The organism is Pseudosulfitobacter koreensis (assembly GCF_024733015.1).
Lineage (GTDB): Bacteria > Pseudomonadota > Alphaproteobacteria > Rhodobacterales > Rhodobacteraceae > Pseudosulfitobacter > Pseudosulfitobacter koreensis.
In genome coordinates this window covers 163,668-275,171 of sequence record NZ_JANKJG010000003.1, presented here as the reverse complement: position 1 = coordinate 275,171, position 111,504 = coordinate 163,668, and the positions used below count along the sequence as shown (strand labels likewise).

General features: G+C 63.7%; 114 protein-coding genes, 1 tRNA gene and 1 riboswitch (2 of these 116 running past the window's edge). Of the genes, 63 read left to right on the top strand and 52 right to left on the bottom strand.

Annotated features, from left to right (window positions below):
• From metK to miaB, 8 genes are all read right to left on the bottom strand, one after another.
• Positions 1-635, bottom strand: partial view of a methionine adenosyltransferase gene (gene metK, locus NTA49_RS06845; protein WP_258293935.1) — the 5' portion only. Its footprint begins 547 nt before the window's first position; only the first 635 of its 1,182 coding nucleotides appear in the window; it begins with the start codon at positions 633-635; its stop codon lies off the left edge, out of view.
• 4 nt (positions 636-639) lie between these two features.
• Positions 640-688, bottom strand: a riboswitch (SAM-SAH riboswitch).
• 9 nt (positions 689-697) lie between these two features.
• Complete coding sequence (gene lnt / locus NTA49_RS06840; protein ID WP_258293934.1) at positions 698-2,191, bottom strand: apolipoprotein N-acyltransferase; 1,494 nt, start codon at positions 2,189-2,191, stop codon at positions 698-700.
• Positions 2,188-3,105 (bottom strand): hemolysin family protein, encoded by a 918-nt coding sequence (locus NTA49_RS06835; RefSeq protein ID WP_261368195.1) that lies wholly within the window; start codon positions 3,103-3,105, stop codon positions 2,188-2,190. The genes lnt and NTA49_RS06835 overlap by 4 nt, the downstream gene beginning before the upstream one ends.
• A gap of 16 nt (positions 3,106-3,121) precedes the next feature.
• Positions 3,122-3,646 carry an rRNA maturation RNase YbeY gene (gene ybeY, locus NTA49_RS06830; protein ID WP_258293932.1) on the bottom strand — a complete coding sequence of 175 codons (525 nt, stop codon included), beginning with the start codon at positions 3,644-3,646 and terminating at the stop codon, positions 3,122-3,124.
• Positions 3,647-3,705: 59 nt separating this feature from the next.
• Positions 3,706-4,740 (bottom strand): PhoH family protein, encoded by a 1,035-nt coding sequence (locus NTA49_RS06825; protein WP_261368173.1) that lies wholly within the window; start codon positions 4,738-4,740, stop codon positions 3,706-3,708.
• A 159-nt stretch (positions 4,741-4,899) separates the two neighbouring features.
• Entirely contained in the window at positions 4,900-5,190 is a 291-nt protein-coding gene (locus tag NTA49_RS06820; RefSeq protein ID WP_408637132.1) for a hypothetical protein, read from the bottom strand.
• 22 nt (positions 5,191-5,212) lie between these two features.
• Positions 5,213-5,767 (bottom strand): OmpA family protein, encoded by a 555-nt coding sequence (locus NTA49_RS06815; protein WP_261368193.1) that lies wholly within the window; start codon positions 5,765-5,767, stop codon positions 5,213-5,215.
• 233 nt (positions 5,768-6,000) lie between these two features.
• Positions 6,001-7,338, bottom strand: a complete 1,338-nt coding sequence (miaB, locus tag NTA49_RS06810) for a tRNA (N6-isopentenyl adenosine(37)-C2)-methylthiotransferase MiaB (RefSeq protein WP_258293928.1) — start codon at positions 7,336-7,338, stop codon at positions 6,001-6,003.
• A gap of 109 nt (positions 7,339-7,447) precedes the next feature.
• Between miaB and NTA49_RS06805 the strand changes: the two genes are divergently transcribed.
• Complete coding sequence (locus NTA49_RS06805; RefSeq protein WP_258293927.1) at positions 7,448-8,314, top strand: glycosyltransferase family 2 protein; 867 nt, start codon at positions 7,448-7,450, stop codon at positions 8,312-8,314.
• A gap of 7 nt (positions 8,315-8,321) precedes the next feature.
• Here the strand turns inward: NTA49_RS06805 and NTA49_RS06800 are convergent, their stop codons facing one another.
• Positions 8,322-9,110 (bottom strand): phytanoyl-CoA dioxygenase family protein, encoded by a 789-nt coding sequence (locus NTA49_RS06800; protein WP_258293926.1) that lies wholly within the window; start codon positions 9,108-9,110, stop codon positions 8,322-8,324.
• Between the two features lie 41 nt (positions 9,111-9,151).
• A complete protein-coding gene (irrA, locus tag NTA49_RS06795) occupies positions 9,152-9,571 on the bottom strand; it encodes an iron response transcriptional regulator IrrA (RefSeq protein ID WP_258293924.1) in 420 nt (139 codons plus the stop codon).
• A gap of 268 nt (positions 9,572-9,839) precedes the next feature.
• On the opposite strand from irrA, the gene fabA reads away from it, so the two are divergent.
• The 3 genes from fabA to NTA49_RS06780 are packed head-to-tail and all read left to right on the top strand — an operon-like array spanning position 9,840 to position 12,412.
• Complete coding sequence (gene fabA / locus NTA49_RS06790; RefSeq protein ID WP_258293923.1) at positions 9,840-10,349, top strand: bifunctional 3-hydroxydecanoyl-ACP dehydratase/trans-2-decenoyl-ACP isomerase; 510 nt, start codon at positions 9,840-9,842, stop codon at positions 10,347-10,349.
• A 33-nt stretch (positions 10,350-10,382) separates the two neighbouring features.
• The gene (fabB, locus tag NTA49_RS06785) at positions 10,383-11,612 is read left to right on the top strand and encodes a beta-ketoacyl-ACP synthase I (RefSeq protein ID WP_258293922.1); all 1,230 of its coding nucleotides are present in this window, start codon (positions 10,383-10,385) and stop codon (positions 11,610-11,612) included.
• 8 nt (positions 11,613-11,620) lie between these two features.
• A complete protein-coding gene (locus NTA49_RS06780) occupies positions 11,621-12,412 on the top strand; it encodes an enoyl-ACP reductase FabI (protein WP_258293921.1) in 792 nt (263 codons plus the stop codon).
• 83 nt (positions 12,413-12,495) lie between these two features.
• Here NTA49_RS06780 and NTA49_RS06775 read toward each other — a convergent pair whose 3' ends face one another.
• Positions 12,496-13,611 (bottom strand): THUMP domain-containing class I SAM-dependent RNA methyltransferase, encoded by a 1,116-nt coding sequence (locus NTA49_RS06775; protein WP_258293920.1) that lies wholly within the window; start codon positions 13,609-13,611, stop codon positions 12,496-12,498.
• A 107-nt stretch (positions 13,612-13,718) separates the two neighbouring features.
• On the bottom strand, positions 13,719-14,147 hold the full coding sequence (locus tag NTA49_RS06770; protein WP_258293919.1) for an FKBP-type peptidyl-prolyl cis-trans isomerase: 429 nt from the start codon (positions 14,145-14,147) through the stop codon (positions 13,719-13,721).
• A gap of 198 nt (positions 14,148-14,345) precedes the next feature.
• Here NTA49_RS06770 and NTA49_RS06765 point away from each other — a divergent pair, with 198 nt between their 5' ends.
• The 8 genes from NTA49_RS06765 to NTA49_RS06730 all read left to right on the top strand — a co-directional run bounded on the left by NTA49_RS06765 (position 14,346) and on the right by NTA49_RS06730 (position 22,714).
• The gene (locus tag NTA49_RS06765; protein ID WP_258293918.1) at positions 14,346-15,032 is read left to right on the top strand and encodes a haloacid dehalogenase type II; all 687 of its coding nucleotides are present in this window, start codon (positions 14,346-14,348) and stop codon (positions 15,030-15,032) included.
• A 1-nt stretch (position 15,033) separates the two neighbouring features.
• Positions 15,034-15,855 (top strand): alpha/beta fold hydrolase, encoded by an 822-nt coding sequence (locus NTA49_RS06760; protein ID WP_258293917.1) that lies wholly within the window; start codon positions 15,034-15,036, stop codon positions 15,853-15,855.
• Entirely contained in the window at positions 15,852-16,823 is a 972-nt protein-coding gene (locus NTA49_RS06755; RefSeq protein WP_261368192.1) for a threonine ammonia-lyase, read from the top strand. The genes NTA49_RS06760 and NTA49_RS06755 overlap by 4 nt, the downstream gene beginning before the upstream one ends.
• Positions 16,824-16,860: 37 nt before the next feature.
• Positions 16,861-17,649 carry a 3-oxoadipate enol-lactonase gene (gene pcaD, locus NTA49_RS06750; RefSeq protein ID WP_258293914.1) on the top strand — a complete coding sequence of 263 codons (789 nt, stop codon included), beginning with the start codon at positions 16,861-16,863 and terminating at the stop codon, positions 17,647-17,649.
• A gap of 1 nt (position 17,650) precedes the next feature.
• Positions 17,651-18,985 (top strand): lyase family protein, encoded by a 1,335-nt coding sequence (locus tag NTA49_RS06745; protein WP_258293913.1) that lies wholly within the window; start codon positions 17,651-17,653, stop codon positions 18,983-18,985.
• Between the two features lie 10 nt (positions 18,986-18,995).
• The gene (locus NTA49_RS06740) at positions 18,996-20,201 is read left to right on the top strand and encodes a TCR/Tet family MFS transporter (RefSeq protein ID WP_258293912.1); all 1,206 of its coding nucleotides are present in this window, start codon (positions 18,996-18,998) and stop codon (positions 20,199-20,201) included.
• 115 nt (positions 20,202-20,316) lie between these two features.
• A complete protein-coding gene (locus NTA49_RS06735; RefSeq protein WP_258293911.1) occupies positions 20,317-21,408 on the top strand; it encodes a zinc-binding dehydrogenase in 1,092 nt (363 codons plus the stop codon).
• Between the two features lie 73 nt (positions 21,409-21,481).
• The gene (locus tag NTA49_RS06730) at positions 21,482-22,714 is read left to right on the top strand and encodes a mandelate racemase/muconate lactonizing enzyme family protein (RefSeq protein WP_258293910.1); all 1,233 of its coding nucleotides are present in this window, start codon (positions 21,482-21,484) and stop codon (positions 22,712-22,714) included.
• On the opposite strand, the gene NTA49_RS06725 is transcribed toward NTA49_RS06730, so the two are convergent.
• From NTA49_RS06725 to NTA49_RS06715, 3 genes are all read right to left on the bottom strand, one after another.
• Positions 22,711-23,166, bottom strand: coding sequence for a CIA30 family protein (locus NTA49_RS06725; protein ID WP_258293909.1), 456 nt, complete (start codon positions 23,164-23,166; stop codon positions 22,711-22,713). The genes NTA49_RS06730 and NTA49_RS06725 overlap by 4 nt on opposite strands.
• A 25-nt stretch (positions 23,167-23,191) precedes the next feature.
• Positions 23,192-23,953, bottom strand: coding sequence for an SDR family NAD(P)-dependent oxidoreductase (locus NTA49_RS06720; RefSeq protein WP_258293908.1), 762 nt, complete (start codon positions 23,951-23,953; stop codon positions 23,192-23,194).
• Between the two features lie 218 nt (positions 23,954-24,171).
• On the bottom strand, positions 24,172-25,395 hold the full coding sequence (locus NTA49_RS06715; RefSeq protein ID WP_258293907.1) for an acyl-CoA dehydrogenase: 1,224 nt from the start codon (positions 25,393-25,395) through the stop codon (positions 24,172-24,174).
• Positions 25,396-25,499: 104 nt separating this feature from the next.
• Here NTA49_RS06715 and NTA49_RS06710 point away from each other — a divergent pair, with 104 nt between their 5' ends.
• Complete coding sequence (locus NTA49_RS06710; protein ID WP_258293906.1) at positions 25,500-26,393, top strand: LysR substrate-binding domain-containing protein; 894 nt, start codon at positions 25,500-25,502, stop codon at positions 26,391-26,393.
• Positions 26,394-26,493: 100 nt separating this feature from the next.
• Positions 26,494-26,865 (top strand): hypothetical protein, encoded by a 372-nt coding sequence (locus NTA49_RS06705; RefSeq protein ID WP_258293905.1) that lies wholly within the window; start codon positions 26,494-26,496, stop codon positions 26,863-26,865.
• A 69-nt stretch (positions 26,866-26,934) separates the two neighbouring features.
• Here the strand turns inward: NTA49_RS06705 and NTA49_RS06700 are convergent, their stop codons facing one another.
• Entirely contained in the window at positions 26,935-27,591 is a 657-nt protein-coding gene (locus tag NTA49_RS06700; protein WP_258293904.1) for an SOS response-associated peptidase, read from the bottom strand.
• A 22-nt stretch (positions 27,592-27,613) separates the two neighbouring features.
• Here NTA49_RS06700 and NTA49_RS06695 point away from each other — a divergent pair, with 22 nt between their 5' ends.
• Both NTA49_RS06695 and NTA49_RS06690 read left to right on the top strand, forming a co-directional pair.
• Positions 27,614-27,787 carry a hypothetical protein gene (locus tag NTA49_RS06695; protein WP_258293903.1) on the top strand — a complete coding sequence of 58 codons (174 nt, stop codon included), beginning with the start codon at positions 27,614-27,616 and terminating at the stop codon, positions 27,785-27,787.
• Positions 27,784-29,052, top strand: a complete 1,269-nt coding sequence (locus NTA49_RS06690) for an MFS transporter (protein WP_258293902.1) — start codon at positions 27,784-27,786, stop codon at positions 29,050-29,052. Before NTA49_RS06695 ends, NTA49_RS06690 begins: the two co-directional genes overlap by 4 nt.
• A gap of 70 nt (positions 29,053-29,122) precedes the next feature.
• Here the strand turns inward: NTA49_RS06690 and NTA49_RS06685 are convergent, their stop codons facing one another.
• A complete protein-coding gene (locus NTA49_RS06685; RefSeq protein WP_258293901.1) occupies positions 29,123-30,682 on the bottom strand; it encodes a bifunctional metallophosphatase/5'-nucleotidase in 1,560 nt (519 codons plus the stop codon).
• 149 nt (positions 30,683-30,831) lie between these two features.
• Between NTA49_RS06685 and NTA49_RS06680 the strand changes: the two genes are divergently transcribed.
• From NTA49_RS06680 to NTA49_RS06670, 3 genes are read left to right on the top strand one after another with little or no spacing between them, the layout of a single operon-like run.
• Positions 30,832-31,170 (top strand): DUF952 domain-containing protein, encoded by a 339-nt coding sequence (locus NTA49_RS06680; protein WP_258293900.1) that lies wholly within the window; start codon positions 30,832-30,834, stop codon positions 31,168-31,170.
• The gene (locus NTA49_RS06675; RefSeq protein ID WP_258293899.1) at positions 31,167-31,613 is read left to right on the top strand and encodes a DUF1330 domain-containing protein; all 447 of its coding nucleotides are present in this window, start codon (positions 31,167-31,169) and stop codon (positions 31,611-31,613) included. The genes NTA49_RS06680 and NTA49_RS06675 overlap by 4 nt, the downstream gene beginning before the upstream one ends.
• Positions 31,610-32,653: a quinone-dependent dihydroorotate dehydrogenase gene (locus tag NTA49_RS06670; RefSeq protein ID WP_258293898.1), complete on the top strand. Its 1,044-nt coding sequence runs from the start codon at positions 31,610-31,612 to the stop codon at positions 32,651-32,653. Before NTA49_RS06675 ends, NTA49_RS06670 begins: the two co-directional genes overlap by 4 nt.
• A 72-nt stretch (positions 32,654-32,725) precedes the next feature.
• On the opposite strand, the gene NTA49_RS06665 is transcribed toward NTA49_RS06670, so the two are convergent.
• The 3 genes from NTA49_RS06665 to NTA49_RS06655 are packed head-to-tail and all read right to left on the bottom strand — an operon-like array spanning position 32,726 to position 35,005.
• Entirely contained in the window at positions 32,726-34,072 is a 1,347-nt protein-coding gene (locus NTA49_RS06665; RefSeq protein WP_258293897.1) for an MATE family efflux transporter, read from the bottom strand.
• Positions 34,065-34,589 carry a PaaI family thioesterase gene (locus NTA49_RS06660; RefSeq protein ID WP_258293896.1) on the bottom strand — a complete coding sequence of 175 codons (525 nt, stop codon included), beginning with the start codon at positions 34,587-34,589 and terminating at the stop codon, positions 34,065-34,067. Before NTA49_RS06660 ends, NTA49_RS06665 begins: the two co-directional genes overlap by 8 nt.
• Positions 34,586-35,005 carry a PaaI family thioesterase gene (locus NTA49_RS06655; RefSeq protein WP_258293895.1) on the bottom strand — a complete coding sequence of 140 codons (420 nt, stop codon included), beginning with the start codon at positions 35,003-35,005 and terminating at the stop codon, positions 34,586-34,588. Before NTA49_RS06655 ends, NTA49_RS06660 begins: the two co-directional genes overlap by 4 nt.
• A gap of 130 nt (positions 35,006-35,135) precedes the next feature.
• Between NTA49_RS06655 and NTA49_RS06650 the strand changes: the two genes are divergently transcribed.
• The 8 genes from NTA49_RS06650 to NTA49_RS06615 all read left to right on the top strand — a co-directional run bounded on the left by NTA49_RS06650 (position 35,136) and on the right by NTA49_RS06615 (position 43,602).
• Positions 35,136-35,531, top strand: coding sequence for a MerR family transcriptional regulator (locus NTA49_RS06650; protein ID WP_258293894.1), 396 nt, complete (start codon positions 35,136-35,138; stop codon positions 35,529-35,531).
• 209 nt (positions 35,532-35,740) lie between these two features.
• Positions 35,741-36,142 (top strand): MerR family transcriptional regulator, encoded by a 402-nt coding sequence (locus NTA49_RS06645; RefSeq protein WP_261368188.1) that lies wholly within the window; start codon positions 35,741-35,743, stop codon positions 36,140-36,142.
• A gap of 49 nt (positions 36,143-36,191) precedes the next feature.
• The gene (locus NTA49_RS06640; protein ID WP_258293892.1) at positions 36,192-37,973 is read left to right on the top strand and encodes an acyl-CoA dehydrogenase C-terminal domain-containing protein; all 1,782 of its coding nucleotides are present in this window, start codon (positions 36,192-36,194) and stop codon (positions 37,971-37,973) included.
• Between the two features lie 67 nt (positions 37,974-38,040).
• Positions 38,041-38,253: a hypothetical protein gene (locus NTA49_RS06635; protein ID WP_258293891.1), complete on the top strand. Its 213-nt coding sequence runs from the start codon at positions 38,041-38,043 to the stop codon at positions 38,251-38,253.
• Between the two features lie 359 nt (positions 38,254-38,612).
• Positions 38,613-39,245, top strand: a complete 633-nt coding sequence (locus tag NTA49_RS06630) for a glutathione S-transferase family protein (protein WP_258293890.1) — start codon at positions 38,613-38,615, stop codon at positions 39,243-39,245.
• 29 nt (positions 39,246-39,274) lie between these two features.
• The gene (locus tag NTA49_RS06625; protein ID WP_258293889.1) at positions 39,275-40,486 is read left to right on the top strand and encodes an acetyl-CoA C-acetyltransferase; all 1,212 of its coding nucleotides are present in this window, start codon (positions 39,275-39,277) and stop codon (positions 40,484-40,486) included.
• 3 nt (positions 40,487-40,489) lie between these two features.
• Positions 40,490-41,401 (top strand): hypothetical protein, encoded by a 912-nt coding sequence (locus NTA49_RS06620; protein ID WP_258293888.1) that lies wholly within the window; start codon positions 40,490-40,492, stop codon positions 41,399-41,401.
• Positions 41,398-43,602 (top strand): 3-hydroxyacyl-CoA dehydrogenase NAD-binding domain-containing protein, encoded by a 2,205-nt coding sequence (locus NTA49_RS06615; protein ID WP_258293887.1) that lies wholly within the window; start codon positions 41,398-41,400, stop codon positions 43,600-43,602. Before NTA49_RS06620 ends, NTA49_RS06615 begins: the two co-directional genes overlap by 4 nt.
• Before the next feature lie 584 nt (positions 43,603-44,186).
• Here the strand turns inward: NTA49_RS06615 and NTA49_RS06610 are convergent.
• From NTA49_RS06610 to NTA49_RS06595, 4 genes are all read right to left on the bottom strand, one after another.
• Positions 44,187-45,221, bottom strand: a complete 1,035-nt coding sequence (locus NTA49_RS06610) for a fatty acid desaturase (RefSeq protein WP_258293886.1) — start codon at positions 45,219-45,221, stop codon at positions 44,187-44,189.
• A 138-nt stretch (positions 45,222-45,359) separates the two neighbouring features.
• Positions 45,360-47,144 carry an SLC13 family permease gene (locus tag NTA49_RS06605; protein WP_258293885.1) on the bottom strand — a complete coding sequence of 595 codons (1,785 nt, stop codon included), beginning with the start codon at positions 47,142-47,144 and terminating at the stop codon, positions 45,360-45,362.
• Positions 47,145-47,332: 188 nt separating this feature from the next.
• Positions 47,333-47,986, bottom strand: a complete 654-nt coding sequence (locus NTA49_RS06600) for a sulfotransferase family protein (protein ID WP_258293884.1) — start codon at positions 47,984-47,986, stop codon at positions 47,333-47,335.
• An 83-nt stretch (positions 47,987-48,069) separates the two neighbouring features.
• Positions 48,070-49,002 carry a DMT family transporter gene (locus tag NTA49_RS06595; RefSeq protein WP_258293883.1) on the bottom strand — a complete coding sequence of 311 codons (933 nt, stop codon included), beginning with the start codon at positions 49,000-49,002 and terminating at the stop codon, positions 48,070-48,072.
• Between the two features lie 220 nt (positions 49,003-49,222).
• Between NTA49_RS06595 and NTA49_RS06590 the strand changes: the two genes are divergently transcribed.
• Complete coding sequence (locus tag NTA49_RS06590; protein WP_258293882.1) at positions 49,223-50,239, top strand: hypothetical protein; 1,017 nt, start codon at positions 49,223-49,225, stop codon at positions 50,237-50,239.
• 42 nt (positions 50,240-50,281) lie between these two features.
• On the opposite strand, the gene NTA49_RS06585 is transcribed toward NTA49_RS06590, so the two are convergent.
• The 6 genes from NTA49_RS06585 to NTA49_RS06560 all read right to left on the bottom strand — a co-directional run bounded on the left by NTA49_RS06585 (position 50,282) and on the right by NTA49_RS06560 (position 56,441).
• Complete coding sequence (locus NTA49_RS06585) at positions 50,282-51,676, bottom strand: SPOR domain-containing protein (RefSeq protein WP_258293881.1); 1,395 nt, start codon at positions 51,674-51,676, stop codon at positions 50,282-50,284.
• Between the two features lie 97 nt (positions 51,677-51,773).
• Positions 51,774-52,406 (bottom strand): uracil phosphoribosyltransferase, encoded by a 633-nt coding sequence (gene upp, locus NTA49_RS06580; protein ID WP_258293879.1) that lies wholly within the window; start codon positions 52,404-52,406, stop codon positions 51,774-51,776.
• A 66-nt stretch (positions 52,407-52,472) separates the two neighbouring features.
• Positions 52,473-53,651, bottom strand: a complete 1,179-nt coding sequence (locus NTA49_RS06575; protein ID WP_258293878.1) for a phosphopentomutase — start codon at positions 53,649-53,651, stop codon at positions 52,473-52,475.
• Complete coding sequence (locus NTA49_RS06570) at positions 53,651-54,967, bottom strand: thymidine phosphorylase (RefSeq protein WP_258293877.1); 1,317 nt, start codon at positions 54,965-54,967, stop codon at positions 53,651-53,653. Before NTA49_RS06570 ends, NTA49_RS06575 begins: the two co-directional genes overlap by 1 nt.
• Positions 54,964-55,350, bottom strand: a complete 387-nt coding sequence (locus NTA49_RS06565; protein WP_258293875.1) for a cytidine deaminase — start codon at positions 55,348-55,350, stop codon at positions 54,964-54,966. Before NTA49_RS06565 ends, NTA49_RS06570 begins: the two co-directional genes overlap by 4 nt.
• Positions 55,350-56,441 carry a cupin domain-containing protein gene (locus NTA49_RS06560; RefSeq protein ID WP_258293874.1) on the bottom strand — a complete coding sequence of 364 codons (1,092 nt, stop codon included), beginning with the start codon at positions 56,439-56,441 and terminating at the stop codon, positions 55,350-55,352. The genes NTA49_RS06565 and NTA49_RS06560 overlap by 1 nt, the downstream gene beginning before the upstream one ends.
• 217 nt (positions 56,442-56,658) lie before the next feature.
• On the opposite strand from NTA49_RS06560, the gene NTA49_RS06555 reads away from it, so the two are divergent.
• Complete coding sequence (locus NTA49_RS06555; RefSeq protein ID WP_258293873.1) at positions 56,659-58,932, top strand: NADP-dependent malic enzyme; 2,274 nt, start codon at positions 56,659-56,661, stop codon at positions 58,930-58,932.
• A 114-nt stretch (positions 58,933-59,046) separates the two neighbouring features.
• Positions 59,047-60,939, top strand: coding sequence for a propionyl-CoA synthetase (locus NTA49_RS06550; protein WP_258293871.1), 1,893 nt, complete (start codon positions 59,047-59,049; stop codon positions 60,937-60,939).
• 103 nt (positions 60,940-61,042) lie between these two features.
• On the opposite strand, the gene NTA49_RS06545 is transcribed toward NTA49_RS06550, so the two are convergent.
• Positions 61,043-61,240 (bottom strand): CsbD family protein, encoded by a 198-nt coding sequence (locus tag NTA49_RS06545; protein WP_258293870.1) that lies wholly within the window; start codon positions 61,238-61,240, stop codon positions 61,043-61,045.
• A 125-nt stretch (positions 61,241-61,365) separates the two neighbouring features.
• Positions 61,366-62,127: an NAD kinase gene (locus NTA49_RS06540; protein WP_258293869.1), complete on the bottom strand. Its 762-nt coding sequence runs from the start codon at positions 62,125-62,127 to the stop codon at positions 61,366-61,368.
• A 168-nt stretch (positions 62,128-62,295) separates the two neighbouring features.
• Here NTA49_RS06540 and glyA point away from each other — a divergent pair, with 168 nt between their 5' ends.
• Positions 62,296-63,585 (top strand): serine hydroxymethyltransferase, encoded by a 1,290-nt coding sequence (glyA, locus tag NTA49_RS06535; RefSeq protein WP_258293867.1) that lies wholly within the window; start codon positions 62,296-62,298, stop codon positions 63,583-63,585.
• Between the two features lie 168 nt (positions 63,586-63,753).
• A complete protein-coding gene (locus tag NTA49_RS06530; protein WP_258293866.1) occupies positions 63,754-64,362 on the top strand; it encodes a hypothetical protein in 609 nt (202 codons plus the stop codon).
• Positions 64,363-64,383: 21 nt separating this feature from the next.
• On the opposite strand, the gene NTA49_RS06525 is transcribed toward NTA49_RS06530, so the two are convergent.
• Positions 64,384-64,758, bottom strand: a complete 375-nt coding sequence (locus NTA49_RS06525) for a hypothetical protein (RefSeq protein WP_258293865.1) — start codon at positions 64,756-64,758, stop codon at positions 64,384-64,386.
• A 47-nt stretch (positions 64,759-64,805) separates the two neighbouring features.
• Here NTA49_RS06525 and NTA49_RS06520 point away from each other — a divergent pair, with 47 nt between their 5' ends.
• On the top strand, positions 64,806-65,582 hold the full coding sequence (locus NTA49_RS06520; protein WP_258293864.1) for an alpha/beta fold hydrolase: 777 nt from the start codon (positions 64,806-64,808) through the stop codon (positions 65,580-65,582).
• A 64-nt stretch (positions 65,583-65,646) separates the two neighbouring features.
• On the opposite strand, the gene NTA49_RS06515 is transcribed toward NTA49_RS06520, so the two are convergent.
• The gene (locus NTA49_RS06515) at positions 65,647-66,315 is read right to left on the bottom strand and encodes an HAD family hydrolase (protein WP_258293863.1); all 669 of its coding nucleotides are present in this window, start codon (positions 66,313-66,315) and stop codon (positions 65,647-65,649) included.
• A 215-nt stretch (positions 66,316-66,530) separates the two neighbouring features.
• On the opposite strand from NTA49_RS06515, the gene carB reads away from it, so the two are divergent.
• Together carB and NTA49_RS06505 are read left to right on the top strand one after the other, a co-directional pair.
• Positions 66,531-69,863, top strand: a complete 3,333-nt coding sequence (gene carB, locus NTA49_RS06510; RefSeq protein WP_258293862.1) for a carbamoyl-phosphate synthase large subunit — start codon at positions 66,531-66,533, stop codon at positions 69,861-69,863.
• Between the two features lie 96 nt (positions 69,864-69,959).
• Positions 69,960-70,035, top strand: a tRNA-Thr gene (locus NTA49_RS06505).
• Positions 70,036-70,095: 60 nt separating this feature from the next.
• On the opposite strand, the gene NTA49_RS06500 is transcribed toward NTA49_RS06505, so the two are convergent.
• Entirely contained in the window at positions 70,096-70,524 is a 429-nt protein-coding gene (locus NTA49_RS06500; protein ID WP_258293861.1) for a BLUF domain-containing protein, read from the bottom strand.
• 535 nt (positions 70,525-71,059) lie between these two features.
• On the opposite strand from NTA49_RS06500, the gene NTA49_RS06495 reads away from it, so the two are divergent.
• The 9 genes from NTA49_RS06495 to NTA49_RS06455 all read left to right on the top strand — a co-directional run bounded on the left by NTA49_RS06495 (position 71,060) and on the right by NTA49_RS06455 (position 81,650).
• Positions 71,060-71,263 (top strand): hypothetical protein, encoded by a 204-nt coding sequence (locus NTA49_RS06495; RefSeq protein ID WP_258293860.1) that lies wholly within the window; start codon positions 71,060-71,062, stop codon positions 71,261-71,263.
• A gap of 109 nt (positions 71,264-71,372) precedes the next feature.
• Complete coding sequence (locus tag NTA49_RS06490) at positions 71,373-72,854, top strand: fused MFS/spermidine synthase (protein ID WP_258293859.1); 1,482 nt, start codon at positions 71,373-71,375, stop codon at positions 72,852-72,854.
• Positions 72,855-73,057: 203 nt separating this feature from the next.
• Positions 73,058-74,107, top strand: a complete 1,050-nt coding sequence (locus NTA49_RS06485; RefSeq protein WP_258293858.1) for an efflux RND transporter periplasmic adaptor subunit — start codon at positions 73,058-73,060, stop codon at positions 74,105-74,107.
• On the top strand, positions 74,104-77,163 hold the full coding sequence (locus NTA49_RS06480; RefSeq protein ID WP_258293857.1) for an efflux RND transporter permease subunit: 3,060 nt from the start codon (positions 74,104-74,106) through the stop codon (positions 77,161-77,163). The genes NTA49_RS06485 and NTA49_RS06480 overlap by 4 nt, the downstream gene beginning before the upstream one ends.
• A 160-nt stretch (positions 77,164-77,323) precedes the next feature.
• The gene (gene hisD / locus NTA49_RS06475) at positions 77,324-78,631 is read left to right on the top strand and encodes a histidinol dehydrogenase (protein WP_258293856.1); all 1,308 of its coding nucleotides are present in this window, start codon (positions 77,324-77,326) and stop codon (positions 78,629-78,631) included.
• Between the two features lie 40 nt (positions 78,632-78,671).
• Positions 78,672-79,169, top strand: coding sequence for a sulfopyruvate decarboxylase subunit alpha (gene comD, locus NTA49_RS06470; RefSeq protein WP_258293855.1), 498 nt, complete (start codon positions 78,672-78,674; stop codon positions 79,167-79,169).
• A complete protein-coding gene (gene comE / locus NTA49_RS06465) occupies positions 79,169-79,723 on the top strand; it encodes a sulfopyruvate decarboxylase subunit beta (protein ID WP_258293854.1) in 555 nt (184 codons plus the stop codon). Before comD ends, comE begins: the two co-directional genes overlap by 1 nt.
• Positions 79,724-79,833: 110 nt before the next feature.
• On the top strand, positions 79,834-80,958 hold the full coding sequence (locus NTA49_RS06460) for a beta-ketoacyl-ACP synthase III (RefSeq protein ID WP_258293853.1): 1,125 nt from the start codon (positions 79,834-79,836) through the stop codon (positions 80,956-80,958).
• 107 nt (positions 80,959-81,065) lie between these two features.
• On the top strand, positions 81,066-81,650 hold the full coding sequence (locus NTA49_RS06455; RefSeq protein ID WP_258293852.1) for a thymidine kinase: 585 nt from the start codon (positions 81,066-81,068) through the stop codon (positions 81,648-81,650).
• A gap of 3 nt (positions 81,651-81,653) precedes the next feature.
• Here the strand turns inward: NTA49_RS06455 and NTA49_RS06450 are convergent, their stop codons facing one another.
• From NTA49_RS06450 to NTA49_RS06430, 5 genes are all read right to left on the bottom strand, one after another.
• Entirely contained in the window at positions 81,654-82,580 is a 927-nt protein-coding gene (locus tag NTA49_RS06450; protein WP_258293851.1) for a 2-hydroxyacid dehydrogenase, read from the bottom strand.
• A gap of 23 nt (positions 82,581-82,603) precedes the next feature.
• On the bottom strand, positions 82,604-82,945 hold the full coding sequence (locus NTA49_RS06445; RefSeq protein ID WP_258293850.1) for a tRNA-binding protein: 342 nt from the start codon (positions 82,943-82,945) through the stop codon (positions 82,604-82,606).
• Positions 82,938-83,750: a pyrroline-5-carboxylate reductase gene (gene proC / locus NTA49_RS06440; RefSeq protein ID WP_258293849.1), complete on the bottom strand. Its 813-nt coding sequence runs from the start codon at positions 83,748-83,750 to the stop codon at positions 82,938-82,940. The genes NTA49_RS06445 and proC overlap by 8 nt, the downstream gene beginning before the upstream one ends.
• Before the next feature lie 39 nt (positions 83,751-83,789).
• Positions 83,790-84,290 carry a type III secretion system chaperone family protein gene (locus NTA49_RS06435; protein WP_258293848.1) on the bottom strand — a complete coding sequence of 167 codons (501 nt, stop codon included), beginning with the start codon at positions 84,288-84,290 and terminating at the stop codon, positions 83,790-83,792.
• Between the two features lie 321 nt (positions 84,291-84,611).
• Positions 84,612-84,851 carry an accessory factor UbiK family protein gene (locus tag NTA49_RS06430; protein WP_258293847.1) on the bottom strand — a complete coding sequence of 80 codons (240 nt, stop codon included), beginning with the start codon at positions 84,849-84,851 and terminating at the stop codon, positions 84,612-84,614.
• Positions 84,852-84,947: 96 nt separating this feature from the next.
• On the opposite strand from NTA49_RS06430, the gene lgt reads away from it, so the two are divergent.
• The 5 genes from lgt to NTA49_RS06405 all read left to right on the top strand — a co-directional run bounded on the left by lgt (position 84,948) and on the right by NTA49_RS06405 (position 89,001).
• Positions 84,948-85,838 (top strand): prolipoprotein diacylglyceryl transferase, encoded by an 891-nt coding sequence (lgt, locus tag NTA49_RS06425; RefSeq protein ID WP_261368172.1) that lies wholly within the window; start codon positions 84,948-84,950, stop codon positions 85,836-85,838.
• Complete coding sequence (locus tag NTA49_RS06420; RefSeq protein WP_261368184.1) at positions 85,838-86,896, top strand: class I SAM-dependent methyltransferase; 1,059 nt, start codon at positions 85,838-85,840, stop codon at positions 86,894-86,896. The genes lgt and NTA49_RS06420 overlap by 1 nt, the downstream gene beginning before the upstream one ends.
• Entirely contained in the window at positions 86,893-87,648 is a 756-nt protein-coding gene (pgeF, locus tag NTA49_RS06415) for a peptidoglycan editing factor PgeF (protein ID WP_258293845.1), read from the top strand. Before NTA49_RS06420 ends, pgeF begins: the two co-directional genes overlap by 4 nt.
• A gap of 173 nt (positions 87,649-87,821) precedes the next feature.
• Positions 87,822-87,962, top strand: a complete 141-nt coding sequence (locus NTA49_RS06410; protein ID WP_258293844.1) for a hypothetical protein — start codon at positions 87,822-87,824, stop codon at positions 87,960-87,962.
• Positions 87,963-88,248: 286 nt separating this feature from the next.
• Entirely contained in the window at positions 88,249-89,001 is a 753-nt protein-coding gene (locus NTA49_RS06405; RefSeq protein ID WP_258293843.1) for a Hint domain-containing protein, read from the top strand.
• 40 nt (positions 89,002-89,041) lie between these two features.
• On the opposite strand, the gene NTA49_RS06400 is transcribed toward NTA49_RS06405, so the two are convergent.
• Positions 89,042-89,542, bottom strand: coding sequence for an Lrp/AsnC family transcriptional regulator (locus tag NTA49_RS06400; protein ID WP_258293842.1), 501 nt, complete (start codon positions 89,540-89,542; stop codon positions 89,042-89,044).
• 246 nt (positions 89,543-89,788) lie between these two features.
• On the opposite strand from NTA49_RS06400, the gene trxB reads away from it, so the two are divergent.
• From trxB to NTA49_RS06385, 3 genes are all read left to right on the top strand, one after another.
• Positions 89,789-90,796, top strand: coding sequence for a thioredoxin-disulfide reductase (gene trxB / locus NTA49_RS06395; RefSeq protein ID WP_258293841.1), 1,008 nt, complete (start codon positions 89,789-89,791; stop codon positions 90,794-90,796).
• A 120-nt stretch (positions 90,797-90,916) separates the two neighbouring features.
• Positions 90,917-92,596: an adenylate/guanylate cyclase domain-containing protein gene (locus NTA49_RS06390; protein ID WP_258293840.1), complete on the top strand. Its 1,680-nt coding sequence runs from the start codon at positions 90,917-90,919 to the stop codon at positions 92,594-92,596.
• Between the two features lie 215 nt (positions 92,597-92,811).
• Positions 92,812-94,530, top strand: coding sequence for a bifunctional sulfate adenylyltransferase/adenylylsulfate kinase (locus NTA49_RS06385; protein ID WP_261368171.1), 1,719 nt, complete (start codon positions 92,812-92,814; stop codon positions 94,528-94,530).
• Between the two features lie 71 nt (positions 94,531-94,601).
• On the opposite strand, the gene NTA49_RS06380 is transcribed toward NTA49_RS06385, so the two are convergent.
• The 4 genes from NTA49_RS06380 to NTA49_RS06365 form a co-directional block, all read right to left on the bottom strand.
• Positions 94,602-95,447 carry a hypothetical protein gene (locus NTA49_RS06380; protein WP_258293838.1) on the bottom strand — a complete coding sequence of 282 codons (846 nt, stop codon included), beginning with the start codon at positions 95,445-95,447 and terminating at the stop codon, positions 94,602-94,604.
• Positions 95,440-96,315 (bottom strand): PhzF family phenazine biosynthesis protein, encoded by an 876-nt coding sequence (locus NTA49_RS06375; protein ID WP_258293837.1) that lies wholly within the window; start codon positions 96,313-96,315, stop codon positions 95,440-95,442. Before NTA49_RS06375 ends, NTA49_RS06380 begins: the two co-directional genes overlap by 8 nt.
• Before the next feature lie 174 nt (positions 96,316-96,489).
• Entirely contained in the window at positions 96,490-96,711 is a 222-nt protein-coding gene (locus NTA49_RS06370; protein ID WP_258293836.1) for a DUF1150 domain-containing protein, read from the bottom strand.
• A gap of 5 nt (positions 96,712-96,716) precedes the next feature.
• The gene (locus tag NTA49_RS06365; protein ID WP_258293835.1) at positions 96,717-97,130 is read right to left on the bottom strand and encodes an Hsp20 family protein; all 414 of its coding nucleotides are present in this window, start codon (positions 97,128-97,130) and stop codon (positions 96,717-96,719) included.
• A 242-nt stretch (positions 97,131-97,372) separates the two neighbouring features.
• Between NTA49_RS06365 and NTA49_RS06360 the strand changes: the two genes are divergently transcribed.
• The 3 genes from NTA49_RS06360 to NTA49_RS06350 all read left to right on the top strand — a co-directional run bounded on the left by NTA49_RS06360 (position 97,373) and on the right by NTA49_RS06350 (position 99,218).
• Complete coding sequence (locus NTA49_RS06360; protein WP_258293834.1) at positions 97,373-97,597, top strand: YdcH family protein; 225 nt, start codon at positions 97,373-97,375, stop codon at positions 97,595-97,597.
• Between the two features lie 66 nt (positions 97,598-97,663).
• Entirely contained in the window at positions 97,664-98,158 is a 495-nt protein-coding gene (gene purE / locus NTA49_RS06355) for a 5-(carboxyamino)imidazole ribonucleotide mutase (RefSeq protein ID WP_258293833.1), read from the top strand.
• The gene (locus tag NTA49_RS06350) at positions 98,151-99,218 is read left to right on the top strand and encodes a 5-(carboxyamino)imidazole ribonucleotide synthase (protein ID WP_258293832.1); all 1,068 of its coding nucleotides are present in this window, start codon (positions 98,151-98,153) and stop codon (positions 99,216-99,218) included. Before purE ends, NTA49_RS06350 begins: the two co-directional genes overlap by 8 nt.
• Before the next feature lie 3 nt (positions 99,219-99,221).
• Here NTA49_RS06350 and NTA49_RS06345 read toward each other — a convergent pair whose 3' ends face one another.
• The 6 genes from NTA49_RS06345 to NTA49_RS06320 all read right to left on the bottom strand — a co-directional run bounded on the left by NTA49_RS06345 (position 99,222) and on the right by NTA49_RS06320 (position 104,635).
• Positions 99,222-100,361 (bottom strand): alpha-D-ribose 1-methylphosphonate 5-triphosphate diphosphatase, encoded by a 1,140-nt coding sequence (locus NTA49_RS06345; RefSeq protein ID WP_258293831.1) that lies wholly within the window; start codon positions 100,359-100,361, stop codon positions 99,222-99,224.
• Positions 100,348-101,139: an esterase/lipase family protein gene (locus NTA49_RS06340; RefSeq protein ID WP_258293830.1), complete on the bottom strand. Its 792-nt coding sequence runs from the start codon at positions 101,137-101,139 to the stop codon at positions 100,348-100,350. The genes NTA49_RS06345 and NTA49_RS06340 overlap by 14 nt, the downstream gene beginning before the upstream one ends.
• Before the next feature lie 68 nt (positions 101,140-101,207).
• Entirely contained in the window at positions 101,208-102,056 is an 849-nt protein-coding gene (locus tag NTA49_RS06335) for a DMT family transporter (protein ID WP_258293829.1), read from the bottom strand.
• Between the two features lie 4 nt (positions 102,057-102,060).
• A complete protein-coding gene (locus tag NTA49_RS06330; RefSeq protein WP_258293828.1) occupies positions 102,061-102,552 on the bottom strand; it encodes a GNAT family N-acetyltransferase in 492 nt (163 codons plus the stop codon).
• 91 nt (positions 102,553-102,643) lie between these two features.
• Positions 102,644-104,293, bottom strand: coding sequence for a chaperonin GroEL (groL, locus tag NTA49_RS06325; RefSeq protein WP_258293827.1), 1,650 nt, complete (start codon positions 104,291-104,293; stop codon positions 102,644-102,646).
• 54 nt (positions 104,294-104,347) lie between these two features.
• A complete protein-coding gene (locus tag NTA49_RS06320) occupies positions 104,348-104,635 on the bottom strand; it encodes a co-chaperone GroES (RefSeq protein ID WP_028958561.1) in 288 nt (95 codons plus the stop codon).
• A 226-nt stretch (positions 104,636-104,861) separates the two neighbouring features.
• Between NTA49_RS06320 and NTA49_RS06315 the strand changes: the two genes are divergently transcribed.
• Positions 104,862-105,845: a TraB/GumN family protein gene (locus NTA49_RS06315; protein WP_258293825.1), complete on the top strand. Its 984-nt coding sequence runs from the start codon at positions 104,862-104,864 to the stop codon at positions 105,843-105,845.
• Positions 105,846-105,853: 8 nt separating this feature from the next.
• On the opposite strand, the gene NTA49_RS06310 is transcribed toward NTA49_RS06315, so the two are convergent.
• A complete protein-coding gene (locus NTA49_RS06310; RefSeq protein WP_258293824.1) occupies positions 105,854-106,531 on the bottom strand; it encodes a DUF2161 domain-containing phosphodiesterase in 678 nt (225 codons plus the stop codon).
• A gap of 52 nt (positions 106,532-106,583) precedes the next feature.
• Between NTA49_RS06310 and NTA49_RS06305 the strand changes: the two genes are divergently transcribed.
• The 7 genes from NTA49_RS06305 to NTA49_RS06275 form a co-directional block, all read left to right on the top strand.
• Positions 106,584-106,937, top strand: coding sequence for an MmcQ/YjbR family DNA-binding protein (locus NTA49_RS06305; RefSeq protein ID WP_258293823.1), 354 nt, complete (start codon positions 106,584-106,586; stop codon positions 106,935-106,937).
• Between the two features lie 97 nt (positions 106,938-107,034).
• Positions 107,035-107,955: a manganese-dependent inorganic pyrophosphatase gene (locus NTA49_RS06300; RefSeq protein ID WP_258293821.1), complete on the top strand. Its 921-nt coding sequence runs from the start codon at positions 107,035-107,037 to the stop codon at positions 107,953-107,955.
• A gap of 149 nt (positions 107,956-108,104) precedes the next feature.
• Entirely contained in the window at positions 108,105-108,977 is an 873-nt protein-coding gene (locus NTA49_RS06295) for a TIGR01459 family HAD-type hydrolase (RefSeq protein ID WP_258293819.1), read from the top strand.
• 88 nt (positions 108,978-109,065) lie between these two features.
• A complete protein-coding gene (locus NTA49_RS06290) occupies positions 109,066-109,509 on the top strand; it encodes a MaoC family dehydratase (RefSeq protein WP_258293818.1) in 444 nt (147 codons plus the stop codon).
• Between the two features lie 83 nt (positions 109,510-109,592).
• Positions 109,593-110,525 (top strand): bifunctional riboflavin kinase/FAD synthetase, encoded by a 933-nt coding sequence (locus tag NTA49_RS06285; RefSeq protein WP_258293817.1) that lies wholly within the window; start codon positions 109,593-109,595, stop codon positions 110,523-110,525.
• Positions 110,522-110,980 carry a YcgN family cysteine cluster protein gene (locus NTA49_RS06280; RefSeq protein ID WP_258293815.1) on the top strand — a complete coding sequence of 153 codons (459 nt, stop codon included), beginning with the start codon at positions 110,522-110,524 and terminating at the stop codon, positions 110,978-110,980. The genes NTA49_RS06285 and NTA49_RS06280 overlap by 4 nt, the downstream gene beginning before the upstream one ends.
• Positions 110,981-111,504, top strand: partial view of a threonine aldolase family protein gene (locus tag NTA49_RS06275; RefSeq protein WP_258293814.1) — the 5' portion only. Its footprint extends 514 nt past the window's final position; only the first 524 of its 1,038 coding nucleotides appear in the window; the start codon lies at positions 110,981-110,983; its stop codon lies off the right edge, out of view.

Below are 111,504 nucleotides of genomic sequence, written 5' to 3'. Positions count from 1 at the left end.
GCGACAATATCGCGGATGTCGGCGCTGGTCAGGTCGGGGTCCATGTGCTGGGTCGACAGCACCAGCGACGACACGCCCACGGGCTTGCCGTTCTCATAGCGCACCGAAAGCTGGCTCTTGGCGTCCGGGCCAAGGGCGGGCTCGGTGCCGTTCTTGCGCACTTCGGCCAACCGCTTCAGGATCGCGTGGGCATAGAGGATCGGCGCCGGCATCAGCGCGTCGGTCTCGTTGGTGGCAAAACCGAACATGATCCCCTGATCGCCCGCGCCTTCTTCCTTGTCCGTGGCCGCATTGACGCCTTGAGCGATATGCGCGGATTGTTCGTGCAGCAGGTTGGTGATCTCGCAGGTTTTCCAGTGGAACTTGTCCTGCTCGTAGCCGATGTCGCGGATGCAGGCGCGGGCGATGTCGTCGATCCGGCCCATGTATTCGTGCAGCTTGTCCTGATCCGACAGGCCGATCTCGCCGCCGATCACCACGCGGTTGGTGGTGGCAAAGGTCTCGCAGGCGACGCGGGCCTCGGGTTCTTCGGTCAGCAGCGCATCCAGAATGGCATCGGAAATGCGGTCGCACACCTTGTCTGGGTGCCCCTCGGAAACGGATTCCGAGGTGAAGGTATAGTTGTTGCGGGACATGAAGTGCTCCATTGAAATCCATGTGTCACGCCAGGAAGCCGTTGTGACACGTTCAGACCCGTTTAGGTGGGCCTGCGCAGGCCGTCAATCGAAATGCGGCGTGCCAAAAGGACGCCCCAGCCGACCAACAGCAGCACCAGCACCGGAAAATCGCCGGTGCGCGCATAGAGCGTGGGGTTCAACGCAACGGGCAAAGGCGCATCCACATGCCCCGCAACGCCCAGAGGCAGGCTTTCGAGTATCTGTCCGCGCGGTCCGATCATCGCCGAAATGCCTGTATTTGCGGCACGCGCCATCGGCAGACCCTGCTCGATTGCCCGCATCCGTGCCTGCGCCAGATGCTGCTGCGGGCCGGCGCGCTGTCCGAACCAGGCATCATTGGTGATCTGGATCAGGAACGCGGGCCGCACGGGTGCCGCGGCAACGTCCTGGGCAAAGACCGCCTCGTAGCAGATCAGCGGCAGGGCTTGCCCCAAGTCCCCAAGGTCGATCATCCGCGGGCCGGGACCACTGCCATAGCCACCCGCTGCCTCGGCCAGCCCGCGCAGCCCCAGCTTCGCGGCAAGCTCGGTCAGCGGCATGTATTCCCCGAACGGCACCAGGTGGTGCTTGTCGTAGATGTCGGTGACTTCGGCGTCCGCGTTCACCACCACCAGCGAATTGTAATACCAGTCCAGATCGCGCCGCTGGATGCCCAGCACTACCGGCGCGCCGCGCGCGGCAATCGCGATCTGGTCAAAGACCGGCTGGGCGTATTCCAGCAGATAGGGCACGGCGGTTTCGGGCCAGACCACGAGATCGGGCTGTGGGTCAGCCTCCGTGGCGTTCAGCATGCGGTTCAGAAAGATCGGCACGCTGTCGGGGTCGAACTTTTCTTCTTGGGGCGCATTGGGCTGCACCAGACGCACCAGATGGGGCGTCATCTGCGGCGCGGGCAGCGTCATCGGCCAAAGCACCGAAGCCAGCGCCGCCACCGCAGGCGGCAGTACCAGCAGCGGGCGGTCCATCAGTTGCGCCATCATCGCGGCACCGGCGCAGAGCACCAGCATCAGCCCATGAGGGCCAACCCAGGCCAGCGCCTGCGCGGCGGGCGTGTCCAGCAGGCCCTGCGGCAACATCCCCCAGGGAAAGCCGGTAAACAGATACCCGCGCGCCAGTTCGGCCAGCGGCCAGAGCAGCGCCAGCCCCAGCACGCCCGCCCGCGCCCGGCGCGCCAACGCGAAGGCCAGCGCCCAGAACGCCGCCAGCAGTGCCGCCATGCCCGCAAGGGCAAAGGGGGCCATCCAGCCATAGCGCGCAGCGTCGATCTGAAAGGGTTCGGTCAGCCAGGAGAGCGACAGGATGAAATAGGCGAACCCGATCAGGAACCCCACCAACCCTGCCCGCCCGGCGCGTGCCGCCCCCCGATAAAGCAGGAAGCTGACCAGCAGCGCGATCAGCATCGGCACCGGCCTGTCCACGGGGGCCTGCCCCAGCGCCATCACGGCACCGCAACTGACCGCCAGCAGCGTCCATTGCCAAAGCGTGCGCGCCGCAAGCCATGCGGCGATCATCATGCGGTTTCGTCCTGCCCCGGCAAGCGCACGCGCAGACGTTTGATCCGGCGCGGGTCGGCGTCGATAACCTCGAACTCGGGTCCTTCGGGGTGCACGACGACCTCGCCACGCGCAGGCACGCGGCCCGCCAGCATGAACACGAGCCCACCCAGCGTGTCGATTTCCTCGGCGTCCACATCCTCGTGGTCGGTCAGGGACTGGCCTATCTCGTTCTCGAAGTCTTCGAGCGGGGTCTTGGCCAGTGCAAGGTAGCCGTCGCCACCCGCATCGAGATTGAAGAACTGGCCCTCGTCCACATCGTGTTCGTCTTCGATCTCGCCGATGACCTGTTCGATCAGATCCTCGATGGTCACCAGCCCGTCGACGCCCCCGTATTCGTCGATCACCAGTGCCATGTGCCGCCGTTCGGTCTGCATCTTGGTCAGCAGCACGCCGATGGTCATCGACGGCGGCACGAACAGCAGCGGACGAATGATCGCTTCGAGCACGAAATCCTTGTCGCGGTCACCGTTGAAGCCGTGCAGCAGCGCCAGATCCTTGAGGTGGGCAAAGCCGGTGGGCGTGTCGAGCGTGCCGTCGAACACGGGCAGACGGGTCATTCCGCTGTCCTTGAAGACATCGACCAGCTCGTCCAGCGAAATGGTGTTCGGCACCGCCACGATGTCCGCCTTGGGGATGGCCACGTCTTCGACGCGCATCCGGCGCAGGTTGATCATCCCGTGGCCGGTGCGGCTGGGCGCGGGTTCCGAGGTGTCGTCCGCCCCCGCCTCATCACTGTCGGAGGGGCTGAGCGCCTCGAACACACGGAATAGAAAACCGCCCGATCTCGGGCCGTCAGTCTGCGGGGGTTCGGTGCCTGTCTCAGACTGCGCGCTCTGCGCCGCCTCAGACGATCCTTCGTCGTTGTCGCCCATCGGGTCCTTATCCAGTTCAGGCAGAGGGATCTGCCAAGTGCAGCGAGTATGGGTCATCCAGACCCAACTTGCCAAGTATTTCGATTTCCAGCTGCTCCATCACTGTGGCATCGCCGTCACGGACATGGTCATAGCCTAAAAGATGCAAAATACCATGGACGATCAGATGACAGGCGTGATCCGGCAGGGTTTTGCCTGCGGCGGCGGCCTCGGCGGCGCAGGTGTCATAGGCGATGGCGATATCGCCCAGCTCAAGCGTGCCGTCGGGATCGGGCTGCGGCGTGCCTGGCATGCCGCCTTCGTCGCGCGCCCCGCGTTCCTCGGAGGGCCAGCTGAGCACGTTGGTCGGCACAGGCTTGTCGCGAAAGTCGCCGTTCAGGACCGCGATGCGCGCGTCGTCGCAGGCCAGAAGGACGATCTCGGCCCCGGAAGCGATGCCAAGATGCGCCAGCGTTGCCGCCGCCGCGCGGTCGGCAAGCGTTTGAAGCCCCGCGCTTTCCCAGCGGGGATCTTCAAAGGCGATGTCGACTGCATGGTTCACGTCGTGTCACCGGGGGCCAGCCCCCGGACCCCCGAGATATTTGTGGCCAAAAGAAACGATCAGCCGGTTTGCGTGTCCGCCTCGTAGGCTTCGATGATCGCGGCCACAAGGGGGTGGCGCACCACATCCTTCGAGGTGAAGTAGTTGAAGCTGATCTTCGGAATGTTCTGCAACAGTCGTTCGGCATCGTGCAACCCCGATGCCTGCCCGCGCGGCAGGTCGATCTGGGTGCGGTCGCCGGTGATGACCATGCGCGACCCCTGCCCCAGACGGGTCAGGAACATCTTCATCTGCATCGTGGTGGCGTTCTGCGCCTCGTCCAGCACCACGAAGGCGTTCGACAGGGTGCGCCCGCGCATGAAGGCCAACGGCGCGATCTCGATGGTCTTTTCCTCGCGCAGCTTGGCCAGCTGCTTGCCGGGGAGGAAGTCGTTCAGCGCATCGTAGAGCGGCTGCATGTAGGGATCGACCTTCTCGTCCTGCGTGCCGGGCAGGAACCCCAGCTTTTCGCCCGCTTCGACGGCGGGGCGGCTGAGGATGATCTTGTCGACATGGCCGCTGATGAACATCGACACGCCGACGGCGACCGCAAGATAGGTCTTGCCCGTCCCCGCAGGGCCGATGCCGAAGGCCATTTCGTTCTCGAACAGCGACTGCACATAGGCCTTTTGCGCCTCGGTGCGCGGTTCGACGGTTTTCTTGCGGGTCTTGATCTCGACCTTGTGACCGACGGGCATTTCCATCTGGTCGCCCTGCATCGGCTTGCGCACGTCGTCGCTGCCGCCGCCCATCCGCAACTCGCGGTCGACGTCGCCGGGTTCGACCTCGCGGCCCGATTCCAGCCGCAGGTAGAGCGCGTTCATGATGTCCAGCGCACGGGTGCGGCCATCGGCCTCGCCCAGGATGGCCAGGTGATTGCCACGGCGGACGATCTGCACCTCGAGCGCGGATTCAAGCGCGGTGAGATTGCGATCGTAGGGACCGCACAGGTCGATCAGCAATCGGTTGTCGGGAAATTCCACCAGCGATTCGTTTGGCGGGACGGTGTCGATCGGGGTAAGGGGGGCGCCTGTGGCCAATGCCTGCTCCTGCATCAGGGGTGTGATGCAGCGTCGCAAGTTTGCACGGGCTGCGCAACTGCGACGATCCGGTTTTTCGACGATTTACAGGAATTTCATGCAGGCGATGCGAAAAGGGCCAAAGCGGTGTTCGCCCTGGCCCTTTTGCGGTCTTGCAATCGGCGGATTGCCGCCTCAGTTCGGGTCCAGGATGCTGGAGCCGCGCTTGAAGTCGCCAACCGTTTGTGTCGGTGCGGCCACGCCGGAACAGACCGGTTTGCCGTATTTGTCGAGACGCTGGGACAGATACCCCTCGAGGCCATCGTCGATGATCCAGTGGTCGCAGCCGTTGGGATCGACCCAGATGCCGGCCTTGAGCTGGCTCAGGTCCTTGCTGTCGATGCCACGGTCGATGGTTTTGTCAGGCGAATACCCGGTGCCACAAGCGGCAAGGCCGAAGGCACACAAGCTCAGCGAAAGTGCAATGCGTTTCACGATGATGGCCCCCTCAGCGGATGCAGATGATTTCGACGCGACGGTTCTTGGCCATACCGGCCACGGTCCCGTTCGTCGCGGCGGGCATACGCTCGCCGTAGCCACGCACGTCAGCGATACGCGCGCCGGTCGACTGTGCCACTGCGGCAACCGCGTTGGCGCGGTTCAGCGACAGGCGCATGTTGTAGGCGTCGGACGCGCGGCTGTCGGTGTGGCCGGTCACGATGTAGCTGACGGCGCCGGTGCTCTGGAAGAATTCGGACAGGCGCTGTTTGCCGCCCGCCGAGATGCGGTAGCTGTCGGTCGCAAAGAACTGGTCGGTTTCCATCACGCCGCAGACGTTGCCCCGGCGGCAAACCGGAATGCCCTGGCGCGACACGTGCGGTGTCATGTAGCCTTCGGCACCATCGTCCATGACCCAGTGTTCGCAGCCATCGGGATCGACCCAGATGGTCGGAATGTACTGGCCACGGTCGCGGCCCCCTTGCGCACTGCTTTGCGCAGCGACGTCCCCCGCCGACACAGCAACGGTCGCCAATGCGACGGCTGTTGAAGCAGCCACGCGCATCATTGCGCTTGTGGCTCTAGATAGTGTGTTACCCACAGCTTTGTCCCTTATCAATTGTTCCCCCGCAGACCCCCTATAGAAAACTTGGCAGCGCGGGACCCTGCTACTATTGTTTCAGAGTAAGAAAGTTTTAACCCTCTGTGAAGCCGCTTTAACCAGATATTGTGGCTATTTTCGCCACACTTACATGGTGAAGTTAAGTTTTGGTCCAAATTTGGACACAGCTGCACAAATCAGCCCAGCAGAACGCCGCCAAGCGAGTTGGTGCCCGATGACACGATTCTGACCGCGCGGACCTCTCCTGGGGCGACCGCGTCGCTGTCCACGTGGACCGCGTGCAGGTAATCGGATTTGCCCACCATCTGCCCCGCCTGGCGGCCCGGTTTCTCGAACAGCACTCCGACGGTGCGGCCCACCATGTCCTGCTGGATCTGGCGCTGGTGGCGGGTGATCAAACCCTGGATGCGCTGCAGGCGGTCGTCGGCCTCGGAGGGATCAACCTGGGGGCGTTCGGCTGCGGGCGTGCCGGGGCGGGTCGAGTATTTGAACGAATAGGCATAGCCGTATTTGACCTCTTCGATCAGATCCAGTGTCGCCTGAAAATCGGCTTCGGTCTCTTCGGGGAAACCAACGATGAAATCGCCCGACATCACGATATCGGGGCGCGCGGCGCGGATGCGGTCGAGCAGCTTGAGATAGCCCTCGGCGGTGTGGCTGCGGTTCATCCGCTTGAGGATGCGGTCGCTGCCCGATTGAACCGGCAGATGCAGATAGGGCATCAGCTTGGCACAGGTGCCATGCGCCTCGATCAGATCATCGCTCATGTCGTTGGGGTGGCTGGTGGTAAAGCGGATACGCTCCAGCCCCTCGATCCGGTCCAGATCCCAGATCAGCCGGGCCAGTGTATAGTCCGACCCGTCCGGGCCGGTGCCGTGATAGGCGTTCACGTTCTGACCAAGGAGGGTGATCTCGCGCACGCCGCGATCAACCAGCCCCTTGGCCTCGTCGATGATGCGGGCGGCCGGGCGGCTGACCTCGGCACCGCGTGTATAGGGCACCACGCAAAAGGCGCAGAACTTGTCGCAGCCTTCCTGCACGGTCAGGAACGCGGTGGGGCCGCGCGCGGCCTTTGGGCGGGATTTCAGCTGTTCGAACTTGTCCTCTTCGGGGAAATCCGTGTCGAGCGATTTTTCCCCCCGGCGGGCCCTGGCCTCCATCTGAGGCAGCTTGTGATAGCTTTGCGGGCCGACGACCAGATCGACCAGAGGCTGACGGCGCATGATCTCTGCGCCTTCGGCCTGCGCCACGCAGCCCGCAACACCGATCATCAGGTCGGGTTTCACGTCCTTCAGATCGCGGTAGCGGCCCAGTTCGGAATAAATCTTTTCCGCCGCCTTTTCGCGGATGTGGCAGGTGTTCAGCAGGATCATGTCGGCGTCGCTGGCCGTACTGGTTTCGACATAGCCCTGCCCGCCCAGCGCCTCGGCCATACGCTCGCTGTCATAGACGTTCATTTGACAGCCATAGGTCTTGATAAACAGCTTCTTTGGGGCGCTTTTTGTCTGGGTCATGACGGGGATCCGGGCATCTGAGGTCAAGTTAGCGGTGCTATCAGCATGCCGCACATCTTGCAATGAGCGCCGGATTGTCGGACCTTGCGCAAAACGAACAGGCCAGCCAATGATGTATTCCTCTCTCGATGCCTTCCTCAAGTCTGGAACGCAGGTTCTGGCCAAGGGCCCCATCGCCATTATCATGGTCGAGGACAACATCGAGGTCGCAACCACCCTGCGCCATCACCAGCAGCTTGGGTTTGCGGCACTTCTGGTGTTCATCTCGAAAGACTTCGAACTGCCCCGCGATCTTGAGGCAAATGTCACGCGCATCACCTATGACGTGACTGCCGAGGGGGCCGTTCCGCATGCGGTGAACCGGATCAACGACGCCGCACCCGGCACGTGGCTTTATTACTGCTACAACGCCGAATACCTGTTCTATCCGTTCTGCGAGACGCGCAGTGTGGGCGAAATGCTGAGCTATCACACCGAAGAGCGGCGCGCGGCGATGCTGACCTATGTGGTCGATCTTTATGCCGACGATCTTGAGACCTGCCCCGATGCCGTCTCGCTGGATCATGCGCATCTGGACCGCACCGGGTATTACGCGCTGGCCCGCAAGGACCCGGCCACCGGCCACCCGCGCGAACGGCAGCTGGATTTCTTCGGCGGCCTGCGCTGGCGCTACGAGGAACACGTGCCCGCCGCCCGCCGCAAGATCGACCGCATCGCGCTGTTCAAGGCGGCACCGAAGCTGCGGCTGCGCGATGACCACACGTTCAGCGAGGAGGAATACAACACCTTCGCCTGCCCGTGGCATCACAACATCACCGCCGCCATCGTGTCGTTCCGCACCGCCAAGGCGCTGAAACGCAATCCCGGCAGCACCTTTGATATTGCGACCTTCAAGTGGCACAACTCCGCACCCTTCGAATGGCATTCCCGCCAGCTTCTGGATCTGGGGCTGATGGAGCCGGGGCAGTGGTTCTAGGGCCGTCTCAGGCGCGCAGCACCGGAAACCAATCTTCGCGCAGGCGCTGGCCTGGCTGCATGTCGTGCCCCGGAAACGGCGGCGACGTGGGACCGGGGCGCGCGACATAGCGCGCATCCTCGCCCACCAACCGCAGGGAAAACGCACGGCGGCGACTGTCGCTGGTGTTGCCGCGTGCGCCATGCAGGGTGCGATAGTGAAACGCCACCGCATCGCCCGGCTGCATCTCGAATTCGACCACAGTCATGCCTTCGGCTCCGGGATCGGGCACCGGCATATAGGGCGCAGGGTCAAAGAACGCATCGCCCTTGGTCCAGCGGGTTGGCAGCACGTCCTTTTCCCACAGATGCGATCCCGCGACACAGCGCAGGCTGGCGGTGGTCACAGAGTCCAGCGGCGACCAGAAGCTGACCACCTGCTGCCCTTCGACGAAATAATACGGCCCGTCGGAATGCCAGGGCGTCGCCATCGAGGTTCCCGGCTCTTTCACCAGCACATGATCGTGGAACAGCTGCACCCGCTGCGATCCCATCAGCGCGCTGGCGACTTCGGCGGCTTTCGAGGTGCGGATGACCTCTTCGAATTCGGGAATGCGCTGCCAGTTGCAGTAATCGTCGAAGAACCGCCCGCTTTCGCCCTCGCGCTTGTTCTCTGACGCATAGGGTCCGGGCGCGTCCATGTTGCGCGCCACTCCGGCACGCAGGGTTTCGACGTGGTCGGCAAAGAGACCGCGTATCAGCACCACGCCATCGCGGCGATAGGTGTCGATATGCTCTTGGGTAACGATCTGGGTCATGTGCACGCCAATCAGGTATTATCGTGCACCTTGGTGACGACTTACGGCTTCTTGCGCAACCGAATCACCACATCCACCGACGAGATTTCCGCACCGACGGGCGCATTGGGCAGACGCGAGATCACCAGTTCGTCCGAGGGCGCATCGCTGAGGCGTGCCTCATCTTCCCAGAAGAAATGCGGGTGGTCGTGGGTGTTGGTGTCGAAATAGCTTTTCGATCCGTCCACCGTGACCTCCTGCAGCAGTCCGGCGTCGCAGAACGTGCGCAGGGTGTTGTACACAGTGGCCAGGGACACGGCTTCGCCTTCGGTCTTGGCGGCCTCGAACAGGCTTTCGGCGGTAACGTGGCGGTGGTTCCCGTCTCCGATCAGCAAGGCAGCCAACGTCACGCGCTGCCGCGTCGGGCGCAATCCTGCCCCCGCCAGCCATTCGGTTCCGATGTCATGTTGCGACTGCGCCATGCCTGCCCTCGTTTGTTCACTGTCATCTATATAGAGAGCGCAGGGGGGTATTTTCAAATAGAAAACCGGAGCGTGCGGCGTCTTGGCGCCATATCGGCAATGGTGTTGCCCATCCACATGCCTGCCCGCACGCGCCGCGCGCGACCCGCGCACCATGCCGAAAGCGACCCGAGGACAGGGCCGCCGTACCGTGCGGCACCCTTGGCAATCCATGCACACGGGTGCTAGAGGGGTTTAACTGCCAGTGATGCGAAGGGAATTCCGAAACATGTCCGACTATCCCACCAGTTTCGACCGCGACGACCTGCTGAAATGCGCGCGCGGAGAGCTTTTCGGCCCCGGCAACGCGCAGTTGCCCGAACCGCCGATGCTGATGATGGACCGGATCACCGACATTTCGGGCGACCGCGGCCTGCATGATAAGGGCCACGTCGTCGCCGAGTTCGACATCACGCCCGACCTGTGGTTCTTCGACTGCCACTTTCCCGGCAACCCGATCATGCCCGGCTGCCTGGGTCTTGACGGTCTGTGGCAGCTGACCGGCTTCAACCTTGGCTGGCGCGGCTGGCAGGGGCGCGGCTATGCCCTGGGCGTGGGCGAGGTCAAGCTGACCGGGATGGTTCGTCCCGAGCGCAAGATGCTGACCTATTACGTCGATTTCACCAAGGCGATCCAGACGCGCCGCCTGACGATGGGCGTGGCCAATGGACGGGTAGAAGCAGACGGAGAAACCATTTATCAAGTTACCGACATGAAGGTCGCTCTGTCCGAGAGCTGAACCTGAAGGGTCCAAGATCTGAAGGAGTTAACCATGCGCCGAGTCGTCGTGACAGGGCTGGGGATTGTGTCATCCATCGGCAACAATGCAACCGAGGTTCTGGCCGCGCTGAAAGCGGGTAAATCCGGTATCGTCGCCTCCGAAGAGATGGCCGAACACGGTTTCCGCAGCCAGATCGCAGGCACGTTGAAAATCGACGTGTCCCAGATGGTCGACAAACGCACGTTGCGTTTCATGGGACCGGGGGCGGCCTATGCCCATATCGCGATGGCCGAAGCCATTGCGGACGCAGGTTTGACCGAAGACCACATCGTGAATCCGCGCACCGGCCTGGTTGCAGGATCGGGCGGGCCGTCGACCTCGGCCATGTTGCAGGCGCACCAAACCGTGCTGAAAACCGGCGGCACCAAGCGGATCGGCCCCTTCGCGGTGCCCAAGTGCATGTCGTCCACGATCAGCGCCAACCTTGCGACGGCCTACAAGATCAAGGGCATCAACTATTCGATCACCTCGGCCTGCTCGACCTCCTTGCACTGCATCGGCAATGCGGCGGAACAGATCATGATGGGCAAGCAGGACGTGATGTTCGCAGGCGGCGGCGAAGAGCTGGACTGGACGCTGTCGTGCCTGTTCGACGCGATGGGCGCGATGTCGTCCAAGTTCAACGACACGCCCGAAAAGGCCTCGCGCGCCTTTGACGCCAACCGCGACGGGTTCGTGATTTCCGGCGGCGGCGGCATCGTCGTGCTGGAGGATCTGGAGCACGCGTTGGCCCGTGGCGCAGAGATCTACGCCGAAGTCACCGGCTTTGCCGCAACCTCCGACGGGCACGACATGGTCGCCCCCTCGGGCGAGGGTGGCGAACGCGCGATGCGCCTGGCGCTGCAAACCCTGCCCGAAGGCCGCAAGGTCGGATATATCAACGCGCATGGCACATCGACGCCGGTGGGCGACGTGGGCGAGATCGAAGCGGTCCGCCGCGTGTTCGGCAAGGGCAGCACGCCGCCCGTGTCCTCGACCAAGTCGATGACAGGCCACGCACAAGGGGCCGCAGGCGCTCTCGAAGCGATCTTTTGCCTGCTTATGCTGAAACACGATTTCATCACGCCTTCGATCAACGTCGAAACGCTGGACGACAATCTGGACGCGGACGAAATCGCCACCAAACTGGTCGAAAACGCAGGGCTGGATTCGGTCATGACCAACTCGTTCGGGTTTGGTGGCACCAACGGGTCGATGATCCTTTCGAAATATAAAGAGTGATTGCAGAAATGTCGGATTTGCTTGCAGGAAAACGTGGCCTGATCATGGGCGTGGCCAACGACCGCTCGATCGCGTGGGGTATCGCCAAGGCGATGTCCGCCGCCGGTGCGGAACTGGCCTTCACCTATCAGGGCGAGGCCTTCGGCAAGCGACTGGAGCCGCTCGCGGCCTCTGTCGGGTCCGACTTCATGGTGGACGTCGACGTGACCGACGATGCCAGTCTTGATGGCGCGTTCGAACAGCTGGGCGCACGCTGGCCGACCATTGATTTCGTGGTCCATGCCATCGCGTTTTCGGACAAGTCCGAGCTGACGGGGCGGTTCCTGAACACCAGCCGCGCCAACTTCAAGAACTCGATGGATATCTCGGCCTATTCCTTCATCGACGTGGCGCGCCGCGCGCACCCGCTGATGGTCGAGAACGGCGGCACGTTGATGACGCTGACCTATCAGGGCAGCAACCGCGTGGTGCCGAACTACAACGTGATGGGCGTGGCCAAGGCCGCGCTGGAAAGTGCGACGCGCTACCTTGCCAACGACCTTGGTCCCGAAGGCATCCGCGTCAACGCGATTTCGCCCGGCCCGATGAAAACACTGGCCGGTGCGGCAATCGGCGGCGCGCGCAAGACCTACAAGCATACGGATCTGAACGCGCCCATGCGCTCGAACGCGACACTTGAGGCGGTGGGTGGCACGGCGGTCTATCTCGCATCAGACGCCGGGGCCTGCACCACGGGCGAGATCATTCGCGTCGACGGCGGGTTTCATGTGCTGGGGATGCCGCAAGCGGAATATCTGTAACGCGTTGGGGGCGCTGCCCCCGCGCCCTTGGCGCTCCCCCGGGATATTTCTGGCCAAAAGAAGCTGCTCTTCAGCGCAGTGGATTAGCGAAGGGCGTCCGTGCGCCAGAGCCAGATTTTCAGACCGCCATGTGCGACCGGGGCCTCTTGCGGCTTCCACGGCAGGGCGCAGGCTTTGGCGAGGGCAGGCTCGGACGTGACAAGGCCGACGCGCCAGCCTTTGAACCGGGTTTTCAGGGTTTCGCCCAGGGTGCCGTAAAGCGGATAGAGCAGGTTCTTGTTGCCGATGCGCGCGCCGTAGGGCGGGTTGACGATGACCAGCCCCGGCGGGCCATCGGGCGGTGTGGCTTCGCCCGCGCCGTGCACGGTGAACTGACACAAGGGTGCTACCCCTGCCCGTTCGGCGTTCTGGGTGCTCATGCGGATGGCACCCTGATCGCGGTCCGATCCGAAGAAGCGCGCGGGGCCCGTGATGTCAGGCACTGCGGTGCGTAGCGCGTCGAAGGCGGCCGCGTCGTAGGATGCCAGTTTCTGAAAGGCGAAGTCGCGCGAGCGGCCCGGTTGCAGGTGGCTCGCGATTTCCGCCGCTTCGATCAGGAAGGTGCCAGAGCCGCACATCGGGTCGACCACCGGCTCCTTGCCGTCATAGCCGCATTGGCGCAGGAACATCGCGGCGAGGTTCTCGCGCATGGGGGCTTTGCCCACCGCCTCCTTGTGACCGCGCTTGTGCAGCGCCTCGCCCGAAGTATTCAGGCTGATGGTCACCGCGTTGTCGTCGATGCGCACCTTGATCACGATTTCGGCCTCGGGCGACAGGGTCAGCCCGTGGCTGTCGCGCAGGGCGGTTTCGATCCTTTGGGTCGCGGCGCCTGCGTGATATATTTTGGACCGTTTGCAGGTGACCTGCACCCGCACCGGCACATCGGCGCGCAGGATGTCGCCCCAGGGAAACTTGCGCGCCCGTTTGTCCAGCTGTGCAAGGTGAAAGGCCATGAAGTGACCGATGCGCACCAGCACCCGCACGGCACCGCGCAGGCACAGGTTGGCGCGCCAGACATCGGGCCAGCCACCTTGGACAGTGACACCGCCCGTCGATGCGATAGGGGCATTGAACCCGGCCTCGGCAGCCTCGACGGCCAGGACGTGCTCCAGCCCCGGCGGGCAGACGAGAAAGATTTCAAAGGGGTCAGGGGTGCTCATGGCCTGCGTCATATGCGCAAAAACGCGGCGCGGCCAGAGGGTGTGCGCCCTGGGGCGCTTGCAGAGGGCGCGACCGCCCTCTGCTCAAACTCTCAACAAGGGTTTTCTCAGTTGACCGAGACGACTTCGATGTCGAACTTCAGGTCCTTGCCGGCCAGCGGGTGGTTGGCGTCCAGCGTCACCGTGCTTTCGTCCACCTCGATCACCGTGACGGGCAGTGCCTGACCGTCGGGTGTCTGCATCTGCAGCTGCGTGCCGGGGTCGAGCGGGATGTCGGCAGGGATGCCTTCACGCGGGACCGACTGGCGCATCTCGGGGTTGACGTCGCCGTAGGCTTCCTCGGCGGTCACTTTGACTTCTTTCTTTTCTCCGACGGCCATGCCGGGCAGCGCGCTGTCAAGACCGGGAATGATCTGGCCGCTGCCAACTTCAAATTCCAACGGATCGCGGCCTTCGGAGCTGTCGAAGGTGCTGCCATCCTGCAAAGTGCCGGTGTAGTGAATACGTACGGTGTCGCCCGATTTGACTTGGGTCATAAAACTCTCCGAATGTTTGGTATGGGAATGAACAGAGGCCGCGTGTCTGCGCGGGTGCTCCGGGGTTGGACCAATTCGAACATAGCGACGCCGGAGTGTAAACCCCGCCGCCGTCTGGCGAAACAACCGGCGATTTTGCGCCTTTTCCCCCGCCGCGCCGCGTGACAGTCTGCGCCTGCAGCCACCGGAGAAACGCCCATGCCCGTCACCACCTGCGTCTTTGATGCCTACGGCACGCTTTTCGATGTGGCAGCCGCCGCGCGGCAGGCCGCCGAACAGCCGGAGTTTACAGCACTTTCAACGGCTTGGCCGCAATTGGCCGAGCATTGGCGCACCAAGCAGCTTAGCTATTCATGGCTGCGCGCAGTGATGGGCACCTATGTCGATTTCTGGACCGTGACGCAGGATGCGCTGGACTGGGCACTGGAAAAATGCGGGTTGGACGGTGATCCGGCCCTGCGGCAGCGGTTGCTGGACCTCTATTGGGAATTGCAGGCCTACTCGGAGGTGCCCGCGATGCTGAAGGCGCTGAAAGACGCAGGCCTGAACACCGCGATTCTGTCGAACGGGTCGCCTGCGATGCTGGAAGCGGCAGTGCAATCAGCCGGGATCGGGGATGTTCTGGACGACTGTCTGTCGGTCGAGGCCGTGGGCATCTTCAAGCCCGACGCGCGCGTCTACGATCTGGTCGGCACGCGGTTCGGCTGCCCCCGCGACGAGGTGCTGTTTGTGTCGTCGAACGGCTGGGACGCCGCCGCCGCCGCGCATTATGGATTTCGCACCGCCTGGGTGAATCGCGCGGGCGATCCGGTGGACCGCCTGCCCGCAAAACCCGACACGATCCTGACTGACCTTACGGGCATCCCTGCCCTTGCCGGAGTTTGACATGGCCACTTTCACCACATCCGACGGGCTGAGCCTGCATTACACCGACACCGGAAAGGGTCTACCGATCCTGTGCCTGTCCGGCCTCGGGCGCACGGGGGCGGATTTTCGCTATGTCGCGCCCTATCTGGAAGACTACCGCGTGATCACGATGGATTATCGCGGGCGCGGCCAGTCGGACTTCGACAAGGACTGGCGCAACTACACCCTTGCCGTCGAAAGCCGCGATGCGGTGGAATTGCTGGATCATCTGGGCATCGACAAGGCCGCGATCCTTGGCACCTCGCGTGGGGGGCTGAACGCGATGATGCTGGGGCAAATGGTGCCTGATCGTGTGCTCGGCGTTGCGTTCAACGATGTCGGCCCCGAGATCGACCCCGAGGGGATCAAGGACATCATGGCCTATCTCGGCGTCAAACCCTCGATCCGCACCCATGCCGAGGCCGCAGCGATCCTGCCCAACCTGCTGGGCGGTTTCATCGGCGTGCCCGCCGCGCGCTGGATGGAGGAGGCCGAGACGCATTTCGTCGATGACGGCGCGGGCGGGCTGAACCTGACCTATGACACGCACCTGCGCGATGCCGTCGCCAACGAGACCGAAAGCCCCGATTACTGGGCGTTCTTCGATGATCTGGCGGGCAAGCCGCTGTGTCTGATCCACGCTGCAGGCAGTGACATCCTGAACGACAAGACGGCACAGCAGATGCGCCACCGCAGGCCCGACATGATCTATGCGAAACTCGATGACCGTGGGCACATCCCGTTTCTGGATGAACCTGCTTCTGTCACCGCCCTCAAGGAATGGCTGGACCTGATCCCATGAACATCGACATGATCCGCGCCGCAGCGACGCGGCTACAAGGCCACGCGCGGCGCACACCGCTGCTGAATTCACCCTTCATCGACCAGATCGCCGGTCGGCGCGTCTGGATCAAGCCGGAGTGCCTGCAACACACCGGCAGCTTCAAGTTTCGCGGGGCATGGTCCGCCCTGTCGGCGCTGGACGAGGCCACCCGCGCCAATGGGGTCATCGCGTTCTCGTCGGGCAACCATGCGCAGGGCATCGCCCTTGCCTCGTCGCAACACGGCGTGCCGTCAGTCATCATCATGCCCGCCGATGCGCCCGCGTTGAAGCTGGCGAACACCCGTGCGCTGGGGGCCGAGGTGGTCACCTATGACCGCGCGACTGAAGACCGCGATGCCATCGGCGACCGGCTGGCGGCAGAGCGTGGGCTGACGCTGATCAAACCCTTCGACGAGCCGCAGGTGATCGCGGGCCAGGGCACCGTGGGCCTTGAGATCGCTCAGGATGCCAATGCGATGGGGATCGAGACCGCCGATGTGCTGGTCTGCTGCGGGGGCGGCGGGCTGACATCGGGCATCGCGCTGGCGCTGGAGGCCGACGCGCCGGGTCTGCGCGCGCGCCCTGTTGAGCCGGAGGGCTTCGACGATGTGAAACGCTCGCTGGAAAGCGGCAAGATCCAGCGCAATGCCCAGACCTCGGGCAACATCTGCGATGCGATCATCACGCCCGCACCGGGGGAGCTGACCTTTCCGATCATGCACCGGCTGTGCGGCCCCGGCCTTGCCGTCACCGAGGACGAGGCGCTCAGGGCCGTGGCGCAGGCCTTCCTGCGGCTGAAGCTGGTGGCCGAACCTGGGGGTGCCGTGGCACTGGCTGCAGCACTGAGCCACAAGGAGCAGATCGAAGGCGACGACGTGTTCGTGGTGATCTCGGGCGGGAACGTCGATGCGCCGATGTTCGCGCGCGCCCTGAACACCCTGTCATGAGAATGGCGCCTTGGGCACCGCAATAAGGAGAAAGACGATGAAACTGGCAGATCTGGGCGACGTGCGCCTGCATTACCGTATCGACGGCCCCGAAGATGGCGCGCCCGTGGTGTTCGCCAACTCTCTGGGCACAGACTTGCGCCTGTGGGACCCGATCATGCCGCTTCTGCCTGCGGGTCTGCGCGTGCTGCGGTTCGACAAGCGTGGGCACGGTCTGTCGTCCTGCCCGCCTGCGCCCTACACCATGGGGTCGCTGGTCACGGACGCGGAAAAGCTGATGGACATGCACGGCTTCAAGGACGCGCTGTTCGTCGGGCTGTCGATTGGCGGCATGATCGCTCAGGGACTTGCGGTGAAACGCCTGGACCTGGTGCGAGCACTGGTTCTGTCCAACACGGGCGCGCGGATCGGCAATGCCGACATGTGGGCCGACCGGATCGCCGCCGTGCAGCGCGATGGCATCGAAAGCCTGGCCGACGCGGTGATGGAACGCTGGTTCGCGCCCGACTTCCGCGGCACGCCCGAGCTGGAACTGTGGCGCAACATGCTTGTGCGCCAAGAGAACGCAGGCTACGCGGGCTGCTCTGCCGCGATCTCCGGGACCGATTTCTATACCACCACGGCCAGCTTGCGCCTTCCAACGCTGGGCATCGCAGGCTCTGACGACGGCTCGACACCGCCCGATCTGGTGCGCGAAACCGTCGATCTGATCCCCGGCAGCCAATTCCACATCATCCGCCGCGCAGGCCATCTTCCTTGTGTCGAGAAGCCCGAGGAATACGCCGAGGTCCTGACAAAATTCATGCGCGATACGGGGCACATCTGACATGGCAGCCAGCCTCTTTGCCAGCCCGCTTTACGGGCAGTTGTTCGCCACGGGCGAGACCGGACGCCTGTTCACCGACAGCGCCGAGGTGCGCGCCATGCTGCTGGTCGAGGGGGCGCTGGCCAAGGTGCAGGGCACGCTGGGCGTGATCCCCGAGATCAGCGGAGCCGCGATCCATCGCGCCAGTCTTGAGATCGCCATCGACCCCGGTGCCCTTGGCGCTGCCACCGGACAGAACGGTGTGCCTGTCCCCGGTCTGGTCGCTGCGTTCCGCACTGCAATGGAGGCGCCTGAACATGCGCAATATGCGCATTGGGGGGCCACCAGTCAGGACATCATGGACACCGCGCTGATGTTGCGGCTGCGGCAGGCACTGGCGCTGGCCGAGGCGGATTTGCGTTCTTTGCTTAAGGCGCTGGCCCAGGCTGCCGAGGACCACGCCGCCACGCCGATGCCCGCGCGCACCTATGGGCAAGAGGCCACGCCAACCAGTTGGGGCGCGGTACTGGCGCAATGGGGCACACCGCTGATCGCCGCACTGGAAGACCTGCCAGCCCTGCGCGACGCAAGCCTCTGGGTGTCGCTGTCGGGTGCTGCGGGCACGTCCTCCGCGCTTGGCCCGAAAGCCGCCGAAACACGCGCCGCACTGGCCGACGCTCTGGGCCTGAAAGACCCCGGTTACAGTTGGCACACCGACCGCGCGCCCGTGCTGCGCATCGCCGACTGGATGGCGCGCGTGACCGCGGCTCTGGCCGCTATGGGTGACACTCTGGTCGGGCTGACCATGTCGGGCATCGGCGAAGTCACCCTGTCCGGGGCCGGCGCATCGTCAACCATGCCGCAAAAGCAGAACCCTGTCGGGCCGTCGGCGCTGGTGGCACTGAACATTCAGATGTCGGGTCTGCGCGCGTCATTGCAGACCGCAGCAGCCCACCAGCACCAGCGCGACGGTGCCGCATGGTTCGCCGAATGGATGGTCCTGCCGCAGGTGGTGCTGACCCATGCCAGCGCACTGACCCATGCGCTGAAGCTGGCCGAAGGCATCAATCCAGTACCCGCGCGGATGAACGCCGCACTTGAGGATGGCCTCGGCCTGATCCACGCCGAAGCGCTGAGCTTTGCGCTGGCCGAGACCATGACCCGCCCCGACGCCCAAGCCGCGACCAAGGCGCTGTGCAGCCAAGCGATGGACACGCAGACCCCGCTGCCCGATCTGGCGGCACGGACGTATCCCGACCTGCCGACTGGTCTGTTCGATCCCGCCGCGCAGATGGGCACCGCCGCCGAGGACGCTCGCCGCTTTGCGATGCTCGCCCGCAGCACCGCTGCCGCATAGCGACAAGGCCGTGAAGCCCGCTGTTGTCTTTCTGCTCTTCACCGTCCTGCTGGACGCGATGGGCATCGGGCTTATCCTGCCGATCATGCCCGACCTGATCCGCGAGGTTCAGGGCGGGACACTGGCGCAAGCAGCACTCTGGGGCGGCATCCTCTCCACCTCCTTCGCGGTGATGCAATTCCTCTTTGGCCCTGTCATCGGCGGCCTTTCCGACAGCTTTGGCCGCAGGCCCGTGCTGCTGGCGTCGCTGGTGGTGATGTGCCTGGACTATGTGCTGATGGCGCTGGCGGGTAGCATCTGGTTGCTGCTCGCCGGGCGCATCATCGGCGGGGTCGCTGCATCGACCCAATCGACCGCCAACGCCTGCATGGCGGACCTCAGCGCCCCCGAAGACAAAAGTGCCAACTTCGGGCTGATCGGTGCGGCCTTCGGCATAGGCTTTGTGCTGGGGCCGATGATCGGCGGGCTGTTGGCCGAATACGGTACCCGCGCGCCGTTCTGGGCGGCAGCGGTGCTGTCGGGGCTGAATGCGGTCTTTGGCTGGCTGGTGCTGCGCGAAACCGTTACCGACCGTATCCGCCGCGCGTTTTCGTGGCGGCGGGCAAACCCACTGGGCACGCTGCGTGCCTTGGGCAAACTGCCACAGATCCGCCGCCTGCTGGTGGTCTACTTCATCTACCAATTCGCGTTTATCGTCTATCCGACAGTCTGGGCCTATTTCGGTCAGGCGCGGTTCGGCTGGTCGCCCGCGATGATCGGCCTCAGCCTGGGGCTGTTCGGGGTCGCGATGGCCGTGGTCCAAGGCGGGCTGATCCGCATCGCCCTGCGCCGCTTTGGCGAAAGCGGCACGATCGTTTATGGGCTGATGTTCACCATCTTGAGTTATGTGGCGATTGCACTGGTCACGTCCGGCACCATCGCGCTGATCCTGACGCCGATGGCGGCATTGGGCGGGGTGATCGCGCCCGCATTGCAGGGGATCATGTCAAAGGCCACAGGCGACGACCAGCAAGGCGAGTTGCAGGGCGCGATGGTGTCAGTGCATGCGCTGGCGATGATCCTGTCGCCGCTGGTGATGACCTCGGTTTTCTATACTTTCACTGCCGTCACGGCACCCGCCTATGTTCCGGGCGCGCCGTTTATCCTGTCGGCGCTGCTGACCACCTGTGCTCTGCTGATCTATCTGCGCCCGGTGGCGCTGCGCAGGGTCACCTGACGTAAGCTGCGAAACTGGCGCTGACGGACCGGGAAAGCGTCGGTTTTCTGCTTGCACCACCGGGCCATGGCCGACACCCTGACCCGAAAGCAACACCCATGCCCCAAGGACACCCATGCAAACCATCAAAGCCGCCGTCTGCCACGCTTTTGGCGAACCGCTGCGCGTCGAGGACATCCACCTGCGCGCGCCCGAAATGGGCGAGGTCGAGGTGACCGTCGATGCCGTGGCGATCTGTCATTCGGATATCTCATACGCCGAAGGATCGTGGGGCGGCAGCCTGCCCGCGGTCTATGGTCACGAGGCGGCGGGACGTATCAGTGCCGTCGGCCCAGGCGTGACGGGTCTGTCCAAAGGCGACAGCGTCGTGGTCACGCTGATCCGCTCCTGCGGATCTTGTGCACCTTGTGCCAGCGGCAGCCCGGTGTCCTGCGAGACACCGTACAATGGCGACATGGGTCCGATCACCATGCCCGACGGCAGCAAACTGCATCAGGCGATGGCCACGGGTGGCTTTGCGGAAAAGGTGGTGGTGGACCAGCGGCAGGTCGTGCGCATCTCGGACCAGATCGCCAAGGACGTCGCATCGCTGGTGGCCTGCGGCGTGATCACCGGCGTGGGTTCGGTGGTGAACTCGGCGCATCTGCGCGCAGGCCAGGACGTGGTGGTGATCGGCGCGGGCGGCGTCGGGCTGAACGCGATCCAGGGCGCGCGCATTGCGGGCGCGCGGCGCATCGTCGCCGTCGACATGAGCGCGGACAAGCTGGAGGTCGCAAAGGAATTCGGCGCGACCCACGTCGTGCTTGCAACGCACAAGGCCCCGTGGCTTGCCGCGCGCAAGGCGCTGGGCGGGCGCGGGGCCGATGCGGTGGTCGTCACCGTCGGCGCGATCCCGGCCTATGATCAGGCTCCGAACTATCTGGCGACGGGCGGCAAGGTCATCATGGTCGGTATGCCCCATGTCGGCGGCGAGGCCACCTATGAGCCGGTCAACCTGGCTGCTGCCGGTCAGGGCATGGTCGGCTCGAAGATGGGCGACGTGGTGATCCAGCGCGACATTCCGTGGATGCTGGACCTTTACGCGCAGGGACGCCTGAAACTGGACGAATTGATTTCGGGACGCTGGTCGCTGGAGCAGATCAACGAGGCGATCGCCGACACCAAGACCGGCAGCGCGCGGCGCAATGTGATCGTGTTTGATCGCTGACCGACCGGGGCTCTGCCCCGCGACTTAAATTCCGGCCCCGGAGTTTACTAGGCAAGATGAAGGTGTACCGCGCATGAAACTGCAAGATCTCGATATAATCGTGACCGCGCCTCCGGCTCCGGGCTGGGGCGGGCGGTACTGGATACTGGTCAAGCTGACCACCGACACCGGGATCGTGGGATGGGGCGAATGCTATGCCGCGTCGGTGGGGCCGGATGCGATGCGCGCGGTGATCGAGGATGTCTTCGCGCGGCACATGCAGGACGAGAACCCCGAGAATATCGAGCTGATGTTCCGCCGCGCCTATTCCGCCGGTTTCACCCAGCGGCCCGACCTGACCGTGATGGGCGCGTTTTCGGGGCTGGAAATAGCCTGCTGGGATATATTGGGCAAGGATCGCGGGCGGCCCATACATGCGCTGATCGGTGGACGGATAAACCAGCGCATCCGTACCTATACCTATCTTTACCCCCTGCCGCAGCACGATCTTACGGCGTTCTGGACATCGCCCGAGATGGCGGCAGAGGCGGCAGCGAATTGCGTGGCGCGCGGCTACACCGCGGTCAAGTTCGATCCCGCAGGCCCATATACTCTGCGCGGCGGCCACATGCCCGCGATGAGCGACATCAGCCAGTCGGTCGCCTTCTGCAAGGCAATCCGTGAAGCCGTCGGCGACCGCGCCGATCTGCTGTTTGGCACCCACGGGCAGTTCACCACCGCCGGTGCAATCCGGCTGGGCCGGGCTATCGCGCCCTATGATCCGCTGTGGTACGAAGAGCCTATTCCCCCGGACAATCCCGCGCAGATGGCTGCGGTGGCGAGCGCCGTGGGCATTCCGGTGGCCACGGGCGAGCGGCTGACCACCAAGGCCGAGTTCGCGCCGATCCTGCGCAGCGGGGCGGCCAGCATACTGCAACCCGCGCTGGGACGTGCGGGCGGCATCTGGGAGGTCAAGAAGATCGCCGCGATGGCGGAAGTGTACAACGCGCAGATCGCGCCGCACCTCTATGCGGGGCCGATCGAATGGGCGGCGAACATCCAGCTCGCGGCGTCGATCCCCAACCTGCTGATGTGCGAGACCATCGAGACCCCGTTCCACGACGCGCTGATCAAGGGCAGCATCCGCGTCGAGGACGGCTTCGTGACGCCAACGGACGCGCCCGGACTTGGCATCGAGGTGGACGAGGATCTGGCGCGTGCGCATCCCTATACCGGTGGGGGTCTGCATCTGGAGATGCAGGAGGCGCCCTGCGATTATGTGAACGGCAATGCGTTCGAGGGCGGCGCGCCTGCGCCAAAGGACTAAAACAACCGCACGCCGCTGACCGCCACGTCGACGGAAAATTCCCGTCCCACCGCAACCACGCCGACGCGGCGCAATTGGGACGCGGCGAAGGTCGCGTCGGTCCGGTAGGCCTCCAACGTGTCGAAAGGCACCTTGATCGTGGTCCACCCCGAAGGCGCTGTGAACCCGGTGCGAAACGATTGCCATGCGCGGGTCAGTTCCGTCGTGCGAAGGCGCAGGTCGTAGCATGCGCCGTTGCCGCAGATGTCGAGTTCGATACCGGTAAACCCGCGCGCGTCCTGTGCGAGGTCAAAGGCCATCTGGATGAAGCCCCCGCCATTGTCGGTGCTGACCTGTCCGGTCAGCCGCATCGCCCGGCGGCCTGCGACCTCTGCGCGCCCTGCCTGCCCGCGCGAAACGCCGCCCATGACGCTGTCGGCGACGTATTCCCAGTTCGGGTCCAATTCCATCATGCGTCCCTTGCCAGTGGTTTTGGCATCACCCTGCCGTCCATCCGCCGTCGACCTTCATCGCCGTCCCCGTCACCATCGCCGAGGCATCAGAGGCCAGGTAGACCGCAGCCCCCATGATGTCGCTGACGACACCGACGCGCGGCAGCTTGATCTTGCCCATGATCCACGCCTGCTGGTCGAGGTCCTGAAACGTCGGCTCGGTCAGCGGGGTGCGGATGAAGGTGGGGCATATGGTGTTGATGCGAATGCCCGCCGGGCCCCATTCGATGGCCATCGCCTTGACCATGCCCTCGACTGCGTGTTTCGACGCGCAATAGACAGCGCGGTCAGGCCCGCCGACGTGGCCCATCTGGCTGCCGATGTGGATGATCGACCCAGGCCGTCCTGCTGCCATCAAAGCGCGTGCCGCATGGGACGACAGAAAATAGGCGGCCTTCACGTTCACGTCCATGACCGCGTCGAAATTGGCGATGTCTGTGTCGACGGCTGCGGAATGCCGCGCGAGACCAGCAGAGTTCAGCACGACGTCGAAGGGTTCGGAAAACACCTGCCCCACGGCGTCTGTGTCGGTTTGATCCAGTACCAGTGCTTCGGCGGAGAAACCTGCACCGCGCATTGCGGATACACTCTTGTCCAGCACATCGGCGCGCCGTGCGGCGCAGACCACATGCGCGCCTGCCTCGGCCAATGCGACGGCACAACCAAGACCGATGCCGGAAGATGCGCCGGTAACGAGGGCGCGGCGGCCCGTAAGGTCAAAGGAGGGAGTGCGCGGCAAGGAGGTCATCGCGATATCCGCCGCTTTGTGCCTGCTTTGCGTGGGTATGTCGCCGTCATCTGTCGTCTCGTCTTCCCTGAAATTCGCGAGCAGCTTAGCGGATCAGCCGTGCCACGCCAGAGGCAGTGCGCCAGTGATCGGTCTTGCATGGATATTTATAGCCAAAAGAAAACGGGGGCACAGTGGCCCCCGTTTGCGGTATTTTATGCAGTGCCGTCAGACGAGGTTCAAAAGAACGCCTGAATGCCGGTCTGTGCGCGGCCAAGGATCAGCGCGTGCACGTCGTGCGTGCCCTCGTAGGTGTTCACCGTCTCAAGGTTCATCACGTGGCGCATCACCTGGAATTCACCGGAGATGCCGTTGCCGCCATGCATGTCCCGCGCGATGCGGGCGATATCCAGCGCCTTGCCGCAGTTGTTGCGCTTGACGATCGAGATCATCTCGGGCGCGGCTTCGGCGGCGTCCATCAGACGGCCCACCTGCAACGAGGCTTGCAGGCCCAGCGCGATCTCGGTCTGCATGTCGGCCAGTTTCTTCTGGAACAGCTGCGTGCCGGCGAGCGGTTTGTTAAATTGCTTGCGGTCCAGGCCGTACTGGCGTGCAGCGTGCCAGCAGAATTCGGCGGCCCCCATAGCCCCCCAGCTGATGCCGTAGCGTGCGCGGTTCAGACAGCCGAACGGACCCTTGAGGCCCTGCACATTCGGCAGCAGCGCATCTTCGCCCACTTCGACGCCGTCCATCACGATTTCGCCGGTGATCGACGCGCGCAGGGACAGCTTGTTCTCGATCTTGGGCGCGCTCAGACCCTTCATGCCTTTTTCAAGGACAAAGCCGCGGATCTTGCCGCCATGCTCGTCCGACTTGGCCCAGACCACGAAGACATCCGCGAAGGGCGCGTTCGAAATCCACATCTTCGAGCCAGAGATCTTATAGCCGGTCGCCGTCTTGACCGCGCGTGTCTTCATGCCCGCAGGGTCGGAGCCCGCATCGGGTTCGGTCAGGCCAAAGCAGCCGACCCATTCGCCACTGGCGAGTTTGGGCAGGTATTTCTTGCGCTGCTCTTCCGAACCGTAGGCGTAGATCGGATAGATCACCAGGCTGGATTGCACCGACATCATCGACCGGTAGCCGCTGTCGATCCGCTCGACCTCACGGGCAACCAGACCGTAGGACACGTAAGAGCCACCCAGCCCGCCGTATTCTTCAGGCAGGGTCACGCCCAGCAGGCCCATGTCGCCCATCTCGGCGAAGATCGACTTGTCGGATGTCTCATGGGCGAAGGCGTCGATGATGCGCGGGGCCAGCTTTTCGCGGGCATAGGCCGCAGCGCTGTCCTGGATCATGCGTTCGTCTTCGGTCAGCTGCTGCGACAACCGGAAGGGGTCGGCCCAGTCGAAGCTGCCCAGATCGGGGGCGTCCTTGGCTTTCAGGATCGGGGTTTCTGCATTCATGGCGTACCTCTTTCTCGAATCTGTTGAATTTCACCCAGTATTGCAAAGAAACGCGCCAAGTTCTAACAATGATCCGTCCTGCGATACATGAGGATTGGTCATAGATGATCGCCCCCCGCCGTTTTCTGCCCTCGACCGGCGCGCTGATGGCCTTCGAAGCCGTCGCGCGTCTGGGATCGGCCACCGCCGCAGCACAGGAGTTGTCGCTGACCCAAAGCGGGGTCAGCCGCCAGTTGCGCAGCCTGGAAGATCAGATAGGTGCAAAGCTGGTTCAGCGCGAAGGCCGTGCGCTGGTTCTGACGCCTGTGGGGCGGGAATATGCGCGTTCCGTGCGTGAAATCCTGCATCGGCTGGCGGCGGCGTCCGTCGCGGCGCGCACCAACCCGGACGGCGGCGCGCTGAACCTTGCGATCCTGCCAGCCTTCGGCATGCACTGGTTGGCACCGCGCCTGCAAGATTTCGCCCGCACCCATCCAGAGGTGACGGTGAACCTGTCGACCCGGCTGGCGCCGTTCGATTTTCGCGCCAGCCGGTTCGACGCCGCCATCCACTTTGGCCGCGAGGATTGGTCCGGTGCCGACCACATGGCCCTGATGCCCGAAACCGTGGTGCCGGTCTGCGCGCCTGACCTTTTGCACCACGCCACCACCGCGCAGATCGCGGCCCAGCCGCTCTTGCATCTGGAAACCCGGCCAAAGGGCTGGGCGCGCTGGATGGCGGCCCAGGGGTGGACCGGCGATCTGCCGCCGGGGATGCAGTTCGACCAGTTTTCGACGATGGCGCAGGCCGCCATTCACGGCATGGGGGTCGCGCTGCTGCCGACATTCGTGGCGCAACCCTATCTCGACAGCGGGCAACTGGCGCTGGCCTCGGCGCAGACTTCGGAGAGCATCGGCACCTATTACCTCGTCTGGCCGTCCGAGCGTGCGACGCAGGCGCCGCTGCGGTCGTTTCGTGCCTGGCTGACCGCGCAGACCGGCAACGGCCCGCACCAATGACGCAGATCTGACCGGAGCGCGCCGCAATTCCGCCGCATTCTCCGCTTAGGCGTGCGATCACGTGTTTTCGGGTGGGGCCGGACCAAACAGGAGCATAGAAATGCTGCATTCGATCAAAGTACTGGCCATCGCCGCCTCTTTCAGCGCGGTTCTGGCCCCTGCCGCCCATGCCGAAGGCCAGACCCATACCGTCATGGTACTGGGCGCTGCGTTCTTTCCCCAAATCACCTACGTGACGCCCGGCGATGTCGTCAATTTCGTAAACGCGACCGAGACCGAACAGTCGATCGTCGCTCAGGACGACGGCTGGAGCGTCGGGCCGCTTGCTGCGCAAGGCGAGCAATCGGTCTTGATTTCAGATGGCATGGCGACAGACTTCTTTATCGTCGACACCTCTGCCGAAGGGGCCGAGACCGGCGAGGCACCTGCATCAGGTTCCATCAGCTTCAACTCGGCACTGCTCAGAGACTAAGCCTGCGGTTCATGGCGTTGCTTTCGGCCCTGCTTGCGGCACCCCCGCAAGCGGGTCGTTTTGCGCGTGTCAGTCAAAGGGCTCGATCAACTCGGGCCCTGATGCGCGGTTGGAGTTCACGGCCGTGCCGACGCGGTGCATCTGCAATGTATCTTCGGGCGCGGGCTGCATCAGACGAGCGGCCCCCTTGCCCTCTTCGCCCAGCCAAAGCGGCAGCTGTTCAGGCGCTAGCACCACGGGCATTCTGTGGTGGATCTGCGACATGGCGCTGTTGGCCTGCGTGGTGACGACCGCACAGGTCCGCTGCACATCCGCCCCCCAATCCTGCCAGATCGCGGCCAGCGCCAGCGGCGCGCCATCCCGGCGGGTGATGTACCACGGCAGACGGTTGCCCTCGGCGTCCTTGGTCCATTCAAAGAAGCCCGTTGCCAGCACCACGCAGCGCCGTTCGCGGCAGGCGGCGCGAAAGGCGGGCTTGTCCGCGATGGTTTCGGCGCGCGCATTGATCAAAAGCGGGCCGTCATTGGGCTGTTTGTACCACTGCGGGATGAACCCCCAGCGCATCGGCATCAGCGCGCGGTGCGCGCCATCGCTGCGGATCACGTGCACCGGGTCGGTCGGGCAGACGTTGTAGTTGGGCACATCCGGCAAATCGTTCGCCGGCGCTGCCGCGAACAGTTGCGCCATCGCGTCGGTCGGCAGGGTCACGGCAAGTCGTCCACACATGACCTGCAACCTAGGCAATCGCATGCCCAGAACCAAGACCTCTGCGCAGATCAGGGGCACAGGTTTCGGGCAACCCGCAGGGCGCATGGGATTTTACACGATGGACCCCTGGGGCGTGCGGTTGATCGGTTTGCAACTCGGGCCAAAGCTGCGCAGACTGCGCGCAATTCTGACCTATTGGAAACCGTTCGCATGATCCGCCATTTCCTGCCTGTCTTTGCCCTGCTGCTCGGCTCTTCCTTTCTGCTGTTCGCGGGGGGGATCAACGGGCTGATCCTGCCGGTGCGCGGCAGTGCCGAAGGGTTCTCGGCCTTCTCTCTCGGTCTGCTCGGCACCGGCTGGGCCGTGGGCTACATGGCGGGCTGCGTGCAGACGCCGCGACTGGTGGCGAACGTGGGCCATGTGCGGGCCTTCGGCGCGATGGCGGCGATTGCGGCGGTGTCGATGCTGGGCTCTGCGATCATGGTGACGCCCTGGACATGGATCATCCTGCGCGGCGTCTGCGGGTTCTGCTTTGCCGGTGCGGCGATGATCGTCGAAAGCTGGCTGAGCGATCAGGCCGCCCCCGACCAGCGCGGTCGCATCTTCGGCGTTTACACGATGGTCAATCTGGGAGCCGTGACTGCGGGGCAGATGACGCTGACGCTGGGCGACACCTCGGGCTTTCTGTTCTTTGCGGTGGGGGCGATATTCTACTGCCTCGCGCTGGTGCCCACGGCGCTGTCGTCCAGTTCGAACCCCGCACCGCTGGTCGCAGCCAAGCTTGACCTGCGCACGCTCTGGCGCAATTCGCCGGTGGCTGTGTTTGCGGTCTTCTGGGTCGGTGTCAGCAACTCGGCCTTCGGCGCGCTGGCTCCGGTCTATGCGGAACGCACCGGGCTGGTGCTGGCCGCGGTCGCCTTCTTTACCTCGCTGCCGATCCTGGCCGGCGCGCTGGCGCAGATCCCCGTGGGCATCCTCAGCGACCGGATGGACCGGCGCAAGGTGCTGGTGGGGATCGCCCTTGCAGCACTGATCGCCGACATCCTGTTCATCACCATCGCACCGCAGGGGCGCATCCCCAACTTCATTTTGGCCGCGATCCTCGGCGGGTCGATCTTTGCGATGTACCCGGTGATCGTGGCACACGCCAACGACCACGCGACCCCCGGCACGTCGATCCAGATCTCGGGCGGTCTGCTGCTGCTTTACGGCGGCGGCGGCATCATCGGTCCCTTGGTCGCGGGCTGGGCGATGTACGCTTTCGCGGACCGGGCGCTGTTCATCGTGACGGCAGGCGCGCATGTGCTGGTCATCGTCTACACGCTCTGGCGGATCTCGCGGCGCGTGGCGGTGGACGAGGCCGACAAGACCGCGTTTCAGGTGGCACCGGGGGGGCGTGGCAGCACGCCCCAGACCGCAGCCCTTGGCGCATCCGAGGCCGAGGTTCAGGCCGAAGCGGAAACCGCCGCCGCCAACTGAAGCGACACATGAAAAAGGGCGCGCAAGGCAATGCCCGCGCGCCCCTGAGTGGCAATGTATTGGCAGACCGTTACTTCACGGTGATACGCCCGTCCGTGACCGGCGTGAACGGCCCCTGAGCCGCCAGATATTCCGCCGTCACATCCGCAACATCAGGCCCGAAGTCATAGGCGTTTTGCGCATCGACAAACATCTTGTAGCCGTCGCCGCCGTTGCGGACATAGTTGTTGGACACCACGCCATAGGTCTTGTCGGGATCAATCGGCGCGCCGCCGACCATCACGTCGGACACCCGCTCGCCCACCGGCTTGGACGCATCGAACGCATAGGTCAGTCCCGCGACCTGCGCAAAGCGGCCCGCGCCCTCTTCGATCTGACTGACACCGTTTTCCAGCGCCTCGACGACCGTGGCGCCCGTCACCTGGAAGGTCGACAGCGTGTTCTGGAACGGCAGCACGGTCAGCACTTCGCCCATGGTGATCGGGCCCTCGTCGATCGACGCACGGATGCCGCCGCCGTTCTGGATCGCGATCTCGATGCCCTGATCTTTGACCCGCGCCAGCATCGCATCTGCAATCAGCGAGCCCATCGAGCATTCCATCGCACGGCAGGCTTCGCGGTCGCCGCCAATGGGTGCCGACGCTTCGGCCACGACACGGTTGCGGATCTCGTCCAGCGGCTTGGCGGCTTCGGCGATGCGTGCGACCGTCGCTTCGTCCTCGGCGACCGTGGCGTCCATCAGCAGCGGCTCGCCCTTGGCTTCGATCACGTTGCCTTCGTCATCAAAGGTGACATTCAGCTCGCCCAGAAACTTGCCATAGGCATAGGCCTGCACGATCGCGGTCGCGCCCACCATCGTGGGATAGGGCCCTTCGGCACCTTCAGCGGTGTTGCTCAGCAGCGTGTTCGAGTGACCGCCGACGATCACATCGACGCCCGTCGTGTTCTCAGCCACGCGCTGATCTACGCCGTAGCCCGAGTGCGACAGCACGATGATCTTGTTCACACCCTCTGCGGTCAGCTTGTCGACCTCGCCCTGAACGGCCTCCGCCGGATCGGAAAAGGTCACGTTGGGACCGGGGCTCGCCAGCTCATCCGTGTCCTGGGGCGTCAGACCGATCAGACCGATCTGTTCGCCATTGCGTTCGATCACGACCGATTTCGCCAGCTTGTCAGCCAACAGCGGCTCGCCCGAGACATCGGCGTTCGACATCAGGATCGGAAACTCGACCGCGTCGATGAACCCGGCCAGCACTTCGGGGCCATCGTCGAATTCGTGGTTGCCCACGGTCATCGCGTCATAGCCCAGCTTGTTCATCATCTCGGCGGCAAGCTTGCCCTTGTAATAGGTATAGAACAGCGTGCCCTGGAACTGGTCGCCGCCATCGACGAGGATGGAATTGTCCGACCGCGCCTTGGCGTCCTTGATCGCGTTCACCAGCCGCGCGGTGCCGCCAAAGCATTCACCGGCCGCATTGTCCTCGGCGCTGCAGCCGCTGTCGTACTTGCTGATCGGCTCGAAGCGCGCATGGAAATCGTTCGTGTGCAGAATAGTCAGCGCATAATCCGCCGAGGCCGTCCCTGCGGTCAGCGCGATGGCCGCCACAGTCTGTGTCAGACGCATAAGCATGTCTGGTCCCCCTGTAGGTTGTGTTGGTATTGAAAACACTCTGGCGCTGCGCTGAATAAGAGTCAAAACCGATGTTACGGAACGGCGGAATGACGTACAGGCAGCCGTGCCCGCTTGACCATGGCTTGGGCGCACGGCATCAGTGCACCATGCTGATCCTGAAAATATTCCGTGACGATGAATGGCAAGAGCTGCGCAATCAGGGCGAGACCCTGGGCGCGCCAATCGACATCGCCGATGGCTATCTGCACTTCTCCACGCCCGAACAGGCTGCCGAAACCGCGGCCAAGCATTTCGCAGACGAAGACGATCTGTGGCTGCTGGGGCTCGAGGCCGACGCTCTGGGCGACAAGCTGGTGTGGGAGCCGTCGCGCGGTGGCGCGCTCTTTCCGCATCTCTACCGCCCCCTGAAACTGGACGACGTGGCCTGGGCGCAACCCCTGCCCCTGCAAGACGGCGTCCATCAATTCCCCGCAGGTGTTCTATGACCGACCAAAAGACCCACAGATACATCGACCCCGAACGCGCACAGTTCGACGCGTTCAAGGACCTGCCCCGCGATCATCCGATCGAAATGCTCAACCTCGTGCGCTTTCGCGAACACGCTGCCTATCCGGACGACCACGCGCTCGCAGACAAGGGCCTCAGCGGCGCAGAAGCCTACGCCAACTACGGGCGCGAGTCGGGCCCCGTGGTTGCACGACTGGGCGGCAGCATCCTGTGGCGCGGCAAGTTCCAGACCACGCTGATCGGCCCTGCGGATGAGGTTTGGGATGCCTGCTTTATTGCGCGCTACCCCGACGCCAAGGCGTTCCTCGCGATGGTCACCGACCCCGATTACAAAAAGGCCGTGATCCACCGTCAGGCGGCGGTCCTGACCTCGCGCCTGATCCGCACGTCGCCCGCCAAGGGCGGCGCGACCTTCGGATGAAACGCGGGATCGAGAAACTGGGCCTTGCCGCCCTGCGCCGGGTCGATCCGGAACGGGCGCATGGGCTCGCGCTGCGCGCCTTGCACACGCCCTTCGCGGCCCTGCCCGGTCCCGTGTCCTCTCCCCGTCTGACCACGCATATCGCGGGGCTGACGCTGCCCAACCCGGTCGGTCTGGCGGCGGGCTTCGACAAGAACGCGACCGCCATCCGCCCACTGACGCGCGCGGGCTTCGGCTTTATCGAGGTCGGGGCCGCGACGCCCCTGCCCCAGCCCGGCAACGCCAAACCGCGTCTGTTCCGGTTGACCGAGGACAGCGCCGCGATCAACCGCTTCGGGTTCAACAACGACGGGGCCGTGGCCATCGTCGCACGTCTGGCCCGCGCGCAGCGGACGATCCCCGTAGGCCTGAACCTCGGTGCCAACAAGGACAGCGCCAACCGCGCCGAGGATTTCGCCCGCGTGCTGCAGTCTGCGAGAAACCACATCGACTTCGCGACCGTCAACGTCTCGTCGCCCAACACCGAAAAGCTGCGCGACCTGCAAGGGCCGATGGCGCTGGCTGCCCTGCTCGATGGCGTCATGAAAGTGCGCGGCGACGTGCCTGTGTTCCTCAAGATCGCGCCGGACCTCACCGATCAGGATCTCGCCGACATCGCCAAGGTCGCCCAGGACGCCCGCATCGCGGCGATCATCGCCACCAACACCACGCTCGACCGCGCAGGATTGCGCAGCGGTTATGCGGGCGAGGCAGGCGGACTGTCCGGCGCGCCGCTCTTCGAGAAATCCACCCGCACGCTGGCCCGTCTGCACAGCCTGACCGACATCCCGCTGATCGGCGTCGGCGGCATCGGCTCGGCCCGCGACGCCTACGCCAAGATCCGCGCGGGCGCATCGGCGGTACAACTCTATACCGGCCTCGTCTACGGCGGCCTCAGCCTCGCCGCGCGCATCGCGAAAGGGCTGGATGTGCTGCTGCAACAGGACGGCTTCAGCTCGGTCGCCGAAGCGGTGGGCACCAACACCAAAGACTGGCTCTGACGCCGATTTCTTTTGGCCCCAAATATCCCGGGGGAAAAGGCCGCAGGCCTTTGGGGGCTGGCCCCCGATCCCTCAGGCCGCCCCACGCTCCAGCGCCGGATACCGGATGCCCAGCGTCACACCGCGCGCGGCGAAGCTGACCAGCAGCGAAAACCACAGCCCGTGGTTGCCCATCAGCGGCACCGCGACCACGGCGACGGCCACGTAGACCGCAAAGCTCACCAGCATCATGTTGCGCATGTCCGCACCGCGCGTGGCCCCGATAAATATCCCGTCCAGCATCCACGCGGCACAGCCCACCACGGGCGCCGCCACCATCCACGGCAGATAGGTCCGCGCCACCGCGCGCACGGCTTCATCCTTGGCCATCACGTCGATCAGCCAGGGACCCGCCAGCGCGAAGGCCAGCGCCAGCAGCACACCGGCCCCCGCCCCCCAAAATGACGTCAGCAGCGCCGAGCGCCTGACACGGTCGGGCGCGTGGCGACCATAAGCCCGCGCGATCAGCGTCTCGGCGGCAAAGGCGAAACCATCCATCGCATGTGCTGTCACGTACATGAACTGCACCAGCACCTCGTTCGCCGCCAAGGTCACATCGCCAAATCCTGCGCCCATGAACACAAAGGACGTAAAAATCGCCATCAGCAGCGCCGAGCGGATCAGGATATCGGTGTTGATCAGCGCCATGCGGATCAGCGCCGCCCGGTCGAACACCCGCGTCCAGTCGCGCCAGTCGGGCCGCGAGAATGCGTCACGGCACAGGTACAGCCCCATGCCCGCGCCAATCGTCTCCGCGATCACCGTGGCAAAGGCCACACCGCCCACGCCCCAGTCCAGCCCCAGCACGAACCACAGGTCCAGCAGGATGTTGGTGCCGTTCATCACCAACTGCATCCAGAACACGCCCGCGGTCCGCTCCATCGCCACCAGCCAGCCGGTCAGGGCAAAGACCGCGATGGCAAAGGGCGCGGACCAGATGCGGATGGTCAGATAGGTCCGGGTCAGCCCCTCGACCTCATCCGACGCCGGGGACAGCGCGAAGGCGCCCCAGAACAGCAGCGGTTGCAGCACGATCAGCGCCAGACCGCCACCGCCCGCGATCAGCAGCGCGCGGGTCAGCAGGGCCGAGACCTCGGCGCTGTCACCTGCCCCTTCGGCTTGACCGACAAGGCCCACGGTGCCCATGCGCAGAAATCCGAAAATCCAATAGATCGTAGTCAGGATGATCGCGCCCAATGCCACCGCACCGATCGGGGCCGCTTCGCCCAATTGCCCGACCACCCCCACATCGACCGCGCCCAGGATCGGCACGGTCGCATTGCTCAGAACGATGGGCAGGGCCACCGCCAGCACGCGCCGGTGCGTGATCGGTGCCTGCGGCACAGCAGATACGGGCGCGTGCGGGCCGGTTTCAGTCACGCTTTTGCGGCATCAGGAAATGGCCCGTTGCCTGCGCGAACAGGCGCGTGTGATCGTCCTGCCATGCCTCGACATGGACCGAGGCATAGCGCCGCCCCGCCCGGCTGATCCGCGCCCGCGCATAGGCATCGCGCGGCAGGCCGGACCGCAGGTAATCCACGGTAAAGTCGATGGTCTTGGGCAGGCGCGGCACCTCGCCCTGGTCCAGCCGGTCCAGATCCAGCTCGCCGCTTTCCAGACGTTCCCACAGATAGTGCCGCGACAGGGTCATCACCGCCGTCACCTCGAGAAACGCAGCCGTCACGCCGCCGTGGATCGCGGGCAGGAACGGGTTGCCGATCAGCTTTTCCTGAAACGGCAGGATCGCGGTCAGCTCGTCGCCGCGCCGGTCGAAATCAATGCCAAGGTAGGCGATATAGGGCACGCTGGTGGCCAGTGCGTTCAGCGACACATCCCAGCGGTGGCGCAGGGCCTGTTCTTCCTGAACCGACCCACGCTTGCGTTTTTGTTGTTTCATTGCCCGCCCTCCACAGTGAACGCACCCGTGGCCGTGGCCACCGGATTGTCGGTATCGCTGTCGACGGCGGTGACCCTCACAAAAGCAACAGAGCGCGTCATGTGATAGCAGGTGGCGGTTGCCGTGATCGTGTCGCCGGGCTTGGCCGACCGCATGTAGTCTATCCGCAGATCAATCGTGGCGGTCCCCGCAGGCCCCGTCGGGTGGCACATCACCGCAGCCCCGCTGCAGGTGTCCATCAGCGCCGACACCGCCCCGCCGTGGATCACCCCGGTTGCGGGGTTGCCAACCAGCTTCTCGTCATAGGGCATCGAAATCACCGAAACGCCGTCTTCCAATGTGATCAGTTCCAGACCCAGATCACGCGCATGCGGTATCGCCTGAATGAATTGCCGTGCGATATTGACCTTGTCCATCGTCTGCTCTCCGCTATCTTCACGACTTCATAAGGTCAGCACGCCCTGCGCGTCAAACCACAAGAGAGCCCGCTTGCGCTTCTCGGCACCCCGCCTTAATTTGCACTCCGACGCGCGAGGAAGAGCCCCCATGAGTGACGACCGTCTGACATTCAAAGAGATGTGCGCCGCCTTCGACGTGACGCCGCGCACGTTGCGGTATTACGAATACATCGAACTTCTGCAACCCGACCGCGAGGGCCGCGCACGCTATTACGGGCCCCGCGAGCGCGCCCGGATGAAGCTGATTCTGAAGGGGCGCAAGTTCGGCTTCCAGCTGGAAGACATCCGCCAATGGCTGCTGATCTACGAGCGCGAGGGCACCCACGCGCAGTGGAACAGGTGGATCGACATGGCCGACGGGCAGATCAAGGAACTGACCGAACAGCGCGCGCAACTCGACGATGCCCTGACCGAGCTGAAGCAACTGCGCCGCGAGATCGGCGATGAGCTGGGCCGCCCCGCCACTCAGGCAAAAGACGCCTGAACGCGTCCAATACACCTAAAAATCAGCGATTTCATCTGTGACGGGAATTTTTCCGGCACAACAACAGGTTGACGTTAATTCAATCTGCGTAAGGTAAAATTGTGACGCGACGTCCAGCTTACGTTAACGTCAACTGCTGTTGTATGAGGCAGTCAATTCACCCATCTGCCACCTAGAATCGACAGGCAAACCTGATGCGAGATGATGTTATGGACCACACGACACTGACAATCCGCGAGATGTGCGACACCTACGAGGTGACCCCACGCACGCTGCGGTTCTACGAAGCCAAGGAACTGCTGTTCCCGATCCGCGAAGGCCAGAAGCGGCTGTTCACCAAACGCGACCGCGCCCGGCTCAAGCTGATCCTGCGCGGCAAGCGCTTTGGCTTCAGCCTCGAAGAGATCCGCCAGCTTCTGGACATGTACGACATGGGCGACCAGCAGCACACCCAGCTGGCCAGCACCTACCAGATCGCCCAGCAGCGCCTGGCCGACATGATCGCCCAGCGCGACGAGTTGAACGAGGCGATCGACGATCTGAAGACCCAGATAAAATGGGGCGAGAAGATGCTCGCCTCGATGAACAGCGCGCCGAAAGCCGCACAGTAAGACCTATTCCGGTTAAGCCCAACAACGACGACCTGTAGAGAGACTTCATATGCCCAGCTATACAGCCCCCACCAAAGACCTGCAATTCGTTCTGCACAACCTGCTGAACGTCACCAAAAGCGACATTCCGGGCTACAACGAGCTCGAGCCCGACTTTACCTCCGCGATCCTCGAAGAAGCGGGCAAGCTGACCTCGTCGGTTCTGGCCCCGCTGAACGCCGTGGGCGACAAGGAAGGCTGCCGACTGGAAAACGGCATCGTTTATACGCCCAAAGGGTTCAAGGAAGCCTTCGCGCAGGTCAAGGAAGGCGGCTGGACCGGTCTGGACATGCCCGAAAAATACGGCGGCCAGAACATGCCCGCCGTCATGGGCTCGGCCGTGGGCGAGATGTTCTCGGCCGCGAACCAAGCGTTCACCATGTACCAGGGCCTGACCCACGGCGCCGCCTCGGCGATCCTTGCGCACGGCACCGACGCGCAGAAGGACACCTATCTGCCCAACATGGTCAGCTGTGACTGGACCGGCACCATGAACCTGACTGAACCGCATTGTGGTACAGATTTGGGCATGATGCGTACAAAAGCCGAGCCGCAGGATGACGGCAGCTATAAACTGACGGGTCAGAAGATCTTCATCTCGTCCGGCGAACATGACATGGCCGACAACATCATCCACCTGGTGCTGGCCAAAATCGTCGGCGGCCCCGAAGGCATCAAGGGCGTGTCTTTGTTCATCGTGCCGAAGTTCATCGTGAAGGATGACGGCAGCCTCGGCGATCGCAACGGCGTCACCGTCGGCAAGATCGAAGAGAAAATGGGCATTCACGGCAACTCGACCTGCGTGATGAACTATGACGGTGCCACCGGCTACCTGCTGGGTGAAGAGCACAAGGGCATGCGCGCAATGTTCACCATGATGAACGAGGCACGTCTCGGCGTCGGCATGCAGGGTCTGGCACAGGCCGATGTGGCCTATCAGAACGCGCTGGACTACGCCAAGGACCGTCTGCAGGGCCGTGCCGTGACCGGTGCTGAAAACCCCGATGGCCCCGCCGATCCGCTGATCGTACACCCCGACATACGGCGCAGCCTGATGGACCAGAAAAGCTTTGTCGAAGGTGCGCGCGCGTTCATCCTGTGGGGCGCGTCACTGATCGACGCGGCGCACCGCTCGCACGACAAGGACGCCGATGGCCTGGTCTCGCTGATGACGCCGGTCATCAAGGGCTTCCTGACCGATCAGGGCTATGACATGACCGTGAAGGCCCAGCAGGTCTACGGCGGCCACGGCTACATCGAGGAATGGGGCATGTCCCAGTTCACCCGCGACGCCCGCATCGCCCAGATCTACGAGGGTGCCAACGGCGTTCAGGCTCTGGACCTGGTCGGCCGCAAGCTGGCGCAGGACGGCGGCAAACACGTGATGGCCTTCTTCGACATGGTGAAGAATTTCATCAAGGAAAACGCAGGTCAGGACGAAGGCTTCGACAAGGATTTCCTCGATCCGCTGAAAGCCGCGTCAAAGGATCTGCAGGCCGCCAGCATGTATTTCATGCAGAACGGCGTGAAGAACCCCAACCACGCGCTGGCGGGCTCGAACGACTTCATGCACATGTTCGGCCACGTCTGCCTGGGGCTGATGTGGGCCCGTATGGGCAAGGCGTCGATGGATGCCCTCGCCGGTGGTACGTCCGACACCACGTTCTACGAGACCAAGCTGGCGACGGGCCGCTACTACATGGCACGGCAACTGCCCGCGACCGCCCTGCACCTGACACGCATCCAGTCGGGCGCGGACACGGTCATGGCGCTGGATGCGGCCAACTTCTGAACCACCTGCCGGATGCGCCCAAGGCGCGTCCGGCAAACGACCGGATCATTTGCCACCGGAGCCTCATATGCCCAAACGCTTTCGCCTCACCCGCCGCTTTACCGTCGCCATGACGGAAGACGGCTACCGCCGCCTCAAGAAGTTCTCATCCGAGGCGGGGCTCGACGAGGGCGAAGCGATGTCCTTTCTCTTCGAGAATTTCGACAGCGTGACGGATGCGGAAAATCTGGGCCACCGGCTGCGCCTGTTCAACGCCGACCTCGACGCGCGCAAGCGCTGAGGCGGGAATCTTTGGGGGAGGACAGCATGACACAACACACCTTGCACTACGCGGCCCCTGCGGGAGCCTCCGGCGGGAGTTTATCTGGCAAGATGAAGGAACCTCGGAGCTCAAGGTTCACCCCGCTGCCCGAGACCCAATCGGGATTGACCCATACGGCCCGGCCAGCGAGGCTTCACCTTGCACGCGGCGCAACTCTCCAGTCTGCCGCGCGAGATCACTTTGCTGCAGTTGGGGTTAACAATGTCTGAATCGTTCCCATCTTCATCTTGCAGAGTAAACTCCACGGGGGTCCGGGGGTGTGAAACCCCCGGCCTGCCCTATCAAAGAGCACGCGCCCTGGGGAGGGGCCTGAACACATGACCATCCAACTTCACTGCTTCGGCGAATCCGGCAATTCCTACAAGGCGGCCCTGCCGCTTACGCTTTCGGGCCTGGACTGGTCGCCGGTCAAGGTCGACTTTTTCGGCGGCGCCACCCGCGCACCAGAATACCGCAGCCTCAACCCCATGGGCGAAGCGCCCCTGCTGATCGACGGCGACATGCGCATCAGCCAATCCGGCGCGATCCAGCAATACATCACCGACAAGACCGGCAAGTTCGGGGGCGAAGGGGCCGAGAAATACGAAGTGCTGCGCTGGGTGCTGTTCGACAACCACAAGCTCAGCTCGATGGCGGGTCTGACCCGGTTCCTGATGAATTTCCTGCCCGAGGACAAACGCCCTCAGGCCGTGATCGACTTTAATCTCGGGCGCTTGCAGGCGGCGTACAAGACGCTCGACGATCATCTGGCTTCGCGCGACTGGATCGTGGGCGACGGGGCGACCAATGCCGACTTTTCGTGCTGCGGCTATCTGTTCTATCCCGAGCCTTTTGGTTTCGACCGCAAGGCGCATGACAATATCGACCGCTGGCTGGGCAACATCGAAGGCTTGCCCGGCTGGAAACACCCCTATGACCTGATGCCCGGCAGCCCCGCTGACCGCGCCTGACCGATCCTGAACTTGAAAGGACACATCTGATGACCGATGCATATATCTACGACGCCCTGCGCACTCCACGTGGCAAAGGCCGCAAGGATGGCGCGCTGCACGAGGTGACCTCGCTGCGCCTGTCCGCACTGACGCTGAACGCGCTGAAAGAGCGCAACAATCTGGACGGCCACGCCGTCGAGGACGTGATCTGGGGCAACGTCACACAAGTAATGGAACAGGGTGGCTGCCTTGCGCGCTCTGCCGTGCTGGCGTCCGATCTCGACCAGTCGATCCCCGGTCTTGCGATCAACCGGTTCTGCGCCAGCGGCATGGAGGCGGTGAACCTCGCGGCCAACCAGGTCAAGGGCGGGGCCGGCATGGCCTATATCGCCGGTGGCGTCGAGATGATGGGCCGCGTCGCCATGGGCAGCGACGGCGCCGCGATCGCCGCCGATCCGTCCGTGGCCATGGACACCTATTTCGTGCCGCAGGGCATCAGCGCCGACATCATCGCCACGCAGTACGGGCACACCCGTGACGACGCCGACGCGCTGGCCGTGGCCTCGCAACAGCGGGCGAAACGGGCCTGGGACGAAAAGCGCTTTGCCAATTCGGTGATCACCGTGCGCGATCAGAACGGTCTCGCCATTCTGGATTACGACGAATACATGCGCCCGCAGACCGACATGCAGTCGCTGGGTGCGCTGAATCCTGCGTTTCAGGCGATGGGCGAGGTCATGCCCGGCTTTGACGCCGTGGCACTGCTGAAATATCCGCATCTGGAAAAGATCAACCACATCCACCACGCAGGCAACTCTTCGGGCATCGTTGACGGGTCCGCCGCCGTGCTGATCGGCAACAAGGAATTCGGCGAGAAATACGGGCTGAAGCCGCGCGCGCGCATCCGGGCCACCACCAAGATCGGCACCGATCCGACCATCATGCTGACCGGCCCCGTGCCCGCGACCAAGAAAATCCTGGCGGAAAGTGGCATGTCGATCAGCGACATCGACCTCTTCGAGGTCAACGAAGCCTTTGCCTCGGTCGTGATGCTGTTCATGGAGGCGTTCAACGTCGAGCATGAAAAGGTCAACGTCAACGGCGGCTCGATCGCGATGGGGCACCCGCTGGGCGCCACGGGGGCCATGATCATCGGCACCCTGCTGGACGAACTTGAGCGTCAGGACAAGGAAGTCGGTCTTGCCACCTTGTGCATCGCATCGGGCATGGGTGCCGCCACGATCATCGAACGGGTCTGACGCGTGGCTGCGGCGCGTGACATCTATCAGGACCTGCTGACACAGCTGACCACGGCTGTGCTGGAAAGGGACGCGGCAGGGTTTGCCGCGCTGACGCGCGTGCCGTTCGTCATGAAGACGATGGACGGCAGCATCACGCACCGCTCGACCCGCGCGATCATCGACCGGGTCGCCGCCTACAGCGACATGCTGTCCGAGCAGGGCATAGACGGCTATCTGCGCAGCTGCGACACGGCAAAGTTCGTCTCGCAGCAGCAGATTTCGGGCTATCACACCACAAGGCTCTGCCGAAACGGCGAAGACGTGGCGGCCCCCTATCTGACCCGCATGTCGCTGTTTCGCGAAAATGAGGCCTGGAAGGTCGGCATATCGGATTCGTCCCTGCACACGGCCGACTGGCCCCTGCTGCTGCGCGAAGAATTCGACACTCCGGGGCGCGAAAAGTCGGAAGCCAGTCACCGGCTAGAGGTCTTTCAGGCCATCCTGGACCGCATCAGCGCCGCCTTTATCGGCAACGACGTCGAGGGCTGGCTGAACAGCGTCTGCCTGCCCTTTCATCTGGTGTCACGCTCGGGCGTCGAAACCTTCGAGACCCGGCAACAGGTCATCGACGATTTCGAAGCCTATCAACGCGACTTCAGGGAAAACGGCGTGACCGCGATCATCCGGCAAGCCAGGACCGCCGAGATTATCGGCGGCGACCAGATGACCGGCACCTACCGCATGAACATGATGCGCGGCACCAATCACGTGGTGCCGCCATGGGATGCGTCGATGACCCTGCGCAATGAAAACGGCCTGTGGCGTGTCACCACCGTGATGCGGGCCATAGGACATATGAACTGGTCGGCGCTCAGCCCCGCCGACATGGAAAACACACCGGACTACACTCCAGAAAAGGGAGATCAGAAATGACAGATTTCACCATGAAGAAAGACGCCGACGGCGTTGCGATCATCACATGGGACGTGGCCGACAAGACGATGAACGTCATGTCGATCGAGGGTCTCGACCAGTTGAACGGTCTGGTCGACGACGCGCTGGCCGACGATGCGGTCAAGGGCATCGTGATCACCTCGGGCAAGGACACCTTTGCGGGCGGCATGGACCTGAACCTGCTGGCCAAGATGAAGGAAAGTGCGGGCGACGATCCGGCCAAGGGCCTGTTCGAGGGCACGATGCAGATGCACGGCCTGCTGCGCAAGATCGAGCGCGCAGGCATGGACGCCAAGACCAACAAGGGGGGCAAACCAATTGCCGCCGCCCTGCCCGGCACCGCCGCTGGTATCGGTCTGGAACTGCCGCTGGCCACGCACCGCATCTTTGCCGCCAACAACCCCAAGGCCAAGATCGGCCTGCCCGAAATTCTGGTCGGCATCTTCCCCGGTGCCGGCGGCACCACGCGTCTGGTGCGCAAGCTGGGCCTGATGGGGGCCTCGTCGCTGCTGCTGGAGGGCAAGATGCTGGCCCCAGACAAGGCCAAGGGCGCAGGCGTGATCGACGAGGTGGTCGATGATCCGGTCGCCGCCGCCCGCGACTGGGTGCTGAGCGCCAAGGACGCGGACATCCTGAAACCCTGGGACGCGAAGGGCTACAAGATGCCCGGCGGCGCGCCCTATCACCCTGCGGGTTTCATGAACTTTGTCGGCGCGAACGCAATGGTCAACGGCAAGACCAAGGGCGCGTTCCCTGCGGCCAAGGCGATGCTGTCGGCTGTATATGAGGGCGCGCTGGTGCCCTTCGACACGGCACTTAAGATCGAGGCACGCTGGTTCACCAACATCCTGATGAACCCCTCGTCGGGTGCGATGATCCGGTCGCTGTTCCTGAACAAGGAAGCGTTGGAAAAAGGCGCCGTGCGACCCAAGGACGTGCCCGATCAACGGGTGAAGAAGCTGGGCGTGCTGGGTGCCGGCATGATGGGGGCGGGCATCGCATTGGTGTCGGCGCAGGCCGGCATCGAGGTGGTGCTGATCGACCGTGACCAGGCGGCGGCGGACAAGGGCAAGGCCTATTCCGCCAGCTACATGGACAAGGGCATCGCGCGCAAGAAAGCCACCGAAGAGAAGAAAGAGGCGCTGCTGGCCAAGATCACGGCGACCGCCGATCTGGAACAGCTCAAGGGCTGCGATCTGATCATCGAAGCGGTGTTCGAAGACCCCGGCGTCAAGGCCGAGATGACCAAGAAGGTCGAGGCGATCATCCCCGACGATTGCATCTTTGCCTCGAACACATCGACCTTGCCGATCTCGGATCTGGCCAAGGCGTCGGTGCGCCCCGAGCAGTTCATCGGCATCCACTTCTTCTCGCCGGTGGAACGCATGGCGCTGGTCGAGATCATCAAGGGGGCCGAAACCGGCGACCGGGCTGTGGCCAAGTCGCTGGACTATGTGCGCCAGATCCGCAAGACCCCGATCGTCGTCAACGACGCGCGGTTCTTCTATGCCAACCGCTGCATCATCCCCTATGGCAACGAAGCCACGCGGATGGTCACCGAGGGCGTGGCCCCTGTGTTGATCGACCATGCCGCGCAGCAGCTGGGGTTCCCCGTGGGTCCGATCCAGTTGGGCGACGAGACCTCGGTGGACCTGGCGGTGCGCATCATGAAGGCGACCAAGGCCGCGATGGGCAATGCCTATCCAGGGTCCGAGGCCGACAACCTGATCGTCTGGATGGAAGAGGAAGGCCGTCTGGGTCGCAAGTCCAAGGCCGGCTACTTCGACTATGACGAAAGCGGCAAGCGTCTGGGATACTGGAAAGGCATCCACGACAAATATCCGCTGGCCGAAGAGCAGCCCGACCTGATCGAAGTGCAGGAACGTCTGATGTTCGCACAGGTGCTGGAAGCGGTTCGCGCGCTGGAGGAAGGCGTGCTGGAAGACATCCGCGAAGGCGATGTGGGTGCGATCCTGGGCTGGGGCTTTGCGCCGTGGTCGGGAGGTCCGTTCAGCTGGCTGGACATCCTCGGCACACCCTATGCGGCTGAGCGCTGCGATGAACTGCAGGCCAAGTTCGGCGACCGGTTCGAGTGCCCTGCCCTGCTGCGCGAAATGGCCGAGAAGAACCAGACGTTCTACGGCCGCTTCGGCCCCAAGGCGCAGGCTGCAGCGGCCTGAGGGGCTTGGCTGTCCTGACATTGAAAAGGGCACCCTTCGGGGTGCCCTTTGCGTTTGGATGTGCAGGTCGGAGAATGTGAGGCTTGCGGTGACTGGCAGGTTTGAGCCCCGATTTCTGTTTAAAGTTTGCTCAGATGCCATGCATTGTAGAGGCCTACTCCGAGAGCCAGCACAGCGAGTAAGAGCCATATGACCCCTGATTGCTCTAAATATACGACACCGGTGACATCGTCGAAGCACCGGCCTAGCTCATTGAAACAATTGCGCCATTTGAAATACTCGACGTAGTACAAATACCCAAAAGCGAATGCGAGCCCGAGAGAAACCAAGGAAGATATCTTTCTAATCATCTAATAGCCCCCTTAAATCGCTGCCAAATTTTAGTGCTTCGGCAGTCAACTTCAACGACCGTTACGTCCGCACAGTGAACATCAGCCCCACGGCTCCCCGGATAGTTCTTCCGAGGCTCACGTTAAAACATGGCTTCAAAACAGCGAACTTAGCCGCATGATAACGCACCACCACAAAAAAAGGGCACCCATCTGGATGCCCTCTGTTTAGTTCTCGCTCAACAGCACCAACGTTCAGCCCGGCAGCGCCCGGAACTGCGCAAAGGAGAGCAGCCTCTTGCTGTTCTCATCCCACAGATGCAGGCGCGCGTTGTGGAAGCTTTCGCGGATGGTCATGCGGTTGCTGATCGCCAGCTCGTCATGGTCGCGCAGCACCTCGGGCAGCCGGTAGAACGGAATGCGGCTGTGCACGTGGTGGACGTGGTGAATGCCGATGTTGGCCGTCAGCCATTGCAGCCAGCCCGGCAGCACATAGTAAGAGCTGCCGTGAAGGGCGGCGTCGTGCAGTTGCCAGTCTTCCTCTTCGGCCCAATGGGTCGTCTCGAACTGGTGCTGGACGTAGAACAGCCAGACGCCCGCTGTCGCGGCCAGCAGCGTCGAGGGCAGGAAGATCAGCAGGATCGGCATCAGGCCGCCAAAATAGAGCATCACACCCAAGGCAATCAGGATCACCGCGTTGGTGCACATCGCACTGAACCAGTACCGCGCCTTGTTCATCAGGCCGAGCGGAATGCGGTTCTGCAGGAAGAACAGATAACCCGGCCCCAGACCAAAAAGCACAACGGGGTGACGATACACACGGTAATGCAGGCGCATCAGCGGCCCAAGCGCGCGGTATTCCTCGACCGTCAGGGTGTGGACATCCCCGATACCGCGCCGGCCAAGGTTGCCCGACGCGCTGTGGTGGATCGAATGCGTGCGCCGCCAGACGTCATAGGGCGTCAGCGTCAGAACGCCCAGCACGCGGCCCAGCCAGTCGCTTGCCGTGCGGTTGTTGAAGAATGCGCCATGGCCGCAATCGTGCTGGATCGCGAACAGGCGCAGGATGAATGCGGCGTTGCACAGGGACAGCGTCAGGGTCAGCCAGTAGCTGACCGACAACGCCCACCATGCGAGGACCCACAGGGTCAGGAACGGGCCGACGGTGATGGCCAATTCGAAAAGGCTGCGTCTGACTGTGGACTCGCGGTACTGGGACAATATCTTGACCCATTCACGCGCCGCGCGTGTTTCAGTCTGCGGCTGAGAAATATCTGGTTGTTGGGGCATGTGCCTGCTTTTTCTAGTTGTCTGACTGCATAGAGCATCGCTGCTGCTTTGCAAATGTCGCGTGGGCCAAACCGGCTGAAAACTGCGGTATGTCGCCTTGTTACCCAAACCCCTTTTGAAGCCTGCACTGATCAATCTTCACAAGGGAAAGAATATGCTGATGGCCAGCACCGACGTCATACCGACAATCAGGTTCATCGGAACCCCTATTTTCAGGAAATCCGTAAATTTATAGTTACCCGCCCCATAGACCAGCGTGTTGGTCTGATAGCCAATGGGCGTGGCAAAGCTGGCGCTGGCGGCGAACATCACCGCGACGACGAAGGGGCGCGGATCAAGCCCCAGTTGCGTGGCCAGCGGAATCACGATGGGTGTGAACACCACGGCCACCGCGTTGTTGGTCACCGTCTCGGTCAGGATCGACGCGATGAAATAGACGGCAAACAGCGTGGCAAGCGGCGGCAATCCTGACAGGTAAGGCTCCAGCACCGAGACGATCAGCTCGACCGCGCCCGTGGTCTCCAGCCCCGCGCCGACGATCAGCATCGCGAAGATCAGCACCAGGATCGACCCGTCGATCGAGCCCCAGGCCTCGTCGCCGTCGATGCAACGCAGCAGCAGGATCCCCGCCACCCCGACCAGCGCCAGAAGCCCGATGGGCATGACGTTCAGCGCCGCTAGAACCACAATAGCCAGCAGGGCCGCAATCGCCACGGGGGCCTGCCGCCGCCGGAACGCGCGCCCGCTGGGTTCGGTGACGGACACCGCATCGCCCGAGCGTGCCAGTTCGGCAAAACCTTCGGTGCTGCCTTCCAGCAACAGCTTGTCCGAGGGGCGCAAGCGCACGCTGCTGAGGTCGGAGCCGGGAATATGCCCGTGTCGGTAGGCGCCGAGCACGCGCACCCCGGCCCGGCGTCCCAGCGCCAGATCGGAAATGCGCGCGCCGGTGTGCCAGCGCGAGGGCGCAAGGATCGCTTCGACCACCTTGATGTCCCCGCCTTGTTCCAACTCGACCGACCGGCGCAGGCCCACGCGCAGCCCCTTGATCTCGGACAGGGTCAGCAGTTCCGACGTGGTGGCCTGCACGATGACCACCTCGCCTTTCAACACGATGTGGTCGTCCAGGTTGCTGCGGTCGATGACACCGCCCTTGCGCACACCGGTGATGCGAATGCCGGGGCGGTGAAATTCGGCCAATGCGCCGAGGGTTTCGTCGATGCCGTAAAACCCGGGCAGCACGGTGATTTCCGACAGGAACACCGTCTCGTTGGCATCCGCCTCGATGCCCTTCTGGCCGCGTTCGGGCAGCAGGAAGCGGCCCAGGATCAGCATGACGACACCGCCGACGAAGGCGACCGTTATGCCTACGGGCGCGATCTCGAAGATCGAAAACGGCTCGAGCCCGCCTTCGCGCGCGATGCCGTCCACCAGAATGTTGGTCGAGGTGCCGATCAGCGTGCATGTCCCGCCCAGGATCGCCGCGTAGGACAGCGGGATCAGCAGCCGCGTTGGCGCAAAACCCAGACTGTGCGCCAGCCGGATCACCACGGGGATCAGAACCAGCACCACCGGCGTGTTGTTCATGAACGCAGAGGCCGCGACCGTCGCCACGAGAAAGATGGCAATGGCCACGATGGGCCGACTTTGGGCGCGCCCGATGACCAGATTGGCCATCGCCTCAAGCACGCCGGTGCGCACCAGCGCGCCGGAAATGACGAACATCGCCCCGATGGTGATCGGGGCCGAGTTCGAGAACGCCGCCATCACCTGATCGCCCGGCACCAGCCCCAGCACGATAAAAAGTGCGGCGGCGACGGTGGCGGTGACTTCGGGCGGGTATTTCTCCAGCGCGAACGCGATGAACAGGCCGACAAGAATGACAATCGCGATCACCGGCGCGTTAGCCGCAATGGCATCGGACATGAAGTGTGCTCTCCTTAAACACCCCGCGCGAAACGCCAGGTGACCCGAACAGACACTGTCTGAGCCAGTCTGCGGCGGCTTACAACTGAGACTGTTGCGGGCTGCGCAAAATCAGGCGGTTGCGCGCCGAATTGGGGCAAATGCCTGGCCCCGAGACCCTTCATTCAGACGAAAACGGCCCGGTGCCGTCAGGCGGGATCAAAGGCATAGCCGAATCGCGCAATGTCTTCGGCGCAGGCCTCGGCCACCGCCGCACGGCTGTCGGCGTTGTAGTAGCCACGATAGTCAGCTGCGCGCGCGGAACGGTTGGCGTGCGGCAGGTCCATCGCGAACCCCAGATGCGCCTCGAGCGGGGCGATGTCGCGCGCCATATGCTCCAGCCGGACGAAAAGATCGCACCGCTCGGTTCCGGTGGCGTCGGTCACGTAATGACGCGCCGGGCTGCCGCGCAGGCTGCCTTGGGTGTGCGGGTGCTGGGTGAAGTCGTGAAAGCTCAGACCTCGGGCGTGGGTGACAGCCGGATGATCGAAGCTTTGTGCGCGCAGCCAGTGATAGTAGCTGACCACCCGGTCCCAGGGGTTGCGCACCAGGGTGAAGACAAAGAGCCCCGCAAGCATATCCGGGGTCACCAGCCCGTCGAGATCTGCCAGCGTCGCATGTTTCCAGAGCCTGCCGCGCGTTTGCACCCCCTTGAGACGCTTGCGGCGCTGCACCGCCTTGGGCGTGTCGCCCAGCATCACATCGTCTTTCATCGCGCGCGCTTCCAGCGCCAGTGCCATGGAAGTGCCGCCCGTCTTGGGGGCGTGAATGAAGAGATATCTGCGGCCTGTGGAGAGGATCATGGGAACGTGTCTAGCGGATCAGGCGGAGGTGCATAAGATTTTATGCCTCCGGCGGGGATATTTGGGGCCAAAAGAATATGAGATTATCGCGAGCGCACCGCGATGATCAGCCCCGCGCAGATGATCAGCACGATCCCCAGGAACATGGAGGGTGTCACAACCTGCCCCATCAACAGCCAGCCGAAGGCCGGACCGAAGATCATGATGGTGTATTCCAGCACGCTGACCTGGCTTGCCTCGCCCCATTGATAGGCACGGATGAGGAAGAACACGCCTGCGACCGAGACCACAGCCTGCAGTGCGATCAGCGGGAAGACATCGGCAATGGGCCAGACCCAGCCGCGCAGCAGAAAGCCTGCGGCCCCTTGCGGGACATCCGGGTCGATCAGCGCGAGGCCCACAAGGACGCAGGCGCCGATCAGCCCCTGCAGGCCCATGATGCCCGCAAGCATCGAGATCGTGCTTTCCTCGGCGCAGAGCAGGCGGGTGACGAGCGACCCCATCGCGTAAAAGAACCCGCCAGCGACGGGCAGCAGCATGATCGCGCCGGGCAAACCATTCTGAACGCCGAGGACGACCAATATGCCGCTGAAGCCCGTGGCCACCGCGATCACGCGCCACGGCCCGATCTTTTGGCGCAGGACCAGCACCGTGAAGAGCAGAACAAAGATCGGAGAGGTGAAGAGCCCCGCAAGGGACTGCGCGATGGGCATGAAGGCAAGCGAACCGAAATAGCACATCATCCCGATTGCGATCAGCAGGCTGCGCACGGCAACCGCCCACCAGCGTCTTGGTCGCAACGTGCCAAGGCCCGCCAGCGACAGCCCCGCCACCAGCACCAGCGCCATGACCGAGCGCACCGCGAGGAACTGCCAGATGCTGACCTCTGTCGCGATCAGCGCCACGTAGTTGTCGACGAAGCCCAAAAGCACCATCGCGATCAGCATCGACACCGCGGCCATCCACGGGCGCGTGACCGGACCTGCGACCGCATTGGCGGCCGGAAGGGTTTGCACGGCGGGCACTGCCACTAGGTTATCTGTCTTTTGCAATGCGCTGCTCTCTGCCATAGCTGATGCCACAGAACGCACGAAAACGGACAGCACGGCAAGAGGCAGATTGAGCGGGGCGAAAGGAGCATGGCGAAACCGCTTTACACATCCTATGCGGTCCCTTTGCGCCCGCTTTTCAACGTGCTAGGCTGATCCAGACAAGAAAAGGCCGTCCGAGCAGACCATGACCGCCCTCAAGAAATACGCCCGGCTTGAAGCCACGGGCCTGTGGCGTCAGACGCCCGAAGAGCAACGCCGCGAGGTGGTTGTGTCCATCGGCGATGCCACGCTGGTCATTTCGAGCATGAACGACACCGCGCTGACCCATTGGTCGCTTGCCGCCATCGAGCGGGCCGGCTCAGGCGACGATCCAGCGACCTTCTACCCCGACGGCGACCCCGGAGAGACCTTGCAGTTGCAAGCCGACGAGGCCCAGATGATCGAGGCGATCGAAACTCTGCGCCGCGCCGTCACCAGATCGCGGCCCCGTCCGGGCAGGCTGCGCTGGCTGGGGGCGGCGCTATCGTCCACGGCGGTGGTGGCGCTGGTGATCTTCTGGCTGCCGGGGGCGCTGGTGGACCACGCGATGAACGTGGTGCCCCAGGTGACCCGCAGCGCCATCGGCAACGAGCTGCTGGCGCGGATCGAACGGGTTGCGGGACCGCCCTGCCAGACCCCCGAGACGGTGCGCCCGCTGGCGCAACTGGCGGCGCGCACCGGTGCCACGGGCGGCATCGCGGTGCTGCGGGATGGCGTGCGCACCAGCCTCGCCCTGCCCGGCGGCAAGGTTCTCTTGAACCGCGCGCTGGTCGAGGATTACGAGGAACCGGACGTGGTTGCGGGCTATATCCTGGCTGAAGAGGTGCGCCGCGCCAACCAGTCGGGGCTGCGCGATCTTTTGTCCTCGGCGGGGCTGCGGGCCAGCATCACCTTGCTGACCACGGGGCGGATGCCCGAGCGCGCGCTTGACCGATATGCGGAAACCGTGGTGGCGGCTGAGCGTCCTGCCGTGTCCGATTCCGAATTGCTTGATGCATTTGCACAGGCGCAGTTGCGCAGCACGCCCTATGCCTATGCGCAGGATATCTCGGGGGAGCGCACGCTGGCGTTGATCGAAGGCGATCCGATGGCGGGGCAAAGCCCTGCGCCGATCATGAAGGACGCCGACTGGCTGCGGCTTCAGGCGATCTGCGGCGGCTGAGGTTTCCCCCGGCCGCCGGTCTTCTACCAGCCGGGGGTCCGGTTAGCGCAGAACCGCGCCTGAGAAACCGGCGCTGCGCATCTTTGCCAGCGCGCTTTTCTGCGCGGCGGGCGTGCTGAACGGTCCGACCAGCACCATGCGCATCTGCTGACCGCTGCGGGTGAACGTGCCGATGCGCGCGGGCACGCCCATGCCCATCGCACGCTGTGCTGCCTGTTGCGCCGAGGCAGCACCGTCGTAATAGCCAAGCTGGACATAGCCCTTGCCGGTGATCCGCTCGCCCTTGGGGGCTTGGGCCTTGGGCGTCGCGCGGGTCTGCTGGGTGGCCACGGGTGCGGCCTTGGCCGGGGTCGAACGGCTGGAGACCGTCGGTGCGCGGTAGGTGCCGGGATTGCGCTGGATACGTTTGACGATCAGGCCCTGACGGCGCTCGATGGTGACGGTGCCCAGTTCGCGCTGTTGCGTCGCGATATCGGTATAGGGATAGACCAGCGGCACGGTGGCGGTGACATCCGCACCGTTGACATGGTTGATCAGCCGGCGCGGCACGGTCGATGTCCAGATCAGTTTCATCGCGGCATGGCCGGTCAGGGTCTGCTCTGCCCGGTTGGGGTTCAGGCGGTCATCTTCCCAGGCGCGGCGATACCCGTTGGGCACCGGAATGTTGCGGGTGTTCAGACGGTCGACATAGACATGCTTGGGCACCACGCGGGTCTGGCCCGTGACTGTCGCCGCAGGAGCGGCGCGCACACTGGACGCAGCGGGCGCAATGCCACGATTGACCACAACCGGGTTTGGAACGATCGGCTCGGCCTGAGGGCCGCAGCGCACGGGGCCGCGCACGCCCGAGTTGATATAGCGCGCGCTGATCGGCGATGCGCCGGGGCACGCGGGCTTGCGTGGTGTGGCCGTGGCCGTGCGCGCGGGTGCCGGTTTGGCGGCTGGCACGGTCTTGGCCGCAGGTGCGGCGACAGGTGCCGCTGCGGCAGGTTTCGGCGCGGTGGCGACGACGCGGCGGGGCGCGGGTGTCGGCGCTGGCGCGCGGCGGACCACGGCCTGTGGCGCAGGTTTGGGCGCGGGTGCTGTCGTGACCCTGCGTGGCGCGGGCGCAGGTGCAGGTGTGGGCGCGATGGTGATCTGTTCGGGCGCCCGCGTCGCGGCGGGGGCCGCGGCGGCAGTGCTTGCCCCTTGGGTCGGCGTCTGGCCACAGATCAGGTTGCGCGACCGGTTTACCCTCGGCACCCAGGTGACGTTGCCGTCGATGCCAGCACGGATGAACACGCAGCCCTTGCTGTCGATGTATTGCTTGCCCTTGTAGCTGGCCGAAGGAAATTCGGCCGGCAGGACCTCGCCGCGCGACAGGCTTTGCGCATGGCCTGCGCCGACGCTGGCCGACATGGCGATGACAGCAATGGCAACTGCTTTGGTAACTTTCATCTGCGCCCCCACAGGTTTTGGTCGTTACTATATGTAGTAGCAGCCACGATGCATCAGAACTAGGGGCGAGGCAAGCGCTCAGGTGCCGATGGGTTGGCTATTTTGTGCCGAACATGCGGTCGCCCGCATCGCCGAGGCCCGGAACGATATAGCCGTGTTCATTCAGTTTTTCGTCAATCGCCGCCGTGACGATGGGCACATCGGGGTGTGCGGCGCGCATGGTGGCGATGCCTTCGGGGGCGGCCAGCAGGCACAGGAACCGGATGTTGGTGGCCCCTGCCTGTTTCAGCAGATCGACCGCCGCCACCGACGAATTGCCTGTCGCCAGCATCGGATCGACGGCGATGACCAGCCGGTCGTCCAGCCCCTCGGGCACCTTGAAGTAATATTGCACCGGCTTCAGGGTCTCTTCGTCACGATAGAGCCCGACAAATCCGACCCGCGCCGAGGGGATCAGCTCCAGCACGCCGTCCATAAGCCCGTTGCCCGCCCGCAGAATCGAGATCAGCGCCAGCTTCTTGCCGTCCAGCGTCGGCGCGTCCATCGGCTGCATCGGCGTGTCGATCCGCTTGGTCGTCATCGGCAGGCCGCGTGTCACCTCATAGGCCAGCAACTGGCTGATTTCGCGCAGCAATTGCCGGAACACAGCCGTCGGCGTGTCGCGGTCGCGCATGATGGTCAGCTTGTGCTGCACAAGAGGGTGATCGACGACGGTGACATGCTCGCTCATGGCGCTCTCCAAATTTGACTGCCCCTATGTGCCAAGCGCGCGAGGCTTAGACAACCTGCGACGTGCCTATGCGTGGATACCGAGATGGCGCAAGACCAGCGCCGCGACGTCGGTAAAGGCGATCTGGCCCAACGCGCCAGTGCCAATGCCCGCGACGATCACCGGAACCCGTTCGCGGGTGTGATCGGTGCCGGTCCAGGTGGGATCGTTGCCGTGGTCGGCCGTGACCACCAGCATGTCGCCCGCGCGCAGCTGCGGCAAGAGCTTGCCCAGTTCTGCGTCGAACCATTCCAGATGCCGCGCATATCCCGACACGTCACGGCGGTGGCCATAGAGGCTGTCGAACTCGACGAAATTGGCAAAGGTCAGCGATCCGTCCTGCGCGTCACGCATCAGGTCGCCAAGGTGCCCCATCAGGGCGCGGTCGTCGCCCTTGCGCACCTCGTCGATGCCTTGCATCGAGAAGATGTCGCCGATCTTGCCGACCGCATAGACCGCACGCCCTGCGTCCTGCACCCGGTTGGTCAGCACCGGCGCGGGCGGCAGAATCGCAAAGTCCTTGCGGTTGCCGGTGCGCTGGAAATTCCCCACGTCACCCACGAAGGGGCGCGCGATCACCCTGCCCACCTTCATCTGGTGCAAGAGGGGCGCCACGTCCGCACACAGCTGCAACAGGCGGTCGAGGCCAAAGTGTTCCTCATGCGCCGCGATCTGAAACACGCTGTCGGCGCTGGTGTAGCAGATCGGCCAGCCGGTGCGCAGATGGTCTGCCCCCAGATCGGCAATGACCGTGGTGCCTGAAGCATGGCAGTTGCCAAGGATACCATCGGTGCCCGCAGCCTTGCACACTGCCGCCACCACATCATCGGGAAAGGCGGGTTTTTGATCGGGAAAATAATGCCAGTCCCACGGCACCGGCAGACCGGCCAGTTCCCAATGGCCCGAGGGCGTGTCCTTGCCGCGCGACACTTCGGTCGCGGCCCCCCAGGTGCCGAGAGGCTTCGGCGCGTCAACTTTCTGCCCGCTCGCCAGTGTAACCGCAGCCCCCAGCCCAAGCGCCATCATATGCGGTATGCGCAAGGGGCCCGAGCGTCCTTCCTCTGCCTGCCCCGCAGCACAGGCGTCGATGATATGGCCCAACGTGTTGGCCCCCGTGTCGGGCACATCGCCGTTGAAAAACGTATCGGCATCGGGCGCGCCGCCAATGCCGACGCTGTCGATGACCACCAGAAACGCACGTGCCATCACGACACCCGCGCGTGGATCAGCGGCGGCGTCTTAACCGCGCCTTCACCAAGGGTGAACGCCGCACGCACCGCAGCCTCGGCCCGGTCCGCATGATCCGGATGCGAGGCATGGATGACCGCCAGTGGTTGGCCCTTCGCCACATTGTCACCAAGGCGCAGCACGCCAGAGAGTCCGACCGCCGGATCGACCACGTCGCTTTCGACAGCACGGCCACCGCCCAGCCCGACGACGATGCGCCCCAGCGCCTCACCGTCGATGGCTTGCACCACGCCTGCATGCGTGGCTGTCACCTCGCGGATCACCGTCGCTTCGGGCAGGAAACGCGCGTGGTTTTCGACAAAATGCACAGGTCCGCCCATCGCGGCGATCATCCGACCGAACCGTTCGGCAGCAGCACCGCTGCGGATGGCCTGCGCAATCAGCGCACCCCCCGCCTCCGCGTCCGCCGCCAATCCAGCCCCCGCCAGCAGCACACCACCCAGCGCCGCGCTGATCTGCGACAGCGGCGCATCGGTGTCGCCAGCAGTCAACACCTGCATCACCTGCGTCACCTCCAGCGCATTGCCCAGCGACGGCGCCAGCGGCTGGTTCATATCCGTGATCAGCGCCGAAGTCGGACACCTGGCGGCATTCGCGGTCCCGGTCAGCGCCTCGGCCAGCGCACGGGCCGCCTCCATGTCCTTCATGAACGCGCCCGAGCCGACCTTGACGTCCAGCACCAGCCCCTCCAGCCCGCCTGCCAGCTTTTTCGACAGGATCGACGCGGTGATCAGGTCCAGACTTTCCACCGTCGCGGTCACATCGCGGATCGCATAGAGCCGCTTGTCCGCAGGGGCGATGTTGGCCGTGGCACTGACGATCGCGCACCCGGTGCTGGCGACCACATCGTGAAACTGCGCGGCGTCCAGATTGACGTTCAGCCCCGGTATCGCCTCCAGCTTGTCCAGCGTGCCGCCCGTATGTCCCAGACCCCGCCCCGAGATCATCGGCACATACGCCCCGCAGGCCGCCAGCGCCGGGGCCAGCACCAGCGACACGCAGTCGCCGACGCCGCCCGTCGAATGCTTGTCCAGCACCGGGCCGTCCAGATCCCAGCCCAGCACCTGCCCGCTGTCGCGCATGCCAAGCGTCAGCGCAACGCGGCCCTCGTCCCCTAGGCCGTTCAGGCAGACCGCCATCGCGAAGGCCCCCGCCTGCGCGTCGCTGACGGCACCGTCGGCCAGCCCTTCGGCGAACCACGCCAAGGCATCGCGCGACGGTGTCTCCCCTGCGCGCAGGGACGCAATGATATCGCGGGCCGAGAAATCGCTCATTTCATGTGGTCGGGGGTAAAGGCCCCCGGTAGCAATTCGGCCAGCGTCATCACCTGTTCGGACCCGCCGGTGGTCGCCATGGTCACGCGCACATTCCCCTCGCCGAACTCGGCTAGCTTCTGGCGGCAGCCGCCACATGGCGTCACCGGCATCGGGCTGCCCGCGATCACGAAAACCTCGGTCAGCTTGGTCTCGCCCGCCGCCACCATCGCGGCGATGGCCCCGGCTTCAGCGCAGGTGCCCTCGGGATAGGCCACATTCTCGACGTTACAGCCCGCATAGACGGTGCCGGATGCACCGGTGATCGCGGCCCCCACCTTGAACTGCGAATAGGGCGCATAGGCCTTTTCGCGCACGGCGGTCGCTGCTTCTTTCAAATTCATCAACTCTCTCCTGATTGTGTGGTGAACGCACCGGGCAAGGACACTTCGAGCAGTTCCAGATCGTCCGAAGGATCGGCATAGCGCACCTTCATCCCCGGCGGCACCACAAAAGCGTCGCCTGCCGCGAGGGTATAGGGATCGCGCCCCGCGCCCTGCAACTCCATCGTGCCATCCATCACGAAGGTGAACAGGATGTCGCTGTCATGTGACGCCCATTCCGGCACACCTGTGCCACGGCGCACCACATGCACGCCCGCCACATTGTCCGTATGCGCCGCAATGGTGGTGTCGCGCGACTGAAAGCCGCCCATGCGGAACGGCTGCCAGGTCGCCTCCTCGGTCTTGTGATGCACGAACCGCTGGCCCTGAAACACGCGGGCCGGATTGGCGGGGCCGTTGGGCAGTTCCATGTCATGGTCGATGGTGGTCACATGCTCGGCTGGCACGCCGATCTCGATCACCTCGATGTTGTCACTGGCAAACAGCACCCGGTGTCTTATCTCGGGCGGCTGGATCACGCAGTTGCCCGCATGCAGCCGGAACGGCTCGCCCTGATCCTCATAGACCAGATCGACCCAGCCGCGGTAGCAAAAGATCAGCTGAAACCCGACCGTGTGGTAATGCACCATATCCGGCACCGGTCCGCCGTCAGGAATACGGATGTGGCTGGCGATGATCGACCCGCCCAGACGGTCGGGAATAAGATCACGGTAATGCATGCCAGCACGGCCAATGACCCAAGGGGCATGATCCTTCAAGCGCCGCACCACGAAGGAATGCACGGTATCGGGCATCACCACGGGCTGATGCAAGGCCTCTACACCCACCTGCGTGCCACCGGGCGCCGTCAGTTCCAACGCGCCATCCGCAAAATCCGCAGGCTCCGCGCAGCGGATCAGCAACCGCCCCGCCGCAGCATCCAGCCCCGCATCCAGCCTCACCGCCAACCCGTGCCCCGAAAACACCGCCACCGCCGGATCGTCCGCAGGATAGATCATGTCCATCCGCATCCCCAGCCGCTTGGTGAAAAACCCGATATCGCCACGCAGATCCCGCGTCGGCAACACCACTTCTGCCCGTGTGTCTTCCATAATTCCCTCCGAGGCCCCAAACTGTCGCGACCGCACGAGATTGACAAGAGATCCGCTTTCTTTTGGCCATAAATATCCCGGAGCGCGAGGCAGAGCCTCGCATAAACACGTCGCGCGAGGCAGAGCCTCGCCAAGGCCCTGCATCCTGTCCCCTGTTGGCGCGCCCGAAAAAATAGTTTAACGCTAAACTAACTTGATCCAATCCGGAGCCTCCAAGATGACCGATACCCCCTCGTTGCGTCAGGCCGCGCTTGATTATCATGAATTTCCCAAGCCCGGAAAACTGGAAATCCGCGCGACCAAGCCGCTGGCCAACGGGCGCGATCTCAGCCGCGCCTATTCGCCCGGCGTCGCCGAGGCCTGCCTGGAGATCAAGGCCGACCCCACCACCGCCGCCCGCTATACCGCACGGGGCAATCTGGTGGCCGTGGTCACCAACGGCACCGCCGTTCTGGGGCTTGGCAACATCGGCGCGCTGGCCTCGAAACCGGTGATGGAGGGCAAGGCGGTCCTCTTCAAGAAATTCGCGGGCATCGACTGCTTCGATATCGAGGTGAACGAGACCGACCCCGAGAAACTCGCCGATATCGTCTGCGCGCTGGAGCCTACATTCGGCGCGATCAACCTCGAGGACATCAAGGCCCCCGACTGCTTTACCGTCGAGCGTATCTGCCGCGAACGGATGAACATCCCGGTCTTTCACGACGACCAGCACGGCACCGCCATCGTGGTCGGGGCCGCGGCGACCAATGCGCTTTATGTGGCGGGCAAGGCTTTCGAAGACATCAAGATCGTCTCGACGGGCGGCGGTGCGGCCGGTATCGCCTGCCTGAACATGCTGCTGAAGCTGGGGGTCAGGCGCGAAAACATCTGGCTTTGCGACATTCACGGGCTGGTCTACGAGGGCCGCACCGAAGACATGAACCCCGCCAAGGCCGCCTATGCGCAAAAGACCGATCTGCGCACGCTCGACGATGTGATCGACGGGGCCGATCTGTTTCTGGGCCTCTCCGGTCCCGGCGTGATGACCCAGGATCACGTGGCCCGAATGGCGAAACGCCCGATCATCTTTGCGCTGGCCAACCCGACGCCGGAAATCCTGCCCGACCTGGCGCGCGCGGTCGCCCCCGACGCGATCATCGCCACGGGGCGCAGCGATTTCCCCAACCAGGTCAACAACGTGCTGTGCTTTCCGTTCATCTTTCGCGGCGCACTGGATGTCGGCGCGACCACGATCAACGACGAAATGCAACTGGCCTGCATCGAGGGGATCGCGGCCCTGGCCCGCGCAACCACCAGCGCCGAGGCGGCTGCCGCCTATCAGGGCGAGCAGATGACCTTCGGCCCCGACTACCTGATCCCCAAACCCTTCGATCCGCGTCTCGTCGGCATCGTCTCCAGCGCCGTGGCCCGCGCCGCGATGGACAGCGGCGTGGCGTTGCGGCCCATCGCGGATCTGGAAGCCTACAAGACCAAGCTCGACGGCTCGGTGTTCAAATCCGCCCTGCTGATGCGCCCGGTCTTCGAGGCCGCCCGAAGCGTGGCGCGCCGCATCGTCTTTGCCGAAGGCGAGGACGAGCGCGTGCTGCGTGCAGCACAGGCGATGGTCGAGGAGACCACGGAACGCCCCATCCTGATCGGCCGCCCCGAGGTGATCGAGGCGCGGATCGCGCGCGCGGGCATGACCATCAAGCTGGGCGAACACGTCGATCTGGTGAACCCCGAAAACGATCCGCGTTACCGCGACTATTGGGGCACCTATCACGAAATCATGGCGCGCAAGGGCGTCACCCCTGATCTCGCCCGCGCCATCATGCGCACCAACACCACCGCCATCGGCGCGGTCATGGTGCATCGTGGCGAGGCCGACAGCCTGATCTGCGGCACATTCGGCGAGTTCAAGTGGCATATGAACTACATCCAGCAGGTTCTGGGCACCAAGGAGCTGCAACCCGTCGGGGCGCTGTCGCTGATGATCCTTGAAGACGGGCCGCTGTTCATCACCGACCCGCACGTCCACATCACGCCGACGCCCCAGGACATTGCCCAGATCGTGATCGGGGCTGCGCGGCACATGCGCCGTTTCGGGATCGAGCCGCGCATCGCCCTGTGTTCGCAATCGCAGTTCGGCAGCCAAAGCAGCGGGTCCGGCGTCCACATGCGTGCCGCCCTACACATTCTCGACTCCGAGCCGCGCGATTTCAGCTACGAAGGCGAGATGAACATCGACGCCGCGCTTGATCCCGACTTGCGCGAACGGCTGCTGCCCGGCGGGCGGATGCAAGGCGCAGCCAACGGGCTGGTCTTTGCCAACGCCGATGCGGCGTCCGGCGTGCGCAACATTCTCAAGATGAAGGGCGGCGGGCTTGAGGTCGGGCCAATCCTTATGGGCATGGGCAACCGCGCGCATATCGTCAGCCCCTCGATCACAGCGCGCGGATTGCTGAACATGTCGGCCATCGCGGGCACACCGGTTACCCAGTACGGGTGAACAACCCGCGTAGAACTGCGCGCTGAATTACCGCATGGCCCCGCGCGTTCTTGCGTTGGACAAGAACATATGTCGCAGCCTATGACTGATCCCAAGAGAGAGGGAGAAGACATCATGGGATACCGCGAGACCTATACGCGCTGGCAGACCGACCCCGAAGGCTATTGGCTGGACGCGGCACAGGCCATCGACTGGGACGTAGCGCCGACGCAGGCGCTGTTTGACCGAGGCAACGCGCGTTACGAATGGTTCGCCGACGCGCAGGTCAACACCTGCTACAACGCGGTCGACCGTCATGTCGAAGCTGGCCACGGCGAACGCACCGCTATCATCTATGACAGTCCGATCACCGGCCGCAAATCCAAGACCAGCTTTGCGGAATTGCAGCGCGAGGTCGCAGGCTTTGCTGGCGGTCTGGCAGCACAGGGCGTTACCAAGGGCGACCGCGTCATCATCTACATGCCGATGGTGCCCGAGGCGCTGGTTGCCATGCTGGCCTGCGCACGTCTGGGGGCGATCCACTCGGTCGTGTTCGGCGGCTTTGCCGCGCATGAACTGGCAGTGCGGATCAACGACTGCACCCCCAAGGCGATCATCGCGGCCTCCTGCGGGCTGGAGCCGAACCGGGTGGTGAAATACAAACCCCTGCTCGACGGCGCCATCGCCGAGGCCGCGCACAAGCCCGACTTTTGCGTCATCCTGCAACGCGATGAGGAAGCGGCCACGTTGACCGAAGGGCGCGATCTGGACTGGCACGATTTCCAGGCCGACACCGCCCCGGCCGATTGCGTCCCCGTCGAGGGCACCCATCCCGCCTATATCCTTTACACCTCGGGCACCACCGGCGCGCCAAAGGGCGTCGTGCGTCCGACCGCGGGGCATCTGGTGGCGCTGAACTGGTCGATGAAAAACATATACAACGTCGACCCCGGCGATGTGTTCTGGGCAGCCTCGGACGTGGGTTGGGTCGTGGGCCATTCGTACATCTGCTATGCGCCGCTGATCCACGGCAACACCACCGTGGTGTTCGAGGGCAAGCCGGTCGGCACCCCCGATGCGGGCACCTTCTGGCGGGTGATCTCCGAGCATAACGTGCGCAGTTTCTTCACCGCACCGACTGCGTTCCGCGCGATCAAGCGCGAGGACCCCAAGGGCGAGTACCGCAAGCCATACGATCTGAGCTGCCTGCGTGCCCTCTATCTGGCGGGCGAACGCGCGGACCCCGACACCATCGAATGGGCGCAGGACCTGCTGGGTGTTCCGGTCTATGACCACTGGTGGCAGACCGAAACCGGCTGGACCATCGCGGGCAATCCTGCGGGTCTGGAGGCACTTCCGGTCAAGATCGGCTCGCCCACCGTGGCGATGCCTGGCTATGACGTGCAGATCCTTGACGAAGGCGGGCGCACTCTGCCAGCTGGCGAACTGGGTGCCATCGCGATCAAGCTGCCCCTGCCCCCCGGCACTTTACCGACGCTCTGGCAGGCCGATGATCGGTTCCACAAGGCTTATCTGAACACCTTTCCCGGCTATTACGAGACCGGCGACGCGGGCATGATCGACGCCGACGGCTATCTCTACATAATGGCGCGCACCGATGACGTGATCAACGTGGCCGGCCACCGTCTGTCCACGGGCGGCATGGAAGAAGTGCTGGCAGGCCATCCTGACGTGGCCGAATGTGCGGTGATCGGTGTGGCGGACGCGTTGAAGGGGCAGAATGCCATCGGCTTCGTTTGCCTGACCAAGGGCGTGGACCGCCCGCACGCGGATATCGCGGCGGAATGTGTGGCGCGCATACGTGACCAGATCGGACCCGTGGCAGCGTTCAAGCTATGCGTGGTGGTGGACAGATTGCCCAAGACACGCTCGGGTAAGATCCTGCGCGCGACGATGGTCAAGATCGCCGATGGCGAGGCATTCAAGATGCCCGCGACGATTGACGATCCCGCCATTCTGGATGAAATCAGCGATGCGCTGAAAGCCATCGGGTACGCGGGCGGCTGAACGCCTGCTGTTTCCAAAACGGCAAAAGGCCCGCGAATGCGTACTGCATCGCGGGCCCTTTTCTATGCTACGGCGGCTTGCGCCGAGCAATACCTCAGTTAACTCAGACGCTTTTGGCCCAGTCGTCAACTTGACGTTCGGCCTCGTCGCGGGCCACGCCATAGCGCTCCTGAACCTTGCCGATCAGGTATTCGCGGTCGCCTTTGGCTTCCTGCACTTCGTTGTCCGTCAGCTCGCCCCATTTGGACTGGACCGAACCGGTCATCTGCTTCCAGTTACCTTGAATTGTATCCCAGTTCATGGCGTCTCTCCTTTTAAATTCCGTTCTGAGTACTCAACGCAGAACCCCAACAGACGTTCCATGCCAAGACCGTGATCACCCCATTAGACACGCGCCGTTCGATCAAAGGTGCAAACGAAGCAGAATCAGGTGAACTGTTCCGAGATCAGCCGCTCTTCCAGCCCGTGACCGGGATCGAACAGGATGTGGTGCACCACGCTGGGTTCCGACCGGATCACGACCGTGCGCACGTCGCGCACCGACCGGCTGTCGGCGTCGGCCATCACCGGGCGCTTTTCCGGCTCCAGCACGTCAAAGCGAACCTCGGCGGTCTTGGGCAACAATGCACCGCGCCAGCGTCGGGGGCGAAAGGCCGCCACTGCCGTCAACGCCAGCACATCGGCACCGATCGGCAGGATCGGCCCATGCGCGGAATAATTGTAGGCCGTCGATCCCGCAGGTGTTGCCACCAGCGCCCCGTCGCAGCTGAGCGCATCCAGACGCAGGCGCCCATCAACGGTGATCCGCAGCTTCGCCGCCTGCGGGCCTGCGCGCAACAGCGACACCTCGTTGATCGCAAGGGCGTGGTGTTCGGTGCCGTCGCCACAGGTTGCGGTCATCGACAGCGGGTTTACCTCGGCCCGTTCCGCCGCCTCGAGCCGTTCGACAAGATCGCTTTCGGCGTATTCGTTCATCAAGAATCCGATGGTGCCCCGGTTCATCCCGTAGACAGGCGCAGGCAGGTTCTGCGTCCCGTGCAAGGTCTGCAGCATGAAACCGTCACCGCCCAGCGCCACGATCACGTCGGCATCTTCCTGCGGCACATCGCCATAGCGCTTTACCAGCACCTTGTGGGCGGCCTGGGCAACAGGTGCCGCACTGGCAGCAAAGGCAATTTTCAGCGGCATCTCGGGTTTCCTATCGGCGCGAAGCTGCGTGATTTGAAACATATTATTCCACCACGCACCAGCACAGCCGCAAACTTGGGGCCTTGCGTCGTATTACACGCTTTGCCCGACCGCCGGTTTCGGTTACGTAGCGGCGCAATACCTTATGCCAGCCATGGAGACCTGCACATGTCCGCCACCACATCCGGTTTTTTCACCCAGAGCCTTGCCGACCGCGATCCCGAACTGTTCACAGCCGTCACCGACGAGCTGGGCCGTCAGCGCGACGAGATCGAACTGATCGCGTCCGAGAACATCGTTTCGGCAGCAGTACTGGAAGCGCAAGGCACCGTGCTGACCAACAAATACGCCGAAGGCTATCCAGGTCGTCGCTATTACGGTGGGTGCCAGTTCGTGGATGTGGCGGAAAACCTTGCCATCGAGCGTGCGAAACAGCTGTTCAACTGCGACTTCGTCAACGTGCAGCCGAACTCGGGTTCGCAGGCGAACCAGGGCGTGTTCCAGGCGCTGCTGACACCCGGTGCGACCATCCTGGGCATGAGCCTTGACGCGGGCGGTCACCTGACCCACGGCGCGGCCCCCAACCAGTCGGGCAAATGGTTCAATGCGGTCCAGTACGGTGTGAAACGCGACACGCTGAACATCGATTATGATCAGATGGAAGCGCTGGCGCTTGAGCACAAGCCGGTGATGATCATCGCCGGTGGCTCGGCCATTCCGCGCCAGATCGACTTTGCCCGCATCCGCGAGATTGCCGACAAGGTCGGCGCCTATGTGCTGGCGGACGTGGCACACTTTGCCGGACTGATCGCTGCGGGCGAATACCCCTCGCCGTTCCCGCATGTGCATGTGGCCACCACCACCACGCACAAGACCCTGCGCGGCCCGCGCGGCGGCATGATCATGACCAACGACGAAGCGATCGCCAAGAAGGTCAACAGCGCCATTTTCCCCGGCATTCAGGGGGGCCCGCTGATGCACGTGATCGCGGCCAAGGCCGTGGCCTTCGGCGAGGCGCTGGACCCTTCGTTCAAGACCTACCAGCAACAGGTGATCAAGAACGCGCAGGCGCTTGCAGATCAGTTGATGAAAGGCGGCCTCGATACCGTCACCGGCGGCACCGACACCCACGTGATGCTGGTCGACCTGCGCCCCAAGGGCGTCAAGGGCAACGCGACCGAAAAGGCACTGGGCCGCGCGCACATCACCTGCAACAAGAACGGCGTACCGTTCGACGATGAAAAGCCGACGATCACCAGCGGCATCCGTCTGGGCAGCCCCGCAGGCACGACCCGTGGCTTCGGCGAAGCCGAGTTCCGCCAGATCGGTGACTGGATCATTCAGGTGGTCGACGGGCTGGCGGCCAACGGCGAGGACGGCAATTCCGACGTCGAAGCCAAGGTGCGCGCAGAAGTCGCAGATATGTGCGCGCGCTTCCCGCTCTACCCGGATCTGTAAGCCCGGATTTGTAAGCCTTTACGCACGATTGACAGGCACCCGCAGCTTTACGCGTGCGGGTGTCTTGCGTTGCGGGGTCAACATATTCCCTTTGAACTCTTGGCAATTTTGTTACATGTTCCGCCAAACGCATGGAAAATGCACGAAAAACGACATGGGGTCGGACGCATGGTGAAGAGCCGCGCACAGAATGACATAGGTCCATCAACCAACGGGCTTGCCTTGCCCGACGAGGCCACATTGCCGTACCCGCTGAGGGTGCAGGCGATCTACGTGAGCGCGGGCGACTACGTCAAACCCGAAACGCATCCCGTTTATACCCTGATGGACAGCGCAGGCGCGCAGCACACCTATTGCTTTGATCTGGCCGGACAGGTGACCGAAGTGCTGGTGCGCCCCGGTCAGATATTCAGAAAACCCACGCGCGTTTTCGCGTTCTGCTGCGATACGACCGCCAAGGCTTTTGCCGCCGATGTGGCACCCTCGCGCGTCAAACCGCTGTCGGCGCCGCCGCTGACGCCCCGTGCGGTGCCAAGCCGTCCGGCTGCGGCAAATACCCGCCGCGCCAGTAACGGGCCCAGTGACGGACAAAGTGCAACATGGGGTGGACCGCGCAAGCAAACCCTCGCGCTGGGCGGGGTCGCGGCGCTGGTCGCGGGCTTGATGCTGCTGTCTCAGGGCAAGCTTTGGGCGACCGGCGACACGTCCCCCGCAGAGGCCGTGGCCGAACAACCCGCCGAGACCGCTCCGGCAGCGATCAATGCGGTGGTCGAGTAATCGTTCGGAACTCCCTGCGGTCTACAGATGCCCCGACCAGACCAGCCAGCCGACGAACAGCCCGGCGATCACCAGCAAGTTGAACACGATCACCCCCGCCAGCCCCAGCAACCGCCCACGACGTTGATCTGCCAGGTCAATCGTTTTCAGATGCGCCAGAACGTCGGCTTCGGCCTGTGCGACTGCGCCTGGGTCAATGGTGCGCCGCAGCTTGGGGTGGCCGTCGATGGCGCGCGCGTGCTGCACCACCTCTGCCTGCCTGCGCACGGGTTTCGGCAGACGCCGCCCCGCCTTGCGCAGCGCCGCGTCAAAGCTGCGTGCGCGGATGCCCAGCGCCGTTTCAAATGCAGCGCGCAGCCTTTCGGCGCGGGTGTCGATGTCGATCTGCATTGCCATGGCGACAGGCCTAGCGCACCGGAGCGAAACACGCTAGCCCTGACGCCATGCTGAATCTCATCGACCACGCGCCCGAAAGTCCCGGCACGCCGCTGCTGATCGCCCACGGCCTTTTCGGCTCGGGCCGGAACTGGGGCGTGATCGCCAAGCGCCTGTCCGACACGCGGCGCGTGATCGCGGTGGACATGCGCAACCACGGGCTCAGCCCGCGCGAAAAGACCAACAGTTACACGGATATGGCGGGTGATCTGGCCGAGGTGATCGACCACATCGGCGCACCTGTGGACGTGCTGGGCCATTCGATGGGCGGCAAGGCCGCGATGGCGCTGGCGCTGGCTCGTCCCGAACTGGTGCGGCGGCTGGTTGTCGCCGACATCGCGCCGGTGGACTATACCCACAGCCAGATGGAATACATCACCGCCATGCGCGGTGTCGATCTTGAGGGTATCACCCGCCGCTCCGAGGCCGCCGAACAGCTGGGCGCACTGGGCGTCGAGCCCGCATTGCAGTCGTTTTTCACGCAGTCGCTGGACCTGTCGGAAAAACGCTGGCTTCTGAACCTCGACGCGCTCGAGGCGAACATGCCCGACATCATGTCGTTTCCCGATCTCGACAGCCGGTTCGACGGGCAGACCCTGTTTCTGACCGGCGGCACGTCGCATTACGTCACCTCCGAACACCGCCCGAAGATCAGGTCGCTGTTCCCGGAGGCACATTTCGCCAAGATCCCCGACACCGGGCACTGGCTGCACGCGGAAAAGCCGCGCGATTTCGAGGCGGCGGTGCGCACGTTCCTGACGATGGATTTCGAAGGCAGCGCCTGACGGGACAAATACGAAGTGCCGGACAGAGAGGCGAAGCCCTGCCCGGCACCTTACCCCGAAGAAATCACGCCGGCTGTTCCGCAGTGCGCAGCAGATCCAGGCTCGGCGTGCCCGTTCCGATCACATCGACAAAATTGCGATGCTCCATTCCGGGTCCGGGGTAGGCAAATGTATCGATACCGGCGGCCACCGCCGATGCGGCCCCTTCGGGCGTGTCCTCGATGGCAAGGCTTGCGTCGGCGTCCACGTCCACCGCCCTCAGCGCATCGCGGTAAATCGCGGGTTCGGGCTTGGGGCGGGCCGCTTTCGATCCGTCGCCGATGTAGTCAAAGACAGACGGGTCCAGATCGTGCCCCAGCGCGCGCAGGATCAGGGCGACCTGCCGCTTGTCCTCGGCACTGACGCAGGCGATCTTCATGTCATAGTGTCGAGCTTCTGCGATCAGATCGGAGATGCCGGGACGCAGGCGCACCCCGTCTTCCAGCATCTTGCCGAAGGCGTCGATCTTGGCGTCGTAGATTGCATTGGCGTCCACCTCTTGTTCGACGCTGTCGGCATAATGGCGGATGCGGGCCAGACCGCCGATCACGCGGGTCAGATCGGCATAGGTTTCGCTGTCCCATGTCCAGTCAAGGTCATGCGTGGCAAATGCCGCATTGAACGCGCGTCTCTGCATGTCGGATGTGTCGGCCAGAACGCCGATAGACCCCAGCAGCAATGCAGAATATCGCAACGCAGATGCCCCCTTGGTTTTCATTAACCATTCCGCTTTAACGCACCCGCAGGGCGGTGGTTCCCGACATTGGCGCACTTGGGCAAATAAAATTGCCCAAAGGCCTGTATGAATGGCCGATGGCGGGGGAACGACCCTTGCACCCGACGGCTTGATGCCTATAACGCAGGACAATTTGGGCACAGGGGGTGCCCGGACATTTAAGGGGCCGCGCCATGCCGAAAAGAACCGATATCAAGTCCATCATGATCATCGGAGCTGGCCCCATCGTCATCGGGCAGGCTTGCGAATTCGACTATTCCGGCGCACAGGCCTGCAAGGCCCTGCGCGAAGAGGGTTACCGGATCATCCTGGTCAACTCCAACCCTGCCACAATCATGACCGACCCCGGCATGGCCGATGCCACCTATATCGAGCCCATTACCCCCGAGATGGTCGCCAAGATCATCGAAAAGGAACGCCCCGACGCGCTGCTGCCGACGATGGGCGGGCAGACCGGTCTGAACACTTCGCTGGCGCTGGAAGAGATGGGCGTTCTGGCCAAGTACAACGTCGAGATGATCGGCGCCAAGCGCGAAGCCATCGAAATGGCCGAAGACCGCAAGCTGTTCCGCGAAGCGATGGACCGTCTGGGCATCGAGAACCCCAAGGCGACCATCGTCACCGCACCCAAGGGCCCAAACGGTAAGAAAGATCTGGCCGCAGGTGTCGCACTGGCATTCGAGACGCTGGATTACGTGGGCCTGCCCGCGATCATCCGCCCCGCGTTCACCATGGGCGGCACCGGCGGCGGCGTCGCCTATAACCGCGAAGACTACGAGCATTACTGCCGCACCGGCATGGATGCATCGCCCGTGGGCCAGATCCTTGTCGACGAAAGCCTGCTGGGCTGGAAGGAATACGAGATGGAAGTGGTGCGCGACAGCGCCGACAATGCCATCATCGTCTGCTCCATCGAAAACATCGACCCGATGGGCGTTCACACCGGCGACAGCATCACCGTGGCCCCTGCCCTGACGCTGACCGACAAAGAATACCAGATCATGCGCAACCACTCGATCGCGGTCCTGCGCGAGATCGGCGTGGAAACCGGCGGATCGAACGTGCAGTGGGCGGTCAACCCTGCCGACGGGCGCATGGTCGTGATCGAAATGAACCCGCGGGTGTCGCGCTCCTCGGCGCTGGCGTCAAAAGCGACGGGTTTCCCGATTGCCAAGATCGCGGCGAAACTGGCCGTGGGTTACACGCTGGACGAGCTGGACAACGACATCACCAAGGTGACACCTGCCAGCTTCGAGCCGACGATCGACTATGTCGTCACCAAGATCCCGCGCTTTGCCTTCGAGAAATTTCCCGGCTCGGAGCCGCACCTGACCACGGCGATGAAATCCGTCGGCGAGGCGATGGCGATAGGCCGTACCTTCCACGAGTCGATGCAAAAGGCGCTGGCCTCGCTGGAAACCGGTCTGACCGGCTTTGACGAGATCCGCATTCCCGGTGCCCCCGACCGTGCCGCCATTACCAAGGCGCTGGCCCAGCAGACGCCCGACCGCATCCGGGTGATCGCCCAGGCCATGCGCCACGGCATCAGCGACATCGATATCCACGGCATCACCATGTTCGACCCGTGGTTCCTGGCCCGTATCCGCGAGATCATCGACACCGAAGAAGAGGTGCGCGCCAGCGGGCTGCCCGAAGACGAAAAGGGCCTGCGTCACCTCAAGATGATGGGCTTTACCGATGCGCGTCTGGCGACGCTGACCGGCCTGACCGAAGATCAGGTGCGCACCGCGCGCCGCAATGCCGGTGTCGTGGCGGCGTTCAAACGCATCGACACCTGCGCCGCCGAATTCGAGGCGCAGACGCCCTATATGTACTCGACCTATGAATCTCCCGTCTTTGGGGAAGTCGAATGCGAAGCCCGCCCGTCGGACCGCAAGAAGGTCGTGATCCTGGGCGGTGGCCCCAACCGCATCGGTCAGGGCATCGAGTTCGACTATTGCTGCTGCCACGCGTGCTATGCGCTGACGGCATCGGGCTATGAAACCATCATGGTCAACTGCAACCCCGAGACGGTCTCGACCGACTATGACACATCGGACCGGCTGTATTTCGAGCCGCTGACCTTCGAGCACGTGATGGAAATCCTGCGGGTCGAGCAGGACAACGGCACATTGCACGGTGTGATCGTGCAGTTCGGTGGGCAAACCCCGCTGAAGATCGCCGCCGCCCTGCACGCCGAAGGCATCCCGATCCTGGGCACCACGCCCGACGCCATCGACCTTGCCGAAGACCGCGAGCGGTTCCAGCAACTGGTGCAGGGCCTCGGCCTGAAACAGCCGCACAACGGGATCGCCCATTCCGACGCCGAAGCGATCACCATCGCGGCCGACATCGGCTTTCCACTGGTGATCCGCCCGTCCTACGTGCTGGGTGGCCGCGCGATGGAAATCGTGCGCGATCAGGCCCAGCTTGAGCGGTACATCAGCGAAGCGGTCGTGGTCTCTGGCGACAGCCCCGTGCTGCTCGACAGCTACCTGTCCGGTGCGGTCGAACTGGATGTGGATGCGATCTGCGACGGCACCGACGTGCATGTCGCGGGCATCATGCAGCACATCGAAGAGGCGGGCGTGCACTCGGGCGACAGCGCCTGTTCGCTCCCCCCCTATTCGCTGCCCGACGAGATCATCGAAGAGGTCAAGGTGCAGACCCGCGCGCTGGCGCTGGCGCTGCATGTGGTCGGCCTGATGAACATCCAGTTCGCGGTCAAGGACGGCGAGATTTACCTGATCGAGGTCAACCCGCGCGCCTCGCGCACCGTGCCCTTCGTGGCCAAGGCGACCGACAGCGCAATCGCGTCCATCGCCGCGCGCGTGATGGCGGGAGAGCCGCTGTCGAACTTCCCGATGCGCGCGCCCTATGATGCAAACGCCAAATACTCCGACGTGTTGCCGTTGGGCGATCCGATGACATTGGCCGACCCCAACATGCCGTGGTATTCGGTGAAGGAAGCCGTGCTGCCCTTCGCCCGCTTCCCCGGTGTCGACACGATCCTCGGCCCCGAGATGCGTTCGACCGGCGAAGTCATGGGCTGGGACCGCGACTTCCCGCGCGCCTTCCTCAAGGCGCAGATGGGGGCGGGCAACCCGCTGCCGCGTGAGGGCTGCGTGTTCGTGTCGATCAAGGACGACGACAAGACGGGCGACATGCTGGAGGCCGCGAAAATCCTGCTGGACCTCGGCTTTACCCTCGTTGGAACGCACGGCACTGCCAAATGGCTGACCGAAAACGGCCACACCTGCGGTCTCGTCAACAAGGTCTACGAGGGCCGCCCCGATGTCACCGATCTGATGAAGAACGGCGGCGTGCAGATGGTCATGAACTCGACCGAAGGCACGCAGGCGGTCGAGGACAGCAAGTCGATCCGCTCCATCGCGCTCTATGACAAGATCCCCTATTTCACCACCGCTGCGGCCTCTTATGCCGCCGCTCTGGCGATCAAGGCGCAGGCCGCCGATGACGTGGGCGTGAAACCGCTGCAAGGCTGATCCGAGACGCGCGGGAGGCTTCGCTGCCCCCCACGCGCCTCGTAAAATCCCCCTTGATCCGGGGGGCGCAGATCTTCTAAAGACTGCGCCACCAGAGCCGCTGTAGCTCAGCTGGTAGAGCACGTCATTCGTAATGATGGGGTCGGGGGTTCGAGTCCCTTCAGCGGCACCATTTCTGAATTAATGGTGATCGACACCTGTCACATGAACCCGCTCTGGGGCCATAAATGGCTTATGTGATTCCGCGAAAATCGGACAGGACGGACTGGACAAGGTTCGCAATGACCGGATCTTCTCTTGCGTCGGCAGGTTTGTGCAAGAGCTTCGACAAAGAGATCGCAGCGCTCCGGCTTTCCTCGCTCAGGTCTTCGGGCTTGGCATAGCCCATCGACCACTGCGGGAAGGCACGGCGCTCCACCTGGTATTCCCACACGACCGATGTGCTGCCGTGGCGCCGATCACGCTTGATACGGTCAAAGCACTCTTGCACGCATACCTGATCGCCTTCCAGCACCTGAAAAAACAACTGGTCATGATAGAGCAACAGCCCGGTCACGTCGTCGCGGTCATTGTTCTGTCGGGACGTCTCGAGAATTCTAGAGATTTCGTCGGGTGAGATCGGTTCGGTCGAAGAGCTCACGTAAACGAGTTGATGCAGCATAATCTAATCTTTTCCTTTCCGGCCATTCAGGCCCTCCAAACGGTGTGGAGCGGGTTGCAAGAGCGGTCAAATTGCTGACAGCATTGACCAATTCAGGTGCCGCTGGCGCGCGCGCCAATTTCGTTCCGGTGTCGGCAGCACTTTTCCCCCACGCCAGATAGGGCCCCCGTGCGCAAGTTCCAATCTGGGCGCCGACTGAAAAAACGCACCGGCCCGGCTTCAGGACGCAGCGGGAATGCGTCTTGACGCTGCCAGTCTAGTCAAACCCATGTCCGGGGGGAGATGACTTTGTGAAGTGCGGACACAATCAAAGGGAATTCAAGTTTTGAACGAAAACCGGACGGGCCAGAGCGCGCGCACCGCGATTGATCAAGCCCTTGAACGAGCGGCCGAGGCCGCCCCCGCAGGCGCAGGTCATGGGCGATCCGGTCACGGTGGCGGAAACGTTGCTGACGGCCATCCAGCGGCTCGAACTGCTTTTGTGTGTCTGGTTCGTGCTTCAAGCGGTGCCGGCACCTGGACGGGTGCAGGTCATGTGTCGCAGGCGGACGCAACCACGCCGCAGATGCTGCGCTGCAGGCTGAACACGAGCCAGGCGGGGGAAAACCAGCGCAGCCTTGTCGTCACCCAAGGCGGCGCTGGCACCCTGCGTCTTGAGCGGTCCAATGATACGGTCCTGCTGGGCATTCAGGCCGACACGAAACTGGCAGGACAGGTGACCCTGGACAAAGCCCCCTGACCCGGTCACGCCATCGCGTTCACCGCAGCCTTGGCGGCATGGCATCGGGTCGCTATGCGTGGCAGGCAAAACCCGATACCCGTTTTGCGGACCCCAAAGGGAGGCCCCAATGCAGTTTTCGATGACCATCGGCTTGATCCTCGTTCTGTCCGCCCTTGGGCTGACCTACGAGATTGCGGCCGGCCGCGTGCTTGCGCCGTTCTTCGGCACCTCGCTGCTGACATGGACCGCCGTGATTGCGACCATTCTGGCCGGGTTCTCGCTGGGCAGTGCGCTGGGTGGTCTGGTGGCCGAACGGGACAGCCGTGCTGCGGCACGTGCGGTGCGCAAGGCGCTGGTGGCGACGGCGATCCTGATGGCGATGTCGCCGACCGTGCTGGGCCTGATCTATGCCTGGGGCGCGCGCGAGACGGCAGGGATGCTGCTTGCGGTGATCCTCGCCTTCTTTCCCGCGTCGGTGCTTGTCAGCTTTCCCTCGCCGTTTCTGGCAAAGATGGCGGTCGACGCCCGACCGGGCCGCGAGGGATCATCGCTTGGGCTGGTTCTGGCGGCAGGGTCGCTTGGCGCGATTGTCGGTGCGGTGCTTGCCGGTTTCGTCGCCCTGCCGCTGATCGGGTCGGTGGCCACCTTTGCCGGATGCGGAGCCGTGGCGCTTTGCTGTGCCCTGCTGGTCAGGGGCACACCATCGGATGCCGGTGACCAGACAGGGGTTGCCGACACGACCAGATCAGCCGGGTCCGCACTCTGGGCAGGCGGCGCTGCGCTGGCCGTGGCGACGGGATTTGCGGGCGGGTCGGTGTGCCACTACGAATCCGGCCTGTCGTGCATCGACGTGGTGCGTCAGAACAACGTGGTCTACCTTTACTCGGACCGCACCCCGCAGGCGGCGGAACCGACCAATGCCGCGCCGGACCTCGTGATGCCCTATACCCAATGGATGTGGTCCCGGCTGGACCGTGATCTGGGCCCGGCCCCTTCGGTGCTGTTCGTCGGCGGTGGCGGCTACACCCTGCCCGCCCGATTGCTGGAAACGCGACCCGCAGCACAGGCCGTCGCGGTCGAGATCGACCCGCTTGTCACCCGCGTCGCACGGCGGCACCTGCCGGATGCCGGCGCAATGATCGACGCGGCAGGCTATGACGCAAACCTTGATGGCGCGGCAAACGCCCAAGGCAAGGACCGCCTTGGTATCGTGCATGCGGACGGTCGGGTTTTCCTGAACGAGACAGAGCGCAGTTTCGACGCCGCCGTGATGGACGCGTTTTCTTCGGGATCGGTTCCTGCGCATCTGGTGACGCTGGAAACCTATCAGCGCCTGCAAGGCATCGTGGACGGCCCGGTCTATGTGAACCTGATCGACAGCCCCGATGGCCCGCTGGTGCGCGGCGTGCATGCGATCCTGAGCAGTCTTTATCCCCACGTCGAAGCCATTCAGGGTCCGATCAGCTTTCGCGGGCGCGGCAATGTGCTGCTGGCGGCATCGAATGCGCCCTTTGCCGCGCTGGATGCGCTGCCGGACGATTACAGACCGGTGCAGATCACGCAGGGCCGCGCGTTCACCGACGATCGCGGCTGGGTGGGGCATCGGTAAGGCGTCATAACGAAAACCTGATCCAGTTCTATTCACGCTCCTTTTTCATTTAAATACACAGACTTACCCCAGATCCGCTCCCGGATATCGCCCACCACCCACCGCGCAAAGTTGATAAACCGCCCAAGCTTCTACGTCTTGTCGGGTCATTCTTTGAAAGGTCGGTCGTGGGCACAGTCTTGAAATACACCTTGGGCGTTTGCGTGATCGCAGTTTTCGTCGCAACTGGCGTGTTCGGCACCCAATTGCTGTTGCGCGGCGGCGAGGACGCAGGGCAGCAGGGTCAGGACCGCCAGCCCACACGTGTCGGGGTGACCTCCCCGCAGATGCGCAGCATCGAAGACGCCGTTTCGGCTGTCGGCACGCTGCGCCCGGTGCGCGCGGTCGATATCGTTCCGAACGTGGCGGGGCGCGTGTCCGACGTGCTTGTGACCTCTGGGCAGAAGGTGTCGGCAGGGGACCTTTTGATCGCGCTGGACGACCGTGCCGCCCGCGCAGCACTGGCCGAGGCGCAGGCGACGCTGAACGAGACCGAGCAGGAATATAGCCGCTACCGTCAACTGGAAGACAGCAATGCCGCCGCAGAAGCGCGGCTGGAGGAAGCGCGTGGCGCTTTCCGGCGGGCAGAGGCCGCGGTGATGATGGCTGAGGCCAACCTTGAGGATCGCACAGTCACGGCCCCGTTTGCGGGCACACTGGGCGTGATCGACACGGAACCGGGCAGCTTTCTGAATGGCAATCAGGCGGTCACCCGACTGGCCGATCTGTCCGCGGTCGAGGTGTCGGCAACCCTGCCCGAACGGTACTTCCGGCAGGTCAGACCCGGCCAGACGCTGGAAATCACCACGCCCTCCTATCCCAACGCCACCTTCGAGGGGCAAGTGACCCTGCGCGCGCCCGAGATTGATCTGGGCACCCGCAGCTTCGAGATCCGGGCGGAAATCGACAATGATGACGGCAGGCTGGTGGGCGGCATGTTCGCCCGCGTCCGGCTGGTTCTGGACACCTACGAGGGCATGACCCTTTCCGAGGATGCGATCATCAGCGAGGGGATGGCGGTCTATGTCTACACCGTTGCCGACGGTACCGCTGAACGCACTGAGATCGAGATTGGCACCACGCGCGGCACGATGACCGAAGTGCGCGAGGGACTGGAAATCGACGACCGGATCGTCGTTGCGGGGTGGGATCAGCTGACCGATGGCGCCCCTGTCGCGGTGGAAGAAAACCCCGCCGAGAGAGGCGACGAGTGACCCTTTCTGATCTGTGCATCCGCCGCCCCGTGCTGGCCACGGTCATGTCCATCCTGATCGTGGTTCTGGGGATTGCCGCCCTGACCCGAATGCCCGTGCGCGAATTGCCGGACACATCGACCGCCCAGGTGACGGTCAGCGTGGCCTATATCGGCGCCGGTCCCAGCGTGGTGGACAATGAACTGGCCAGCGTGATCGAAGGTGCAATCTCCACGGTTGCGGGGATCGATCGCATCTCGACGGAATCCGAACTGGGCGGGCTGCGCACCGTCATCACGTTTCGGCAAGGCCGCGACGTGGATCAGGCCGCATCTGATGTGCGCGCCGCCGTGCAGGCCGTGATCGGCGATCTGCCCGACGAGGCCGAAGAGCCGCAGATCGAGAAGAACGACAGCCAGGGCGATCCGATCATCTGGATGACCATGACCTCGGAGAACATGTCGGCGACCGAGCTTACCGATTATGCGGACCGCTTTGTCACCGACCGGCTGGAGACGCTGAACGGCGTGGCCGCCGTGCAGATCTATGGCGCGAGGCCTTACGCGATGCGGATCTGGTTGGACCCCGACGCGATGGCTGCGCGCGGTGTCACCGCGACCGAAATCGCGGATGCCCTGCGCGCGAATAACCTGGAGCTGCCCGCAGGCCAGATCGAAAGCACCTCGCGCACCTATCTGCTGCGGACGGAAACGCGGCTGTCCAGTGTCGAAGACTTCGAGAATCTGATCGTGGCGAACCGCGAAAACGGGCGGATCACCTTAGGCGACGTGGCCCGCGCCGACATCGGGACCGAGGATGACAACAGCCTGTTTCGCGCCAATGGCGAGACTGCCATCGGCATCGGTGTCCTGCGCCAGTCTTCGGCCAATACCCTGACGATTTCCTCGGCCGTGCGCGAGGAAGTCACCGCGATTCAGGGCGATCTGCCGGGCGGCACCGCACTTCAGGTCACCTCGGACGACGCTGAGTTCATTCAGAATTCGATACGCCAGGTGCTGACAACGCTGGCGATTTCGGTCGCCATCGTCGTCTCGGTGATCTTCGTGTTCCTGGCGTCGCTTCGCGCGACCATCGTGCCTGCGGTCACGATCCCCATCGCCCTGTTGGGGGCAAGCGCCGGGATCGCATTCATCGGGTTTTCGATCAACATCCTGACGTTGTTCGCGCTGATCCTCGCCATCGGCCTGGTGGTCGACGACGCCATCGTTGTGCTGGAAAACATCGAACGGCGGGTAGAAGAAGGCGACGACCCAAAGGAAGCCGCCCGCGCCGGGGCCAATCAGGTGTTCGTGGCCGTGGTCTCCACCTCCGCCGTGCTGATCTCGGTCTTTGTGCCGCTGTCGTTCCTGCAGGGCGAGATCGGCAAGCTGTTTCAGGAATTCGGCGTCACGCTGGCCGTCGCCGTGGCTCTGTCGACCTTCGTGGCGCTGTCGCTCTGCCCGGTGCTGGCGAGCCTGGTGTTGAAGAAGGGCATGAACACCAGCCGGTTCTCCCGGATCGTGAAGTCTGTCACCGACAGCACGGCAGATGCCTATCGCAGCCTGCTCAACCACGCCATTCGCGCGCCGCTGATCATCCTTGCCATCGCGGCGGTCCTGTCGGGAATGTCATGGACGCTCTACCAGCAGCTTCCCTCGCAGCTGACCCCGAACGAGGACCGAGGCGTGTTCTTCGTGTCGGTCAGCGCGCCTGCGGGTTCGGCGCTTGGGCTGACGGACAGGGCCGTTCAGCAGGTCGAAGACCTGATCGCTCCCTACCGCGAGGATGGCACCGTCGAGGACGTCATCGGCATCGTGGGACAATATGGCGAAACGGGGCGTGCATTTCTGGTGGCCTCAATGGCATCCTGGGGGGACCGAGAGATGGGTCCGCGCGACGTGCTGGCCGAACTGCGCCCCAAGTTTGCGCAGATCACCCTGGCCAACGTCCGCAGTTTTGCACCCTCCGGTCTGGATGCGGGCGGCGGCTCGGGGCTGGAAGTGATCGTGACGGCCCCCAGCTTTGAGCAGGCAGCCGACTATTCGGCCCAGATGGAGCAGGCGCTGCGCGACAGCCCGGACATCGTCGGCGTGCGCCGGGCCTACGATGTGAACACGCCCGGCTATGACATCAACGTCAATCGCGACATGGCGCGCGAGATCGGCGTGGACGCCCGCGCCATTTCCGATGCCGTGCGCACCTTCTTTGCATCCGCCGAGGTGACCGAGTTCATCTCTCAGGATCGCCAGTACCCGGTGATCCTGCAGGCCCCTGACGCGCTGCGTGCTGCACCGGAAGATCTGCGCGGCATCAACGTGCGCGCAGCGAACGGCGCATTGGTCCCGCTCGACGGATTGGTGACGCTGGAGCGCCGCGCTTCGGTGGCGGCCTTCAACCGCTTCAACCGCCAGCCCTCGGTCGAGGTTTCGGGATCGCTGGCCGATGGCGTCGATCTGGGCTCTGCCATCCAGACGGTCGAGAGCATTGCGGACGGATTGCCCTCGCAGATGCAGATTTTCTATTCGGGTCAGGCCGAAAGCTTTCAGGAGACCTCGGGCGGCATCGTCACCACCTTTGCGCTGGCACTGCTGGTGGTCTTTCTGGTGCTCGCTGCCCAATTCGAAAGCTTTATCCAGCCGGTTGTCATCTTGCTGTCAGTGCCTCTGGCCGTGGCCGGTGCCCTGCTGACGCTGTTTTCGCTGGGCGAGGCGGTGAATATCTATACCCAGGTCGGCATGGTCATGCTGATCGGGCTGATGGCCAAGAACGGCATCCTGATCGTCGAATTCGCCAATCAATTGCGCGAAGACGGATATGCCGTGCGCGAGGCCGTGGTCGAGGCCGCAACCGTGCGTCTGCGTCCGATCATGATGACGGTGCTGTCCACCGTTCTTGGGGCGGTCCCTCTGGTCCTGTCCAGCGGCGCGGGTGCGGCCAGCCGCATCTCCATCGGTCTTGTCATCATCGGCGGCTTTCTGGTGGCGTCGATCCTGACGCTGTTCCTGACCCCAGTGCTTTACGATCTGCTGCAACGGGACACCGAAGAGACCGGGGACAAGGCCGAGAGCCCGGCATAGAGGGCGTTTTACTACCTGAGAACCGCTGGGCTGTCCGGGGCTGCTTTCATCACATTCTTGAAAACCGCACGGTGATCTTCGCAAAGGAACCTTTGCAGGGGTGACCGCGCGGCCCCTGCTGCTCTAGCGTCCCGGTCAACCTCAGGACGGAGCACTCCCCTTGCCGCGTGAATACCTCAAGACAGCGACCAGATCGGCCCGCAGCGGAGCCGAGGACGTCTCGCGATCCGTGGCGGCCATACTCGCCGATATCGAACAGGGCGGCGAAGCGGCGGCGCGGCGCTATGCCAGCCAGTTCGACAACTACGATGGCCCGGTGGTGCTGGACGAAGACGCCATCGCCAAGGCCTGCGCCCTTGTCCCGCAAGCGCTGCGCGATGACATCGCCTTTGCCCACGACAACGTCCGCCGCTTTGCGCAGGCGCAAAAGCAATCGGTGCAGGACATGCAGACCGAAGTTGTTCCCGGCCTGATCGCAGGACAGAAAACCATCCCCTGCAACGCCGCCGGATGCTACATCCCCGGCGGGCGCTATTCGCATGTGGCGTCCGCCATCATGACCGTGACCACCGCCAAGGTTGCGGGCGTCGGCCATATCGCTGCCTGCTCTCCGCCGCGCCCCGGTGTCGGATTGCCGCCCGCCATCATCTATGCCGCGCACCTCAGCGGCGCCGACAGCATCCTGGCGATGGGCGGCGTGCAGGGCATTGCAGCCATGACGTTCGGCCTCTTCGGCCTGCCCCGCGCCGACATCCTTGCAGGCCCCGGCAACCAATACGTCGCCGAGGCAAAGCGCATCCTCTATGGCCGCGTCGGCATCGACATGGTCGCAGGACCGACCGACAGCCTGATCCTGGCCGATGCCTCCGCCGACGCGCACATCGTCGCCACCGATCTGGTCAGCCAGGCCGAACACGGCCACAACTCGCCCGTCTGGCTGGTCACCGATGACCGCGCATTGGCAATGGACGTGGCGGCCCGTGTGCCTGCCCTGATCGCCGCCTTACCGCCCCTGAACCGCGAAAGCGCCAACGCCGCATGGCGCGACTACGCCGAGATCATCCTTTGCGACGACCGCGAGGATATGGCCGCCTGTTCCGACGCCTATGCCCCCGAACACCTGACCGTGCAAGCTGCCGATCTGGACTGGTGGCTGGACCGGCTGACCTGCTACGGCTCGCTGTTTCTGGGCGAGGAAACCACGGTCTCCTACGGCGACAAGGCCACGGGCACCAACCATGTCTTGCCCACCTCGGGCGCGGCCAAGTACACTGGGGGCCTGAGCGTCCACAAATACATGAAGGTCGTCACATGGCAGCGCGCCACCCGGACGGGGTCAAAATCCGTGGCCATCGCGACCGCCCGCATCAGCCGCGTCGAAGGCATGGAGGGCCACGCCCGCAGCGCCGATGTACGGCTGGCAAAGTACTTCCCCGAAGAAGTCTTTGACCTTGCCGCCCCGACCTGATCCATTCTGCCCCGCGTACTGACCGAACGGAAAGAACCCCATGACCATATCAGAACAAATCGTCGGCGATCTGGTGGCCAACGACATCGCCTTTGTCACCACCGTGCCGTGCAAGCAGCTGGGCGGTGTGATCGAGGCGGTCGAGGCGCACCCCGACATCATGCACGTTCCCGCCAACAAGGAAGACGAGGGCATGGGCCTGTGCGCAGGCGCCTGGATGGGCGGCAAGCGCCCGATGATCATCATGCAGAACACCGCCATCGGCGTGACGATCAACACGCTGGTGACGCTGACGCAGTTCTACCGGATGCCGCTGCCGATGCTGATCTCGTACCGGGGCGAGTTGAAGGAGCCGGTCGCCTGCCAGGCCGAAATGGCCGTTCACACCAAGGCGCTGCTGGCCCAGTTGAACATCCCCACCTACCACTTCCACAAGACATCCGACGCGGACGAGCTGGACGCGATCCTGAAATACACCTTCATGTGCAACAAACCCGTGGCGATCCTGACCGACGCGACATTCTGGGGAGGCTACTGATGAACCGTTCCGACATCCTGCGCGACATCGCCCCCGTGATCCGCGATCATCTGGTGGTGTGCAACATCGGCCTGCCCAGCCAGGAGTTGCACATGATCGACGACCAGCCGACCAACTTCTACATGCTCGGCACGATGGGGCTCGCGTCGTCCATCGGTCTGGGGCTGGCGCTTGCGCAAGACAAACAGGTCATCGCTATCGACGGCGACGGATCGGTGCTGACCAACCTTGGCACCCTGCCCACCATCGCCAACAATGTGGCCGACAACTTCATCCTGCTGATCATCGACAACGGCAGCTACGGCTCGACCGGCGACCAGCCGACCTATGCGGGCAAGAAGACCTCACTTGCCGCGGTCGCGCGCGCCTGCGGCTGTGACACCGTGATCGAAGTGGCGGCCGAGGATACCGCTCAGGCCCTGACCGATGCGCTGGCGTCCAGACGCATGACGGTGATCGTCGCCAAATGCGCCAGCGGCAACATCAAGGTGCCGGTCATCACCAAGGACCCCGTGGTGATCCGCGACCGCTTCATGACGGCGATCCGGTCGTGATCCGGTCCTGAAAGCACAGCCCCTAAAAACGAGGCGGCGAGCCGCCGCCCCGCCTTGACCTTCCGGCGTGAACACGTCTTCATATGGGACGCTGAAAAAAGGGGCAGAAAATGTATACACCGGCGATCACAGGCACAGGCGTCTTCACACCCTCCGAAACCATCACCAACGCCGAACTGGTCAAGGCGTTCAACGCCTACGCCGACCTCTACAACACCGAACACGCGGACGAGATCGCGGCGGGCACGCGGGCGGCCAAGGATCACTCCTCCGAAGAGTTCATCTTCAAGGCCTCGGGCATCGAACAGCGCTATGTGATGGTCAAGGACGGCATTCTGGACCCCACGGTGATGTACCCCAAGATGCGCCAGCGCAGCGATGAAGAGCCGTCGATCATGGCCGAAATGGCGCTGAAGGCGGCCAATATCGCGCTGGAGAACGCGGGCAAAACCGCCGCCGACGTGGGTGCGGTGATCTGCGCCGCCTCGAACCTCGAGCGCGCCTATCCCGCCGTCGCCATCGAGATCCAGGATCTGCTGGGCATCGAAGGCTTTGCCTTCGACATGAACGTCGCCTGCTCCTCCGCCACCTTCGGCATCCAGGCCGCCGCCGACATGATCCGCTCGGGCTCGATCCGCTCGGCGCTGGTGATCAACCCCGAGATCTGCTCGGCCCATATCGAATGGCGCGACCGCGATTGCCACTTCATTTTCGGCGACGTCGCCACCGCCACCCTGCTGGAACGCGAGGAAGACGCCAAAGGCGCCTATTTCGCGGTTAAATCCACCCGCTGCGCCACCAGCTATTCCAACAACATCCGCAACAACAACGGCTTCCTGCGCCGCTCGCGCCCCGACGGCATGAAAGACCGCCGCGACATGCAGTTCATGCAAAACGGCCGCAAGGTGTTCAAGGAGGTTGTGCCCATGGTGTCCGATCACATCGCGGGCCACATGGCGGATGAAAACCTCGGGGCGCAGGACATCAAGCGCCTCTGGCTGCACCAGGCCAACAAGGGCATGAACGACATGATCGGCAAAAAGGTCCTTGGCCGCACGCCCGAACCGCATGAGCAGCCCAACATCCTGCAGGACTATGCCAATACCTCCTCGGCAGGGTCTATCATCACCTTCGCCAAACACTCTGCCGACCTGAAAGACGGCGATCACGGCTTCATCTGCTCCTTCGGCGCAGGCTACTCGGTCGGCAGCGTGTTGGTCGAAAAACACGGCTGACCGCTTTCTTTTGGCCCTAAATATCCTGGGGGACCAGGGGGCAAAGCCCCCGGATTCGCCACCCGCCATCTTGCCTGCCGCCCCGCGTTGGCGTACCTCCTCGCCCCATGGCAAAGCTCTATTTTCACTACTCCACGATGAACGCCGGCAAGTCGACGGTTCTATTGCAGGCCGCGCACAACTACCGCGAGCGCGGGATGCAGTGCTATCTGATCACCGCGCAATTCGACAATCGCGCCGGTCAGGGCCGCATCGCCAGCCGCATCGGGATCGGTCAGGACGCCGACACCTTCGGCCCCGATGAAGACCTCTTTGCCAAGATCAAGACGCATCTGGCCACCGCACAGATCGCCTGCATCTTCATCGACGAGGCGCAGTTCCTCAGCGATGCGCAGGTCTGGCAACTGGCCCGCGCGGTGGACGATCTGAAGGTGCCGATCATGTGCTACGGGCTGCGGGTGGATTTTCAGGGCAAACTCTTTCCCGGCTCGGCCACGCTTCTGGCGCTGGCAGATGAGATGCGCGAAGTGCGCACCATCTGCCACTGCGGCAAGAAGGCATCCATGGTCGTGCGCCAGGACGCCCAAGGTAACGTCGTCAAGGACGGCGCTCAGGTGCAGATTGGCGGCAACGAGACCTACGTCAGCCTATGTCGCCGGCATTGGCGCAAGGCGACGGGCGACATGGCCTGAGCCTCAAACCGCGTTCGGCGCGTCCTGCCCGTCGATCAGCACAGCGCGCAGATTGCGCAGCGCCATCAGCCCCATATCGCTGCGCACCTCCAGCGCGGCGGTGCCGAGATGCGGCAGCAGCACGACGTTCTCAAGGGCTTTCAACGCCGTGGGCACGTGCGGCTCCTGAGCGTAAACGTCCAGACCCGCGCCACCGATGAAACCGCCTTGCAAGGCTGCGATCAGCGCGTCCTCGTCCACCACGTCGCCGCGTGCGATGTTGATCAGATGCGCGTGGCGCGGCATCGCTGCCAGCACATCCGCGTCTATCAGATGCCGCGTCTCGGCCCCGCCCGGCACCGCCAGCACCAGAACGTCCACCGCGGCGGCCAGCTTTGACAGATCATCATACGGCACAGCCTCGAACTCCAGATCCTTTGGCGAGCGCGTGAAATAGGCCACCTTCATGCCAAAGCCAAAGTGGCAGCGCCGCGCGATGGCCTGCCCGATCCGGCCCATGCCGACGATGCCGACCGTCTTGCCGGTCAGGTGCAGCCCCAGCATCTGCGTCGGGTGCCACCCCGCCCACTGTCCCGCGCGCACCATGCGCTCGCCTTCGCCCGCGCGCCGTGCGCTCATCAGCATCAGCGTCATAGCCGTATCTGCCGTGGCATCGGTCACGGCCCCCGGCGTGTTGCTGACGATCAGCCCCTTCGCGTTGGCTGCCGCAACGTCGATGTGGTTATAGCCCACCCCAAAGTTCGCCAACATCACTGCACGCGGGCGCGCCTTGACAAAAACCTCGGCGCTGAACGCATCCCCCAGCGTCGGCATCACGGCGTCATAACCTTCGAGTGCGACAATCATTTCGCCCTGCGACAGCGGCGCGTTGCTCTCGCGCATGGTCACCTTAAAGAGCTTGCGCGCCTGCGCTGCGACATCGGCGGGCATGGGGCGCGAAATAAAGAGCGTTTTCAATGCATGCGCCCCCCGTCGGGTACCGCCTGATCGGGACGCAGCAGGATGATTTCGCCCTTGTCGTCGGGCAGCCCCAGCACCAGCACCTCGGACATGAACGGTCCGATCTGACGCGGCGGAAAGTTCACCACCGCCGCCACCTGTTTGCCCACCAGCATATCGGGCGTGTAATGCGCGGTGATCTGGGCGCTGGTCTTGCGCTCGCCGATGTCGCCGCCAAAGTCGATCCACATCTTGATCGCGGGCTTGCGCGCCTCGGGAAAGGGTTCTGCGCGCAGCACGGTGCCGACGCGAATGTCCACTTTCAGAAACGTGTCGAAATCCAGATTGTCAGCCATCCGCCAGTTCCCTTGCCCGCCGTGTCGCCGCTGCCACCGCGCGCGGCAGCAGCGCGGGAAATCCGGTCTCGGCGTCCATCAGCACCTCAAGCGCCGCCTGCGTCGTGCCGTTGGGCGAGGTCACATTGACGCGCAACTGCGCGGGGTCTTCGTCCGCGTCCTCTGCCAGCGCACCGGCACCCGCCACCGTGGCCTTGGCCAGTTGCATCGCAAGTTCCGGCGAAAGCCCCTGCGCCACGCCCCCCGCTGCCATCGTCTCGATCATGTGAAAGACATAAGCCGGCCCCGACCCGCTGACGCCCGTAACCGCGTCGATCTGCGATTCCGTGTCCAGCCGCACCACCTGCCCCACGGCGCTCAGCAATTCCTCGGCCACATCCAGCGCGCCCTCCCCGGCCGCGTTGGCGACGATGGCGGTGATGCCACGGCCCACGGCGGCAGGCGTGTTCGGCATGGCCCGCACGACCGGCGTGCCTACGCCCAGTGTCTTTTCGAAATAGGAAATCGGCGTGCCTGCCGCGACGCTGACGAACACGGTGTCGCCGCCGCCCATATGCGCCATGTTCGGCACCGCGTCGCCCATCATCTGCGGCTTGACCGCGACCAGAACGATTGCCGGATGGGCGGGCAACTCGGCGTTGATGTGCACGCCGCTGGCCTTCAGCCATTCCGACGGATGCGGATCCTGCACCCAGACCGATGTGGCGGGCAGACCGCGTTTCAGCCAGCCCGCCAGCATCGCCGACCCCATCTTGCCGCAACCCAAAAGCACAAGGCCCCGCTGCGCGATCACGTCATCTTTCATGGTTTCACCCTTCCCCCGCCTATGGTTCAGGGCGAAGGTTTACGCGCGGCCATAGGCCTCTGCAATGGCCACGTCCAAGGCTTCCTTGGGCGTGCGGTCGCCCCAGGTCAGCAATTGCAGCGCGGGATAGTAGCGCTCGGCACTCATCACGGCGGCGTTGATCATGGTATCGACCTGCTCGGGGCCTGCGACCTGGCCACCGGCCAGCACCAGCCCATAGCGGTAGACCATCAGCTTCTGCTCTGCCCAGAAGGTAAAGGCACCGGCCCAGCATTGGTCGTTGATCAGGTTCAGCAGGGCATAGAGGTCGCCCAGCTTTTCCTCGGGCGGCTCCATCTCGAAGGTGCAGACCAGACGCAGCGTCTCGTCATAGCCGGACCATGCCAGCGTCAGAGAATAGGTGCGCCACTGGCCTTCGACGGCCATCGCGATCTGATCGTCTGCGATGCGGTCGAAATCCCAGTCATGATGCGCCGCGATGTTCTCGACAATATCAATCGGGTGGATCTCGTCTTCCAGGTAATGCTCGGAAAGGGCCATGTCGCTACCTCTTTTTCTCGCTCTAGCGATGGGCCCATGTCGAGCCCCCAAATGCTAGGTGCCTGCTCTGAGTATCGGGGTGATCCCCCCGTATCTCTACCAAATATGGTGCAGGTGGGGCGGGGCTGTGGCAACCCTTTATTTGGGGATAAGTTCAATAAGTTGTGGAAAAGGTTCTGGGGCGCACAAAATGGACGCCTGATAGGGTCGCTGGACCGTGGCCCAGCCCGCCAGAACAACAAAAAACGCCCGCCCCGGAAGGGGCAGACGTTCATGAATTATTCACAAATCCCGGATCGGCAGTCAGAGCGCAAAAAACTCTTACTTGCTTTCCATCGCATCGAGCCGCGCCTTCAGCGCTTCGTTCTCTTCGCGGGCCTTTTGCGCCATCGCGCGCACCGCGTCGAATTCCTCGCGGGTGACGAAATCGCGGTCCGCCAGCCAGCGGTCCATCAGCGATTTCATCGCGGTTTCGGCTTCGCCCTTGGCACCCTGTGCCACGCCCATCGCATTAGTCATCAGCTGCGAAATATCGTCGAAAATCTTGCCACGCGCCTGCATGTGCATACTCCTTTAACTGGCTTACCTCCTATATGGGGCGACAGGCCCGCGCCCGCAAGGTTGACTTCCCCCGCGCGGCACATGCATGTCGCATCCATGACCGGTTTGATCCCCTTCCCCGACATCTCTCCAGACATCTTTTCGGTGTCGATCTTTGGCATGACCATCGCGCTGCGGTGGTATGCGCTGGCCTATATCGTCGGCATCCTTGCGGGGTGGCGGCTGGTGGTCATGGCGACCCGGCGCGCGCGCCTGTGGCGCAACGACACACCGCCCATGACGACGACCCAGATCGAGGACCTGCTGACCTGGATCATCGTCGGCGTGATCCTCGGCGGGCGGCTGGGGTATGTGCTGTTTTACCAGCCCGCCTATTATCTCGCCAATCCATCGCAGATCCTGGCGATCTGGCAGGGTGGCATGTCGTTCCACGGCGGGCTTCTGGGCGTGGTCATCGCCGCCTACATCTACACCTGGCGGCAGGGCATCCCGAAAACCTCCGCCGCCGATGCGATTGCCCTTGGCGTGCCGCCGGGGCTGCTGCTGGGCCGGATCTCGAACTTCATCAACGCCGAACTTTGGGGCCGTCCAACCGATCTGCCCTGGGGCGTCGCCTTTCCCGGCGATGCCGCCCAATATTGCCCCGACGTTGTGGGGCTCTGCGCCCGACACCCCAGCCAGCTTTACGAGGCGCTGCTCGAGGGGCTGATTCTGGGCGCCATCCTGCTGATCCTGGTCTGGCGACGTGACGCACTGAAATTTCCGGGCCGCGTCGCGGGGACGTTCTTTGCGGGCTACGGGCTGTCGCGGTTCGTGGTGGAATTCGTCCGCCAGCCGGACGCGCAGTTCATCTCCGACGGCAATCCGCTGGGGCTGGCCTGGCATGTCGGCGGCTGGGGTCTGACCATGGGGCAAATCCTGTCGCTGCCGATGATCGCCCTTGGGCTTTGGCTGATCCTGCGCGCGCGCCGGACGCCGCCCGCCTGATGTCGCTGCTGCGGATACTGACCGACCGGATCACGGCCATGGGTCCGATCACCCTTGCCGACTATATGTCCGAGGCGCTGCTGCATCCGACCCACGGCTATTACACCACCCGCGATCCGCTGGGCGCTGGCGGCGATTTCACCACCGCCCCCGAGATCAGCCAGATGTTCGGCGAGTTGATTGGCCTGTCACTGGCGCAAAGCTGGCTGGATCAGGGTGCACCACCCGCATTCACATTGGCCGAACTTGGCCCCGGTCGCGGGACGCTGATGGCCGATATCCTGCGCGCCACCGCCCGCGTGCCGGGGTTCCACGACGCCATGCAGATCGCACTGATCGAGGCGTCGCCCAAACTGCGCGAGGTTCAGGCCACCGCACTGAAAGACCTCGCCCCGCAATGGCTCGACAGCGTTCACGCCCTGCCCGAACAGCCGCTTTATCTGGTTGCCAACGAATTTTTCGACGCGCTGCCGGTGCACCAGTACCAGCGCGACGGCGACCGCTGGCGCGAACGGATGGTGGGCGCAGATGGCGACCGCTTGCACATGGGCCTGGGCCCCGCCACACTGCAGCCCGCTTTGGCGCATCGGCTTGAGGACACGGGCCAGGACGACATCGTCGAGGTCTGCCCAGGCGCCACCCCGATCACCGACACAATCAGCAGCCGCATCCGTGATCATGGCGGTGCGGCGCTGATCATCGACTATGGCGACTGGCGCTCGCTGGGCGACACATTGCAGGCGGTCAAGGACCATGAAACTACCGACCCGCTGGCCGACCCAGGCACCGCCGACCTGACCACCCATGTGGATTTCGAGGCGCTGACGCAGGCCGCCCGCTGCGCGTTCACGCGCATCACCCCCCAAGGCGTGTTTCTGGAAAGGCTTGGCATCACCCAGCGCGCGCAGGCACTGGCGCAAACCCTGCGCGGCGGACCGCTAGACGCGCATGTCGCCGCACATCGCCGGTTGACGCACCCCGCAGAAATGGGAAACCTGTTCAAAGTGCTGGGCCTCTATCCGACGGGGGCCACGCCGCCACCGGGTCTGGAACCATGACGCTGAAGCTTCTGACACATGACACGCTTGATCCCCTTGCTCACGGGTTCTTCACCCGCGCGGGCGGGGCATCGTCGGGCGTGTTCGCCGGTCTGAACTGCGGCAGCGGCAGCACCGACCAAAGCGAGATCGTCGCCATCAACCGCGCCCGCGTGGCCGCACGGATGGACGTGCCCGCCGATCACCTGCTGGGCGTGCATCAGGTACATTCGACCAAGGTGGTCCAGGTCACCGCCCCCCTGCCCACCAAGCCCAAGGCCGACGCGATGGTCACCGCCACGCCGGGACTGGCCCTGTCGGTGCTGTCCGCCGACTGCCAACCGGTGCTCTTTGCCGACCACGAGGCCAAGGTGATCGGCGCCGCACACGCAGGCTGGCGCGGCACGCTCGACGGTGTGCTTGAGGCAACAGTCGATGCGATGGAAGCCTTGGGCGCCTCGGCGGACAATATTCACGCGGTCATCGGCCCCTCGATCAGCCAGCGCGCCTACGAGGTCGGGCCGGAGTTCTTCGAGACCCACATCGCCGAGGACGACGCGAGCGCCCGGTTCTTCGCCAACGGCACCGGCGACCGGATGATGTATGACCTGCCCGGCTATGGCCTGCACCGCCTGCGTGCCCGTGGCGTGGCCTCCGCCGAATGGACGCGGCACTGCACCTATTCCGATCCGGCGCAATTCTTCTCCTACCGCCGGTCGGTCCACGACCGCGCCGCAGATTATGGCCGATTGATCGCCGCGATCAGGCTCTGAACCATATAAAACAGGAAACAATCAGGGCAGCGCTGCCTTTATTGTACACATTTTGCCTTAATCTATCTTGAAATTGGCCGAAACCGGTCCCAACCACGCCCGAAAACCCTGTCAGAAATGATCTCAACAGCGGCACCAAACGCCGCAGAGATGACTGAGCAAAGGGCACCGACATGAAAACCAACACACGCTTCATCAAATCCGTGGTCGCAGCAGCAGCCGACGACAAGACCGTGATGCCTTGGGCCCGTGGCGCACGCCGCGCCGCCTTCATCGCGAAACGCAAGGCCGAGCTGACGCGCAAAGCGGCCTGATCCCGGCCCACCTGGGGCCTATCTGGGCTTCGAATCATTCGCGGCACTGGCCCGCATGGGTTCACCGCGAAATATGTCAAATGTGGCGCGCGGCGCGCTGCCCGTCCTACAATCCGCCCCCGTTTGGGCGGATTGATGCGTTTCAGGGCATTAATGTCTTCTGCTTTTTGACAATCGGAGGCAGGATTGGCGATTAGAGGTGCATCAGACACGTGAACCTCAGTTCATCTGTCGTCGTCGGTGGGGGCCGACATCAGATGTGACCGACCAGCTTAGGGTTAATCGCATGACCATCTCTGCCGCCCCCTCCGGGCATTCGCGCCACCAGACCTATGCCGCCCCGATATCGCGGAGCGTCAGCCTGCCCGCCAGCCGAACCTACGAGATTGCGGCGCTGCGTGCCGATGGCAGCCGTCTGGTCAGCCAGGTCAAGGCCCCGGCCCTGCCCCTGATCGAACAGGCGTTTTCCGCCTTTGCGCGCGGCACGGTGCTGGAAGGACGCGATGGCCCCATCGCCATCGAAGACCTGCAACCGGGCGACTGGCTGCGCACCGGCGACGGCGAGGCGGCACAGGCCGTCTGGATCGGCTCGACCAGTTTCGTGCCCGCCGACACCGGCCGCCGCACGCCCCTGATCCGCATCATGGCCGACACCTTCGGCCCCGGCCGCCCCGAAAGCTTTCTGACCGTCGGCCCATCGGCTCGCCTGCTGCAGACCCCGCACCACCTGCGCGGAAATCAGGTCTCCGGCGCGCAGATGCTGACCCTCGCCCGCGATTTCGTCGATGGCGTCAACGTGATCGAAGTGGCACCGCCCACGCAGGTGCGCCTGTTCCACCTGTGCCTGACCCGCCATGCGACGGTCTTTGCAGGCGGCCTGCAGATGGAAACCTTTCACCCCGGCACGCAAAGCACACGCTCGGTCAGCCACGCGGTGCGGGACCTGTTTCTGGGGATGTTCCCGCGGATTTCACATGTGACCGACTTTGGCGCGCTGGCGCATCTGCGCGCGCCGGACGGCACCGAAGAGGCGGCCTGAAACGGGTCGGCCCGCGCATCATGCGCGGGTCGCGCAGATATCAGGCAGTCTTTTTCAACCGCTCTTCCAGAACGTCGAAGGGCACGCCCGCCTCGTCCTTGGCCTGACGGATCACCAGCGATGTCTTGACGCTGGCGACATTCGGCGTGGACAGCAGCTGGCCGGTCAGAAAGCTCTGAAAGCTCGACAGATCCGGTGCCACGCATTTGAGAATAAAGTCGACCTCGCCGTTCAGCATGTGGCACTCGCGCACCAGCGGCCAGGCGCGGCAGCGGTCCTCAAAGACACTCAGATCGCTTTCCGCCTGGCTGGCCAGACCGACCATGGCGAACACCTGCACCTCAAAGCCCAGCACATGCGCGTCCACATCCGCATGGAAGCCGCGGATATATCCCGATTCCTCCAGCGTGCGCACACGGCGCAGGCAGGGCGGCGCGGAGATGCCCACGCGCTTGGCCAACTCCACGTTGGTCATGCGCCCGTCTGCCTGTAGTTCTGCGAGAATCTTGCGATCAATTGGATCAAGCCGCGTATTCGCCATTTCGCCCCCGGATTTTGCGGTTCTTATAGCACCGCCCGCGTCGTGCGCAATATTGTTTCGCACCAACGCAAGAATCTTGCACTGAAGCCACCAATCAGCCCCTGTTAGCGCTGCATATCGGCCCTGCAATTGCGGGGTTCAATCACCAAGCGCAGATGTCTATATCAAGGCAATCGAACACTGCGCCATTCACCGACGCGCCCTGACCGACGGGCGTGCCGACAGACCTACCTGAAGGGGATCATCATGGGCGAGACACGCAAGACCAAGGTACTGATCATCGGATCGGGCCCCGCAGGCTATACCGCAGGCATCTACGCCAGCCGCGCCATGCTGGAACCCATTCTGGTCCAGGGCATCGAACCCGGCGGCCAGCTGACCACCACGACCGAGGTTGAAAACTGGCCCGGCGACACCGAAGTGCAAGGGCCCGACCTGATGGTCCGCATGGAAGCGCACGCCAAGGCGATGGGCTGCGAGGTCATCGGCGACATCATCTCGTCGGTCGATTTCTCGAAACGTCCCTTTGTGGCGCAATCCGACAGCGGCACGGTCTATGTGGCCGATGCGATCATCCTGGCCACGGGCGCGCGCGCCAAGTGGCTCGGCATGCCGTCGGAAGAAAAGTTCAAGGGCTTCGGCGTCTCGGCCTGCGCCACCTGCGACGGGTTCTTCTATCGCGGTCAGGAAATCGTGGTGATCGGCGGCGGCAACACCGCCGTGGAAGAAGCGCTGTTCCTGACCAACTTCGCCTCCAAGGTCACGCTGATCCACCGCCGCGACGAATTGCGCGCCGAAAAGATCCTGCAGGACCGGTTGATGAAAAACCCCAAGATCGAAACCCTCTGGTTCCACCAGCTGGAAGAGGTCTACGGCGCTGACAGCCCGCTGGGCGTCGAAGGTGTCAAGGTCAAGAATGTGAACACTGGCGAAGTCAGCGATATCCCCGCCAAGGGCGTGTTCGTCGCCATCGGCCACGCGCCCTCAAACGAGTTGGTCAAGGATGTGCTTGAAACCCACATGGGCGGGTATGTCGTGACCAAACCCGACAGCACCGAAACCTCGATCCCCGGCGTCTTTGCTGCGGGTGACCTGACGGACCACAAGTACCGCCAAGCGGTGACCTCCGCAGGCATGGGCTGCATGGCCGCGCTCGAGGCCGAACGCTGGCTGGCGGAAAACACCGATACGGATGTGGAAAAAGACACTTCGCTCCCGCTCGGCTATGGCGCGGAAGTCACCGAAGGGGCCTGACCCCCTTCATCTTGCCAGGTAAACTTCGGGGGGAGGCCAGAGGCCGGGGGGCTGGCCCCCTTCCCCCGTTGACCGCAGGCACCCCCTCGGGCCACTCTGCGCCAGATCAAGGAGCAGTGCATGTCCGACCTCTGGCGCGGCAACTGGGCGACCCGCGCCCGCATCGCCAGCGGGCTGGCGCTGATGCTCTATGCCTTACTGCACTTTCTGAACATCGGGCTTGGGCTCTTCTCCCCCGACTGGCTCGAGGCGGGCCAAGACCTGCGCCAGACCGTCACCCGCAACCCGCTGGGCGAGGTGCTGCTCTATGCGGCCCTGATCCTGCACGCGGGTCTTGCGCTGATGCGCCTGATCGAGCGGCGCAGCCTGCGGATGGCCCGTGCAGAGGCGGTGCAATACACCTTCGGCTTTGCCATCCCCCTGCTGCTGCTGACGCACATCACCTACACCCGCATCGCCCACGAAGTTTATGGCGTCGATGATCAGATGGGATACCTCATGTACCTGATCTGGGGCAGCACATCGGCGCTGACCCAGACCGTGCTGCTGCTGATCGTCTGGGTGCACGGCTGTATCGGCCTGCACCTGTGGCTGCGCGGGCGAACGTGGTGGCGGCGCAACACGCATCTTCTGACCGGGCTGGCCGTGCTGGTCCCGGCCTTTGCACTCTCCGGGTTCGTCACCGAAAGCCGCCGCCTGCATCTGGCAGCGCAGGACGAGGACACGCGGCTCGACATGCTCGACGCCTACAACTTTCCCGGCCCGGAGGCATTCGCCGGGCTGATCCGCACCGACGCGATGCTCTACTGGGGGTTCGTCGCGGTGCTGGGCACGGCGCTGACCGCCCACCTTGCCCTGCGCCTGAACGCAAGGCGTACCAGCGTGCGGATCACCTATACCGACGGGCCCACGATCACCGCGCGTCTGGGCCAGACCCTGCTAGAGATGTCGCGCGAGGCCGGTGTGCCCCACACGTCTCTTTGCGGTGGCAAGGGGCGCTGCACCACCTGCCGCGTGAAGATCGAGGGGAACGCCCATGATCTGCCACAACCCTCGGAGGCCGAAGCGCGCAGCCTGCAAGCCGTCGGCGCCGCTCCGGGCACGCGTCTGGCCTGTCAGCTCAGACCCGACCAGCCGATGACGGTGCACCGGGTCTTTGCTAGCGGCGGGCAATTGTCGCGCGGCCCTGCCAGCCAGGGTCAGGAGCGCCCGCTGGCCATCCTGTTTCTGGACATGCGCGGCTTTACCGCGCGCACCGCAGGGCAGTTGCCTTACGACGTGGTGTTCCTCCTGAACCGGTTCTTCGACGCGGTGGTGCCTGCGGTGACAGCATCGGGCGGCAAGATCGACAAATATCTGGGCGACGGTTTCCTTGCCCTGTTCGAGACGCGCGACACCGCCTCCTCGGCGCAGGCGGGCCTGAGTGCCGCCGCAGGCATCGGGCGCGCGCTCGATGCGTTCAACGCAGGCCTCGAGGCCGAAGGCGCGCCGCCCGTGGGTATCGGCATCGGGCTGCATCTGGGCAACGTCGTGCTGGGCGAAATCGGGGCCGCAGGCCACGCACCGCGCACCCTGATCGGGGATGCGGTCAATGCGGCCAGCAGGCTGGAGGCGCAGACCAAGGCGATGCAGGTCGAACTTCTGATCAGCGCCGCCGTGCTGGACGCCGCAGGCATCGCGCGCCCCGAGGGGCTGGTCGCACTCGATCTGCGCGGCGTCGAAGAACCCATCGACGCCCTGCCCGTCCCCAGAGCCGCCGATGCACCCCAGCTGACTGGCCCCATCAGCGAACAGCCATGACGCCCACGCATTCCCGGTTTGCAGCGATCTCGAAAAACGTCAATTTTGGGCAAAATGACCCAAAAAAGCCGCGCAAAAGGGGAACTTGTGCCGAATTTGCGTCATACCCGATCTCATGCACGAACTCTATCTGGACGCCTCCCGACCAGCCCGCTATTGCGCAATCCAAGCGCACCCCCAGGGTCATTTCCACCCGTTGAACGAAAGTAATCTTCATGCCGATGCCGAATAATCTCGCCCCCATTCCCGAACTCTACGTTTCCTATGATTCCGCCCAAAAGCTCAAGCACGAGGCGGCCCAGCTGGTCAGCCACGACCTGACGGCGCGCCAGATCTGCGATCTGGAATTGCTGATGAACGGCGGATTTAACCCGCTCAAGGGCTTCCTCGGCGAGGAAGACTACAACGGTGTCGTCGAGAACATGCGCCTCGCCGATGGCAGCCTGTGGCCGATGCCGATCACGCTCGACGTCGGCGAAGCCTTTGCCGAAAAGCTGGAAATCGGCCAGGACATCGCCCTGCGCGATCAGGAAGGCGTGATTCTCGCGACCATGACCGTCACCGACCGCTGGGAGCCGAACAAGGCACGCGAGGCCGAAAAGGTCTTTGGCGCCGACGACGACAAGCACCCTGCCGTGAACTACCTGCACAATCAGGCAGGCAAGATCTATCTGGGCGGTCCGATCACCGGCATCCAGCAGCCCGTCCACTATGATTTCCGGGCCCGCCGCGACACGCCCAACGAGTTGCGCAGCTATTTCCGCAAGATGGGCTGGCGCAAGGTCGTGGCCTTCCAGACCCGCAACCCGCTGCACCGCGCCCACCAGGAACTGACGTTCCGCGCCGCGCGCGAAGCGCAGGCCAACCTGCTGATCCACCCTGTGGTCGGCCTGACCAAACCGGGCGACGTCGATCACTTTACCCGCGTGCGCTGCTACGAGGCGGTTCTGGACAAATATCCGGCGGCCACCACGTCCATGTCGCTCTTGAACCTTGCCATGCGGATGGCGGGCCCCCGCGAGGCCGTGTGGCACGGTCTGATCCGCAAGAACCACGGCTGCACGCACTTCATCGTCGGCCGCGACCACGCAGGCCCCGGCTCGAATTCCAAGGGCGAGGATTTCTATGGCCCCTATGACGCACAGGACCTGTTCCGCACGCATCAGGAAGAAATGGGCATCGAAATGGTCGATTTCAAACACATGGTCTGGGTGCAGGAACGCGCCCAATACGAAGCCATGGACGAGATCGAAGACAAGGATGCCGTGACCATTCTGAACATCTCGGGCACCGAACTGCGCCGCCGTCTGCAGGAAGGGCTGGAAATCCCCGAATGGTTCTCCTTCCCCGAAGTGGTCAAGGAGTTGCGCCGCACCAAGCCGCCGCGCTCCAAGCAGGGCTTTACCGTGTTCTTCACCGGCTTTTCCGGCTCGGGCAAATCCACGATTGCCAACGCGCTGATGGTCAAGCTGATGGAAATGGGCGGCCGCCCCGTGACGCTGCTGGACGGTGATCTGGTGCGCAAGAACCTCAGCTCCGAGCTGGGTTTCTCAAAAGAGCACCGCGATCTTAACATCCGCCGCATCGGCTATGTCGCGTCCGAGATCACCAAGAACGGCGGCATCGCCATCTGCGCACCCATCGCGCCCTATGCGACCACCCGCCGTGCCGTGCGCGAAGACATCGAATCCTTTGGTGCCTTCGTCGAGGTGCACGTCGCCACCACGATCGAGGAATGCGAACGCCGTGACCGCAAGGGCCTGTATAAACTGGCGCGCGAAGGCAAGATCAAGGAATTCACCGGCATCTCCGACCCTTACGATGTGCCCGAAGATCCCGAAATCCGCCTCCAGACCGAGAATATCGAAGTGGACAACTGCGCCCACCAGGTTCTGCTGAAGCTCGAAAGCATGGGCCTGATCGCCGCCGAATAAGGCGCGTCTGATCCGGCACGAAGGCTCCGCCGTCACCGGCGGGGCCTTTTTGTGTGGGCCAGCAACTGCGATCAGACCCCGTCGCGCAGCATCCGCGCTGCGGCCTGTTCATAATCCGAATAGCCCACCGCCTGCGCCTTGGCGCGCAGCAACGCAGGGCGCATGGCGTCGTAAAGATCAGCGTCGGCGCGGGCGATGGCGTCCAGAATTTCGCCCCTGCTGGTGCACACGATCATCGCATCGGTGTCAAAATACTCGGCCACGTTCGGCGCGCCCCAGTAGATCGGCACCGTTTCACACAGCAGCGCATCGACCAGCTGTTCGCTGAAGTACCCTCCCGCACGCATGTTCTCGATCACCACCGAAAACCGAAACGGCGCCAGCCCTTCGTGCTTGTGTTCGAACGGCGCATAGCCGCGTCCCATCAGCGCCACGCCCGTCGTGGCTTCGGCCACTTCGTGACGCAGCTTGTGGCCTTCCAGATCGCGCCGGTTCGAGGCGATCAGCGACACATCGGCGGTCTTGGTCAGGTCCAGCCCGTCCCAGTCGGGCACCCATGTGCGCGCAGCCGTCAGAAACCGCGCATTCGGCGCGCTGCGCAACAGCGTGGGGTCATGAGTGAATATCCGGTGATAGCGCCGATGCGTCCAACGCAAGATCCGCAGGTGGCACTCATGGATCGCGCGCGGCTCTACCACCATCACACTGACCTGTGCGGCCACGCCAAAGGGGCGCAGGTGCATCGACGTCTTGGGATAGACCAGCAGGTGATCCTGCGCGCTCAGGTCCGCCACCGTGCCACTGCTCAGCCGTGTGGGGCGGCCCACGGGCCAGTGCAGCATGTTCAGCGGCAGATCGGCCACGCGTCTGCCGATGCCGTTGCCATAGGGCAGAACGGCAATTGCGCGCTCAGTCATGTGGCAGGTTCACAGTGCCCGACATCAGCACGAACCCGTCGCCCGCAACCTCGACGCCGGTGATGGCGTCACGCGGCCCCAGAACACGCACCTGCGCCTGACCGGGACGGCCCATGCCGTGTCCCTGTTCGGCGGTGAAGTCAGGCGTGTCAATCAACCCATGCGCCCACAGGTACGCCGCCATCGCACCCGTCGCGGACCCTGTGAACGGGTCCTCGGGCGGACTGGGCGGGGCAAGTAACAGCCGCGCGGCGGTGTCGCCCGCTTCGGTGAAACCGTCCAGCGTGCACCAGAACGGCTCCATCATATCGGTGCCTGCGCCCAGCGAGACGGCCAGATCGGTCAGCGCCTTGGGGTTCAGCCGCACCCGCTCCAGCGCGGTGCGATCCTTCAGGACGGCAATCACGAACGGCAGGCCGGTGCTGACCAGTTGCGGCGGGCTGATGATGTCATCTGCCGTCAGGTTGCCAACCGCTGAAACCAACGCCGGATCGACCAGCGCGCCGAACTCTGGCGCCACTTGCGTCATCGTCACGCGGCTGCCCTGCACGGTCACGGGCACCGGCCCCGCGCCGGTTTCCAGCACCAGCGACCCGTCTTCGATCAACCCACGCGACCGCATCGCCGCCACCGTCGCAATCGTGGGATGACCCGCAAAGGGGATCTCTCGGCTGGCCAGGTAGTAGCGCACGCGCACGTCGGCCACGTCCGATGGCCCGGTGAACGTGCACTCCACCAAGGATGTCTCGCGCACGTAGGCCATGCAGGTCTCGTCGCTCAGGTCCGCGCCCTGATGCACAACCGCGCAACCGTTGCCGCCAAACGCGCGGTCGGTGAACGCGTCCACCCAGTCAAAATCGTAAGTCATATCGCCCCTGCCAAGATCGTGGTGTGCTTGCGACAGCGCCGGAACGCTGCCTCAAATCGCATCTTAGTCTTGTGGAGGAGTGTCAGAAAGACGCTTACGTGCGTCAAGTGCACGATCTCGCGCATCTCGAAGTCGAAGGCTGCCAGCCCCATAGGGAGCCGACAGCCGCGTCGTTCAATGCACCGCTTGCGGTGCCAGGTCGTTTTGCCGCGCCAGCACAAAGGCCATCTTGCGGTCCGCGACCAATGCAATCTGCGTGCCTTGGGCGTCGTGCACGGCATAAAGCTGGTCCAGCCCCTCGGCCTGTTCCTGCACATCCCGGGGCAGATCGCTCACGTCGATGGTTTTCACATAGACGATGTTGCTTTTGGGTTCTGAATCAAATGGCGTTTCCATGTGGGTTACCCTTTCCGAATGCTGATGGTCTGAACGACTGTTTCAGGTTTGGCCCGTGTCAGATCGACATGCAGCAGCCCGTTTTCGATAATCGCCTCTCCAACCTCAACGCTGTCAGCCAGCACAAAGGTCCGTTGAAATTGCCGCGCAGCGATGCCGCGATGCAAAAACACGCGCCCGTCGCCATCATCGGTCTGGCGTCCACGGATCACCAGCGTGCGGTCCTCGACGGTGATTTGCAGATCGTCCTCGGCAAAACCGGCCACCGCAAGCGTGATGCGATAGGAAAAATCGGAAGTCTGTTCGATGTTGAAAGGCGGATAGCCTTCGTTGCCGGATTTCGCCGTGCGTTCCAGCAGGCGTTCCAACTGCTCGAACCCCAACATATGCGGGTGCGAGCCAAGAGTCATTTTCGTCATTGCGACACGTCCTTATCAGATCAAGCGACAGTCATTTACGGCCCCTGATGGCAACCGCTTGACTGGAATATGGGAAGAATTCCGCCCCCAGACAAGAGGTGGACCCTTCAAGAGCACGCCGCTTTGTCAAAAAAGCATCGCAATTATCGCACTCGTGCCGCCCATCCACGCCTACAAACTCTATGCGCAGAGGCCGTCCTCGCCTATGTATGAAGTTCCTCAGCCCGCGAGAATCAACGTTCATGAATGCGCCCTCAGACCTTTCGATGAAGAACGACGACGTGCTGCGCGTCGAGTTGGAAGTGTTCCGGCGCGAACATCGCGATCTGGACGAGGCGATTGCCGCCATGAACGAGCGCGGCACGTCCGACCCGCTGACACTGCAACGGCTGAAAAAGCGTAAACTGCGTCTCAAGGACCTGATTGCCACGCTCGAGGACCGTCTGACACCCGACATCATCGCCTGAGCCTTGCCCCGCCGGATCAGGCCCGTATAAGTCGCAGACCGAACTGCAATTGCGCGAGGCCACAGGATGACGGACCACTCCCCCCAAGTCGGGATTATCATGGGCAGCCAGTCCGATTGGCCCACCATGCGAGAAGCGGCGCAGATGCTGGATGATCTGGGCATCGTGTATGAAACGCGCATCGTGTCCGCACACCGCACGCCCGACCGGCTGTGGGACTATGGCAAGACTGCCGTGGATCGCGGATTGCAGGTGATCATCGCCGGTGCCGGCGGTGCCGCGCATCTGCCCGGCATGATGGCGTCCAAAACCCGCGTGCCGGTGATCGGCGTGCCGGTCCTGACCAAGGCGCTCTCGGGTGTCGATTCGCTCTATTCCATCCTGCAGATGCCGCGCGGCTTTCCCGTGGCGACCATGGCCATCGGTGCGGCGGGCGCTGCGAACGCAGGGCTGATGGCGGCGGGTATCCTTGCGCTGAACGACCCAGCACTGGCCGCAAGGCTGGACCAGTGGCGCGCCGATCTGTCGGCCTCTATCCCGGAAGAACCCAGCGATGACTGATCCTTTGCCCACAGGCGCCACAATCGGCATTCTCGGTGGCGGCCAGTTGGGTCGCATGCTGTCGGTCGCCGCCGCCCGTCTGGGGTTCAGGACCCACATCTTCGAGCCCGGCGCCAACCCGCCCGCCGCCGATGTGGCCCATGCCTGCACCACGGCGGCCTACGACGATGTCGCTGCGCTGACCGCATTCGCGCAGTCGGTCGATGTCATCACCTATGAGTTCGAAAACATCCCCACCGAAGCGCTCGACATTCTCGAGGCGATCACGCCGATCCACCCCAACCGCGAGGCGCTGCGCATCAGTCAGGACCGCCTGACCGAAAAGAATTTCCTGACCGGTCTGGGCCTGCAAACGGCACCTTATGCCGACATTCCCGATGCCGCCGCACTGACCGCCGCACTGGACACCATCGGCACGCCGTCAATCCTGAAGACCCGCCGTTTCGGCTATGACGGCAAGGGACAGGCGCGGCTGACCTCGCCCGAAGACGCCGCCCAAGCCATCGCAGACATGGCGGGCGCGCCTGCGCTGCTGGAAGGGTTCGTGGATTTTTCGATAGAGGTGTCGGTGATCGCCACGCGCAGTGCGTCGGGCGATGTAGCCTGCTACGATCCGGGCGAAAACGTCCACCGGGCTGGCATCCTGCACACCACCACCGTCCCCGCCCGCCTCTCCGCAAGCCTGCGCACCGATGCGGTGCTGCTGGCCGCGCGCATTCTGAACGCGCTGGATTATGTCGGTGTGATGGGGGTCGAGCTGTTCGTGACGCCATCGGGGCTGATCGTCAACGAGATCGCGCCGCGTGTGCACAATTCAGGCCACTGGACCCAGAACGGCTGTGCCGTGGACCAGTTCGAACAGCACATCCGCGCGGTTGCGGGCTGGCCCTTGGGCGACGGGCAGCGGCACAGCGACGTGGTGATGGAAAACCTGATCGGCGACGACATGGACCGTGTGCCCGAACTGGCCGCGACCCGCGACACGGCGCTGCATCTCTATGGCAAGGCCGAGGTGAAACCGGGCCGCAAGATGGGCCACGTCAACCGCATCATCCGCTGAGGTTCAGGCAACCAGACGTGCCGCGATGTCGCCCGACAGATAGCTGACCCGCCCAGCAACCACGGTCATGGCGACGCGGTCGGCAGCGTCCAGCACCACCAGATCGGCGCGTTTGCCGGGCCGTAATGCGCCGCGATCATCAAGTCCCAGCGCCCGCGCGGGCCCTGCGGACACCAGCGCCCAGGCGGCAACAAAATCCATCACCCCCGACCGCGCCAGCATCAGCGCTGCGCGGCGCGGGCTGGGATAGTGGTAATCCGACGCCACCGCATCGGCCATGCCCATCGACACCACGTCCAGCGCCGACACATTGCCCTTGTGCGATCCGCCGCGCACCAGATTGGGCGCGCCGAGGATCACCACATCGCCCGCCGCACATGCGGCCTCTGCCGCCTCCAGCGTTTCGGGAAACTCCGACACTTTCACCCCGCGCGCACGCCACGCCGCGCGGGCCTCGGCGGACTGATCATCATGGCTGCCCATTTGCACGCCCATCTCCGCCAGTCTGGCGCAAAGTGTGTCGAGCGCCGCTGGAACCTCGGCGCGGCGCGCGTGCAGGTCCAGTAGCATCTGGAAATGCACCTCTGGATTGCGCTGCGCTTTCAGCGCCTGCCCCACCAGCCGCGGCGGCTTGCGTCCCTCGGCCAGACGCGCGTGCGGCAGATGGTCATTGAAAACCACGTAGTTCACGCCCCATTCCGCGATCTTGTCGGGCAGTCCGGCGTAATCATCCAGCAGATGCGTCTCGAACCGCAGTTGCGGGCGCAGGTCCGTCACCAGCCCGCCTGCGGTATCGCGGATCGCGGCAAAGACCTGATCGGCAAAGTCCATACCGCGCAGGCCGCCCTCCCAGCTGACGAACTGCGCCAGAATGCCGGTGGTGATGCCGTTGGCGGCCAACTCCGCCTCGGCGGCGATCAGCCCCTCGGCCATCTGTTTCATCGCGCCGCGCCGCGGGGCCAGATGCCGCTCGAACCCGTCGCCGTGCACATCGACGATCCCCGGCAACACGCGAAACCCGGTCAGATCGACGGTGCGCCCTACGGGCGCATCTGCAATTAGGCCGCCGCTCAGGCTCAGCCCGTCGCGGTGAAAGCCACAGTCTCCCAGCACGTCCGCGCCGGTGATATCAATTGTCAGCATTGCGAGACGATCCCCAAAACCCGCCGCGCGCCACGCAGTCGCCGCCGGGGCAGTCCAGTTGTTCCAGCACGGCATCAAGCCATGTCAGGTCTTTCTCGAAGGTGCCCGTGCGCAGGAAATGCAGCGTCTGCGAAATCACGCGCGGGTTGTTCATGATGAACGTGTGCGTCACCGGCAGCACGATATGCGCGGTCATGCCTTCGACGCGGGTCGAGGCCACGCTGACCTTGCCGTCGTCCGGCCCCGGCAGCAACGTCGAGAAATAGGCGTTCAGCGACTGGCTGCCAGCAATCACGCCCAGCGGAAAATCCACCGGCGGCAGGCTGCGCGGCAGGCTGTCGGGTCCGGTGCCCATCTGCATGCCCGCAGGTCCGTTCAGCCAGTCGAAGGCCGCAAGATCACCCAGCTTGTCGACCACTTCGCTGCCCTGGTTGGGCGGCGCCAGCATCACGACGCGCCCCAGTTGCGGCACATCGTGATCGCGCAGCCATTCGCGCACCAAGATGCCGCCCATCGAGTGGGTCACGATATCGACCCGCTGATCGCCGCATTCGGCCAAGGCTGCGGGCATCGCCCTCTCGGCCAGCGGCCCGACACGCGCTTCGGTCGAGGGATAACCGGGGCGGACCACCTGAAACCCATCGGCTTCCAGCGCCGCCTCCATCAGGGCAAAGGACGTTTCAGTCCGCGCAAGCCCGTGCAACAGGATCACGCAATCGGCGCGCACGGGCGCGGCCAGCATCGCCAGAAGCGACAGGATCAACATCAGGACTCTCATGGGGTGTCAGATAGTGCCTTGGCGCAGCAGATGAAATGGTGAACGCGGAATAGCTGACGGAAACCCGCCTATGTGCCGGGCTTTGCGTGCCTGGGCGCGGTGACGGCCCATGCGATGCCGCCCAACACCAGTGCTGCGGCGACCACCATCAGCGCGCTGATCGGCTCGCCCAGCAAAACAGCGCCCGCGATGATCGCGATGATCGGCACGCTCAATTGCACCACCGCCGCCGTCGCCTGCGCCAGACGCGGCAGCACCGCGTACCACAGCGCATAGCCCAGTCCCGAGGTCACCGCTCCCGACACCACCGCCAGTGCGATGCCAAAGGGGCGCGCGAACATGTCCGGATTGACAAGAAACACCGCCAGCACCGGCAGGCACAACACGAAATTCGCCGCCGTCGCTGGCAGCGGGTCAGGCTCAGATCTACCCGAAATCGTGTAAATGGCCCAGCCCAGCCCCGCCGCCACCATCAGCAAGGCACCAAGTGGATCGGTCTGGCTGCCCGGTCCAGGCCACAGCACCAGCATCAATCCGGCAAAGGCGGTGCCTGCCCCCGCCATCTGCCTGCGCGTGGGTGCAGAGCCGCGTGCGGCCCCCCAACCGAACATGGTGATCTGCACCACCCCAAACAGGATCAGCGCGCCCAGCCCTGCGTCCAGCACCACGTAAGACAGCGAAAACCCCGCCATATAGACCGCGAGTGACAGGGCCCCCGGCACCCGTGCACGGCGGAGCAGCGGCAATGGCGTGCCCCGCACAGCCAGCACCACGCACAGGATCACCACACCCGAAATCACCCGGATCAGCGCAAAGCTGGCGGGATCAATGCTGCCGCTGCCGACAGCGGCACGGTTCAGTACGGAATTGGCGGCAAAGGCCACCATCGTCAGCGCGGTCAGAAGGGGCAGCTTCATTGGATCAGCCCAGTTTCGCAAAGGCTTTTGGATATTTAAGCGCCACCTTTGGCACATCCGCCCCCGGCCCCGCGATCATCATGTGCTCCAATGAATAGGGCGACGTCAGGCCCTGCGCCCGTGCCTGCGAAAACCCGGCCTTTTCGTAGAACTCGACCTGCCCCAGCACCACGACACAGGTTTGGCTCAGACGCGCCCATTCGGCCAGCACACCCATCATCCGCCGCCCCAAGCCGCTGCGCTGGCGGTCAGGCGCGACAGCGACAGGCGCCAGGCACAGCCAGCCCTTGGGTGCCACCATATGCGACAGCGCGTAATAGCCCGCGATGCGACCGTCCCATGTGGCCACGCTTTCGCCCGCAATCGCGCCATCCTTGCGCAGCGCCTTCACCAGATCCGCCTCGCCCGTGCCATCGAAAGCGGCTCGCAGCAGGGCGTCGACCTCATCTTCTTCGCCCCGGCGCAATTCGCGCGAGAAATCCGGTCCGATCATCATGGGTTTGGCACTCCTGCGTGGCGAATAAAAAAGGGGCCGCCCGCAGGCAGCCCCTTCTTATAGATCAAAGCGTTCGGTGAGGAACGGCAGATTACATCATGCCGCCCATGCCGCCCATGCCACCCATGTCGGGCATGCCGCCACCGCCGCCGTTGTCTTTCGACGGCTTGTCGGCAACCATGGCTTCGGTGGTGATCAGCAGAGCTGCAACCGATGCCGCGTCCTGCAGTGCGGTGCGCACCACTTTGGCGGGGTCGATCACGCCGAACTTGAACATGTCGCCATATTCTTCGGTCTGCGCGTTGAAGCCGAATGTCAGGTCGCTGCTTTCACGGATCTTGCCCGCGACAACCGCGCCGTCGACGCCTGCGTTTTCAGCAATCTGACGCAGCGGTGCTTCCACAGCCTTGCGCACGATGCTGATGCCGACGTTCTGGTCGTTGTTCGCGCCTTCCAGACCTTCCAGCACTTTGCCGGCCTGAACCAGAGCAACACCGCCACCGACGACGATACCTTCCTGAACAGCGGCACGTGTCGCGTTCAGAGCATCGTCAACGCGGTCTTTGCGCTCTTTCACTTCGATTTCCGACATGCCGCCGACGCGGATCACGGCAACACCGCCTGCCAGTTTGGCAACGCGCTCTTGCAGCTTTTCACGGTCGTAATCGGATGTGGTTTCTTCGATCTGGTTGCGGATCTGGGCAACACGTGCCTCGATCTCGGCCTTCTGACCAGCGCCATCGACGATGGTGGTCTCGTCCTTGGTGATGGTGACCTTCTTGGCCGAACCCAGCATGTCCATGGTGACAGACTCAAGCTTCATGCCCAGATCTTCCGAGATGACTTGACCGCCGGTCAGGATCGCAAGGTCTTGCAGCATCGCTTTGCGGCGATCGCCGAAACCGGGTGCTTTCACAGCAGCAATTTTCAGGCCGCCGCGCAGTTTGTTGACAACCAGTGTCGCCAGCGCTTCGCCTTCGACGTCTTCCGAGATGATCAGCAGCGGTTTTTGCGACTGGATCACTTGCTCGAGCAGCGGAACCATCGGCTGCAGGCTCGACAGTTTCTTCTCGTGCAGCAGGATGATCGCGTCTTCCAGCTCGACGGTCATCTTGTCGGCGTTGGTGACGAAATAGGGGCTCAGGTAGCCACGGTCGAACTGCATGCCTTCGACGACAACAGTTTCTGTTTCCAGACCCTTGTTCTCTTCGACGGTGATCACGCCTTCGTTGCCGACTTTTTGCATCGCATCCGCGATCTGACGGCCGATTTCCGACTCGCCGTTCGCCGAGATGGTGCCGACCTGGGCAACTTCGTCGCTGTCGGTCACGTCACGTGCGGCCTTGCGGATCGCTTCAACGACCTTGGCTGTCGCCATGTCGATGCCGCGCTTCAGGTCCATTGGGTTCATGCCGGCGGCAACCGATTTCATGCCTTCCTTGACGATGGCCTGAGCCAGAACAGTCGCGGTTGTTGTACCGTCGCCTGCTTCGTCGTTGGTCCGGGAAGCGACTTCCTTGACCATTTGTGCGCCCATGTTCTCGAACTTGTCTTCCAGTTCGATTTCCTTGGCAACCGACACACCGTCCTTGGTGATGCGCGGTGCGCCAAAGGATTTGTCCAGAACAACGTTACGGCCTTTGGGGCCGAGTGTAACCTTGACGGCGTCAGCAAGAATGTTGACACCTTTCAGGATTTTATTCCGGGCTTCGCTGTCGAATTTGACGTCCTTAGCAGCCATGATTTTTCTCCTTTGAGAATGAGTTGATCAAGTGGGTCAGAGCAGGCGTTGCGCTTACTCGATGATCCCCATGATGTCGGATTCTTTCATCATCAGCAGTTCTTCGCCTGCGACGGTGACTTCGGTGCCCGACCATTTGCCGAACAGAATCTTGTCGCCTGGCTTGACGGCCATCTCGATCAGCTCGCCGTTATCTTTGCGCGCGCCTGCGCCAACCGAAACGACTTCGCCTTCCGAGGGCTTTTCTTTCGCACTATCGGGAATAATCAACCCGCCAGCAGTTTTCTCTTCGCTTTCCGTGCGGCGAACCAGCACGCGGTCATGAAGCGGTTTCAATGCCATCTTTGCAGCTCCTTAAGGCTCAAAGTTACTCCCTTTCAGGGTACCTTTGGCACCCTGTGTTAGCACTCGGCTCGCCCGAGTGATAACGCCGCATAGCTAGGCGGGTCCGACGGACCTGTCAACAGGTGTGATCGTGAAAATTTGCGGGGCTTTCGCGCGCCTTCCGCCTTGCGTTCTGCGCGCCTGCGCATACCGTGGGGAACGCAATGACCAAAAGGCCATCACGATGCTGCGCACCCTTGCTTTCTCGCTTGCCCTGCTGCTTCCGCAGATGGCTTTCGCCGCCTGCAACGGCACCGATCTGCGCGCCACGCTCAGCGCGCGGCAATCGGCGGAATTGGCCACCGAACTGCAGGACATGCCCTACCCAGATGGGAACCATTGGGTCGCACACAAGGGGGCGCAGACGATTCATCTGATCGGCACGCTTCACCTGTCTGATCCGCGCCTGACCCCGATTGCCGCGCGGCTGGCTCCGGTGATCGCATCCGCCGACCTGCTGCTGGCCGAAGCGACCGAGGCCGAGGAGGCGCAGTTGAATGAGGCGATGGCGACACGCCCCGAACTGATCTCGCTGACCTCTGGCCCCACGCTGATCGAACTGATGCCGCCCGAAGACTGGGCCGAACTGGCCGATGCCGCGTCCAAGCGGGGCATACCGCCCTTCATGGCCGCGAAATTCCAGCCGTGGTATCTTGCGATGGTGCTGGCGATGCCGCCGTGCGTCCTTGCGACCATGCAGGACGGTCAGCACGGTCTGGACAAGGCGCTGTTGCAGATCGCGACGGAAAACGACGTCCCCGCAGAGGCGCTTGAACCCTTCGATACGCTGTTCACGCTGATGGGACAGGACACGCTGGAGCATCAGGTCGCACTGCTGCGCTTGGGCGTGATACCCGCGCCGCAGGCCGAAGAAATGACCGCCACTCTGGTCGCGCAATACTTCGATGAAGCGCATGGCGCGATCATGCCGCTGAACCGCGTGGTCACGCAGGATCTGGTCGACATGCCTAAGGCCGAATTCGACGCCGTGTTCGATAACATGGTCGACACATTGCTCAATCAACGTAATGCCAACTGGCTGCCAAGGATCACGGCTGCCCAAGGCGTCACCGTCGTCGCCGTCGGCGCGGGCCATCTGGGCGGCACCGACGGGTTGCTCAACATGCTGGCCGATGAAGGCTACGCGCTGCGACGCCAGCCGTTCTAGCTGGCGCGCTAACTTCCCAGCGCAACACCTGCCGCCGTCACGGCTTCGGCACCCTTCGGCGTCAACCCGTAGATGCCCTTGTCCACCTTCTCGAACCAGCCGTAGTGATCGTCGCGCATCATCGTCGTGGCACGGCTCACTCCGGTTTCGCGCGCCACATCCGCGCCCTTGCACGCGCCCGCCTCGTAGAGGTACAGCGCCAGTTTCACCGCATCCTGCCGGTAGGCCGTGACCAGCCCCACCCGTGTCTGCCCGCCATCATTCGGATCGCCCTGCCGCCGCGCGAACTCGCGCAGCAACCGCCCCTCGCGTTTCTTCGACTTGCGCGGCGCATAGGGCCCCGGATCGCAATGCACCTCGACCAGCCCGTCGCTGATGCGCACCGTCAACAGCCCCAGCCCCAGCCGCCGCGCCAGCACCGTCATCTCCTTGAGCGACCTTGCAAACCGCTTGCCCTGCCCGCGTGCCACGGCCATGTAGACATCGTCCGAAACCGCCATCCGCGCCACGCATTGATGCACCAGCGTCAGCGAAAACCCCAATTTCAGCTCGACCACCACGGGCGGCTCGCCACCGCGCACCGCGACCACATCCGCGGCCCCCACCTCAGCCTTCACCACGTAGCCCTGCGCTTCGAGAAAGGCTTTGACGGGCGGATATAGATCGGTTTCACGCGCAGGGTTCATGGCGCTCAATTAACACCATTTCCCGCAGGGCCCCAAGCCGCTATCGTGCGTCATGACCCGCGAGGACTTCAACGCATATTGCGCCGCCAAACCTGCCGCCACCCATGTGGTGCAATGGGGCAATGCCGACGTGTGGAAAGTGGGCGGCAAGGTCTTTGCCATCTGCGGCTGGTCCGACGCCGCCCCGGCGTTCAAGTTCAAGGTGACCGACCTCGCGTTCGAAATCCTGAGCGACATGCCGGGCCTGCGCCCCGCGCCCTATCTGGCATCGCGCGGGCTGAAATGGATACAGAACCACGGCACGCCGGGGCTGAATGATACCGAACTGGCCCAGCACATCGACGCATCCTACGACATGATCGCGGCCAAGCTGGCCCGCAAGACCCGCACCGCTCTGGGGCTGTGACCCAAGAGCCGCCAAAAGCCTGAAATACCGCAGGTGACAATGCGCAACCGCCCCCCTATAAGGCCCGCAAAACCGCATGCAATATCAGGACGCGTTCATGACAACCCTCGTTTTCGGCCACAAATCCCCCGACACCGACAGCACCGGCAGCCCGATCATCTGGGCGTGGTATCTGAAAACCGTCCACGGCATCGACGCCAGGCCCATGCTGCTGGGCGAGCCGAACACCGAAGCGGCCTTCATGCTCAAGCGCTGGAACCTCGACAAGCCCGAGATCATCAGCGAAGTGGCCGACGGCACGCCCGTGGTCATCGTCGACACCAACAACCCGGCCGAACTGCCCGCCAACATCAACAACTGCGATATCCAGACGATCATCGACCACCACAAGCTGGTCGGCGGCCTGGAAACGGCAGGTCCGATCCAGATCGTGATGGAGCCTGTCGCCTGCACAGCGACGATCATGTGGAAAATGATCGGCAAGCACCTCGCGCAGATGCCCGATGACATCAAAGGCGCGATGCTGTCGTGCATCCTGTCCGACACGCTGGAATTCCGCAGCCCGACCACCACGCAGGAAGACAAGGCCATCGCCTATGATCTGGCCGAGCAGCTGGGCATCGACATTCCCGCCTATGCCTCGGAAATGTTCGAAGCCAAATCCGACGTTTCGTCATTTTCCGACGCGGAACTGCTGCGCATGGACAGCAAGGAATACACCGTCGACGGCAAGGAGTTTCGCGTCAGCGTTCTGGAAACCACGGCGCCCAAGATCATCCTGGACCGCAAGGACAGCCTGATGACCTCGATGACAGCCGTGGCCGCCGAAGACGGTGCCGATCAGGTGCTGCTCTTCGTCGTGGACATCCTGAACGAAGAGGCGACACTGCTCGTGCCCAACGATCTGGTGAAAACCTTGGCCGAGAAAAGCTTTGGCGTGACCGTGACCGGCAACACCGTGGTGCTGCCCGGCGTGATGAGCCGCAAAAAGCAGATCATTCCGAACCTCAAGGTCTAAGGCTGAAGGTCGGACATAAACGAGACAGACAGGCGGGCATTTGCCCGCCTTTTTCATGACCCTACCTAATGTGCCAGATCACCCCGCCCTTGCACCCTGCGTGCGTTTCATGCTCGAAGCCTAAGGGACCCCAGAAAAAGGACCGCCCAATGACCCAGATCATTTCCGCCCTTTCCGATGTTTCCGACCGCTACGATGCGCTCTTCGTTGATCTGTGGGGTTGCGTTCACAATGGCGTCGATGCGTTCCCCGATGCCATCGCCGCCTTGCAGGCCTATCGCAGCCGTGGCGGCACCGTGGTTCTGGTCACCAACGCCCCGCGCCCACGCGCCAGCGTGACGGCGCAAATCGCGGGCTTCGGCATTCCCGACGACGCATGGGACACCATCGCCACCTCGGGCGACAGCGCGCGCACGGCGATGTATCGCGGTGCCGTCGGCAAGAAGGTGTTCTTTATCGGCGAAGCGCGCGACAGCAACTTTTTCGACCCCATTGGCGTGGTCGACGATCCGGTCGACATTCAGATCGTTCCTCTGGAAGAGGCCGAAGGCATCGTGTGCACCGGCCCGTTCGATCCCATGGCAGATGTCGCCGACCTGCGCCCGCAACTGCTCTATGCCAAGCAAAAGAGCCTGAAACTGCTCTGCGCCAATCCCGATATCATCGTGGACCGTGGCGATGTGCGCGAATGGTGCGCCGGCGCGGTGGCGAAACTTTATACCGAGATGGGCGGCGAAAGCCTCTATACCGGCAAGCCGCATCCACCGATCTACGATCTGGCGCGCCTGCGCCTGAACGAGATTGGCCGCACCGTCGATACCTCGTCGATTCTGGCCATCGGCGACGGTGTCCTGACCGACATCTTGGGCGCACAGGGCGAGGAAATCGATTCTCTGTTCATCTCGGGCGGACTGGCGGCGGAAGAGACCAAGACCGTCACCCAGCCCGACGCAGACGCGCTGCAGACCTATCTGGACGGTGAAATGGTCAATCCCACCTATACCATCGGCTTTTTGCGCTGATAACTTTCCCCTTGGCATTTCTGCGTGTGCAAAGTAATTATATTGCTAAATGCTACGAACCTACGTCAGAAAATAACCGGAGCCGGGAATGTTGGACAACCTGCCACGCGGAACGATCTGCATCGAAGACATCGAAATGGGCATGACCCGTCACCTGCGCAAGGTGGTGACGGACGAGGACATCGAGATGTTCGCCCAGGTCAGCACCGATCGCAATCCGGTGCATCTGGACGATGATTATGCCCGCGACACCATCTTCGAGGGGCGCATTGCCCACGGCATGCTGACCGCCGGCCTGATCTCTGCCGTCATCGGTGAACAGCTGCCCGGTCACGGCACCGTCTACATGGGCCAGAGCCTCAAGTTTCTGGCCCCCGTGCGCCCCGGCGACATGGTCTATGCCGAGGTCAAGGTGATCGACATCGACATCGCCAAACGGCGCGTCCGGCTGGATTGCCATTGCAGCGTCGACGGCAAGAAGGTGCTGGTCGGCGAGGCCTCGGTGCTGGCGCCGTCGCGTAAATTCGACTGATTGCCTTCTGCGCGCGGGCAATTGCCGCGCGAAACCACCGCGCGCATCTTGCCTCTGGCAATGGGCACGGCTAGGCATTGGCCATGCGGATCATACGAGATTATCAATACGTCGAGGCTGCGGATCGCGGAGCCTCTGTCGCCATCGGAAACTTTGACGGCGTGCATCTGGGCCACCAGTCGGTGATCGACCTGGCCCGCGCCGCCGCGCCCGACGCCCCCTTGGGGGTGCTCACGTTCGAGCCGCACCCGCGCGAGTTCTTTGCCCCGGACGCCCCGCCCTTCCGCCTGATGGGCCCCGAGGCGCGCGCGTCGCAACTGGCCAAGCTCGGGGTCGAGCGTCTGTATCAGCTGAACTTCAATGCGCAACTGGCCAGCCTGACGCCCGAGGCCTTTGCCCGTTCGGTGATCGCCGAGGGTCTGGGACTGCAACACGTGGTCGTTGGCGCCGATTTCTGCTTTGGCAAGGGCCGCGCAGGCACGGCACAGGACATGCAGGCCTTCGGCGCGGACATGGGGTTTGGCGTGACCGTGGCCCCCCTTCTGGAAACCAGCGATGCCACCGTGTCGTCCACCGCCATCCGCACGGCCCTGTCCGAGGCCCGCCCCCGTGACGCCGCCGCGATGCTGGGCCACTGGCACCGGATCGAGGGCCCCGTGATCGGCGGCGAACAGCGTGGTCGCGAACTGGGCTATCCCACCGCCAACATGTCCATCGACGGGCTGCACCCGCCCGCCTTCGGCGTCTACGCTGTGCTGGTCGACGTTCTGGAAGGGCCGCACAAGGGCCGTTACCAAGGTGCCGCATCGCTGGGCGTGCGACCCATGTTTGGCGAAAACCGCGCCAACTTGGAGACGTTCATCTTCGACTTCTCCGGCGATCTCTATGGCACACATGTCTCTGTCGCCCTGGTCGACCACCTGCGCGGCGAAGAGAAATTCGACAGCCTCGATGCGCTGATCACACAGATGGATGCCGACTGCACCCGCGCCCGCAGCATTCTGGCGGCGCTATGAGCGGCGCGAAAATGGGCACGAGGTTCTGGGAACGCAAAAAGCTCGACCAGATGACCGCCCCCGAATGGGAAGCGCTATGTGACGGCTGCGGCAAATGCTGCCTGAACAAGCTGGAAGACGAAGACACCGGCGACGTCGCCCTGACCCGCGTCGCCTGCCGCCTGCTGGACGATGCCACCTGCCGCTGCGCGCATTACGAGAACCGCCACCAGTTCGTGCCGGACTGCATCGTGCTGAAGCCGTCGAACCTGGACACCCACGCCTACTGGATGCCGCAGACCTGCGCCTACCGTCTGCTGTGGGAAGGCAAATCGCTGCCCGAGTGGCACCCGCTGCTGACAGGCACCGCACAATCTGTACATGATGCGGGCGTAAGCGTACAGAATATGACGGTCAGCGAATTCGACGTGCCCGACGAAGATTGGGAAGACTACATCATAGAGGAACCCACATAGATGTTTTTCGCCTCTGACAACGCCGGCCCCGTTCACCCGCAGATCATGAACCGCATCGTTCAAGACAACGCGGGCCACGCCATGCCCTATGGCAACGATCCGGTGATGAGCGAGGTCCGCCAGGCGATCCGCCGCACCTTCGAGGCGCCCGAGGCCGAAGTCTACCTTGTGGCCACCGGCACCGCCGCCAATGCGCTGGCGCTGGCCTGCTATACGCAGCCCTTCGACACGATCTTTTGCAGCAACGTCGCCCACATCCACCAGGACGAATGCAACGCGCCCGAATTCTACGCGGGCGGGGCCAAGCTGACGCTGGTGCCCGGCGGCGACAAGATGACACCCAAGACGCTGCACGCCGCCATTTCCGATGAAGAAAAGCGCGGCGTGCATGGCCCGCAACGCGGCCCGGTCAGCATCACGCAAGTGACCGAGCGCGGAGAGGTCTACACGCTGGACGAATTGCGCGCCCTGACTGCGGTTGCCAAGGACTTCGACCTGCCCGTCCATCTGGACGGCGCACGCTT

What these genes read in the sequence shown, in the direction of transcription:
- lnt (WP_258293934.1), bottom strand. Translation starts at nt 2,191, where the DNA reads ATGATGATCGCCGCATGGCTTGCGGCGCGCACGCTTTGGCAATGGACG.
- NTA49_RS06835 (WP_261368195.1), bottom strand. Translation starts at nt 3,105, where the DNA reads ATGGGCGACAACGACGAAGGATCGTCTGAGGCGGCGCAGAGCGCGCAG.
- NTA49_RS06825 (WP_261368173.1), bottom strand. Translation starts at nt 4,740, where the DNA reads ATGCAGGAGCAGGCATTGGCCACAGGCGCCCCCCTTACCCCGATCGAC.
- NTA49_RS06815 (WP_261368193.1), bottom strand. Translation starts at nt 5,767, where the DNA reads ATGCGCGTGGCTGCTTCAACAGCCGTCGCATTGGCGACCGTTGCTGTG.
- miaB (WP_258293928.1), bottom strand. Translation starts at nt 7,338, where the DNA reads ATGACCCAGACAAAAAGCGCCCCAAAGAAGCTGTTTATCAAGACCTAT.
- NTA49_RS06805 (WP_258293927.1), top strand. Translation starts at nt 7,448, where the DNA reads ATGATGTATTCCTCTCTCGATGCCTTCCTCAAGTCTGGAACGCAGGTT.
- NTA49_RS06800 (WP_258293926.1), bottom strand. Translation starts at nt 9,110, where the DNA reads ATGACCCAGATCGTTACCCAAGAGCATATCGACACCTATCGCCGCGAT.
- irrA (WP_258293924.1), bottom strand. Translation starts at nt 9,571, where the DNA reads ATGGCGCAGTCGCAACATGACATCGGAACCGAATGGCTGGCGGGGGCA.
- fabA (WP_258293923.1), top strand. Translation starts at nt 9,840, where the DNA reads ATGTCCGACTATCCCACCAGTTTCGACCGCGACGACCTGCTGAAATGC.
- fabB (WP_258293922.1), top strand. Translation starts at nt 10,383, where the DNA reads ATGCGCCGAGTCGTCGTGACAGGGCTGGGGATTGTGTCATCCATCGGC.
- NTA49_RS06780 (WP_258293921.1), top strand. Translation starts at nt 11,621, where the DNA reads ATGTCGGATTTGCTTGCAGGAAAACGTGGCCTGATCATGGGCGTGGCC.
- NTA49_RS06775 (WP_258293920.1), bottom strand. Translation starts at nt 13,611, where the DNA reads ATGAGCACCCCTGACCCCTTTGAAATCTTTCTCGTCTGCCCGCCGGGG.
- NTA49_RS06770 (WP_258293919.1), bottom strand. Translation starts at nt 14,147, where the DNA reads ATGACCCAAGTCAAATCGGGCGACACCGTACGTATTCACTACACCGGC.
- NTA49_RS06765 (WP_258293918.1), top strand. Translation starts at nt 14,346, where the DNA reads ATGCCCGTCACCACCTGCGTCTTTGATGCCTACGGCACGCTTTTCGAT.
- NTA49_RS06760 (WP_258293917.1), top strand. Translation starts at nt 15,034, where the DNA reads ATGGCCACTTTCACCACATCCGACGGGCTGAGCCTGCATTACACCGAC.
- NTA49_RS06755 (WP_261368192.1), top strand. Translation starts at nt 15,852, where the DNA reads ATGAACATCGACATGATCCGCGCCGCAGCGACGCGGCTACAAGGCCAC.
- pcaD (WP_258293914.1), top strand. Translation starts at nt 16,861, where the DNA reads ATGAAACTGGCAGATCTGGGCGACGTGCGCCTGCATTACCGTATCGAC.
- NTA49_RS06745 (WP_258293913.1), top strand. Translation starts at nt 17,651, where the DNA reads ATGGCAGCCAGCCTCTTTGCCAGCCCGCTTTACGGGCAGTTGTTCGCC.
- NTA49_RS06735 (WP_258293911.1), top strand. Translation starts at nt 20,317, where the DNA reads ATGCAAACCATCAAAGCCGCCGTCTGCCACGCTTTTGGCGAACCGCTG.
- NTA49_RS06730 (WP_258293910.1), top strand. Translation starts at nt 21,482, where the DNA reads ATGAAACTGCAAGATCTCGATATAATCGTGACCGCGCCTCCGGCTCCG.
- NTA49_RS06725 (WP_258293909.1), bottom strand. Translation starts at nt 23,166, where the DNA reads ATGATGGAATTGGACCCGAACTGGGAATACGTCGCCGACAGCGTCATG.
- NTA49_RS06720 (WP_258293908.1), bottom strand. Translation starts at nt 23,953, where the DNA reads ATGACCTCCTTGCCGCGCACTCCCTCCTTTGACCTTACGGGCCGCCGC.
- NTA49_RS06715 (WP_258293907.1), bottom strand. Translation starts at nt 25,395, where the DNA reads ATGAATGCAGAAACCCCGATCCTGAAAGCCAAGGACGCCCCCGATCTG.
- NTA49_RS06710 (WP_258293906.1), top strand. Translation starts at nt 25,500, where the DNA reads ATGATCGCCCCCCGCCGTTTTCTGCCCTCGACCGGCGCGCTGATGGCC.
- NTA49_RS06705 (WP_258293905.1), top strand. Translation starts at nt 26,494, where the DNA reads ATGCTGCATTCGATCAAAGTACTGGCCATCGCCGCCTCTTTCAGCGCG.
- NTA49_RS06700 (WP_258293904.1), bottom strand. Translation starts at nt 27,591, where the DNA reads ATGTGTGGACGACTTGCCGTGACCCTGCCGACCGACGCGATGGCGCAA.
- NTA49_RS06695 (WP_258293903.1), top strand. Translation starts at nt 27,614, where the DNA reads ATGCCCAGAACCAAGACCTCTGCGCAGATCAGGGGCACAGGTTTCGGG.
- NTA49_RS06690 (WP_258293902.1), top strand. Translation starts at nt 27,784, where the DNA reads ATGATCCGCCATTTCCTGCCTGTCTTTGCCCTGCTGCTCGGCTCTTCC.
- NTA49_RS06685 (WP_258293901.1), bottom strand. Translation starts at nt 30,682, where the DNA reads ATGCTTATGCGTCTGACACAGACTGTGGCGGCCATCGCGCTGACCGCA.
- NTA49_RS06680 (WP_258293900.1), top strand. Translation starts at nt 30,832, where the DNA reads ATGCTGATCCTGAAAATATTCCGTGACGATGAATGGCAAGAGCTGCGC.
- NTA49_RS06675 (WP_258293899.1), top strand. Translation starts at nt 31,167, where the DNA reads ATGACCGACCAAAAGACCCACAGATACATCGACCCCGAACGCGCACAG.
- NTA49_RS06670 (WP_258293898.1), top strand. Translation starts at nt 31,610, where the DNA reads ATGAAACGCGGGATCGAGAAACTGGGCCTTGCCGCCCTGCGCCGGGTC.
- NTA49_RS06660 (WP_258293896.1), bottom strand. Translation starts at nt 34,589, where the DNA reads ATGAAACAACAAAAACGCAAGCGTGGGTCGGTTCAGGAAGAACAGGCC.
- NTA49_RS06655 (WP_258293895.1), bottom strand. Translation starts at nt 35,005, where the DNA reads ATGGACAAGGTCAATATCGCACGGCAATTCATTCAGGCGATACCGCAT.
- NTA49_RS06650 (WP_258293894.1), top strand. Translation starts at nt 35,136, where the DNA reads ATGAGTGACGACCGTCTGACATTCAAAGAGATGTGCGCCGCCTTCGAC.
- NTA49_RS06645 (WP_261368188.1), top strand. Translation starts at nt 35,741, where the DNA reads ATGGACCACACGACACTGACAATCCGCGAGATGTGCGACACCTACGAG.
- NTA49_RS06640 (WP_258293892.1), top strand. Translation starts at nt 36,192, where the DNA reads ATGCCCAGCTATACAGCCCCCACCAAAGACCTGCAATTCGTTCTGCAC.
- NTA49_RS06635 (WP_258293891.1), top strand. Translation starts at nt 38,041, where the DNA reads ATGCCCAAACGCTTTCGCCTCACCCGCCGCTTTACCGTCGCCATGACG.
- NTA49_RS06630 (WP_258293890.1), top strand. Translation starts at nt 38,613, where the DNA reads ATGACCATCCAACTTCACTGCTTCGGCGAATCCGGCAATTCCTACAAG.
- NTA49_RS06625 (WP_258293889.1), top strand. Translation starts at nt 39,275, where the DNA reads ATGACCGATGCATATATCTACGACGCCCTGCGCACTCCACGTGGCAAA.
- NTA49_RS06615 (WP_258293887.1), top strand. Translation starts at nt 41,398, where the DNA reads ATGACAGATTTCACCATGAAGAAAGACGCCGACGGCGTTGCGATCATC.
- NTA49_RS06610 (WP_258293886.1), bottom strand. Translation starts at nt 45,221, where the DNA reads ATGCCCCAACAACCAGATATTTCTCAGCCGCAGACTGAAACACGCGCG.
- NTA49_RS06605 (WP_258293885.1), bottom strand. Translation starts at nt 47,144, where the DNA reads ATGTCCGATGCCATTGCGGCTAACGCGCCGGTGATCGCGATTGTCATT.
- NTA49_RS06600 (WP_258293884.1), bottom strand. Translation starts at nt 47,986, where the DNA reads ATGATCCTCTCCACAGGCCGCAGATATCTCTTCATTCACGCCCCCAAG.
- NTA49_RS06590 (WP_258293882.1), top strand. Translation starts at nt 49,223, where the DNA reads ATGACCGCCCTCAAGAAATACGCCCGGCTTGAAGCCACGGGCCTGTGG.
- NTA49_RS06585 (WP_258293881.1), bottom strand. Translation starts at nt 51,676, where the DNA reads ATGAAAGTTACCAAAGCAGTTGCCATTGCTGTCATCGCCATGTCGGCC.
- upp (WP_258293879.1), bottom strand. Translation starts at nt 52,406, where the DNA reads ATGAGCGAGCATGTCACCGTCGTCGATCACCCTCTTGTGCAGCACAAG.
- NTA49_RS06575 (WP_258293878.1), bottom strand. Translation starts at nt 53,651, where the DNA reads ATGGCACGTGCGTTTCTGGTGGTCATCGACAGCGTCGGCATTGGCGGC.
- NTA49_RS06570 (WP_258293877.1), bottom strand. Translation starts at nt 54,967, where the DNA reads ATGAGCGATTTCTCGGCCCGCGATATCATTGCGTCCCTGCGCGCAGGG.
- NTA49_RS06565 (WP_258293875.1), bottom strand. Translation starts at nt 55,350, where the DNA reads ATGAATTTGAAAGAAGCAGCGACCGCCGTGCGCGAAAAGGCCTATGCG.
- NTA49_RS06560 (WP_258293874.1), bottom strand. Translation starts at nt 56,441, where the DNA reads ATGGAAGACACACGGGCAGAAGTGGTGTTGCCGACGCGGGATCTGCGT.
- NTA49_RS06555 (WP_258293873.1), top strand. Translation starts at nt 56,659, where the DNA reads ATGACCGATACCCCCTCGTTGCGTCAGGCCGCGCTTGATTATCATGAA.
- NTA49_RS06550 (WP_258293871.1), top strand. Translation starts at nt 59,047, where the DNA reads ATGGGATACCGCGAGACCTATACGCGCTGGCAGACCGACCCCGAAGGC.
- NTA49_RS06545 (WP_258293870.1), bottom strand. Translation starts at nt 61,240, where the DNA reads ATGAACTGGGATACAATTCAAGGTAACTGGAAGCAGATGACCGGTTCG.
- NTA49_RS06540 (WP_258293869.1), bottom strand. Translation starts at nt 62,127, where the DNA reads ATGCCGCTGAAAATTGCCTTTGCTGCCAGTGCGGCACCTGTTGCCCAG.
- glyA (WP_258293867.1), top strand. Translation starts at nt 62,296, where the DNA reads ATGTCCGCCACCACATCCGGTTTTTTCACCCAGAGCCTTGCCGACCGC.
- NTA49_RS06530 (WP_258293866.1), top strand. Translation starts at nt 63,754, where the DNA reads ATGGTGAAGAGCCGCGCACAGAATGACATAGGTCCATCAACCAACGGG.
- NTA49_RS06525 (WP_258293865.1), bottom strand. Translation starts at nt 64,758, where the DNA reads ATGGCAATGCAGATCGACATCGACACCCGCGCCGAAAGGCTGCGCGCT.
- NTA49_RS06520 (WP_258293864.1), top strand. Translation starts at nt 64,806, where the DNA reads ATGCTGAATCTCATCGACCACGCGCCCGAAAGTCCCGGCACGCCGCTG.
- carB (WP_258293862.1), top strand. Translation starts at nt 66,531, where the DNA reads ATGCCGAAAAGAACCGATATCAAGTCCATCATGATCATCGGAGCTGGC.
- NTA49_RS06500 (WP_258293861.1), bottom strand. Translation starts at nt 70,524, where the DNA reads ATGCTGCATCAACTCGTTTACGTGAGCTCTTCGACCGAACCGATCTCA.
- NTA49_RS06490 (WP_258293859.1), top strand. Translation starts at nt 71,373, where the DNA reads ATGCAGTTTTCGATGACCATCGGCTTGATCCTCGTTCTGTCCGCCCTT.
- comD (WP_258293855.1), top strand. Translation starts at nt 78,672, where the DNA reads ATGACCATATCAGAACAAATCGTCGGCGATCTGGTGGCCAACGACATC.
- comE (WP_258293854.1), top strand. Translation starts at nt 79,169, where the DNA reads ATGAACCGTTCCGACATCCTGCGCGACATCGCCCCCGTGATCCGCGAT.
- NTA49_RS06460 (WP_258293853.1), top strand. Translation starts at nt 79,834, where the DNA reads ATGTATACACCGGCGATCACAGGCACAGGCGTCTTCACACCCTCCGAA.
- NTA49_RS06455 (WP_258293852.1), top strand. Translation starts at nt 81,066, where the DNA reads ATGGCAAAGCTCTATTTTCACTACTCCACGATGAACGCCGGCAAGTCG.
- NTA49_RS06450 (WP_258293851.1), bottom strand. Translation starts at nt 82,580, where the DNA reads ATGCCCGCCGATGTCGCAGCGCAGGCGCGCAAGCTCTTTAAGGTGACC.
- NTA49_RS06445 (WP_258293850.1), bottom strand. Translation starts at nt 82,945, where the DNA reads ATGGCTGACAATCTGGATTTCGACACGTTTCTGAAAGTGGACATTCGC.
- proC (WP_258293849.1), bottom strand. Translation starts at nt 83,750, where the DNA reads ATGAAAGATGACGTGATCGCGCAGCGGGGCCTTGTGCTTTTGGGTTGC.
- NTA49_RS06435 (WP_258293848.1), bottom strand. Translation starts at nt 84,290, where the DNA reads ATGGCCCTTTCCGAGCATTACCTGGAAGACGAGATCCACCCGATTGAT.
- NTA49_RS06430 (WP_258293847.1), bottom strand. Translation starts at nt 84,851, where the DNA reads ATGCAGGCGCGTGGCAAGATTTTCGACGATATTTCGCAGCTGATGACT.
- lgt (WP_261368172.1), top strand. Translation starts at nt 84,948, where the DNA reads ATGACCGGTTTGATCCCCTTCCCCGACATCTCTCCAGACATCTTTTCG.
- NTA49_RS06420 (WP_261368184.1), top strand. Translation starts at nt 85,838, where the DNA reads ATGTCGCTGCTGCGGATACTGACCGACCGGATCACGGCCATGGGTCCG.
- pgeF (WP_258293845.1), top strand. Translation starts at nt 86,893, where the DNA reads ATGACGCTGAAGCTTCTGACACATGACACGCTTGATCCCCTTGCTCAC.
- NTA49_RS06410 (WP_258293844.1), top strand. Translation starts at nt 87,822, where the DNA reads ATGAAAACCAACACACGCTTCATCAAATCCGTGGTCGCAGCAGCAGCC.
- NTA49_RS06405 (WP_258293843.1), top strand. Translation starts at nt 88,249, where the DNA reads ATGACCATCTCTGCCGCCCCCTCCGGGCATTCGCGCCACCAGACCTAT.
- NTA49_RS06400 (WP_258293842.1), bottom strand. Translation starts at nt 89,542, where the DNA reads ATGGCGAATACGCGGCTTGATCCAATTGATCGCAAGATTCTCGCAGAA.
- trxB (WP_258293841.1), top strand. Translation starts at nt 89,789, where the DNA reads ATGGGCGAGACACGCAAGACCAAGGTACTGATCATCGGATCGGGCCCC.
- NTA49_RS06390 (WP_258293840.1), top strand. Translation starts at nt 90,917, where the DNA reads ATGTCCGACCTCTGGCGCGGCAACTGGGCGACCCGCGCCCGCATCGCC.
- NTA49_RS06385 (WP_261368171.1), top strand. Translation starts at nt 92,812, where the DNA reads ATGCCGATGCCGAATAATCTCGCCCCCATTCCCGAACTCTACGTTTCC.
- NTA49_RS06380 (WP_258293838.1), bottom strand. Translation starts at nt 95,447, where the DNA reads ATGACTGAGCGCGCAATTGCCGTTCTGCCCTATGGCAACGGCATCGGC.
- NTA49_RS06375 (WP_258293837.1), bottom strand. Translation starts at nt 96,315, where the DNA reads ATGACTTACGATTTTGACTGGGTGGACGCGTTCACCGACCGCGCGTTT.
- NTA49_RS06370 (WP_258293836.1), bottom strand. Translation starts at nt 96,711, where the DNA reads ATGGAAACGCCATTTGATTCAGAACCCAAAAGCAACATCGTCTATGTG.
- NTA49_RS06365 (WP_258293835.1), bottom strand. Translation starts at nt 97,130, where the DNA reads ATGACGAAAATGACTCTTGGCTCGCACCCGCATATGTTGGGGTTCGAG.
- NTA49_RS06360 (WP_258293834.1), top strand. Translation starts at nt 97,373, where the DNA reads ATGAATGCGCCCTCAGACCTTTCGATGAAGAACGACGACGTGCTGCGC.
- purE (WP_258293833.1), top strand. Translation starts at nt 97,664, where the DNA reads ATGACGGACCACTCCCCCCAAGTCGGGATTATCATGGGCAGCCAGTCC.
- NTA49_RS06350 (WP_258293832.1), top strand. Translation starts at nt 98,151, where the DNA reads ATGACTGATCCTTTGCCCACAGGCGCCACAATCGGCATTCTCGGTGGC.
- NTA49_RS06345 (WP_258293831.1), bottom strand. Translation starts at nt 100,361, where the DNA reads ATGCTGACAATTGATATCACCGGCGCGGACGTGCTGGGAGACTGTGGC.
- NTA49_RS06340 (WP_258293830.1), bottom strand. Translation starts at nt 101,139, where the DNA reads ATGAGAGTCCTGATGTTGATCCTGTCGCTTCTGGCGATGCTGGCCGCG.
- NTA49_RS06335 (WP_258293829.1), bottom strand. Translation starts at nt 102,056, where the DNA reads ATGAAGCTGCCCCTTCTGACCGCGCTGACGATGGTGGCCTTTGCCGCC.
- NTA49_RS06330 (WP_258293828.1), bottom strand. Translation starts at nt 102,552, where the DNA reads ATGATGATCGGACCGGATTTCTCGCGCGAATTGCGCCGGGGCGAAGAA.
- groL (WP_258293827.1), bottom strand. Translation starts at nt 104,293, where the DNA reads ATGGCTGCTAAGGACGTCAAATTCGACAGCGAAGCCCGGAATAAAATC.
- NTA49_RS06320 (WP_028958561.1), bottom strand. Translation starts at nt 104,635, where the DNA reads ATGGCATTGAAACCGCTTCATGACCGCGTGCTGGTTCGCCGCACGGAA.
- NTA49_RS06315 (WP_258293825.1), top strand. Translation starts at nt 104,862, where the DNA reads ATGCTGCGCACCCTTGCTTTCTCGCTTGCCCTGCTGCTTCCGCAGATG.
- NTA49_RS06310 (WP_258293824.1), bottom strand. Translation starts at nt 106,531, where the DNA reads ATGAACCCTGCGCGTGAAACCGATCTATATCCGCCCGTCAAAGCCTTT.
- NTA49_RS06305 (WP_258293823.1), top strand. Translation starts at nt 106,584, where the DNA reads ATGACCCGCGAGGACTTCAACGCATATTGCGCCGCCAAACCTGCCGCC.
- NTA49_RS06300 (WP_258293821.1), top strand. Translation starts at nt 107,035, where the DNA reads ATGACAACCCTCGTTTTCGGCCACAAATCCCCCGACACCGACAGCACC.
- NTA49_RS06295 (WP_258293819.1), top strand. Translation starts at nt 108,105, where the DNA reads ATGACCCAGATCATTTCCGCCCTTTCCGATGTTTCCGACCGCTACGAT.
- NTA49_RS06290 (WP_258293818.1), top strand. Translation starts at nt 109,066, where the DNA reads ATGTTGGACAACCTGCCACGCGGAACGATCTGCATCGAAGACATCGAA.
- NTA49_RS06285 (WP_258293817.1), top strand. Translation starts at nt 109,593, where the DNA reads ATGCGGATCATACGAGATTATCAATACGTCGAGGCTGCGGATCGCGGA.
- NTA49_RS06280 (WP_258293815.1), top strand. Translation starts at nt 110,522, where the DNA reads ATGAGCGGCGCGAAAATGGGCACGAGGTTCTGGGAACGCAAAAAGCTC.